The sequence below is a fragment of the Rubripirellula tenax genome (assembly GCF_007860125.1).
In the GTDB taxonomy this organism is placed as follows: domain Bacteria; phylum Planctomycetota; class Planctomycetia; order Pirellulales; family Pirellulaceae; genus Rubripirellula; species Rubripirellula tenax.
Genome location: NZ_SJPW01000002.1, coordinates 1,076,454 through 1,191,796, shown reverse-complemented (window position 1 = coordinate 1,191,796; position 115,343 = coordinate 1,076,454). Strand labels below are relative to the sequence as shown.

At 56.1% G+C, this 115,343-nt stretch carries 72 protein-coding genes and 2 tRNA genes (2 of these 74 cut by a window edge); 32 read left to right on the top strand and 42 right to left on the bottom strand.

Annotated features, from left to right (window positions below; genetic code table 11):
- Nucleotides 1–675, top strand: the 3' portion of a protein-coding gene (locus Poly51_RS10145; protein WP_222435821.1) for a nidogen-like domain-containing protein. The gene continues 147 nt to the left of window position 1, outside the view; only the last 675 of its 822 coding nucleotides appear in the window; the start codon falls outside the window, past its left edge; it ends in the stop codon at nt 673–675.
- Between the two features lie 94 nt (nt 676–769).
- On the opposite strand, the gene Poly51_RS10140 is transcribed toward Poly51_RS10145, so the two are convergent.
- Complete coding sequence (locus tag Poly51_RS10140; RefSeq protein WP_186775454.1) at nt 770–2,470, bottom strand: transglutaminase-like domain-containing protein; 1,701 nt, start codon at nt 2,468–2,470, stop codon at nt 770–772.
- A 411-nt stretch (nt 2,471–2,881) separates the two neighbouring features.
- Between Poly51_RS10140 and Poly51_RS10135 the strand changes: the two genes are divergently transcribed.
- From Poly51_RS10135 to Poly51_RS10120, 4 genes are all read left to right on the top strand, one after another.
- Nucleotides 2,882–3,589: a hypothetical protein gene (locus Poly51_RS10135; RefSeq protein WP_146456848.1), complete on the top strand. Its 708-nt coding sequence runs from the start codon at nt 2,882–2,884 to the stop codon at nt 3,587–3,589.
- A gap of 145 nt (nt 3,590–3,734) precedes the next feature.
- Nucleotides 3,735–4,256, top strand: a complete 522-nt coding sequence (locus tag Poly51_RS10130; RefSeq protein WP_146456846.1) for an NADPH-dependent FMN reductase — start codon at nt 3,735–3,737, stop codon at nt 4,254–4,256.
- Nucleotides 4,257–4,440: 184 nt separating this feature from the next.
- The gene (locus tag Poly51_RS10125) at nt 4,441–5,160 is read left to right on the top strand and encodes a Crp/Fnr family transcriptional regulator (protein WP_186775453.1); all 720 of its coding nucleotides are present in this window, start codon (nt 4,441–4,443) and stop codon (nt 5,158–5,160) included.
- Nucleotides 5,161–5,218: 58 nt separating this feature from the next.
- Nucleotides 5,219–5,572, top strand: a complete 354-nt coding sequence (locus Poly51_RS10120; protein ID WP_146456842.1) for a zf-HC2 domain-containing protein — start codon at nt 5,219–5,221, stop codon at nt 5,570–5,572.
- Between the two features lie 76 nt (nt 5,573–5,648).
- On the opposite strand, the gene Poly51_RS10115 is transcribed toward Poly51_RS10120, so the two are convergent.
- Together Poly51_RS10115 and nadD are read right to left on the bottom strand one after the other, a co-directional pair.
- Nucleotides 5,649–6,485, bottom strand: coding sequence for a spondin domain-containing protein (locus Poly51_RS10115; protein ID WP_222435820.1), 837 nt, complete (start codon nt 6,483–6,485; stop codon nt 5,649–5,651).
- A gap of 142 nt (nt 6,486–6,627) precedes the next feature.
- Nucleotides 6,628–7,248 (bottom strand): nicotinate (nicotinamide) nucleotide adenylyltransferase, encoded by a 621-nt coding sequence (gene nadD, locus Poly51_RS10110; protein WP_246114391.1) that lies wholly within the window; start codon nt 7,246–7,248, stop codon nt 6,628–6,630.
- Nucleotides 7,249–7,520: 272 nt separating this feature from the next.
- On the opposite strand from nadD, the gene priA reads away from it, so the two are divergent.
- Nucleotides 7,521–9,881: a replication restart helicase PriA gene (gene priA / locus Poly51_RS10105; protein ID WP_146457357.1), complete on the top strand. Its 2,361-nt coding sequence runs from the start codon at nt 7,521–7,523 to the stop codon at nt 9,879–9,881.
- A gap of 46 nt (nt 9,882–9,927) precedes the next feature.
- On the opposite strand, the gene Poly51_RS10100 is transcribed toward priA, so the two are convergent.
- From Poly51_RS10100 to Poly51_RS10060, 9 genes are all read right to left on the bottom strand, one after another.
- Nucleotides 9,928–10,191: a hypothetical protein gene (locus Poly51_RS10100; RefSeq protein ID WP_146456838.1), complete on the bottom strand. Its 264-nt coding sequence runs from the start codon at nt 10,189–10,191 to the stop codon at nt 9,928–9,930.
- A 146-nt stretch (nt 10,192–10,337) separates the two neighbouring features.
- The gene (locus Poly51_RS10095) at nt 10,338–10,808 is read right to left on the bottom strand and encodes a hypothetical protein (protein WP_146456836.1); all 471 of its coding nucleotides are present in this window, start codon (nt 10,806–10,808) and stop codon (nt 10,338–10,340) included.
- Between the two features lie 115 nt (nt 10,809–10,923).
- Nucleotides 10,924–11,610 (bottom strand): response regulator transcription factor, encoded by a 687-nt coding sequence (locus Poly51_RS10090; protein WP_146456833.1) that lies wholly within the window; start codon nt 11,608–11,610, stop codon nt 10,924–10,926.
- A complete protein-coding gene (locus Poly51_RS10085) occupies nt 11,607–13,529 on the bottom strand; it encodes a sensor histidine kinase (protein ID WP_146456831.1) in 1,923 nt (640 codons plus the stop codon). The genes Poly51_RS10090 and Poly51_RS10085 overlap by 4 nt, the downstream gene beginning before the upstream one ends.
- 9 nt (nt 13,530–13,538) lie before the next feature.
- Nucleotides 13,539–14,990: a DUF3108 domain-containing protein gene (locus tag Poly51_RS10080; RefSeq protein WP_246114390.1), complete on the bottom strand. Its 1,452-nt coding sequence runs from the start codon at nt 14,988–14,990 to the stop codon at nt 13,539–13,541.
- Between the two features lie 210 nt (nt 14,991–15,200).
- Nucleotides 15,201–16,379, bottom strand: a complete 1,179-nt coding sequence (gene pncA, locus Poly51_RS30375) for a bifunctional nicotinamidase/pyrazinamidase (protein ID WP_186775452.1) — start codon at nt 16,377–16,379, stop codon at nt 15,201–15,203.
- Nucleotides 16,376–17,851, bottom strand: a complete 1,476-nt coding sequence (locus Poly51_RS10070; protein WP_146456829.1) for a nicotinate phosphoribosyltransferase — start codon at nt 17,849–17,851, stop codon at nt 16,376–16,378. The genes pncA and Poly51_RS10070 overlap by 4 nt, the downstream gene beginning before the upstream one ends.
- A gap of 285 nt (nt 17,852–18,136) precedes the next feature.
- The gene (locus Poly51_RS10065) at nt 18,137–23,893 is read right to left on the bottom strand and encodes a protein kinase domain-containing protein (RefSeq protein ID WP_146456827.1); all 5,757 of its coding nucleotides are present in this window, start codon (nt 23,891–23,893) and stop codon (nt 18,137–18,139) included.
- Between the two features lie 16 nt (nt 23,894–23,909).
- Entirely contained in the window at nt 23,910–27,893 is a 3,984-nt protein-coding gene (locus Poly51_RS10060; protein WP_146456825.1) for a hypothetical protein, read from the bottom strand.
- Nucleotides 27,894–28,313: 420 nt separating this feature from the next.
- Between Poly51_RS10060 and Poly51_RS10055 the strand changes: the two genes are divergently transcribed.
- From Poly51_RS10055 to Poly51_RS10045, 3 genes are all read left to right on the top strand, one after another.
- A complete protein-coding gene (locus Poly51_RS10055; protein ID WP_186775451.1) occupies nt 28,314–29,138 on the top strand; it encodes a hypothetical protein in 825 nt (274 codons plus the stop codon).
- A gap of 10 nt (nt 29,139–29,148) precedes the next feature.
- Nucleotides 29,149–30,873: a preprotein translocase subunit SecA gene (locus Poly51_RS10050; RefSeq protein WP_186775450.1), complete on the top strand. Its 1,725-nt coding sequence runs from the start codon at nt 29,149–29,151 to the stop codon at nt 30,871–30,873.
- 303 nt (nt 30,874–31,176) lie between these two features.
- Nucleotides 31,177–32,856: a hypothetical protein gene (locus Poly51_RS10045; protein ID WP_146456819.1), complete on the top strand. Its 1,680-nt coding sequence runs from the start codon at nt 31,177–31,179 to the stop codon at nt 32,854–32,856.
- A gap of 479 nt (nt 32,857–33,335) precedes the next feature.
- Here Poly51_RS10045 and Poly51_RS10040 read toward each other — a convergent pair whose 3' ends face one another.
- Nucleotides 33,336–34,706 carry a hypothetical protein gene (locus Poly51_RS10040; protein ID WP_146456817.1) on the bottom strand — a complete coding sequence of 457 codons (1,371 nt, stop codon included), beginning with the start codon at nt 34,704–34,706 and terminating at the stop codon, nt 33,336–33,338.
- Between the two features lie 529 nt (nt 34,707–35,235).
- On the opposite strand from Poly51_RS10040, the gene Poly51_RS10035 reads away from it, so the two are divergent.
- A complete protein-coding gene (locus tag Poly51_RS10035) occupies nt 35,236–35,997 on the top strand; it encodes a class I SAM-dependent methyltransferase (protein ID WP_186775448.1) in 762 nt (253 codons plus the stop codon).
- Nucleotides 35,998–36,191: 194 nt separating this feature from the next.
- On the top strand, nt 36,192–37,037 hold the full coding sequence (locus tag Poly51_RS10030) for a glycosyltransferase (RefSeq protein ID WP_186775447.1): 846 nt from the start codon (nt 36,192–36,194) through the stop codon (nt 37,035–37,037).
- Between the two features lie 13 nt (nt 37,038–37,050).
- On the opposite strand, the gene Poly51_RS10025 is transcribed toward Poly51_RS10030, so the two are convergent.
- Nucleotides 37,051–38,085, bottom strand: coding sequence for an NAD-dependent epimerase/dehydratase family protein (locus tag Poly51_RS10025; protein ID WP_146456811.1), 1,035 nt, complete (start codon nt 38,083–38,085; stop codon nt 37,051–37,053).
- A 131-nt stretch (nt 38,086–38,216) separates the two neighbouring features.
- The gene (locus Poly51_RS10020) at nt 38,217–39,473 is read right to left on the bottom strand and encodes a prepilin peptidase (RefSeq protein ID WP_222435819.1); all 1,257 of its coding nucleotides are present in this window, start codon (nt 39,471–39,473) and stop codon (nt 38,217–38,219) included.
- A 418-nt stretch (nt 39,474–39,891) separates the two neighbouring features.
- On the opposite strand from Poly51_RS10020, the gene Poly51_RS10015 reads away from it, so the two are divergent.
- The 3 genes from Poly51_RS10015 to Poly51_RS10005 all read left to right on the top strand — a co-directional run bounded on the left by Poly51_RS10015 (nt 39,892) and on the right by Poly51_RS10005 (nt 47,143).
- The gene (locus Poly51_RS10015) at nt 39,892–45,012 is read left to right on the top strand and encodes a DUF1549 domain-containing protein (RefSeq protein WP_146456809.1); all 5,121 of its coding nucleotides are present in this window, start codon (nt 39,892–39,894) and stop codon (nt 45,010–45,012) included.
- A gap of 50 nt (nt 45,013–45,062) precedes the next feature.
- Entirely contained in the window at nt 45,063–46,535 is a 1,473-nt protein-coding gene (locus Poly51_RS10010) for a DUF1501 domain-containing protein (protein ID WP_146456807.1), read from the top strand.
- Nucleotides 46,536–46,633: 98 nt separating this feature from the next.
- The gene (locus Poly51_RS10005) at nt 46,634–47,143 is read left to right on the top strand and encodes an RDD family protein (RefSeq protein WP_186775446.1); all 510 of its coding nucleotides are present in this window, start codon (nt 46,634–46,636) and stop codon (nt 47,141–47,143) included.
- A 94-nt stretch (nt 47,144–47,237) separates the two neighbouring features.
- Here Poly51_RS10005 and Poly51_RS10000 read toward each other — a convergent pair whose 3' ends face one another.
- The 9 genes from Poly51_RS10000 to Poly51_RS09960 all read right to left on the bottom strand — a co-directional run bounded on the left by Poly51_RS10000 (nt 47,238) and on the right by Poly51_RS09960 (nt 55,533).
- Entirely contained in the window at nt 47,238–48,287 is a 1,050-nt protein-coding gene (locus Poly51_RS10000; protein WP_146456803.1) for an acyl-CoA desaturase, read from the bottom strand.
- A 237-nt stretch (nt 48,288–48,524) separates the two neighbouring features.
- Nucleotides 48,525–48,860 (bottom strand): tetratricopeptide repeat protein, encoded by a 336-nt coding sequence (locus Poly51_RS09995; RefSeq protein WP_246114389.1) that lies wholly within the window; start codon nt 48,858–48,860, stop codon nt 48,525–48,527.
- Between the two features lie 180 nt (nt 48,861–49,040).
- On the bottom strand, nt 49,041–51,695 hold the full coding sequence (ppdK, locus tag Poly51_RS09990; protein ID WP_146456799.1) for a pyruvate, phosphate dikinase: 2,655 nt from the start codon (nt 51,693–51,695) through the stop codon (nt 49,041–49,043).
- 396 nt (nt 51,696–52,091) lie between these two features.
- Nucleotides 52,092–52,173: transfer RNA gene (locus Poly51_RS09985), tRNA-Leu, on the bottom strand.
- Nucleotides 52,174–52,483: 310 nt separating this feature from the next.
- Complete coding sequence (gene rplI, locus Poly51_RS09980) at nt 52,484–53,023, bottom strand: 50S ribosomal protein L9 (protein ID WP_146456797.1); 540 nt, start codon at nt 53,021–53,023, stop codon at nt 52,484–52,486.
- 131 nt (nt 53,024–53,154) lie between these two features.
- Nucleotides 53,155–53,706: a single-stranded DNA-binding protein gene (locus Poly51_RS09975; protein ID WP_146456795.1), complete on the bottom strand. Its 552-nt coding sequence runs from the start codon at nt 53,704–53,706 to the stop codon at nt 53,155–53,157.
- 58 nt (nt 53,707–53,764) lie between these two features.
- On the bottom strand, nt 53,765–54,184 hold the full coding sequence (rpsF, locus tag Poly51_RS09970) for a 30S ribosomal protein S6 (protein ID WP_146456793.1): 420 nt from the start codon (nt 54,182–54,184) through the stop codon (nt 53,765–53,767).
- A gap of 82 nt (nt 54,185–54,266) precedes the next feature.
- Nucleotides 54,267–54,902 (bottom strand): aminoacyl-tRNA hydrolase, encoded by a 636-nt coding sequence (gene pth / locus Poly51_RS09965; protein WP_146456791.1) that lies wholly within the window; start codon nt 54,900–54,902, stop codon nt 54,267–54,269.
- Between the two features lie 7 nt (nt 54,903–54,909).
- Nucleotides 54,910–55,533 carry a 50S ribosomal protein L25 gene (locus Poly51_RS09960; protein ID WP_146456789.1) on the bottom strand — a complete coding sequence of 208 codons (624 nt, stop codon included), beginning with the start codon at nt 55,531–55,533 and terminating at the stop codon, nt 54,910–54,912.
- Nucleotides 55,534–55,821: 288 nt separating this feature from the next.
- On the opposite strand from Poly51_RS09960, the gene dapA reads away from it, so the two are divergent.
- Nucleotides 55,822–56,727: a 4-hydroxy-tetrahydrodipicolinate synthase gene (dapA, locus tag Poly51_RS09955; RefSeq protein WP_146456787.1), complete on the top strand. Its 906-nt coding sequence runs from the start codon at nt 55,822–55,824 to the stop codon at nt 56,725–56,727.
- 15 nt (nt 56,728–56,742) lie between these two features.
- Here the strand turns inward: dapA and Poly51_RS09950 are convergent, their stop codons facing one another.
- Nucleotides 56,743–57,216: a hypothetical protein gene (locus tag Poly51_RS09950; RefSeq protein ID WP_146456785.1), complete on the bottom strand. Its 474-nt coding sequence runs from the start codon at nt 57,214–57,216 to the stop codon at nt 56,743–56,745.
- A gap of 263 nt (nt 57,217–57,479) precedes the next feature.
- On the opposite strand from Poly51_RS09950, the gene Poly51_RS09945 reads away from it, so the two are divergent.
- From Poly51_RS09945 to Poly51_RS09930, 4 genes are all read left to right on the top strand, one after another.
- On the top strand, nt 57,480–57,872 hold the full coding sequence (locus Poly51_RS09945) for a GntR family transcriptional regulator (RefSeq protein ID WP_146456783.1): 393 nt from the start codon (nt 57,480–57,482) through the stop codon (nt 57,870–57,872).
- Nucleotides 57,869–58,813, top strand: a complete 945-nt coding sequence (locus tag Poly51_RS09940; protein WP_146456781.1) for an ABC transporter ATP-binding protein — start codon at nt 57,869–57,871, stop codon at nt 58,811–58,813. Before Poly51_RS09945 ends, Poly51_RS09940 begins: the two co-directional genes overlap by 4 nt.
- Nucleotides 58,806–60,509, top strand: coding sequence for a hypothetical protein (locus tag Poly51_RS09935; protein WP_146456779.1), 1,704 nt, complete (start codon nt 58,806–58,808; stop codon nt 60,507–60,509). Before Poly51_RS09940 ends, Poly51_RS09935 begins: the two co-directional genes overlap by 8 nt.
- 119 nt (nt 60,510–60,628) lie before the next feature.
- On the top strand, nt 60,629–62,869 hold the full coding sequence (locus tag Poly51_RS09930; protein WP_146456777.1) for a DUF4190 domain-containing protein: 2,241 nt from the start codon (nt 60,629–60,631) through the stop codon (nt 62,867–62,869).
- Nucleotides 62,870–63,038: 169 nt separating this feature from the next.
- Here Poly51_RS09930 and Poly51_RS09925 read toward each other — a convergent pair whose 3' ends face one another.
- Nucleotides 63,039–64,364, bottom strand: a complete 1,326-nt coding sequence (locus tag Poly51_RS09925; RefSeq protein WP_146456775.1) for an NTP/NDP exchange transporter — start codon at nt 64,362–64,364, stop codon at nt 63,039–63,041.
- A gap of 58 nt (nt 64,365–64,422) precedes the next feature.
- Nucleotides 64,423–65,904 (bottom strand): sensor histidine kinase, encoded by a 1,482-nt coding sequence (locus tag Poly51_RS09920; protein ID WP_186775445.1) that lies wholly within the window; start codon nt 65,902–65,904, stop codon nt 64,423–64,425.
- Nucleotides 65,905–66,183: 279 nt separating this feature from the next.
- Between Poly51_RS09920 and Poly51_RS09915 the strand changes: the two genes are divergently transcribed.
- Genes Poly51_RS09915 through Poly51_RS09900 form a run of 4 tightly spaced genes read left to right on the top strand, consistent with a single transcriptional unit; the run spans nt 66,184 to nt 71,020 of the window.
- Nucleotides 66,184–67,233: a sugar-binding protein gene (locus tag Poly51_RS09915; RefSeq protein ID WP_146456771.1), complete on the top strand. Its 1,050-nt coding sequence runs from the start codon at nt 66,184–66,186 to the stop codon at nt 67,231–67,233.
- Nucleotides 67,234–67,238: 5 nt separating this feature from the next.
- Nucleotides 67,239–68,744, top strand: a complete 1,506-nt coding sequence (locus Poly51_RS09910) for a sugar ABC transporter ATP-binding protein (RefSeq protein ID WP_146456769.1) — start codon at nt 67,239–67,241, stop codon at nt 68,742–68,744.
- The gene (locus tag Poly51_RS09905) at nt 68,741–69,721 is read left to right on the top strand and encodes an ABC transporter permease (RefSeq protein WP_146456766.1); all 981 of its coding nucleotides are present in this window, start codon (nt 68,741–68,743) and stop codon (nt 69,719–69,721) included. Before Poly51_RS09910 ends, Poly51_RS09905 begins: the two co-directional genes overlap by 4 nt.
- A gap of 54 nt (nt 69,722–69,775) precedes the next feature.
- A complete protein-coding gene (locus Poly51_RS09900; RefSeq protein WP_146456764.1) occupies nt 69,776–71,020 on the top strand; it encodes a DEAD/DEAH box helicase in 1,245 nt (414 codons plus the stop codon).
- Nucleotides 71,021–71,057: 37 nt separating this feature from the next.
- Here Poly51_RS09900 and Poly51_RS09895 read toward each other — a convergent pair whose 3' ends face one another.
- The 3 genes from Poly51_RS09895 to Poly51_RS09885 are packed head-to-tail and all read right to left on the bottom strand — an operon-like array spanning nt 71,058 to nt 75,025.
- Entirely contained in the window at nt 71,058–72,587 is a 1,530-nt protein-coding gene (locus Poly51_RS09895; RefSeq protein WP_146456762.1) for a PcfJ domain-containing protein, read from the bottom strand.
- A 48-nt stretch (nt 72,588–72,635) separates the two neighbouring features.
- On the bottom strand, nt 72,636–73,397 hold the full coding sequence (locus Poly51_RS09890; RefSeq protein WP_146456760.1) for an ABC transporter ATP-binding protein: 762 nt from the start codon (nt 73,395–73,397) through the stop codon (nt 72,636–72,638).
- Nucleotides 73,398–73,450: 53 nt separating this feature from the next.
- A complete protein-coding gene (locus tag Poly51_RS09885; protein WP_146456758.1) occupies nt 73,451–75,025 on the bottom strand; it encodes an ABC transporter permease in 1,575 nt (524 codons plus the stop codon).
- Between the two features lie 133 nt (nt 75,026–75,158).
- Between Poly51_RS09885 and Poly51_RS09880 the strand changes: the two genes are divergently transcribed.
- Nucleotides 75,159–76,703: a hypothetical protein gene (locus Poly51_RS09880; protein WP_146456756.1), complete on the top strand. Its 1,545-nt coding sequence runs from the start codon at nt 75,159–75,161 to the stop codon at nt 76,701–76,703.
- Nucleotides 76,704–76,872: 169 nt separating this feature from the next.
- Here the strand turns inward: Poly51_RS09880 and lysS are convergent, their stop codons facing one another.
- On the bottom strand, nt 76,873–78,459 hold the full coding sequence (gene lysS, locus Poly51_RS09875) for a lysine--tRNA ligase (RefSeq protein ID WP_146456754.1): 1,587 nt from the start codon (nt 78,457–78,459) through the stop codon (nt 76,873–76,875).
- Between the two features lie 207 nt (nt 78,460–78,666).
- Here lysS and Poly51_RS09870 point away from each other — a divergent pair, with 207 nt between their 5' ends.
- From Poly51_RS09870 to Poly51_RS09855, 4 genes are all read left to right on the top strand, one after another.
- Nucleotides 78,667–79,149, top strand: coding sequence for a response regulator (locus Poly51_RS09870; protein ID WP_146456751.1), 483 nt, complete (start codon nt 78,667–78,669; stop codon nt 79,147–79,149).
- A gap of 86 nt (nt 79,150–79,235) precedes the next feature.
- Nucleotides 79,236–79,547 carry a hypothetical protein gene (locus Poly51_RS09865; RefSeq protein WP_146456749.1) on the top strand — a complete coding sequence of 104 codons (312 nt, stop codon included), beginning with the start codon at nt 79,236–79,238 and terminating at the stop codon, nt 79,545–79,547.
- Nucleotides 79,544–79,966 carry a hypothetical protein gene (locus Poly51_RS09860; protein ID WP_146456747.1) on the top strand — a complete coding sequence of 141 codons (423 nt, stop codon included), beginning with the start codon at nt 79,544–79,546 and terminating at the stop codon, nt 79,964–79,966. The genes Poly51_RS09865 and Poly51_RS09860 overlap by 4 nt, the downstream gene beginning before the upstream one ends.
- Nucleotides 79,958–80,039, top strand: a tRNA-Ser gene (locus Poly51_RS09855). Before Poly51_RS09860 ends, Poly51_RS09855 begins: the two co-directional genes overlap by 9 nt.
- A gap of 410 nt (nt 80,040–80,449) precedes the next feature.
- On the opposite strand, the gene Poly51_RS09850 is transcribed toward Poly51_RS09855, so the two are convergent.
- The 4 genes from Poly51_RS09850 to Poly51_RS09835 all read right to left on the bottom strand — a co-directional run bounded on the left by Poly51_RS09850 (nt 80,450) and on the right by Poly51_RS09835 (nt 91,613).
- On the bottom strand, nt 80,450–82,984 hold the full coding sequence (locus Poly51_RS09850) for a serine/threonine-protein kinase (protein WP_146456745.1): 2,535 nt from the start codon (nt 82,982–82,984) through the stop codon (nt 80,450–80,452).
- 206 nt (nt 82,985–83,190) lie between these two features.
- Nucleotides 83,191–85,218, bottom strand: a complete 2,028-nt coding sequence (locus Poly51_RS09845) for a hypothetical protein (RefSeq protein WP_146456743.1) — start codon at nt 85,216–85,218, stop codon at nt 83,191–83,193.
- A 238-nt stretch (nt 85,219–85,456) separates the two neighbouring features.
- Nucleotides 85,457–86,077, bottom strand: a complete 621-nt coding sequence (locus tag Poly51_RS09840) for a sigma-70 family RNA polymerase sigma factor (protein ID WP_146456741.1) — start codon at nt 86,075–86,077, stop codon at nt 85,457–85,459.
- A 406-nt stretch (nt 86,078–86,483) separates the two neighbouring features.
- Entirely contained in the window at nt 86,484–91,613 is a 5,130-nt protein-coding gene (locus Poly51_RS09835) for a YHYH protein (RefSeq protein WP_186775444.1), read from the bottom strand.
- 426 nt (nt 91,614–92,039) lie between these two features.
- Between Poly51_RS09835 and Poly51_RS09830 the strand changes: the two genes are divergently transcribed.
- The 4 genes from Poly51_RS09830 (at nt 92,040) to Poly51_RS09815 (ending at nt 103,010) form a co-directional block, all read left to right on the top strand.
- Nucleotides 92,040–94,844, top strand: a complete 2,805-nt coding sequence (locus Poly51_RS09830; RefSeq protein ID WP_246114388.1) for a sulfatase-like hydrolase/transferase — start codon at nt 92,040–92,042, stop codon at nt 94,842–94,844.
- Between the two features lie 140 nt (nt 94,845–94,984).
- Entirely contained in the window at nt 94,985–96,382 is a 1,398-nt protein-coding gene (locus Poly51_RS09825; protein WP_146456737.1) for an efflux RND transporter periplasmic adaptor subunit, read from the top strand.
- Complete coding sequence (locus tag Poly51_RS09820) at nt 96,379–99,555, top strand: efflux RND transporter permease subunit (RefSeq protein ID WP_146456734.1); 3,177 nt, start codon at nt 96,379–96,381, stop codon at nt 99,553–99,555. The genes Poly51_RS09825 and Poly51_RS09820 overlap by 4 nt, the downstream gene beginning before the upstream one ends.
- Before the next feature lie 365 nt (nt 99,556–99,920).
- Nucleotides 99,921–103,010 (top strand): DUF6797 domain-containing protein, encoded by a 3,090-nt coding sequence (locus Poly51_RS09815; RefSeq protein WP_246114387.1) that lies wholly within the window; start codon nt 99,921–99,923, stop codon nt 103,008–103,010.
- Nucleotides 103,011–103,072: 62 nt separating this feature from the next.
- Here Poly51_RS09815 and Poly51_RS09810 read toward each other — a convergent pair whose 3' ends face one another.
- From Poly51_RS09810 to Poly51_RS09780, 7 genes are all read right to left on the bottom strand, one after another.
- On the bottom strand, nt 103,073–104,539 hold the full coding sequence (locus Poly51_RS09810) for a sulfatase (RefSeq protein ID WP_146456730.1): 1,467 nt from the start codon (nt 104,537–104,539) through the stop codon (nt 103,073–103,075).
- Nucleotides 104,540–104,786: 247 nt separating this feature from the next.
- On the bottom strand, nt 104,787–105,536 hold the full coding sequence (locus Poly51_RS09805; RefSeq protein ID WP_146456728.1) for an HpcH/HpaI aldolase family protein: 750 nt from the start codon (nt 105,534–105,536) through the stop codon (nt 104,787–104,789).
- Nucleotides 105,537–105,560: 24 nt separating this feature from the next.
- On the bottom strand, nt 105,561–109,355 hold the full coding sequence (locus tag Poly51_RS09800) for a sulfatase-like hydrolase/transferase (RefSeq protein ID WP_146456726.1): 3,795 nt from the start codon (nt 109,353–109,355) through the stop codon (nt 105,561–105,563).
- A gap of 103 nt (nt 109,356–109,458) precedes the next feature.
- The gene (locus tag Poly51_RS09795) at nt 109,459–112,347 is read right to left on the bottom strand and encodes a glycosyl hydrolase (RefSeq protein WP_146456724.1); all 2,889 of its coding nucleotides are present in this window, start codon (nt 112,345–112,347) and stop codon (nt 109,459–109,461) included.
- A gap of 40 nt (nt 112,348–112,387) precedes the next feature.
- On the bottom strand, nt 112,388–113,872 hold the full coding sequence (locus Poly51_RS09790; protein WP_146456722.1) for a sulfatase family protein: 1,485 nt from the start codon (nt 113,870–113,872) through the stop codon (nt 112,388–112,390).
- Between the two features lie 5 nt (nt 113,873–113,877).
- Nucleotides 113,878–115,242: a sulfatase family protein gene (locus Poly51_RS09785; RefSeq protein WP_146456720.1), complete on the bottom strand. Its 1,365-nt coding sequence runs from the start codon at nt 115,240–115,242 to the stop codon at nt 113,878–113,880.
- A 37-nt stretch (nt 115,243–115,279) separates the two neighbouring features.
- On the bottom strand, nt 115,280–115,343 hold the end of the coding sequence (locus Poly51_RS09780; RefSeq protein ID WP_146456718.1) for a sulfatase-like hydrolase/transferase. 1,667 nt of this gene lie beyond the right edge of the window; the window shows 64 of its 1,731 coding nt (coding positions 1,668–1,731); its start codon lies beyond the right edge, outside the window; it ends in the stop codon at nt 115,280–115,282.

The following is a 115,343-nucleotide window of genomic DNA, read 5'->3' as shown; positions in this document are numbered from 1 at the left end:
GGCTTCGACATCAACTTTTTTGGGCAAACATTCAACTCCTTGTTTGTTAACACGAACGGAAACGTCACGTTCGACTCCGGTTTCTCAACTTTCACGCCGTCGGGTATCACGGGCGCGGGAGATGCAGGTTCGGGGCCGATCATCGCACCGTTCTTTGCCGACGTTGATACACTGAGTGTGGGCGAACCCGTTCGATATGGCACGGGAACCGTTGATGGGCGGGCAGCCTTTGGTGTGAACTGGGTCGATGTGGCAGCCTTTCCATCAGTGGAGCCGCTGAATCGATTTCAACTTGTGTTGACAGATCGCTCAGACATCCGAGCCGGTGACTTTGATATAGAGTTCAACTATGAACAAATTCTTTGGGAGTTGGGAACGGCAAGTGGCGGGGTATCGGCTTCCGTGGGTTACTCCAACGCCGCCGGATCGTTTTTCCAGCTTGACGGTTCATTGGTCAACGGAGCGTTCTTGGATGACAACTTGACGACCGGCTTGATCAACAACAGCCTCAATAGCCCTGAGTTGGGCCGATACCTTTTCGAAGCTCGTAACGGAAACGTCGGCAACCCGGGCGGAACCGTTCCCGAACCGTCAACTCTGGCGATTTTCGCAGTGATGGGTCTGATCGGTTGTCGGCGACTTCGCCGGTCTCGCGATCGAACGAAGTCCGCCTAGCCGTGGCGATCTTGCAGATCAAGGTGATTCCAGCGTCCCGTCAGGGCATGTCCTGACGGGTCGGTGTCGGCTTGGACTCGATCCATGTCGTGCATCAGTCGTTCGCATACTGGGCACGCAAGACGCGGATTTCAATTCGGCTGATCGAATTGAACAGCGGCACAAACGCCGAGTACTCGTTGCCGGCGGCTAAATCCGTCGTCGCAAACATCAATCGATCGGCCGCTGCAACATCGCCCTCGGATGCGTCCAGATGGATCCATTGTTCATCCACGAACGCCAAAGTCCATGGATGGAAAACCATTCGGTCCGGTGAATCGTCAGCGTACTTCATCCCGATTGCCAATCGAGCGGGGATCTTTTGCGATCGCAGCAGCGCCACCAGAAAGATCGATTTCCCCAGTCGATCACCGATGGCATCGTTGGCAACGCTACTGGCGCGAACCAGGCCGCTGGGCAGTTTTCGATCGTCGATCAGCGACTGGGTGGTTCGGGTCAGTTCGATCGCAATCTCGGTCGGCGTCAGTTGTCGTGTTCCAATCGCCGCGGTCGCATAGCGTTGAATAAGCGATGCGTTGGAATCCACCAATGCGTTCGGTTCAAAGTCGCCCGGTTGTGGAGCCAGCGTAGCCGTTCGAAATCCTTTGATGGTCGATTCATCGAGACGGCTGATAAGCACCTGAATCGTTCCATCATCCGCGTCTCGAACCATTTGGCCCGGCATCGCCTCGACGCCCATCGTCAGCCCCTCGGATGCGGCTTTCGCCGTCGGCGAGACCGTGATGGCCAACCGAATCGATTCGCTCGGTCGCTCGAAGGTCCCCGACACGGGAATCGCAACCAGATCATTCAAACTGCGAAAGGCTGCCTTTGCCGCCGCAGCGTCTGATCGATAGCCGACGAACTGCATGCCCTGTGAAACACTGCGAAGGATGTTTCCCTCATCGTCCGTCCAGACGGTGGAATAGATTGGATTCTGGCCATCGACTTGGATTTCAAAATTGATTTCATTCAATTGGGCAAGCGTTTGATCCGCATTCGGTACTGACGCGGTGCCACTGCATCGCAGCCGCGCCGTTGCCAGTTCGAATTGCCCCGGCATCAGCATACGCAGATTCCGCGTCTCGCCCCGCCGGGTCATCGGCTTGGCTCGCAGCGACTGTTCGATTGCAACCAGTCCACGGTAACTATCGGACCAAGTGACCGTCTTACTTGTCTTTTGGGTTCCCCGGACGGTCTCAACTTTCAGTTGCTCGCCATTCACGATTCCGACGGTTCGTGTCACGACCGGACCGACGTGCAGTTCACTTTCGAATCGAATGAGCTGGCCGTCGCGGTTCTCGTAACTGGTTTGCATCAAGCGCTGAAGCGTTCGGGCCTTGCCTTGATTGACGAAGAGTACATTGTCCAAGTCGTAACGCACCTGTTCCTCGTCGATCGCTTCGGCCATCAAGTGGTTGTATCCGACGGGGCTATCGCTGATTGAGTAGATGTCCCAGGCATGCCAGTCGCCCTCGAAAGCGCCGACGGGCAACTCGTAGCCATCTTCTTCGGTGGAGACTTCCGCTGCCGCAGAATCACCGAGGGGGCTGAGTTGGGGAGTCACATCATCATCGAATTCGGCAACATCAGCGGGGACCAATGGCGGCCGCGCCGGAATATCGCATCCGGCGATATGGAACAAGATCGCCGTTGCGAAAAGAAAAACGATCGTTGGACCCGCCAGGGGATAGGTCCAAGTCCGGGCTCGAATCGGAGCGGCGATCTGGCGAACGGGAGTTTGCGAAACCGGCATAAGAAAGTTACGGCGAAGGGATTCGGATCGAAGAGGGCGACAGTGATGCATTCCATCAGAACGCGAATGAACACGTTGCGGTCCGCGAATTATAGCCGAGCGATTGGTTTGGATAATCAAGTTTGTCCAACGCGACATCGGATCGAACACAATGATGCGAAAAATCAACCGACCTGGGCGTTTTCGCACCCATTTTGGCACGACGGTTTATGCCGACGATAACGATTGAATCAATGGGGCTGGATTTTCGGGGCTCGATCTGATCGCTGGGAGTGCTTTGTTCACTTCCGGATTCGCGGGCCGTGAAATTGACCTAGCGTTGTTTGTAGATGATCGACCGCGAGGTTGATGAGACCGGGGCACATCGGTCTCAACGTACCAAACTCCAAGGCAACGACACCGGACTCCACCATGGGTTTTCTGAAACGCATCCTTCGCGGCGGCGCAACCGAGGAATCGCTTCGCAATGTTTCGGACGGAAGCTTCGAAACGCTGACCGACGAAGAGCTGCAAGCTCACATGGGCATCCGTACCTACGGTGTGTTCGAACTGACCGATGCGATTCGGCCGTCCTACGATCTGCGGATTGTGCCTCGTCAAGGTTTCCGCCACGACGAATACGTCGACGAAGCCAGTGATACAAAGACACCCGTCATCATGGCCTCGGCGACTCGCGAGTCGTTGATGGACTTGTTCTTGGACATGATCGAACCGCTCGGTGAAGTCGTCGATGTCGTTCTGGAAACCAGCCACCGCGCCGGTTCGGGTCACGACGACCTGTATCGGGAACACATCGACATGCCAGTTCTCAAGAGCATCTTGCTTGAATTCGAGGACCTGCTTCTCAACGATGGTTGCACCGGAATCGCAGTGATCAACCCCAGCAAGCGTCAAGAAGTTCAACTGGATGAACACAAGTTGCTAATCGCTTACGGCGAACCACTCAAAGCGTTTGAGTCCGTTCTGATCAGCGGCGATGTATACCCCGAACAAGATATTCGCTTCATCACCGAAGCCGAACATGTTCACAGCAGCAACGAACGTCTCTATGACCAGTTCAATGTGTTGAAGAATCGTTTGGGCATGGACGGCGAAGAGTTTGCCGGTTCAAGCTGGTAACGACTGAATTGTCGACCGACGACCCGGCGGCGAACCGCAGTGCGGTCTGAACCGGTCGACATTGCTGCGATTGTCTGCCAACATTGCCGATGCGGAACAATGCTTCCCAGTTTTGCATTCTCCGAACCTTCCATCGGTACGTTTCATGATTTTGGTAATCAGCTCGTCGCTTCACCCCGATAGCCGCAGCCGCATTCTGGCTCGCGCCTGCGTTGACCGACTCGCCGAAATTGGCGAGCCAACCGAATTGTTTGATTTGGCGGTCACGACGCTTCCCCCCTGCGACGGGGCGTCAGCTTACGGCGATGCCAACGTCCAAGACCTGTCGAAACGGATTCAAGCGGCGGATGGAATTTTGATCGCTTCGGGCGTCTACAACTATGACGTGAACGCGGCAGCGAAAAACGCCGTCGAGTTGACGGGCAAAGCGTGGACCGGAAAAGTCGTCGGGTTGATGCTGGCCGCGGGTGGCCAAGGCAGCTACATGTCGGCGATGGGGCTGGCTAACAGTCTGATGTTGGACTTTCGCTGCGTGATCGTCCCCCGTTTTATCTACGCCACCGGCGAATCGTTCGAGGGCCAATCGCTGGCCGACGAATCCATTCAAGACCGCGTCAATACATTGGTCGAAGAAACGGTCCGCATGGCCAAGTCGCTCGCGACTTAGGGAAACGCTCCATCCGCATCGAACGCCTGCACCAAATCGCCTGACGGCCTCCAAGTGACTCAATGAAAAGATTCAGGCTTGGCGGACGCCAGGTCCATAACTTCATTTGACCACCAGGGCACGTCGTTGTGCCTGACGGGATCCGCTGGTGATTCCTGCGTCGACAAGCGGCACCCATGGTTTTATGGCTTCCAAGTTTTGGCATATCCGGCGCTGCTCGCTGTTCGATCATCTGGATCCGTCCCAGTGGGAATTGCTCGAGCGCGGCGCGCGATTGAAGTCGTTCGCCGCTCGTGAATGCGTGTACTTGCCGTCTGACGCATCCCGGAACGTCTATTTTTTGCATGAAGGCCGAATTCGCTTATCGTCCGCGACGCCCGACGGCAAGCTTGCGATTCTGGGGTTTATAGAACCCGGTGAAGTCTTTGGCGAATTGGCGCTGGTCGATACCGGATCGCGGGACGAGCGGGCCGAGTCAGTCACCAGGTCGACGGTCGTGATGTTGTCGGGCGAGAGTCTTGCCGATCTGATGGAAAAGACCGCATCGCTTACGATTCGCATCAACCGAATGATGGGACTGAGACGAAAACGGGTCGAGCGGCGGCTTCGCGGGATGCTGTTTCGGTCCAATCGCGAGCGGCTGACGATGCTGTTGGTCGATTTGGTCGAACAATACGGAATCGATGATCCCGATGGCATTCGCATCACCATTCGATTGTCGCACCAAGACTTGGCTTCGTTGATCGGCGCGACACGCGAATCGGTCAGCTACTTGTTGGGCGATCTGCAAGCCGAAGGGATCATCCGATACGGCCGTCAATGGATCGTGGTCCGAGACAAGTGCCGCCTAGAAACTGAAACCGATCAACCGCGAACCAATAAAAAACTGAATGGATGTGAGTAAGATCACAGAGCGTTCATGGTCGCAACGTCGATAAAAGACGCATCGAAGGAAATCTGCTATGAAACAATCATCCAACCACGAAGACGCTTGGGCACCGTGCCCGCCCGGCTTGTTGAGCGAGAAAGCATCGTCGGTCAATCGTCAGCGTCGAGCACGGCGTGTCATCATTGCCGGCGTCGTAGCCACGGTCGGATTGGCCGCGATCAGCCGGATGGTAGTGCCGGATGCATCGGGAATCCCCGGCGATCGAAACGACGGAGGGATCCTGTGCAGCGAACTTCGCAAACGCTTGCCGCAGTACCGGACGCGGGAACTCGACGAGTCGACAACGGAGAAGATCGACGCGCATTTGCGAACCTGTCCGTTCTGTCGATCTTACGTCGTGCGGCCGGAAGCTTCGCCGTTGGCTTAGTGATGATCCGAGAATCCCTAGCCCAACGGCGTTTGCTTTGACATGAAGCGGCATGCTTTCGCGTTGGCGATTCTTGCTAGAGCTTCGCCGTCTGGCGTCGTTTGCGATAACTTCGAACACCCAATCCGACACAGCAAACAACGCCTGCCAAGACTGAGGAGGGTTCCGGCACCGCTGTTACCGAACTGAAGCTGACGCGGAAAATCTCGGTTCCGGCCGTGATCGACGAGCTGTCAAACACGTAACCGGCGGCCGTCGTCAGTCCGTTATAAGTCGCCAGTTCTGCGAAATCGAACGCGACCACGCCGCCTTCTTCGACTCGCAAGTCGTTCATGCTGCCCTGCAAAAACGCCGCGTTCCCGGCGATGGCGACTTCCGAATTTGCATCCCAAATGCTGCTGCCGGTTTGCAGGATCGACGTTGTCGTTAACGCGCCGTTGCTGTCAAACAACCCCAGCGGGCTGTCGTTGCCAAGGAACAAGTCGTTGCTGGGCACGACCATGTTGGCGAACGTAAAGAAGCCCTGCGAATTGGTGTCGATCCGAAACGTAGCCGTCGCCGTGTTGGACAAGCCGCCAGCGTTGCCCGATGGGACGGCGGGACCACCAGCGGCGATGGTGCCGGTGGCGGCGTTGGGATCGGCTGCCGTGACGGCCGGAAACCAAGCGTTTCCGGATCCACCTTCGGCAATCGACTTGATCGCCTCGCCAGCCGTTTCGCCGTTGTTGAACGGATCAAACGACCCGTTATGAAAGGCTACCCGCGTCGGCGCAAAGCTAACGCTGTTCGTTGGGGCCAGGTTTTCGATCGTGACGGTCAAATCAACAATCGCCGCGTTGGCGGTCGAAGGGATTGCCGGCACACAAAGCAGGGTCAAACCGGCCATCAAGCCAGAAAAACGGGAAACGAGCATCACAGGCGACCTTTCATAAGTCGAATCGAATTGCGGATTGCGGACACGCAGCCGCCATCACTTTCGCCGAGTATGAGTCGGGTCCCGATTCGGCTCTGTGACCTACCACACAGAGGCCGAAATGATTCGTTAGATTCCAGAACTAGCTGCCCGCCGCCGTCGATCCGTAAAGTTTCTCGGCTGCAATGAATGCTTCTACAGGACGGGGAACCCGGTAGCGGATACTTTTCCCGTTCGCCCGTCGCTGGCGAAGGTCGCTGCTGGAAACCTCGATGACGGGCATCGCGATCACGTGGTGTCCGGCCGAGTTGCCATCCGAAAACGGATCCAACACAGCAAAATCGATTGGCGGATCACCGCCGCGCTGGACAACTGCCACTTCGACCATCGTCAGCAAACGGGCCGGCTGGTGCCATCGATCAAAACTGGCCAGCGAGTCGCTGCCAATGATCAAGAAGTACTGATCGGACGGGCTCTCGGCTTTCATCTCAGCGATTGTGTCCACTGTATAGCTGACGTCGCCGCGAAGGATTTCGCGATCATCGATCGCAAAATTCGAGTTCCCTGAAATGGCCAAACGCAGCATCTGAAGACGATCTTCGTTGCTTGCGACCGGTCCGCTGGGTTTCAGCGGTGATGTCGCCGCGGGTATCCAACGCACTTCATCCAGTGAAAGCGATTCCCGTGCCGCTTCGGCGATCCAAAGGTGGCCGACGTGAACGGGGTCAAACGACCCGCCGTAGATTCCGATTCGTTTGCTCAACCGTCTAGCCTCGTTTGCGTTCGATACGGTGGATTCACGCACAAGGGTTGGCAACAGCCACTGAAACGATGGGCCGGTCCAAGCGTCGAACCACGCTCGCGAGTGTACTCGACCGGCTGGGATGCAATGAACCGGGTAGTTACCGCGTTTGACCAGACGTGTCCATCACTCGGCCGACAATGGCTGAAATCACACGCGATGTTCCAGCTTCGGGAATTTTTACTATGTTGACGGATCACTCATCCCTTCCCCATTGCCCCATTTCCACTCCGATGTCCGGTCCGGTTCCCGACGAATATGACGTCCCTCCGGATCGTGAATCCGCCAAATCCAAAGCGGATTCGGCACAGGGAGAACTGTTCGAAACGGCACCTCCACCATGGGAATTGGCGGCCGAAGACGACGTGGCTACGGCACGAGTGGTGTTCAGTGAAGCTCCGCACGGCCCCTATGATTACCGCATTCCCGAGGACATGCGTGATCGCTTGGAAGCCGGAATGCGGGTCAAGGTGCCGCTGGGACGTCGTCGAAAAGCAACGACGGGGTGGTGCATCGAGTGCAAGCTCGGATCGTCGGCGTCGCGAACACTGAAGGACGTCGCCGAGGTGGTGGACCATGCGCCGCTTTGCGATCCGCCATTGGTCCGGTTGGTGCTATGGATGAGCCACTACTACCAGGCACCCGCCGGTCAAGTGTTCGACGCATTGATTCCGTCCAGCGTTCGCAGCGGCGCGGGGACTCGCGAGCGAACCTACTACACGCCCAACGCGAAATTGATCGACGACTCCGTTGTCGAAAGTTTGCCGCAAAAACAGCAAGTCGCGTTGCGATTCTTGATTGCCGCCGCACGCCCGATGACTTCATCGGAATTGATGGTCGAAGCCGGATGTACATCGGGGCCGATCAAGTCGCTCGAGAAGAAAGAACTGATCCGAACGGAGACGCGCCGCGAGATGGCGACCGCGGCACCGATGCGTTGGAGTCTGGGTGATGGTGAGAAAGAAAAATCGCACCCGTTGACCGACGATCAAGGCAACGCGCTGGGTCGGATTGTCGCCGCGGTCGACTCCGAAGCTGGTAAAACATTGCTGCTGCACGGCGTCACCGGCAGTGGCAAGACGGAAGTTTATATTCGCGCCATCGAACACTTGGTCAAATTCGGACGCAGCGCGATCGTTCTGGTACCCGAGATCAGTCTGACGCCGCAAACGCGTGGACGCTTCGAGCGACGGTTCAAATCGGTTGCAGTCCTCCATAGCCAGATGACACCCGCCGAACGCCATTTCCAGTGGCAACGGATTCGTAGTGGTGATGTCCAAGTCGTTGTCGGGCCCCGCAGTGCCGTGTTCGCGCCGCTGCCGCGGTTGGGGCTGATCATCTTGGACGAAGAGCATGACGGTTCGTTCAAGCAAGATAGTGTGCCGCGATACCATGCTAGAAAGGTCGCCCATGCCCGCGCCATGTCGCTAAAGATTCCATTGGTGCTGGGGACGGCTACTCCATCGATGGAAACTTGGCATGCCTGTACCACCGGACACGCCGAACTGATTTCGATGCCTTCGCGTGTCGAGAATCGCCCCATGCCGGACGTGCAGTTGGTCGATCTGCGTGTCCGCGATGATCGCACGTCCGGATCGATCAGCCGGCCGCTGCATCGTGCGGTTGAAGAAACGCTGAAAGAGAAAGGGCAAGTTATCTTGTTGCTAAACCGACGCGGTTTTGCAACCACGATTCAGTGCCCGTCGTGCGGTCATGTGGTTGCCTGTCCCGATTGCGACATGCCGCTGACCCATCACCGCGACGGAGGTAAAGCGGTGTGCCACTACTGCGACTACACGATTGCCACGCCACCTTGGTGTCCGGCATGTCGTTTCGACGGTATCCGATACGGCGGTTTGGGAACCCAGCGTCTGGAAGTCGAAGTCAAAGCCCGATTCCCCGATGCTCAGGTGGCTCGCATGGACAGCGACACGATGAAGCGTCCCGGCAGCCATCAACGGGTCTTGTCCGCCTTCCGCAGCGGCGAAGTCGACATCTTGTTGGGGACACAAATGATCGCCAAAGGGCTCGATTTTCCCAACGTGCTTTTGGTCGGCGTCATCAACGCCGACGGTGCCCTGCACTTCCCCGATTTTCGCGCTTCCGAACGGACGTTCCAATTGGTCACCCAAGTTGCTGGTCGGACGGGGCGTGGTGATCGTGGCGGCCGAGTGATCGTACAGACGTTCACACCGGAGCATCCAGCGATTCAAGCCGCATCACGCCACGACTATGAACAGTTCGCAACCGACGAAATGGTCAATCGACGTAAGTTCAACTATCCACCGCTGGGAAGCGTCGGGCGAATCATCATCCGCGGTGCGATCGAAGACGTCACCGAAGCGACGGCCGAAGCGTTGTTGGGTCGCCTGGAAGCTGCCCGCAATCAACTTGGCTACGAAGTACGAATACTCGGTCCGGCGCCGCCACCCATTTCAAAGCTGCGCGGCAAATACCGATTCCACATCCTGCTGCAATCGGTCGAGGCATCGCACCTTGGCGAAACGATCCGACGCGCCGTAGACACGTTCACGATTCCAGATAAAGACGACGTCCAATACGTCATCGACATCGACCCGATGGACATGCTTTAAGGCTACTTAAGCACCCGGATTGAACGGGCGATCGCGAAGCCAATGGTTATTCCGGCAAGACGGCGGCGGGCGGGTCAGGTTTGGGTTTCAGGCTGCCGGTCGCAGCCATGTAGACGATCAATCCCAAACCGACCAGCAACATCACCACGTACATGCCCATTTCGAATCGTTTGTTGGACTCGGCGATCACGGTTGCGGGAACGAATGCCGTTTGACACGAAGTACAGACCGTCGACAACACCGATGCGTCCTCTTCGACCGAGACTTCGGTTTTGCACTTGGGGCATTTAGCTTTCACGATCGAACTCATGTTTTTGCTCGCTTGGGTTGAAATGAGTCGGGCTTAGATCTCGATCCACAATTTTAAAGGATCAACGCATCGTCCGCACGTTTTAATAGTGCAGGTCAAGTTGCGGCCGTCATAAGTTTGACTGGAATTCAGACGATAGGGACTCGCTATCGCAGCAATCGAGTATCGCGAACACCACAAACTTTTCGTGTGATGGGGTTGGCAAACACGTGAAGGAAAAGGGTTGCACCGATAAACGCACCGATCATCAAACCACCTAGTAGACAAATGGTCCTGGTAAACAGATCGTCGTTGGCAACTAACACATAGACCCCCGCAGCGGCGGCCAAAGCACTGACAGCGACCAATCCCACCATCATCTTTTTCGAACAAAGCAGTCGCTGAAGATCGGTCGCGGTGGTCGTGTGGCGGGCGTAATAGTCGCTTAAGTTTTCGTCCGTATCAGCCCACACATAATCGGAAATCGGAAACATCGCATTGCACATGCTGCATTTCGTTTGTTCCATGCTGGACATCGGGTTAGACACAACCTCGAACGATTGTCCGCCAACGACCGTCTCACTCCCGCATGTGATGTGGCGATAGGCACGCGATTCGGGGACTAAATCGGCACTCATGGATGGGCTCTGGGATTGCTTGTTCAAACAGTGGGGGCAGAGTTCGAACATCCCATTGTAGGGCGACGGATCGAGAAGTTGTTCCAGTGGCAAGCGAAAATCGCTTTGCACGATCCTACGGCAATTCGAATCGATACCCAACGTCGCGGATCGTGTGAATGAATTCGGGATGGCTTGGATCCCGTTCAAGTTTGGCTCGTAATGTTGCGACGCATCGGTCGACGCTGCGTGTGCTGACGATCAGCGATCGACCCCAAACGGCGTCAAGAATATTGCTGCGAGTCAGCGCACGATGGGGATGCGATAAGAAAAACTCTAGCAACTGAAACTCTTTCGCCGTCAACGAAGTCGTTTGTCCCGATCGATCCAGCGTTCGAGCTTCGCGATTGAATTGCGAGTCACCGAAGGCGATCACTTCGGACGATTGCCGCCCACGCGGACGCAGCAGTCGTTGCACGCGAGCCAGTAGTTCTTTGATTCCAAACGGTTTCGTCATGTAATCGTCGGCGCCCAGTTCTAGGCCGCGAACGATGTCTTCCTCTTGACCTTTCGCGGTCAGCATCAAGATCGGGATTTCCAGTCCCGCTTTCCGTACCCGTCGGCAGAGATCGAAACCGTTCAAATGCGGAAGCATGATGTCGAGCAATAGTAAGGCAGGCGGTTCTGCCAAGACCTGGGCCAAACCCGACATGCCATCCGTCGCCGTGGAGACCGCGAACCCAGCGGTCTGAAAGTTGTCGCTCAGCCCGCGCAGCAGCGTTGGGTCATCTTCGACGATCAAAATACGTTGTGGGTGCGTCATTCCGTTCCAACGTTTAACTTGGGCAGGCAAAGCGTAAAACAACTTCCCACGTTAGAAACGCTTTCAATATCGACACTACCGGCGTGAGACTCTGCGATCGCGCGAACGATGCTCAATCCAAGCCCGCAGCCACCATGAGTCCGAGCGACTCGCTGGTCCGCTTGATAGAAACGATCGAAGGCACGCCCCACCTGATTCGCGTTCATTCCGATTCCGTTGTCGCGAACGGCCAGCTGGATATGAAGTTGATCGGCTTCGATGTTCAACGAAATCCTTCGCGGTTCCTCACTGTACTTCCACGCGTTTTCTAGCAAATTGACCATCGCCGTGACTAACGAATCCAGGTCTCCCCAAACGAACGCGTTCGGAGATTCGGAAACGGTCAACGCCGCGTCGTCGATACCTGTATGTTCTCGGAAAATCGATACGGCCTGAGTCGCCACCTCGTTGATCGCGACCGAGCGGAAGTTCGCAGTCGACTGTCCACGGTCCATCTTTGAAAACGTCAGGAAATTGTCGATCATCCGAGTCAATCGCGAATTCTCTTGACTGATCATCTGCAGATACTCGCGAGTCTGAACCGCGGATGGGTCATGTGGATCACGGGGTTCGACGCTCAATAGGGTGTCGACCAGCAAACGAGTCGACGCCAGTGGTGTCTTCAGTTCGTGTGACACCGTGGCCACGAGATCGTTTTTTAATTGCGCCAATCGCATGTGACGCCGTAGTGCCAACGACAGCATCCAAGCCAAGACGCATGTCACTGCGATCACAAGCGAAGCGATCCACAAATGAATCGCACGTCGATGTTTCGAGACATCATCGAAAACCGCGTCGTCAGTCATCGAAAGACTAAGCCGCCATCCGTCCAATTCATCACCCAAGTCAGCATTCATCAAGTGGTCTGTTCGGTCGCCCGGTGGCGAAGCCGAAAACGAGATGCCCTCGGGAAGCGGCACACCATCCGCCAGTTCCAATAGCCGCTTCTGAACCGACGCCGTTCGATAGAGTTCAATCGCGCGTCCATCCGTGGTTGCTCGGGCCCACACGTCGGGCAGTTTGGTTGGTTGCAAGCGTGACTGGAAACTCGAACCCCCGTCGACGGTGATCAGTTCCGACGACAACGTTTCGGCTGCCCGTGTCGGCCATTGGATTGTCCCGCCGGCCAAATGCTGGACTTCTGTCATCAAGAATCGGCGCTGCGACGATGTCATCGTGACGTCTTTGTAGTTTCCCAGTCGCTGAACCAGCGAATCGCGAACTTCTGCCCAATCCGTCGACTGAGAGTCCAACAATTCCAACAAGCGAAATTCGGCCGCGGCGGCGAAGAGGCGTCCGTCGCGATCGACGAGTCCGCCTGATGCACGTTGGTTTTCCAACAATTCAATCGCGTCGTCTCGCCGGTTCAGCTTCAGCAGGCACCGAACAAGGGCTTGTTGAATCTGCGCCAACAAGATTGGATCCGACGTTGTTTGCGTAAGTTGCTGGTAGGCTTTTGACGCTTCGTCAAAGCGTTTCTCGACAAACTCAAGCCGCGATGCTTTTGACCAAAGTGGGGCAACGATGTTGATCGTCTTGTTACCTGCTCGAGAGGATTCGGGATACACGAGACGGCCTTCGTCGTCCCTGATCAACGCCCCGTCAACGTTGCCGCTCGCGACAATCGTTTCAAACGCAACCGATGGGGGCTTGGTGTCAACAATTGCGGCCGAACGGCCAAGTTCGTCCGCCCAGCCTTGACGAACCTTTTGAGTCGCCGATTGCAATTGAATTTGATAGGCGTCTCGCAATCGTTGGTTCGACGCCAGTCGTTCGTTCCGGACCGCCTCGCGCATCATCCAAACCACACCTGCCGACGGCACCAACACCGTCAACAGCAGCAAAAGGATCGGCCACGCTAGGCGGTCGTTGTTTGTCATTCGACGTTTCTACTTGACGCGGACACTGTCGACCAACTGTTGAAAAGACTTGGCGAGTCCATCGAAGTCTTCGCCTTCGGCCATGTAACCCAGGTTCGCAGCCGACTCGGTTCCGTATAGGGTAATCCGAGTCCCTTTCATTGAACGTTTGCCATCGGTGAACGTGATTTCGGCAACGGCCGCGTCTTGATCGCCGATCTTGATAGGACGTACGCCTGCCTGGGTGATTGCAAAATCCTTCAACTGTTTCTTGTACTCGTCGAGCGAACTTGTTAACCAATCGCTGGGTGATGCATGTTTCTCTTGCACTTCGTCTAGTGGTCCAACCTCCAATCGAACATCCGCGCGGGCAAGCGGATCGATCAAGTAGGTTTTGACCGTCTTGTTCGATCCTGGATTCGACGGAGTGTAGGCAAACCAGTCTGGTGGAAGCGTGGTCGAAAGTCGGTCAGAATCAAACGACGTCGGTTTACCGGCTTGCGACGGTCCGACTCTCGTCAAATCCGCCGTCACGCCGCCAGCTTCGAAGCGGACGATGTATCGATGCGGATCGTTGGAAATGTAGAAGGTTTGCCCAATGTTCAGCTCCATCCGAAAACACTCGAACGTTCCGGCCGGTACGGTGATCGTTTCGGTTCCAGTGACTTCTAGTTCGATCGGAACCTTCGAAGCCACCAAAGTGGAAACGACAGTCACATCCGTTTTGTATCCCGGCTTCAGCGGCAGACGACGGAACATTTCCGCCGCTTGCTCGTTGTCGTAGATCTTGCTGTCGAGCGTTAGCGTTGTGGGATCCGTTTTCGAGGCCAATTTGATTTCGACATCGTTCGCGGTGTACGCGGCCGTGGCTTCGCCTAGCAACGAGTGTTTCCAAGTGCTTGCAAGCGGAGCGAATGTGTTGGCATCCGCAAACACTTGGCTCTTTCCTTTTTGGCTGTTGGCGGTCACGACTTGCCAAGCGTTGCATTCCCAAGCCGGTTTGCCTTCGTGTTGAGATTTCGCGACTCGCCATACCTGGACGCCAATGCCCAGCCCGGTTTGCAACTTCATCTCCAACTGCATTTCGTCACCTTCGCCCCAAGGAACGGGCAGCAGTTCAGTGTCCGTCGCGAGCTGGCTTTTTGCTTTGTTGACCCAGTCGGTTGCGGCCGGATAACCGTCGATGACGGATTGAAAGGCTCTCGCGGCCAAGTCGGCCTTGCCTTGCTTCTGGTAGCACATGCCGATTCGAAATTGGGCCTGTGCAGCCGCTTTGGCCGATTCTTTCCCTTCGACTACGACTTTCAAATACACCTCGATCGCGCCGTCGAGGTCACCAACGGTTTCTTCGGTGTAGATACCCTTCTCAAGCATCTCGGCCGCCGTCGCAGCGGTGGCCGGCGTTGTCATGGCGATCATCGCCAACAGAGCAAGGGAAGCCAGCCAGCCGACATGGGCTGGCGTAAAACATGGATTGCGCATTTCAAAGTCCTGTGCTTGAGATCGGTACAGACGCCTCACGCAGCGGGTTTTACTCGTCACCCGAACCACTGTCGCGGACGTCACAAGCCCAGGTTAAGGGAGGCATGTTACCGTTGTGTTACCCCGTGCGAAAAACGATCGATTTTGCAAATAGGAATCCAAAAAGAGAGTGATTCGGAGCGAGTGGGCATGATGACGCGTCCGAACGAACTATCTCGCGGCCAACCAAAGACCGGCATAGACGGACATCGCGACGTTCAGTCCTTCGTTCTGTCGGCGATCGAGCCATGCGGCCGCTTCGTTGCGAGGGACCAAATGGATTTGAATCAACTCACCGTCGACGCCACCGCCCTGACCATGGCGATGCAGTCCCTCGGCGAGATAGATCGATGTCACTTCGTCGGTCAAACCCGCGGAGTTCGAAGCGGATCCCAGGTGACGGATGCGTGCTGCTTCAAATCCCGTTTCCTCCATCAGTTCGCGCCGAACCGCATCCATACTCGCTTCATCCGCATCGCCTTCGACATCGCCAACCAAACCGGCGGGAAATTCGATGCACCGTTTGCCGATCGATTCGCGATACTGTTCGATGAATACCCACTCGTTGTTTCGCGTCATGGGGACGATGACGACAACATCGCTTGCAAGTTTACGATGCGAGTATTCCCAGCGACCGGACTGCATCAGACTCAAGAATTTTCCGGTCGCGATTTCGGTGCGACTCGCATCTTTGGTCGCGTCACTTTTGTCGTCGAGCCATTGGCGGCTCGATATCGTTCGTACTCCGGCGTCTTCCATTTCTTGGATGGCCGCCTTGCAGTCGCCCGGTTTCAAATCAACGCCGCGACACCCGTCCTCGATTAGCCAAGTTCGAAATCCCAACCGCCGCGAGTCCAGAGCGGTTGCGCGAACACAGTAATCGGTGGCGAGCCCCACAATGAACACGTCCGTCACTTGCTTGCTTAGCAGGTAGTCGCCAAGACCCGTCGAATGAAGTCCACCGTTGTCGAAAAATCCACTGTAGCTATCAATCCTCTTGTCCGTCCCTTTGGGGAAAACCTGCGCGATCGATGCTTGGTTGAGATCACTCGCCAGCGCCGATCCCACTTCGTTTTGGACGCAGTGGTCGGGCCAGAGGACCTGGGGGTGTCCATTCATTTCAATGACATCACCCACGCATTGGCCTTTGTGCTGGCTGGCAAAGCTGTTGTGATCGGCCGGGTGAAAGTCCTGCGTTGCGACGACCAAGTGGAAGTAAGGTTGCAACTGATTGGCGATCGGAATGACCTCGTCGCCTCGATCGACTGCCAATGCCCCGCCCGGCAAAAAATCGTTCTGCAGATCGACCAATAGCAAGGCCGTACAGTTCATCGCGTCGACATCATTCATGGCTTCAACCTCGCTTCGCGGATCATCGATGATTTTAAATCGTGCAGTGATTGTTCAAGACCCACCGGATAGTTGTGGGGGAACTCGAACCGTTTGACCGACGCAGGAGTTTGTGACAATTGTTGCTGAACGGTATCACGGATCGATCGGATACTTGGCGGATCGTAAACGCACTCTCCGCGCCGGAATACGGGAACCAGAAGGTCGTAAGAAGAGTCGCCATGGTCGAAAGTCCTGCGGCGCGTCTCATCCGCTGGGTCGACCATTGTGACCGGCCTATCCAGATGGATCGACGAACGCACGTCATAGATCATGTCGGCACGATGCTCGGTTGAACCGCTGAACCGACGGACTTGCAAGATCCCCGGATTACTGATCTTGATCGCTTGTTCGGACAGTTTCAGACGGTACTGCCATTCACCGTTGTCGCCGCGAATCGCGCCCAGTTTGTAGACTCCGCCGAGCGCCGGCTGATCGAACGCAGTGACCAATTTCGTGCCAATGCCCCACGTGTCGATCCGCGCACCTTGTTGTTTAAGGCTCACAATCAAACGTTCATCCAGATCGTTGCTGGCGACAATTTGCGTGTCTACGAATCCCGCTTCATCGAGTATCTTCCGGGCCTCGATGCTTAGCCAAGCTAGGTCTCCCGAATCCAGCCGGATGCCAAGCATCTTGTGGCCAATATCTCTCAGCCGTCGTCCCGTTTGCACGGCTTTGCGAACACCTTCGAGCGTGTCATACGTGTCGACCAGAAAAACACAATTGTTCGGCATTGCATCCGCGTAGCGATCAAAAGCTTCCTGTTCTTCATCGAACGTCATGACCCAACTGTGGGCGTGAGTTCCAACCACGGGGATGTCGTACAGTTTGCCGGCCAAGACGTTGGATGTTCCACCGCTTCCTCCGATGAACGCTGCTCGCGAAGCGGCCAGGCCGCCGTCGATGCCCTGTGCCCGACGCAAACCGAACTCGACTACACGGTCCCCGTCGGCAGCGATACAAACACGAGCCGCTTTCGTGGCAATGAGCGTTTGGAAGTTAAGAATGTTTAGCAGCGGTGTCTCGATCAACTGGCACTGCAAAATTGGTCCCGTGACGCGGGCCAACGGTTCATGCGGATAGACGGTCGTGCCTTCGGGAATCGCGTCAATGTCGCACTCAAAGTTCAGGTCACGCAGATAGTCAAGGAACTCGGGATCGAATAGAGGATTCGCATCGGATCCGCGAAGGGTTTTCAAGTACGACAAGTCGTCGGCGTGGAATCGAAAATTGTTCAGAAAATCGATTGCAGTCGCCAATCCGCACGCGACGGAATGCCCGCCACCGAACGGGTTCTTGCGAAAGAAAAGATGAAATACCGACTCTCGCTCGGCGAGACCGTTTTTCCAATACCCGTATGCCATCGTCAGCTGATACAGGTCCGTCAGCAGCGCTAGAGATGTTCCGTAGAGCTGGTTCAGCTGATTCATCGAATCGTCTTGGAGAGTGTGAAGTGAGCATTCGACTTGCTTGCCCGTTAAAAGCGAGACACAAATCGACTCGACGGGTGAGCCATCGCCCCTGGAGAATAGAAAACTTTTCCGAGCGGCGTATGATGTCGCCGCTGAAAACGATGTTTTCTTTTGGTTGTGCAAAATACGCCGTCCAGCCGCATCCCAGTTGCGTCGGCGGTCCGATGCGCAAGCGGTAGCCCCATGGGTTACAAGGAAACGGTAGCCGCGTTGGCTCTTAGGGAGCAGTAACCCCGTTGGTTCCTAGGGAACCGGGACAGCTTTGCCCGATTCGTCGAGTGCGTCAAATAAGTTGTTTGACTCGATTGCGTGGGACGCCACGGCCGGCCAGAGGATGACCGTTCCATCGTGTCCCGCTGTCATCAAGAGATTTCCTCCGTCGGTGGTGTCGACGGAAGTCACATCGCCGACATGCCGACGCAGTGACACGATTTCGCGGCCTGGTTCCGGATGCTGATTGGGGTCCAGTGTACCGAGTCGAGGGTCCCAGACGCGCGCCGAATCATCCGACGACGCGGTCAAGACTCTCAAAGTGTCACCCGCGCCCAGCATCGCAACGTCGCGGATGACGTCCGCATGGCCGTCCAGAATTGACGGCGCGCCCAAGGGGCCACCTGCAACTTGATCATCCAGTTGCCAGACACGAACTCGGTAATCCGTTCCGCCGACTGCGATCGCATTTCCATCAGGCGAAAATGCTGCGCAAACGAAGTCGCCCGCCGCTGGCAGATCCGACGTCCATCGCGGCGCTTTGTCGCCCACAATCCAGACCGCGACTCGTCCTCCGTCACCAACGATCATCAAACGTTTGGAATCCGGCGAGAATCGAACACGGTGAATGCTTCGCGCATCGCCGTCACCCATCGAAGATATCGGCGAAACGGTTTTTGATTCTGGATCCCAACTCCATAGGCGGACGACACCATCGGGCCCGCCCGTTGCAAACGCATACGGTTGACCCCCGATCGAATTTGATGCGAACGTAACGCTTGAAACAGGGCCCATGTGTGGTGTTTCTAGCTTGGCAAGAGCGGCACCCGTGGACGCGTCCCATATCTTGACCGAGCGACTAGCCGTGGCGACGTACTTTGCATCGGCCGAAAAACTGGCTTCGGTAAGCTCGGCGTGCGACCGAAAACTTCGGATCAACTTGCTCGAACCCAAGTCCCACTGGAACGCAGCGTTCTGGTTCATCGTCATAAGCTGGTCGCGGCCAATTGGAATCGCGATTTGAGTTGTTTCCAATCGTCCCGGAACTTCGAAAGAGCGTACGACTTTCGACGGATCGTTGCCACGCTTGATCGATGCGATATCGTAGACATTAACAATCGATTGACGTATGGCTGGCGACGACAGACAAACTGTCGCCGTCGTTGCTTCGTCATCCCAGCGCACTGAATGGATGCGCCGACGACCTTGGCGATTCTGTTTGGCATTGGAATCGACGTTGTCGGTGACACGGCTGAGCGTTTGTGAGGCTTGGTTGGCAAGGTTCCAATACGTCGCGGTGGTCGTTAGTTGTGAATCGGTCAGCAGCTCGCTTAGCGTAACGACAGAGGTTTCGTCGCGCGAGAGCGCGAACTGAGTAACGAATCCGTTATGGTTCAGTCGCAGCATGCGGCGGCGACTAGCGACGTCGATCTTGGTTAGCTGCTCGTCATCTGCGGCAAGGTAAAGACTTGTTCCGTCCGGCGAGAACGCGGCCGCATTGATTCGGAAACCACGAACGTCTTCAATGGGCGGTCCAACGGTGGAACCGGTCGCTGTGTCCCATAGGATTCCGTATCCGCCGCGATCGCCCGTGAAGATTCGCGATCCATCGCTCGAAATCGCAAACGCGGTCACCGCTTGGTCGTGTCCTTTGAGTTGATGGATCATGACCGGGCGTTTCGTGCCAGTTGGGTCAAGACGCCACAGGATCGCTTTGACCGCCGGCGAGCTGGATCCCGTCAACATGGACTTGCCGTCCGCGGATACTGCAAAGGCACTGTTCAGGCCTGTGCCTCGGACTTGGTCCACCTCGACCGCGCGGCGAAGATCCCAAATGCGAATCGTTGCATCCGCGCTGCCGATAAATAATCGATTTCCCGGTACATCGATCTCCATCGACATGGCAACGTACGGTGTGCCTTCGGCAAGAGGTTCGTCGGAAGTATCGAATCGAACAGATTCCTCGAAGGCTAGGGTTTCGGGATTGATCTTTAGAATCCGTGCTGTGTGATCGCGACTTGCCGTGACCACTTCCGTTCCATCGGGCGAAAACTTGGCCGATTTGATCTCCGATTGATGCGCGGTCGCCGATCTTTTTAGCGATGGTTCTTGGGTGTCTCCGTCGTTAACGCTATCGTCGCGGATCGATTGAGTGACAAAGGCACCGTGGTAGTTCGCCGGCTTCCAAGTTCGAACGGATGCATCGTTGGATCCCGAAACAATCGATTCGGTCGCGTCGCTCAAGAAGTCTGCCGACACGACCCAGCCGCCATGTCCCCGCATCGTGGTTCTCAAGTCGCGTTGCGCGATGCCCCAAAGTTTCAACGTGTAGTCATCCGATGCCGTAACGATGGTGTCATTGTTTGCGGCGAATCGAATCGAACGAATCACGTCGCTGTGTGCGACCGAAGACTTCGGTGAGGGGGCGGTCGTTGCGGAGGATGTCGAAACGAACTGGGGGCGGCGATCGAGTGCCGAATCCACCAACCGCACAAACCGAATGTCAGCCTGGAGTGATTGCGCACCATCATTGTTGATCGCTTCGGGATCGACTGTTGCGATCGCTCGGTCGATCGATTTGCCGTAGTTCACCGTTGACAATGACGATGGTTTCCAAATCAACACATTCCCGGCGGCATCGCCCGACGCCGCCAAGCGACCATCGTTTGAAATTGCGATCGCTGATACGGGCGAATCGTGCAGTGTGAAGACGCCGGTTTGTTTGGGCTGCCCGTTCGCCGTTGCGGGAATCGACCAGAACGCGACGCGTCCACTGACTTGGTCCGACGTTGCGGCCGCCATTTGTGTGTTACTTCCCTGGCCTTGGACGGCAATCTGTCGGACCGGCGACAAGTGCCAACAGGTCGCGATAACCTCCCAATTCGATCCTTCATTTTTGCTCAGTACCCGAACGGTACGATCTGAAGAACCGCTGAACAATCGACCGTCGCTGGAAAACTGTAGATCGTTGACCGTGTTTGTATGGGCGGTAACGACTTCGTCCCGATCGATCGACAAGACGATGACGTCGCCTGACTGGGTGCCGACGGCGATCGATCGATGATCGGGCGAGAGTGCGACCGCGGTCGCGCGTTGATGGTTCAAGCGATCCGCATCCACGAGTTGACGTTCAGCGATTTTTCCGTCGTCGTCGAACTGTAAAAGCGAGACGTGACCATCACTGGTTGCCACAGCGGCGCGTCGGCGATCAGACGAAAGCGACAGATCAATGACCGACGTGTCGGTTTCCACATCGGAAAGCGATTGATTCGCTTGCTGCCACAGCCAACGCCATTCCCAACCGTTGGACCGCGGCGACGACTTCAGTTCCTCTAGAATCTTGCGAGCACCCTTCCCGTCGTTCGTTTCCAGGCGCGCTTTGGCCAGACCGATCTTCGAAACGTACTCTTCATACCGAGCCGATTCGCGTTCACGATTCGCGTACGCTTGCGCCTCCCTCGCATCCTTCTCGGCATCCAATGCGCGTTGTTCGTTTTCCTTCGCTGCCTTTTCGGATTTGATGGCCGCAAGTTTCGCATCTCGTTCCGCATTTTCGGCCTCGCGTGCTAACTTAGCGGCGCTCTCAGCCTTCTTCGTTTCGGATACTGCGAGCAGCTCTTGTTCTTCGGCACGTTTGGTTTCAGTTTCTGCAAATTCCGTCTGGTCTTGGGCGATCTTTGTTTGCTTTTCGGCCAGGTCAGCCGATGCGATCGCCAGGTTGCGTTGCATGTTGATGAAGAACAATGCGACCGTTCCGCCGACCAGAATGAATGCCAACATCGCAGCCGTTAGCCGGCGTAGCAGTCGCAGTCGAGCGACTCGCGATTCTCGTTCATCGCGGGCCTTGATCAGCTTGTCGAGCAATTCGGTGTGAGCGGGGTTCTCAGAATCAAGAATCGAAATACCTGATTCATACTCTCCCGTTTCGTAAGCAAATTCCGCATGCGTGATCGTTGTTTCCGCCAAGCCCTCACGCGCGCGGTCGTTCCCGCTCCAGGACTTGATCGCTTCTTCAAAGCCTTGTGTTGCCCGGTGGAACTCGGCCAAGTTGCGGGTTTTCTTACCGCGGGTAAGTAATTCGTACGCGCGATTCGTTTGGCCGATGCTTTGATCGTGGGCGATGAAATTTCGGATCGCGTCTTGGAATTCGCCGACCGATTGAAATCGGTTTTTCGGATCGGTGGCCATCGCTTGCAGCGCGATGTCTAGCAATTCGCCTTTGTGTTTTTCGTCCACGGGCCGAATCTCGTTCGTGCGGACGACCTTTAGGCACTCCGAGACGTTTCGAGCGTGGTGGGGTGCTTGGCCCGTGACGATCATGAACAGCGTCGCGCCGAGCAGATAGATGTCAGCCGTCGGTCCGATTTTCGCCAAAGGTCCCGTCGCCATTTCCGGCGCCATGAACGCGGGCGTACCGCCCAATCCCGACGTCAACAGGATGGACGACTGTTTCTCTTTGTCGTATTCGCTTGTCGGCAGCGCAAGCCCCCAGTCCATCACCATGACGACGCCGAAATCACCCAGCATGATGTTCTCGGGTTTGATGTCGCGGTGAACGACATTACGGGTATGTGCAAACCCGACGGCGTCACACACGCGCAGCAAAACGTCTAAGTTTTCGCTTTGCGACATGTCGTTCAACTGATCCGACCATGGCGTCCCATCGACGCGCTTCATCGAATAGAAAAGATTGCCATCCTTGGTCATCGCCACATCGTGAATTGGGACGATGTTGGGATGGTCCAAGTCGCCGGTAATGATCGCTTCGGCCAAGAACTGCATTTGCCGTTCTTCTTCGACCTTCTGTAAGCGACCGTTTTGCATCAATTGTTGACGACGTTTTTCATCCAGCGGCTTGATGACCTTTAACGCCAGCAAACGATCGAGCGATTTTTGGCGGGCGAGGTAGACGTCGCCCATCCCGCCCTGGCCCAATTTGCGATTGAGTCGGTAGTCCGACGGTAGCGAAGGGTCGGAATGCGATTCGGCAATCGTATTCATCCGCAAGCGTGCGAAATGACGATCCGAGAATGTGCGATCGATCGCGGGAGTATCGACACTGCGGTTCTCGCTGGCGTTGCTGCCAACGACGAGACTCCACTGGTCTGCTTCCTCGGCCGACAGTTCGCGTGGGTTGACGGTCGCTCCGATCTGAGGACTGGAAAGCATCGAGCCGCCGATCGCGACCGTGTGATCCGAACCGCCGCCACTCAATCCAACCGTCGTGCCGTCGATGGAACCCGACGAATCGACCGATTGACTCAGTCCGCCTCGCGAGACGACCGTACCGCTGCTGACGCTGGAACGGTTTGCGTCCCGCGTTGACGATTCGCGAGGGATCGCCACGGTTTGATCGACGTCGTGATCGGAAACGGTTTTGTCGATCGGTGCGGACTTGTCAAACTCGATCGTCTTATCCAGAGGGACCGTCTTGTCAAACGCGACGGTCTTGTCGAGCAATTCGGACTTGTCAAACGCAACCGTCTTTTCGTTCGCTGGGTTGCTCTTTGGCGGCGAATCGGCGCTAGTGACCGCGTTAGTGTCGGACTGGACCGCTTCGTCGTGATGTCCCAAGTTCAGGGTGCTGTCCATCGTCACGGTTGCATCGATCTGGCCCTTCGTCACGGTTGCATCAATCTGGTCCTTTGTCCCCGTGTAATCGATGTTCGTGCTATCGATGTTCTCGTCGACGGATGCTTCGGGATTCGACGACACAACCTCATCCGCATCGATGCGAATGGTTTCGTCATTGGAAGACACCGACTTTGGTGAGCGTTTTTTCTTTGCCATGGTTCGTATTGCTTACCTATTGATTCTGCCGAGCCATGAATCGACTGGATTGGGACAGTCGATTGTTCGCTTCGTTGTTGCGCCGCGTTCGCCATCGTAGCGTCGCGGTTGCAAAAGCAACGCCTGCGCCGGAGGTGACACTTGGTGATTCGACCCGATCCGGATCGGCCCATGGGACCTCCGTCCGATCGATATCGACTTCGCCCGATTCGATGGCCGCTTGCGTCGATGGGGCCACGTTGGGGTCAATCTTGTTTTCTGACGAATCTTCATAGCCATGGAGTAATTTCAGCTTGAGCTCACCTTCGTCTAATTCTCCCTCGGGGATGGTCGCCTCGCCTTCCCGCACATCGACCTTCAATATCGTGCGTTGATTTCCATCGCCGAGCACGTACTCGATGATGTAAGTACCATCTGGTAGCTCTGCAAACAATTGTTTGATCTTGTCGCCATCAAGAATGTCATCGGGCAACTTCTGCGGCGCGATCAGGTCTTCGCCATTGGGGTCGGGTGAGAGCACGCGAAGTTGGAAAAATTCTTCCCGACTGACAACGGAAACCGACGTCGATTCTGTCGTTTCAACGGAGACAGTGGTGAGCGTCATCGGGGTTTCGGCTCGTACAAAAAACGTCGGCGTTTCAAACTCGGGAATCACGTCGCGGACGGGAAAGAACGCGACGGGGATGGTCAGGTTTGGGATGATGAACGACACCGCGCCGGTGTCTAATCCCGGCGTCGAGGGATCATCGGTCGATGAAACGATTTCTCCGGCGACCGAATTGCTAAAGCCGCTTTGTGTGACCGATTCGGCTTGGACCAAGATGGACTCGTGATGCCGAACGGCGAAACGAACGTTCAACGGTTCCGTCGCCGAGGTTCGGCCGTTGAGGTCGCTGTTGACGATGTCAGCTTTTTCGGCATAGAAGTGCTCAATCGTCAAACGTCCTGTGCCATCGGTCGCGACCGGTTGCAACAGGTTTCCAAATCGATCGACGCCGACGAAAGTTTGCTCGTCACCCGACAAACCGTTGATCTGTTGAAAGCGTCGCGTCGGCGCGCCCCAGTCGATGTCGACGGTCAATCCTCGTTCACCGGATTGACCCAGCGAGAAGGTTAGAATTCCGGTCGCATCGTTTACCAGTGCTTGCTCGAGCACGTTCACGCGAACCGTATTCGGATCATAGAAGGCGAACGGATTGGATGAAGGTCCGTCCGGCGTTACCGTCACGCCGGCGGCACCGTTGGTCGTGTCGATCGGACGAGGCGCGAAGACACGTGCGGTACCCTGAGTCTCGCCGGTGAAAATTTGTGTGCCATCCCCAACCACGAATGACGTCGCCCGAATCAGTACCGCTCGTTCGGCATCGGATTCCGTGGACGCAACGGGCATCGTTTCATCAAATGACGTGTTCGGGTCCGCGAACGCGCGTGTCAACTTGGCGGCATCCAGTTGAGCGTCGTCGGACAAGGTGACGGTGGGGGCAATCAGTTCGATGCGTCCGTTCTCGGTCCCTCCGGCGACCAGTTCTGGGTCTGAGGTGCGATTCGCATCGTCATCGCCCGAGGTGTGATCCATGACCGTGATCGCATCGCCGGCACGGACAATGATTTGGCCGTTGGATGTCATCATCACTTCGTCGGCGAGTGAGTCTGAGGAAGCCAGGTCGATCGAGTCGACTTCGTTGATGATGAAGTCGCCGGGATGGATGCCTGCAACACTTCCTTCGATCTGGTTGACGTTGGTCGACAATTGGATCCCGCTAACGAGATCGTTGACCACATTCTCGGATCGAACACTCAAAGCGTCCGCAATGATTCGTGAGTCGTCATTCACGTCGGAGTCACGTATGTCGTCGCCCGCCTGTAGCACCACATCGCCCTGGGAACCGGCGTCAATGCTGGTAACGATCAAATCACCGTTGGTGCGAACGTCAATGTTCTGTTCGGCGGCGCGGATGCTGTTGACGACTACGTCACCGACGGAATCGACGATCGCGACGTTGCCGCCGGAAACCACATCCTCGATCATGACGAAATCGTTACCTTCGTTTCCTAAGATCAGCTCGTCGGTGTTGCTGGAAACCAATCGGTCGACCTTGATCGTGGTTTCCACGGCTTGATCGATACGTCCGGTCACGTCGGCATCGGTCCCAAGGGTCAGTCTCCCGTTGGGCAACTCGATGTCACCAAGCGTGATGCGATTCGCATTGGCCAGTGTGACTGCTTCATCTGCCGCATCACTCTTCAACGATCCCAAACTCGCGTCGATGCGACCTCCGCCACCGTTGCCGATGATTTTGCCCGTGCCGACCGAAATTTGTCCGTCGATGGTTAGCAGGGTTTGGGAATTAAGGAAGACAGTTCCACCCGTCGAATCGAGTGTCGTCGTGATATCAGATGCGACATGAATCGTGTCTCCCGATGCCGTCAGATCGCCCGAAATCAGAACGGGCCCACGAAATTGAATGTCGTCAACGGCTTCGGCAATGACGTTGGTCACACGATCGATGGGTCCCGTAAACGTCAGATCACCGCCTGCCCTGGCCGTGAGTGTTCCCGTATCAGGTTGGCCCAGTATCGCGTCGCCGAAGTCAATATCACCCGCGCTGACCACTCGCGAATCTCCACGCGGCAATTGCAATGGACCATTGATTCGGATCTCGCCGGTGTTTCGCGTTTCGTATTGATCGCCCAGTAGCACGATCGAATCCGCCGATAAGGTTAGGTTGCCGCCCGTGATTCCGATCGAGTCGGTTTGTATTTGAGCGGCGTTGATCGTCAGGGCGTTGAGGTCATTTGCCAATGGAGATCGGTCGGTTCGTCCCACGGTTCCCAGCAACGTCACCGAACCGTCGAACCGTTCGCCGCGAGCATCAATGATCAGGCGGTCGTCGAGCCCATCGAGCGACTCAATCGTATTGAGAAACTCAATCTCACCCGCGGTGTCGGCAGACTGGACGTTACCCGAATCGACCAAAACGTCGCCGTCGATCATCACAGGACCAGAAACGGTGATCCTGCCGCCGGTGGTAGTCAGTGTTGTACCGCTAAGTGTGGTTTGATCGCTGGACAGCGCTATCGATCCGAGTCGCGAATCATCGACAATCGTGATGTCTGCATCCGTCGTCAGGCGACCACCGGCGATAAGCGTGACGTCACCACCGAGTGTCGCGATGTCTCCGTTGATCTGCATGTCCATCCCGGTCAAGATCGAAACGGAATCCGCGCGGATCGATGAGTCGACTTGGACATCGTTGGCGACGTTGCGAACGATCAAGTCGCCATCGATCGCCAGCGGTGCTTCGACGAACTGAACCGACGAAACTGTATCGACTTGAACATCATCAACTGCGTGACCGGCCGAGGCATCGAACGTGCCCAGGAAAACGGCGGATCCAGTTCCTGTTATTCGTAGGGTCGACGAGGCTGCGGAACCCGAAACGATCGCTTCGGAAAGGTCCGTTTGGCCGGTGGTTGTGATTTCCACATCGCCGGCAATGGAGAAGTCTCCATCGGATTCGAAGTAGCCCGAACTCAATTTGATGTGGGTTCGCTCACCGACTTCGCCGACAGAGACATCGCCGGAAAGACGCACCGATGCACCGGAGAGATCCAGCGTGTCGCCGATTGGATCGAGGAAAATTTTCTCGGACGCAATGAAAAGATATCCGTGTTCGCCGGGCGCTGATCCGGTGACGGTGGTTGTATCGTCACCACCGCCCGCAAACACATCAATGCTTAGCTGCTGGGGAAGCGCGATGCGAAGCACATCGTCTCCGCCGCCGAGATAGAATTCGATTCGGCCGGATGTAACGTCCGAAGGATCGAGCGGGTCAGTTGGACTGCCAGGATGGTTGGCGATGGCGATGATTTGGTTGTCGGCGTCCCGAAGTTGCAAGTGGCCGTCGTTGTTGATGCTCAATTCGACGTTTTCAGCATCGTCGGTTCCGGTGATCACCAACTCGCCCAATGCCGTCAGTTCGGCGGTGGCGTTCAACACCAAGCGGGCCTCTAGCGAGTGGACGGACGGTCGCGCGGACCGGATCTGTCGTATCGGACGTGGTGCGATTCTTTTTGTGGTTGGTCCATCGCGTCGCAGAATTTGGTCGCGGTGCGTGGACAGCCACCGCTTGAGTGCGCCCGATCGTCGGTGGAATGATTGCATTGCGAAGACTGGAAAAGGGGGCCGGATTCAGCCCAAGAACGGCTGTGGATCAAACCATCATTCTACTTGCAAAGTCACATTTCGCTTCGCTATTCACGGGCGGTTTTCCCGTGTCGATCGCCGTTGAATTGCTGAATCTGGGCCAAAATAGCTAGATTGTTCCGATTATACCGGTGATTCCTAGAATCCTGGTTCTTCTGTTGAAGTCGGTCTGATGACGCCGATGACACCCGAGGACGAACGACGGAATTCTCAATGATGGACGAGGCATCATCGATGCGGCTGATTTCATTCACCCCACTTGGGCCAGCATTCCTAGGGCTGGCAATCGCTATCGGCCTGCTGTCGCATTGCAAGACGCAGGCGCAGGATCCGCTCAGTCTTGGTCAAGAAACGGACCTGCTAAGCGAGATGCTCGGGTACGGTGCGGATCCTGCGAAAGACACCAGTCCCGATTCCGACGAATCAACTGATGCATTGCTTGGTAACGGAAAAGATAACGAGAGCGAGGGCGCCGAATCGGCCAAAGAGTTCGCTGAAAAAGATGAATCGGATCTTGAGTTCGACGGCGAACCCGCCAGTGATGCTTCCGCCAAGAAAGGCGGTCAAAAAACAGATGTTGACCGTTTGAGTCGGCTGCGAAAACCGCTACACCAAATCCGGATAACGCCGCCGGGTTCGTCGGGCCGCGAACCTTCCGACCGAGCCGATGAATTGACGTTGGTGACCGATGGTGCGTCGACTTTGGTGACGGCGATGGGCTTTCCAGTATTTCGACCCGATCGCAATCCCGAGTGTTTTCAACATCGACCTTTGTACTTCGAACAGCCGAATTTAGAGCGGTGCGGAAAAAACTGTGGGTATTTCCAGAACGGCGTTTCGGCGTTTCGGTTTGTTGCGAATACAATGAAACTTCCCTATCACATGGCCCAGCAGCGTCCGGCTTGCCTGGTTTCATCCGGAGGCGATTGCCAAACGTGCCAGTCCTATCCTGTCAAATTGAATCCGCTGCCACTCGATCGACACGCGGTTTGGGTCGAGTTGGCGGCCGTCAGCGCTGTTTCGCTGTTGTTGCTTTGATGCGATGGGAGTGAGCGGTTCGAAATGGACACTCGGTCGCCGTCAAACGTATGCCGGGTTGAACGCATCTGTGGTCGATGATGTCGGTCGAGCCGTGCTGGACAAGCTCGGCTTGTCACTTCGCCCATCCCAGATCACCAGCGGCCACCACCTGCTTGGTCGAACCATCGTCGAACTGCCAACCGGCGAAGGCAAAACGATTGCAACCGTATTTCCGGCATGTGCGTTTGCCCGACGCGGTCGCAAAGTCTGGATCGCGACGGCCAACGATTACTTGGCCCACCGTGACGCACAGTGGATGCGACCGGTGTACGACCAGCTTGGTGTCGGTGTTGTCAGTATTGCCGCAACGATGTCGCCAAGTGAGCGTTCGGCCGCATACGAATCCGACGTGGTCTATGGGACCATCCGCTCATTCGGATTCGATTTCTTGAGATCCCAGATCGCGAGCGAGGACTGGCGGGGAGACGTTTTGATCGTCGACGAAGCCGACAGTATTCTGATCGACGAAGCCCGAACCCCGATGGTAATTTCGTCGTCGGGAGGCTCGACCGAACCTGAACGAAATGGCGCCGAAGAAGCTTGCTTCCGATGGGCTGCGAACGTCGCCAGCCAGCTTCGAATCGACGTCGATTTCGTTTGGTTGGAAGACCGAGGACAGACCGCCCTGACCACCATCGGCCGGCGTTCCGCACTGGATTCAGTCATGCCGCCGCAGATGCGATCGCTGACCACCACCGAGATCTTGCACGCGGTCGAACGGTCAATCCAGGCCAACCAAACCCTCTTTCGAGACGTTCACTACGTGGTCGAAGGCGACGGGATCTGCTTGGTCGACGAATACACCGGTCGAAAATCGGTCGACCGGACGCTCGGCGGTGGATTGCATCAAGCGATCCAGGCACGCGAAGGGTTGACGATCACGTCGTCAAATTGTCCGATCGCACGCATCACGGTCATGGAATTCGTTGATCGATTCAGACACGTATGCGGATTGACGGCGACCGCTTGGGAGGATCGTCAGGAGCTAAAGTCGGTCTACGGATGCGATGTACAGCGAGTTGAATCGGAGTGTCCGTCAAAGCAGGTTCGATCGACGGACCGCATTTTTGCGACCGCCGACGAAAAGTGGAAAGCGATCGAGGGCGAGACGGTTTCGATGGTTTCTGCCGGCCGAGCCGTGCTGATCGGAACGCGGACAATCGAGCTATCCGAACGTTTGAGCGAGCAGTTTCGACGCGCAGGCATCGAGCATCAATTGCTAACCGCTCGGAATCACGAAGCAGAAGCCAGTATCGTCGCCGAGGCCGGTCGGCCCGGTCGCGTCACGATCGCAACGAATCTAGCCGGACGCGGAACCGACATACAGCTTACCGACGACGTTCGCCGCGCCGGGGGGTTGCATGTCATCGTCAGTGAGCCGCACGCGTCGTCGCGAATCGATCGTCAATTGATGGGACGCGGCGCTCGGGCGGGCGACCCCGGGACCGCTTGTTTGTTTGCCAGCGGCGAGGACGAGATTTTGGCCCAGGCATTCGGTCGAGACTTTTCACGACGTTCTGCGGCGTCCGTGACACCTGCGAGTTTGGCTCGAAAGTTGGCCCGAGCCCAACGAATGGTGGCTCGCCAACACCGGATCGAGCGGGCAAGTTCCAACGCAAGCCAGCAACGGCTCGGCGAGGCCCTTCGTTCGCTGGGGATGCCTCCCCACACCACGCCGCTGCCTTCGAACTAACAACGTGACCCGGCGAGCGATGATGAACTCTGACTTTAACGATCGTGCCGTTTGGGTTGATTCGGCCGGTTAACCAAACTGTCCAGGGTCGGAAAAGCCCAACGTTCGTATCGGCAAATGGACAGACCGGGGGACTTGGCTAATTTTGACGGGGTCTCAGGAGGCAAAAACGACGTTTTTGACGGGTTTCCTCTACATTTTGTTCAAGGCTTGCGTACCCTTGGAATGGTGGAGCATGCACATCATCCGAGGATGGCGTCGCGCTCCCAAGGCAACACTCGCACACCGATTTGCAAGTCAAACATGAATTGTCGCTACCCCTTCGACTTCGCCGCTATCACCGCTCACGCCACCAAGCGTTTGGGCGGCGTCGCTATCCCATCACTCGTGTTGATGCTGGCCAGTTCAAGCAACGTCAAAGCGCAAGACGCTTGTTGTTTTGAACCTGAGTATCGGCTGCAATGCGAAACCGTCATGGAACCACAAACGGTCCAACGTTTTCGTTTGTCCTACGAGACCGAGTACGTCGACGAACAAGTCACCAGCTACCGACCCGTGCTAAAGACGCGAACGGAAGAACGCGAGTACAAGGTTGCCAAGCCTGTCGTCGAAACCAGTTTCCGCGAAGAGCGGTTCACCGTTTGGAAGCCTGTTGTCGAAACATCGTATCGGGAAGAATCCGTCCAGCAGACTCGCTACGTAAACGAAACGAGCGAACGGGAAGAGCAGTACGTCACGTATCGCCCGGTCGTTGAGACCTCTTACTATCAACAACAGTACGCGGTACAGCGGCCTGTTACCGAAACGTCGTACGTCGACCAACAATATATGGTCCAGCGTCCCGTCGTTGAAACTCAAATGCAGTCTCAGCAGTACACGTCGCTGCGTCCGGTCACAAGCGTTCAGAACCAAACCTATGACGCCGGTGGCTATGTCGCTCAGCAAGTCGTCACGCCTGGAACGGTTCAGCAAGGTCTGGCGTATGTCCCCAATGCGTACGCAACGCCGGGACCCTTGGGTATCTTCGCTCGCGTCCGTGGTGCCTACGCCGTCGTTCCTCAGGTGACGCCGCCGACCGTGCAAACACAGATGTCGTATCGCCCGAACTACATCACTCAGCAAGTCGCACAAACTTCGTACGTACCGGAAACACAAACCGTCCAAGTGCCGGTTCAAGTTCAACGGATGCAACAGGAGGTCGTCAGCCAACGGGTGCCCGTGCAGACAACGCGAATGCAGACTGACATGGTGACGCAAAACGTTCCCGTCCAAACCACTCGCATGGTCGCGACGACCGAAGTGCGCAAGGTTCCGTTCGTGGTTCAGCGTCCGATCACCGAAACGCTGACCCGAAAAGTGCCGGTCCAGCAACAACGATGGGTGACCGAAGAGCAAGTTCGCAAAGTTCCGGTTCAATCGACACGAATGGTTTACGAAACGCGGAAAGAACCGATCCAGGTTCAATACTACGAGCAAGAAGCCATCGTCCAAACCGTTCGCAAACCCGTTCAAAAACAGGTTTACGTTCCCTACAACGAAACGGTGATGGTGCCACGGCAAATGGTCCAAAAAATGCCGATTTCGTACTACGATCCGTTCAGTCCCGCGATCGTCAGCGGTTACTCGTCGTTCTCGCCATCCACCAGTTCCGTGCCGATGGGATCGGTGCCGTACAGCAGCAGTCGGATCATCACTGATCCGTCGCCCGTTGTGACGCAACCGGCCGATTCGATGGGAAGTTCGGTTCTTGAATCGCCGCAGTCCTACAACGCGGAACCTGAGTCGCGACTGCAGAGCGTCGAGCGAAAGCCTTTGGAGACTCCCAGCCCATCGGAACCTTCGGCCAATGAAAGCAGTCCTTCCGACGCGGACGAACTTCTTCCACCTGCACTGAACGCGCCCAAGACTGACGACGGTGGAACCACCGCGACGGAAGCCGGATGGCGAATCCGCTGGAATCCCATTTATGCTCGGGACGTTTGATAGGCTTTCAGTTTACGCCTAGTTGAGTCATTCGCTCGCAGTGTGGTTAAAGCGGTCTATGAATCAGTCACTTGTTTGATGGCGGGCCTTGGAATCGGGCGAAGACTCATAAGGCTGGCGTCGCTCGTTCTGCCATCGCCGCAACCTAGCAGGTTTCCCCGCTCTGATTGCAATCTCATCATTCGGTTCAGGTCGCAAGCCTTCCCAAGCTCACGAAGCGCTGCCGAATATCTTCGATCCCGCGAAGCCACATGCGCCGTCGGTTACCGGCAAAGCAAAAAATGCGAACGTCCGTGTGACGCCTCCACTCCGTTTTCGCGGCAGTCGCCCTTACTCTTCCAGCCAAGCCTTGTTGCCCAGCTTTTCTGTGGTCACACAGAACATTTTTTGCTCCTAGCGTCGCTTCCCGAGTGCCATCGCGATTCCCCAGGTCGCGGAATTGTAAAGATCACACGAACACGTCGAACATCATCAAGCTTCTATTCTGAAGCTGGATCGCGATACGTGGATCGAAATTTGATGTACGCGACGGTGTGAATCGGAAACGCGACAAGCAGCATCGCGGCCATGTAGCCGAGCAAAAGGCCGTTCGTGCCGTTCCAGTATCCACCCAGCCAGACGGCGATCCCGACCGTTCCGTAGCCGATGGTGCTGGCTGCGAGCAACGGGCTGGACCGACGTGACAACACATAAAAGGCTTGGATGGCAACCGCGTGATTCAAAACACACCCTGTTCCCAGCATCGCAACTTGAGCGACGGACAAGAAACGTGGAACCAAGGCGGCCGAAGTCCAAGTCTCGGCGATCGGCAGTATCGCGATCAGCGCAATCAACGATCCCAAGCCGGCGACCAATATGCCGGTGGACGCGATAGCAATTTGTCGCCAAAGCGTTCCCGCCTCTTCTCGCCGCAAGGCACCGTGCATCGCAGCAACAACGGGGTACTTCGTTTGAATCCAGGCCAACGCCAGCATCTGGATTGCGGCGACGATCGTTAGGGTCATGCCCAGCGGCGCTGCTTCGGTTGCCGAGTGAAAGTTGATCACAATCACCGTGAAGAGTCCGGTAGCCATATAAAACACGATGCTGGCGATCGCACTGCGCCACTGAATCGGGACAACATCATGTCGCCAAGAAAAATTGTGAGGTCGCTGCGTCACTGTCAGGAACTTTTTGAAAAATGCCCCGTACCGCCAATGAGTCAAATACGCCATCCACCCAGCCTGGGCGGCTGCCGAGAAAACCAGTACCCAAAGTTTGCATCCCAGTACCAAGCCAGTCCAAACGACAAGACTGCCCGTGACGATCTGGAACAGCCGGTTTCGATACACGTCGTCCCGAAAACCAGCACCTTCCAAAATTGCGATCGAAGGCGACAAGAAGACCGCGATTGCTGACAAAGGGATCACGAACACGAGTGGCAATTGCCAGCCGTAAGCGTCAGTACCCCGAAACGTTACGAATCCGATCCCAAATGCCAGTGCCGCAAACATCATGCTTGCGATCGCAAACCAGCGACGAGAGCCACGGACCAACTCGGCCATCCGTTTAATCGACTCACTCGAACCGTCTGAATCGCTTGCCCGGTCTTCTGAGAAATGTGGCACTTCGTGGCCAGCTTGCCCGATAAGAACGTTTAGCAGCCCAAGTTCGAAAAGAGACTGGATCCCAATGATGCTGATGATGCCCGAGTACATGCCCTGCTCTTGAAGCGTAAAGTTAGCGATGATCAGAGCAATCGTGATCGGCCCCGAAAGCACCTGCCAGACTTTGTTGGCCAATACGAACGCCAACGGACGGTCCAAGTGAAGTCGGTCCGATAACTGTCTCAGCATGTTGGTCTTGGGCAAAGCAAAAAGAGAGGATTTTAAAGCAACGACGTTGGAAACTGGACACTGTGGCAATCTGTTACGATCATAACGGGCGGTTTGCTCGCGACTATCGCCCAAACAATCGACGATAGGCTTCACCCTACTAGGACAGCGGCGTGTCAGCACTCGTCCGTTCGACTTACATCCTCAGCGAAGTAAGATCAACCGTCAATTATTGACGCTTGACAAACTGTTCAGCCAATTCTTTTCGATCGAGTCGATGACATCACTGCAGCCACCTGAACTCGAGCTCGTCAACTGTCCCATCTGTGGTAGTCAGGATTTTCACAAAGTCCTTGATACCGTCGACAACCTTTTTCGAATTCCAGGCGTGTATGTTGTCTGTCGCTGCCGCGATTGCAGCCATCTTTATCTGAATCCACGGCCAACGGCGGCCACGCTTCATCGCTGCTATCCCTCGGAGTACGGACCACACCAAACTCCGGCTCCCCACGAACGCGAACTCGACAGCACGCCCTCGTCTCCCTGGTATCTTCGGCATTTGCCGTTGAAGCGAATTCCCGGTTTGCGAGCCTTCTTCTATTGGCTGATGGACGATCGCGGCCAGCCGCTTCCAAGTTGGCCGGAAAAGTTTGACCAAGGCCCACCTAGAGTTTTAGAACTGGGATGCTCGACCGGAGCCTACCTCGGCAGGCTTGCCGACGCCGGTTGGCAAGGAGTCGGTATCGAACCCAGTTTGGTTGCATCGCAAAAGGCACGTGAAAGCGGGTACGCAGTGCATACCGGTGTGCTTGATGACGTCCAATTGTCGCCTCGGTCGTTCGATGCCATCTGTGCCTGGATGGTGCTGGAACACACCATCGATCCGGTTGACACCTTGCAGTTGTTTGCCCGTCTACTTCGCCCTGGCGGTCAACTCCTACTCAGTGTTCCCAATGCGGGTTGCTGGGAACCGAAAGTGTTTCGGAAGTACTGGTACGTTTGGGAATCGCCTCGACATCTTCATCACTTTGATCCGAAGCGACTGCAGAAGCTACTCCAAGACACCGGATACCCCGATGTCCAAGTAGTGCATCAACGAAACGTACTCAATATCATTGGCAGCATTGGGATTTTTCTGAAGCGTTTTCAATCAACGGCTCGATTGGGTCAACGAATCATGCGTTATCCCGATTCGCCGAGACTTCCTGTCCAGCTCTTACTCGCCCCCATCGCTCAGGCGTTGGCCCTTTTTGGGCAGGCGGGGCGATTGACAATTATCGCCCATACATCATGTGATCAAACGACCGCCGGAGATCTGCCGAAGTGAATGTTTTGTTTCTATCGTCCGGCGCAAAGGTTCCCTCGGCAAGATTCCGCATTCATCCGTACCTACGTCATTTCCGGTCCGAAGGGCATCGTTGCTATTGCGCCGATAGCTTCCCGCAAAAGTATGACTATTTTCCGTGGATGGGTTTTCGTCCAAGTCAGTTGCTCAAACGAAGCATGCGCTGGTGGCACTGGATGCGTGCAAAGTTATCTACTTTTGACTTGGTATTTATCGATCGCGAGATTTTTGACAACGAATCGACTGAGATGGAAGAGCGTTTTCGTGAGGCCTGTGGAAAGATGGTCATCGACATCGACGACGCCGTGTTTCTGCGCTATCCCGAAAAGTTTGACCACCTGATGAAGATGGCTGATCTTGTCGTTTGTGGGAATCGTTTCTTGATGGAAAGGGTTCATCCGCTCAATAGCCAATTGCTTCACATCCCAACCTGCGTCGATATGGAAGACTACCGCCAGCGTCGCCCTAAACCCGTAAGTGACCTGCCTGTGGTGGGATGGATGGGCACTACGGGAAACTTGAAATACTTGGAAGTCCCCGCGAATGCACTGCGAGCGGTCGCGGCAAAAATCCCTTATGAATTGAGAGTTGTTGTTCCGGACATTTCGCCGCTAGCGGAAACCAATCTTGCCGGCGTCAATCTTGTTCACCAGCGTTGGGACCCGGCTGGCGAAGTGCAACAGCTTCAACAAATGGATATTGGGCTGATGCCTCTGTTCGCAAACCAGGAATGGGATATCTATAAGTGTGGATTGAAATTGATACAGTACCTGGCGGTTGGAGTGCCTGCGATTGCTGCGCCCGTCGGAGTTAATTCCGAAATCATGGAAAGTCAACAAAACGGATTGACGGCGGAAACCACCGATGAATGGGAAGCAGCACTCACCAAGCTGCTGTCTAACCAATCGATGAGAAATGAGATGGGTCTGCGCGGGCGACAAACCGTTCAGGCGAAGTACTCGATTGGCGCTAACTACCCGGTCCTGAGAGATCGTCTCATCGAACTGGTTGAAACTCATTGAAATCTTGTGTGATTCAGTCGTTGTTGGGCGACCGCCAACTGAGCGGCAAACCTTGTTCGATTTCGATGTTTTCGAAAGCAGCACTCTTCCGATAGCCCACTTGTTTTGCCCACCGTGCCATTTGTCGAATTCCAACAGCAAGCGGTGTTTCGGTTGACGCACCAAAAACACGATCAGCCTTACTGTGGTCGGACCAAGCAAGGTGGACTTCGTTGCGTGCAGCCAAGAATTGAATTTCTGGTTTCCCACCAAACTCGCTTGCGACTACATCCACTAGCTCACGGACGCTGACCGGTACGCTAGCGCCAATGTTGAACGCCTCTCCCTCGGCTTCTTGAACAAATGGAGCTGACAACATGGGGCGGATGATGTCGGCAACGTAGGTAAAGGCACGCTGTTGCGAACCATCGCCAAAAATGGGCAACGGCAAACCCTGCATCATTCGGTTCATGAAAATCCCCACGACGTTACGGTATCGATCGCCGATATTCTGATATTCTCCGTACACATTGTGAGGACGAAACACTGTCGACTTAAGCCCAAACATGTCCGCCGCTGACTTTAGGTCTAGCTCTACGGCAAGCTTTCCAATGCCATAGGGGTCTTCGGGATGCGGAACGGTTGCCTCTGTCATCGGAACCTGCCCTTTGCCATACACAGCAATCGAGCTAGTGAATACGAAATATTGAACGCCGGCCTTTACCGATTCGTTGATCAAATTCACACTGCCAATCAGATTATTTTGGTAGTTGAATCGACGAATAAAATGACTCAGCCCCTCGGCCGCGTAGGCCGCTAAATGAAACACATAACGAACCGGCCACTTTGAATACAACTCGGCAACATCATTGGCGTTGGAGATGTCACCTTGGACGAAAACCACCCGTTCATGACTTGGAATATTCTCCTTGAACCCACCCGACAAGTCATCAAATGCGATAATCTGAAAGTCTTGGTATCGTTCGTCATCCAGGATAGCCCGGACAAGATGGGATCCGATAAAGCCGGCTGCGCCAGTGACAAGAACTGCAGGTGCGAGATGAGGCATGACGATTGAAGGGTGAATGGAATTGATCGATCAATGAGTTCCGCAGCATGCTAGCGACGGCAAAATAGATAAATACAGCGAAGAACGAACACGCGATGGCGAGCGAGTTGCAAATCTGCAAACTGTCGCTATCAGTCGGCAAATAATCTCATCTTGATGTGACGCCAAACGAAAAGCATCACTCCCATCAATCCTAGCATGGCGATGCAAATCCATAACAGCATGGGGCCGATCATCTGCAAGTTGGTGGCCAACCAACTGTTGTAAACGCGGTCCCAATTCAAGACGGTCAGTGCGGTTCCCGCGCACAGGTAGGGTCCAAATGGAACTTGCGGGTCGCGGGTGATGATGTACTGGATGATGACGATGAAGATGGCGGCAAAAGGAGCGAGGAAGAATGCCGATATCGCTCCCTGCCATCCGATGAACGCGCCGACCATTGCCATTAAAGTCACGTCACCGAACCCCATCGCTTCGACATTCATCGCCGATGACGCGACGATACGAATCGCCCAAACGACGCCGCCGCCGACAGCGAGGCCGACCAGCGATGAAAACAGTCCTAGCCATGAATTCCCGCCCGAGTTCCAAACCGATACGATCGCAATCAGGCCGACGATCCACATCGCTAGCAGAACCTTCCAGAATCCGTAACGCACCAGGCCGGCCAAGAAGTGATTGACGGCGCGCGCGAATCCACGCCGGCGCAACAACGGACCGTGCCAGCGTCGGTCGGCCAGGGCGAAGCACCACACGGTCCAAATTGCGATTCCGACGCGCAGGCCCGTCATTCCCATCCATGGACCCGCTGCGTACCAGGGCGAATCAAAAGTCGTTGGTAGCAGAGATTGAGCATTACCGCCCACCGGCAATGCGGTCGGTAAAAAAATCTCGATCGAAATCGCGCCAAACACCAAGCCGATCAGCGTTCCCGGAATGGTGATAATGTCGGGGATCGTTCGTTCGTCGAAGTCAATGAAGGTTGCGGCCACCATCAGCGTCAACAGGATCGCATGGGCAGAAAAAATCCACATCGCCCAAGGTTCGAAATTGGTGATGGATTGTGGAAACCGTGCTTCGATCGGCAGCAGGCCGCCTGCCTGAGTTTCGAACCAGAAAAGCATCGGAATCGAAATCGCCATCGCGATCTCGATCAACATGGGACGCACCCAGAAACCGCGGCCATGAACGACCGCTTCGCGGCGCAGGCCAAGCCAGCCCACGATCGGGACTCGATCAAGCCATTTTCGCGGCGGTGCTTTTTCGTCGGCCGCCACCCAGGGGGAAATCGGGCGGGCTCCGAAATACGCGAAAGTGTAGATGATATGGTTAGCGAGCGCTCCGGCGATCGCCCCAACGCACATCAAAAAAATTATCCGAAGTTCCATCACGTACCGTTTTCCTGTTTCCTGCCTTGGCCCCCGATCGTTGTCATTGTCTGCCCGCGATTGTGGTCAACGAGAAAGGCTGAAGCCTCATCCTACCATTTCGGTCCGTCTGGAGTCGCGATGATTGACGGATGGGTAGTGCCGCATTAAACTTTGTCAAGGTGAGAAATGCCGTCATTGGCCGTTCTCACTTCCCGCCTGCCCTCGCTTGGGCTACCGACGTTGATCCACCTGGATCACTGTTGGACCGGCGTTGTTACCGACGAATCGTTTCCTTCCGAAGCACCATTTGCGTCCAGGGGAAACTTCGCTGGAACCGGTCGTCACGCGTCCGGTCACGATACAACGCGAAGTTACTCCCGCCACATTCACGCAATCGATCCTTCGGAAGGTGCTAGGCCTTCACGAGACATTGTAAATGCGCGCGACTGCTCAACGCTGCTTGACGTTCCTGGTTTGTTTCGCCGGATCGATCGTATCCGCTGGCGACGACGTTCCCGTTGAATCTGCGACGGAATCGGTCAGCTTCCATCGCGATGTCGAACCGATTTTGAATCGCGCTTGCTATGGTTGCCACCAGGACGCCAAGCCGCTCGGTTCGTACTCGATGACCGACTTTCATGCGCTGACGATCGGCGGCGAAACGGAGCAAGCCGCGGTAGTACCGGGCAAGCCCGAGGACAGCTTTCTGTTGTCCCAGATCACACCCGTGGACGGTCATGCGGAGATGCCAGACGAACCGTTTGAACCCTTGGCGGATGTCGAGATCGAAATGATCCGCCGGTGGATCGCGGAAGGTGCCGTCGACGATTCGCCCATTCAAGCAGGGCCGCGGTTCAGCGCTGATCACCCGCCAACCTACTCCGCCGCCCCGGCTATGCCGTCGATCGATGTTTCGCCCGATGGCACGCGAATCGCGATCGCCGGATTCCACGAAGTTGTGATGATCAACGGCGCTGACGGCAAAGTCTTGTCGCGTCTGGTCGGAATGAGTCCGCGCATCAATACCGTTCGCTTCTCGCCCGACGGTCGACGTTTGGCTGCGGTCGGTGGAACGCCGGCGTCGCGAGGTGAGTTGCAAGTTTGGGATGTCGCATCGAACCAGTTGGTGTTGTCCAAACCGATGACTTTCGATTCGCTTAGCGGCGCATGCTGGTCGCCCGACGGAACGAAGATCGCGTTGGGTGCTTCGGATAACACGGTCCGCGCCGTGGATGCGGAAAGCGGTGTTCAAGTGCTCTTCCAAGGCGCCCACGAAGACTGGGTTCAAGATGCCGGGTTCACCCGCGATGGCAAACACTTGATTTCCGTCGCTCGAGACATGTCGTGCAAGCTAACCGAAGTCGAAACCGAACGCTTTGTCGACAACATCACTTCGATTACCCCCGGCGCTCTCTCGGGTGGGCTTTCCAGCGTGGCTGTTCATCCGGCTCGAGACGAAATCTTGATCGGTGGTGCCGATGGTGTTGCGAAGGTGTATCGGGTCTTCCGTGAAACGGCACGCAAGATTGGCGACGATGCCAACTTAATCCGAACGCTGCCCAAAATGTCCGGACGAATATTTAGCGTCGCGATTAGCGACGACGGTTCACGCTTGGCCGCGGCCGCAACGATTGACGGTCACAGCGAAGTGCGAGTTTGGAAATATGACTTTGATGGCGAAGTCGATGACGATTTGAAAAAGATACTCGGCAAACGGGTCGCCGAACGTAGCGGAGCCGAAAAGAAGCGGGTCGAAGAAAGTCGTGTTCGGGAGATTACGGAATTGGCGAGTGTCGCCATCGACAACGCCGCGGTGTATGCCATCGCTTTCGCGCCCGATCGAAGCCTGGTGGTGGCTGCCAACGATGGGCGGGTGCGCAAGATCGACGCGAATGGTCAGATCGCCTCGACGTTTGCACCGTTCGATATCGCGCCCGAAACGGCCGGCAACGCGGAGGGCTTCGATGCGAAAGTGTGGAACAAACGAGCGAATCAACGATACGACGACGCCGTCACCGAAACGCTGCCGCCGATGAACGACATCGAGTCCATTCAAATTTCACCCGACCAAATCGAGTTTGCGTCGCCTTATGCGTATGCGCAATTGATTGTCACAGCAATCGGAAAAGACGGCCAAACCGCCGACATCACACGTTCTTGTGAAATCGATGTGCCACCGTGGGCAACGCTTGCCACGGATGGGCTGGTGCGTCCCACGCAAAATGGTTCCGGCCGGCTATCCGTTCGCTTCGGAAAACAGGCTCAGTCGATTCGGATCTCGGCAAGCGGTTCCCGTACGGGCGATGTTGATCATGGATCCGTTGACTACATTCGCGATGTGTCACCAGTGCTTAGCCGATTGGGGTGTAACAGCGGCACATGCCATGGAGCTCAAAAGGGCAAGAATGGTTTCCGGCTATCGCTTCGCGGATACGATCCCATTTTCGATTTGCGTGCTTTAACCGATGACTTGTCGGCACGTCGACTCAACGCCGCCGCTCCGCAAGAATCATTGATGCTTCGCAAGCCATTGGGCACCACGCCACACCAGGGCGGCACGCTGATGGAAGCGGGCGATCCGAACCATGCAATCTTGAGTCGCTGGATTGCCGATGGCAGCCTGTTGGATATGGATTCGTCGCGAGTATCGCACGTTGAAATCTTTCCGACCAATCCGATCGTTCAGAGCCTGGCCGCTCGCCAACAAGTTCGCGTCGTTGCGTACTACGGCGACGGGACATCACGTGATGTGACACGGGAAGCCTTCATCGAGAGCGGAAACACCGACGTCGCTGTTTCTAGCAGGACAGGATTGTTGACTGCGGTTCGTCGCGGTGAAGCACCGATCCTGGCGAGGTTCGAAGGTGCGTACGCTGCCACAACACTGACGGTGATGGGAGATCGAAAAGACTATCAGGATCGTCGGCCAGAAACGTGGAGTCAGATCGACGCGTTGGTTGCCGCGAAATGGCATCGTGTGAAAGTCGAGCCCAGCGATCTTTGCGACGATCCTGCGTTCCTTCGCCGCGTGTACCTTGACCTGACCGGATTGCCACCGACGAGTGATCAGTTTCGCAGCTTCGTGGCGGATGATTCGCCGACCCGAATCAAACGTGCGCGAGTGATCGATGAATTGATCGGCAGTGAAGCATACATCGAGTTCTGGACCAACAAGTGGGCGGATCTGCTACAGGTCAATCGAAAGTTTCTTGGCGTCGAAGGCAGCACCAAATTTCGTGAATGGATCCGCGCCAGTGTCGCCGCCAATCAGCCGTATGATCGGTTTGCTGAAGAAGTGCTTACCGCGACCGGTTCCAACAACGACAATGCACCGGCTTCGTATTTCAAGACACTGCGTGTGCCCGAAGACACGATGGAGAACACGACGCATTTGTTTCTGGGGATTCGTTTCAACTGCAATAAATGCCACGACCACCCGTTCGAACGCTGGACCCAGGACCAGTACTATGAAATGGCGTCGTACTTTGCGCGTGTCGGGCTCGAGAAAGATCCGGCATCGGGAGATCGAAAAATTGGTGGCACCGCCGTCGAAGGCGCGACGCCTTTGTTCGAAAAAGTCGTCGACAAGGTCACTGGTGACGTCATGCATCCGCGGACGGGGCAACCGGTCGAGCCGAAGTTTCCCTTCGACGTACCTCACGAAGTCGAACCCAATGCAACACGACGAACAAAGTTGGCTCGTTGGATCACAGACGCCGACAATCCGTACTTTGCTCGTAGCTATGTCAATCGGTTGTGGGGCTACTTGTTTGGTGTGGGACTGATCGAGCCGATCGATGATATTCGGGCGGGCAATCCACCCACCAATCCCGATCTTCTTGATCACTTGTCGACAACGTTCATCGAATCGGGATTCGATGTCGCGCACATGATGCGGACGATTTGCAATAGCCGCACGTACCAATTGGATGTCGCAGTTCACGCGATGAACCAAGACGACAAACTGAACTATTCGCACGCTCTGCCACGGCGGTTGCCGGCGGAAGTGATCTACGATGCGGTTCACTCAATTACCGGTGCCGTTTCTCATATCCCAGGCGTCCCGCCGGGGACTCGCGCAGCGGCGCTAACCGATTCCGGCGTCAAGCTGGAAGACGGTTTCTTGCAGAATTTGGGGCGACCCACGCGAGAAACGGCCTGCGAATGCGAGCGGTCCAGTGACCTTCAATTGGGGCCGGTGATGGCCCTGATCAGTGGGCCGACCATTGGTGCTGCGATCGCGGATCCCAAGAATGATCTCGCGAAGTTGGTCGACAAACACGCCGACGATCACGCCTTGGTCGAAGAATTATTCATTCGTACGCTTGGACGAACGCCCAGCGAAGCCGAGTTCGCAGCGTTTATCGAAACCACAGCGACGATCATGTCCGATCATCAAAAACTTGGCGATCGGTTGGCCGTATCGGAACAAGAGTGGAAAAAGCGTCGCGAGAAGTTGGAAATCGAGCGAGCGGCGAACCTTGCGGCAACGGTCGCGAAAATCGAGCAGCGGAAAATCGAAATGCAACCCGAACACCAGATACTGGAAGAAGCACGCCTTCAGAAGATGAAAGCGGCCGAAGCCATGGTCGCGAAAGCAAAATCAGGCATCGACCAGCGAATCGCGAAATGGTCAAAAGACTCAAGTGGCGAAATCGAGTGGCACCCGATCGCATTGAGCGCAGCGTCCACCACCAATCAATCGGTTCTTGTTCCGTTATCGGACCGATCGATCATCGCGAGTGGGAAAAAGGGAAAAGGCATTTACAAGCTAACCTTCCAAACGAAACTGCCGCGGATTACTGGGTTCCGCATCGAAGCGATCCCCGATCCCAGTTTGCCGTCGAGCGGTCCGGGTTTAGGAGGAAACGGCAATTTTGTATTGACGGAAGTGGTCGTCAAATCGGGATCCATCGATCAACCGGGCAAATTGACGGCGGCGAAAATTGCGAGAGCGACCGCCGACTATTCGCAGTCTGGGTTCAAAATCGACCAAACATTCGATGCTAAGACGAACGATCAAGGCGGGTGGGCTGCGGCCAATGCGTTGGGCATTGTTCACTGGGCGACGTTCCAGTTCGCCGAACCAATCGCGAATGAGGCTGGTACGGTACTGAATTTTGACTTGCACCAATTTCACAATGCGGTCGATCACCGCCTCGGGCGATTTCGAATCAGCCTGACCACGGATGCCGGCAAGATCGGATTGGGCCGACCGGAGTCGTTGGCGGCCATCCTTGACACGCCCGCCGGCCAACGTAGCGACGAATCGAAAAGCCTGCTCGCCGACTACGTTTCGAAAACGGATCCAGAGATCCAAAAAGCAACGGAAGCACTTCAGGTTGCCAGGCAGCCGATTGCTGCCGACGAACAGGTCGTTGCACTGGAGCAGCAGCAGACGCGATTGTCGGTGCCCACACCCGATTCGCCGGCGTTGGTGCAATTGCGTGCAGACGCGGACCAAAGTACCCGGCAACTCGAGAACGTTCGCTTGACTGCCGCCGAGGACTTGACTTGGGCGTTATTGAATAGCCCGGCGTTTTTGTTCAACCACTAAGTCGCTTCACACTTTGTCGCTACACACTTTCCAACCTCGGAGACTCCGCCATGCTGTCCTTCAAAGGCTTTCCCGCCAAAGACCTGTGCGATACGCATCTTACGCCGACGCGTCGGTCGTTTTTGCGTGTCGGCGGCTGCGGAATGCTCGGTCTATCGTTGCCTGAGTTGATGCGGATGCAGGCGGCCTCGGCATCGGAAAACCTTAGCGGCGGCGGTCCCGGGTGGGGCAAAGCCAAGAGTATCATTTTGGTTTACTTGCAAGGCGGTCCCAGCCACTTAGACCTTTGGGATCCGAAAGAGAATGTGCCGGACAATGTCGCCAGTATTTTTAAGCCGATCAGCACCAAGATTCCCGGCGTCAAGTTCACCGAGAATCTGCCGAAACTGTCCCAAATCAACGACCGGTTCACAATGATCCGATCGATGTCTTACACGCCCAACGGGTTGTTCAATCACACCGCCGCGATCTACCAAATGATGACCGGGTACACGACGGACAAAGTCAGCCCGTCGGGTCAATTGGAACCTCCATCGCCGAAGGACTTCCCCAACTTTGGCAGCAACATCGTCAAGATGCGTCCGCTAGAAGAGCCGATGTTACCATTCGTGATGCTGCCACGGCCGCTTCAGGAGTCCAATGTGATCGGTAAGGGAGGCACTGCCGGTTTTCTTGGAAAGTCGTTTGATCCCTACACGCTGTATCCCAGTGGCGATGATCTCGACATGGGGAAGATGGACCGCATCAAGATCGACGACTTGAAACTTCGCCCCGAAGTGTTCAGCGTCCGTCTTCAACGCCGGGCCAAGCTGCGTGACCTGTTGAACGCGCAGATGCCGGACATCAATCGCGCCGTCGAATCGTTCGAGTTGGACGAGTACTACGACAGAGCCCTGTCGTTGATCGTATCGGGGCGAGCCCGTGATGCGTTCGAGTTGGCGGCTGAGTCGGATGCAACCCGCGATGCATACGGACGAAACACGTTCGGCCAAAGTTGCTTGCTGGCCCGACGGTTGGTCGAAGCGGGGACCCGGGTCGTTGAAGTCATTTGGCCCAAGGTTGCAAACAGTGACAACCATTCTTGGGATCATCACACGGGGCTTAGCAAACGCATGAAGGACCAGTCGGCGCCGATGCTGGACAACGGCTTGTCGGCCCTGATCACCGATCTGGATGACCGTGGCATGCTAGATGATACGTTGGTTGTCGCGGTGGGTGAATTCGGCCGTAGTCCTCAACGCGGTGTCAGCACCAGTGGCAATAACAACTCGGACGACGGACGTGATCATTGGCCATATTGCTATACGGCCGTAATGGCCGGCGCGGGGACGCGCCGCGGGTATGTCCATGGGAAGAGTGATAAGACGGCGTCGGCACCGTTGGAAGACCCGGTTCACCCGGCCGAACTGTTGGCAACGATCTATCACAGTTTCGGCATCCACCCCGAAACGATCGTCTACAACCACTTGAACCAACCACGCGAGCTTGTGAAAGCCAGCGCGGTCACCCGATTGTTGTCCTAGACCCCCACTGGCGGTTTGAGAACGCTTAGAATGCCGTCGTCGGGTGTGCCGTTTTGGTTCCCGCCACTTTCATTCCAATGATAGCCTGGGAGACAAACATGTCGGAAAATCCTTACGCCAGCCCAAACGTCACATCGGATGCCGCTTTCAATCTCGATGGCCAGTTGAATGTTGACAACGTCCCGGTAGCGTCGCAGAACAAACGTCTGGTGAACTTCTTTCTGGATAACATCGCTACTCAAGTCATCTCGCTGGCGGGTGGTTTCTTGCTGGGGATGGTGATGGTCGCCAGCAGCGGTGGCGGAAACCTTTCACAAAGCCAAGCCACCGGGATGCAGTTCATGGGAATGTTCATTGGCATTCTGTTGACATTGGCCTACTTCGCTGGCATGGAATTGGCGTGCGGGGCGACGATTGGCAAGTTGATTACCGGAACACGCGTCGTCAACGCGACGGGTGGAAAAGCGGGGATCGGCCAAATTTTGGGCCGCTCGTTGGCTCGTCTGATTCCCTTTGAACCGTTCTCTTTCTTGTTTGGCGACAAGACCACCGGTTGGCACGATTCGCTTTCGGGAACGCGAGTTGTTGATATCCGAAAAGCTCGTTGAGATACTGCTCGTTGAGATACTGGACAGGCAATGAAAAACCCTGACCGCGACGGAGTCGCGACCAGGGTTCGATTCTTTTGGGAATGACCGCTGCCTAGTTGGCGAGTGCGGCTTCTTCTTTGGCCTTCTTTTCGGCCGCGTTCTTGTAGTCGACGACATCCCAGACCAATCCGGTTGCCTTCAACAATCGGATCGCTTGCCACGTGATGTCGAATTCCCACCACTGGTGGCCGTGCTTTGCCATGCGGGGATATGCATGGTGATTGTTGTGCCAGCCTTCACCGTAAGCAACGATCGCGACGAACCAGTTGTTGCGGCTATCGTCGGTCGTTTCGTAATTGCGATAGCCGAACATGTGCGATGCGCTATTGACCAGCCATGTCGAGTGCAACACGCCCACCAAGCGAACGAACATGCCCCAAACCAACAGCGACGTCGCCATGTATAGGCTGTGGTCGAATGCAAAATAGCCGACCGTGAACAGGATGATGCCGGTCAAGATATGCAATGGCAAGAACAAGACATCCAACCAACGCATGCCACGTTCTTTGTACAAATCGGGAACCCAGCGTTGTAGATATGCCTTGCGGTCACCGTTGTGCGTGTGGAACGCCAGCCAAAAAATGTGACTCCAAATGCCGCCGTCATGCGGCGAGTGGGGGTCGCCATCGAGATCGCTGAACGCATGGTGCTTACGGTGGTCCGCGACCCAGTCGAGCGCCGATCCTTCGCCGGCCAACGTGCCGATGGTGGCGAACGTGTATCGAACCCAAGGTTTGGATTTCATTCCCGTATGCGTCAGCATGCGGTGGAATCCCAAGCAGATTCCAAGGCTGCCCGTCATCCAGTGGATCACGACCATGACCGCCAATCCGGTCCATGAAAAGTAGAACGGTGCGGCCAAGACGACCAAGTGTGCCATCGTCAGCCAGCCGACGGCCCAATAACTGATATTGGAGACCCGTTTGCGTTCTTCCACGGTGGGATGAGCATGCTTGCTGATTTTCGGAGCAGCCGTTTTGTCGGCTACAGGCTCTTGGAGATTGGGTTGGTCCCAGACCGGCGTTTGTGGCGACGAATCGTTGGCAGCGTCACTGGGACGAGAACGTTTGCCCTTTGCCGGGGTATCAATCACAGATGCCATTTAGATTATTTTCCTATTCAGAGTCAGCTTTCCAACGTTCTTCGCTGAAAAGATGGCCAAAGTGTACTGAAAACTGTGTAAACACCCCTGGGTCACGAAGCCCAACTTTGTAACAGCCGTGTAAAAGTCTGGGTCCCAAATGTCAAAGTACATGCCCTGCAGAGGGGTTTTTCCGCTGCTGCGACGTGTCATGGTCGAGTCACTGCCGTCGCCAGGGGGGGGCGGCTCTGTCGTTTGTTAGCCCTGGCCGATCGATTGGGCCTTGGCCATCGCGTCTTCGGCCTTGGTGATGTAGACCTGTTCCTGCGTTCCGGCCCAGGCCCGTTGGTAGGTGACGCTGAGTGCGGTGAAATTGAACGAATCCGTCGGTTCCAATTCACACGCTTTCTCGCCATGGGCGATGGCCAAATCGTGTTGACCCGTCTTGGTGTAGGCTCGTGACAACGCCAAATGGGCAAGCACGAACGTGTCGTCTTGGGCGACGATTTCATTCAGCCCGGCGATGGCTTCTTCGAATTTTTCGGCGTCGATCAGCTTTTCGACTTCGTTGTATTTAGCGTAAGGATCGCTCATCACTTATCTCGTCTTGGGTTGAAGTTGCGGTAGCAGCCGTGGACCGCGATTGATTCTTCGCTGCGCGGCTGGTCTTGTCTGCACGGCTGGCAAAAAAGAAGGGACCCGCGGACACATCCGCAGGCCCCTCCCTAACTTAGTAACTGGGTAAGTCATCGTTTACCCGAAGTGCACTCGAAACTACTTCTTGCTCTTGGCGTTTCGCAGCGCCGCTTGGGCCGCAGCCAATCGTGCGATCGGCACTCGGAACGGGCTGCAGCTGACATAGTCCAGACCGACGCGGTGACAGAAGTCGACCGACGCTGGGTCGCCACCGTGTTCGCCACAGATACCGATCTTCAATTTGCTCTTGGTCGAACGCCCCTTTTGAACGCCCATTTCAACCAACTGGCCGACGCCTTCTTGGTCAAGCGATTGGAAAGGGTCGACGTGCAAAATGTCTTGCGACAAGTAGTCGGGCAAGAATGTATTGATGTCGTCGCGGCTGTAGCCGAACGTCATCTGAGTCAAGTCGTTGGTGCCGAAGCTGAAGAAGTCCGCGTGCTCGGCGACCTTGTCCGCCGTTAGGGCGGCTCGAGGAATTTCGATCATCGTTCCGATCGAAATGTCCAACTTGCCGGCGAAGCTCTTCGCTTCCACGGTTTCCTTGATCGTGGCTTCGACCTTGGCGCGAAGCATCGAAAGCTCCGCGGCGGTGCCCACCAATGGGATCATGATTTCCGGCATCGCCTTGATCTTCTTGCCCGCACACGAGATCGCTGCTTCGACGATCGCACGAACTTGCATTTCAAGGATTTCGGGGTACGTCACGCTCAAACGGCAACCACGGTGTCCAAGCATCGGGTTGGATTCGTGCAGTGCTTCGGCCCGCTTGACGATGTCGGCTGGCTTGACACCAAGTTCCTTTGCCATTGCCTTTTGCGATTCTGGATCGTGTGGCAGGAATTCGTGCAACGGTGGGTCAAGCAATCGAACCGTCACGGGCAATCCGTCCATCGCCTTGAAGATGCCTTCGAAGTCCTTGCGTTGGAAAGGCAGCAATTTCTTCAAAGCGGCGCGACGATCTTTCTCCGTGCTTGCCAAAATCATTGCACGCATGTGAATGATTCGGTCGGCTTCAAAGAACATGTGCTCGGTTCGGCAAAGACCAATCCCTTGAGCACCAAATTCGTGAGCACGCTTGGCGTCGGCAGGCGAATCGGCGTTGGTACGAACGCCGAGGGTTCGGAATCCGTCGGCCCACTTCATCAGCTTCGCGAAGTCGCCCGACAACTTGGGTTCTTGCGTTTCGACTTCACCCGACATCACTTCGCCGGTCGTTCCGTCCAAGCTGATGATGTCCTTGCCCGTGAAGGTTCGGCCGGCGACCTTGATCTTCTTGCCCTTTTCGTCGATTTCGACTTCGCCGGCACCGGCAACACAGCACTTGCCCCAACCGCGAGCCACAACGGCGGCGTGGCTGGTCATGCCGCCCGTGCTGGTCAAAATTCCAGCCGCCGCGTTCATGCCGTCGACGTCTTCGGGGCTGGTTTCCTTGCGGACCAAGATGACTTTCAATCCAGCTTCGGCAGCTTCGCGAGCTTCCGGGGCGCTGAAGACCAACTTGCCTACCGCCGCACCCGGCGACGCGGGCAGACCGCGACAAAGCACATCAGCAGCGTTGCGAGCGGTCGGCTTGAAGCTGGGCAACAACAATTGGGTCAAGTCGTTGGCGGGAACCCGCATGACGGCTTCCTTCTCGGTGATCAAACCTTCTTTGACCATGTCGCACGCCGTCTTGACCGCGGCAACTCCGGTGCGTTTGCCGGTTCGTGTTTGCAGCATGTACAGCGTGCCACGCTCGATCGTGAACTCGATGTCCTGCATTTCTTTGTAGTGGTCTTCAAGAGTCTTCTTGATGTCCAGCAATTCCTTGTGGACCGCTCGGTTCCACTTCGGCATTTCCGCGACCGGTTGTGGCGTGCGAATGCCAGCGACGACGTCTTCGCCCTGAGCATTGATCAAGAACTCGCCAAAGAACTTGTTCTCGCCCGTGTTCGGGTTGCGAGTGAACGCAACGCCCGTTCCCGAATCGTCGCCCATGTTCCCATAGACCATCGATTGAACGTTGACGGCGGTGCCGAGCAAGCCGCGGATGCCTTCGATTTCGCGATAGCGAACAGCTCGGCTCGTATTCCACGACCCGAAAACTGCCATGATCGACAACTCGAGTTGCTTGATCGGATCTTGCGGAAACTCGCTGCCATTTACCTTCTTGTAAAGGTCCTTGTAGTCTTCGCAAAGTTGCTTCAGACCTTCGGCCGGAACCTCGGTGTCTTCGGTGACTTTGTATTTCTTTTTGACTTTGTCGAACGCCGTTTCGAACGCGTGGTGGTCCATGCCCATCACGACGTCGCCGAACATGTTGATCAAGCGACGATACGCGTCGTAAGCGAATCGTTCGTTCTTGGTTGCTTTCGCCAAGCCTTCGGTGGCGGCGTCGTTGAGACCCAGGTTCAAAATCGTGTTCATCATGCCGGGCATGCTGACCGCTGCACCGCTGCGGACGCTGACCAGCAATGGGTTCGAATCGTCGCCGAACTTTTTGTCCAGTTCTTTCTCGAGCGTCTTCACAGCCGCATTCACATCGTTCATCAAACCGGCAGGCAATTTTTTACCGGCTTTGTAATACGCGTCGCAGCACTCCGTCGTGATCGTGAATCCGGGAGGCACGGGCAAACCGATCCGAGTCATTTCGGCCAGGTTGACGCCTTTGCCGCCGAGGATGCTCTTGGAGGCATCTGCGCCTTCGGTCTTCGTTTTACCGAAGTAGTAAACCATCTGTGATTTGGCCATCGATTTTTCTCTTGTGGAGCCGTAAGTCAGTGTGAATTTCGGGGCGGAAGTTTGGAATATCGTGCTTGCAGTGATCCCTAAGCCGATCGATCCTGGTTCACCAGTCAAACGCTGGGGAACTGAAAACGATGCCAAGGGGCCTCCGAAGAGGTCATCAAGTGGGCGACGCATGGTCGCGTCGTGATGAGAAGCGAGCCCGGCATACCACTTCGGTCGCCGCCAAGCCTAAAAGCACGTCATTTTGCGGCTAAATGTATTTGCGAGATGCTAAGCGGTCAATGACGAGCAAAGCAAATTGAGAAGTCTTTGTCGATCTATTTCGAAAAAAGACAGCCGGAATTCCGACCGGAGACTCAGCAAGAGGTCTCCAAAACTACCTCAATCGGGAGGTTCAAATAGGGCTGACAGGAATCGAACCTGCACTCCGTAAGGAACTAGATCCTAAGTCTAGCGCGTCTGCCAGTTCCGCCACAGCCCCGCATTTGAATCCGAAGAGAACAATCGAAAGTCTACAAGAAACCTGGCCCTTGGCTAGGGCATCAAAGCGCCAAGCAGATTCAGGAAAAAAGGTGACAGGAGCCTCAGGGGCAGTTGAGGCTCCTGTCACATCGCACCGGCACATGGGGCACAAGCGCCGGGCGACTTACTCTGTTAACAGTAGATTGTTCACTCGCAGTACCTGTCATCGGTGCGGTCAGCCGAAGACTTTACTGCTTGCCGAATATTTTTCCAGGGGACTTGCCGATCCCCCGTTTTTTCTTGCAGCGTGATTGTCGCGACTGGCTGTTCTATTCCTTGCCGGCCATGTCGGCGGTCACGGTTGGGACGACCCAGACCTTGACGCTCGCGTCGACTTCGCTGTGCAGGTGAACCTTGACCGTGTAGAGGCCGAGTTCCTTCAGCGGACCCTCTAGGCGAATTTGGTCTGTCGCCAACGTAAAGCCGGCCGCTTTGAGCGAATCGACAATTTCGTGCGGTCCGACGCTGCCGTACAGATGGCCTTCGTCGTTGGCATTGGCTTCGATCGTGATCGATTGCTTGCCAAGTTCGTCCGCTTGTTTTCGGAACTCGCTTAGCTTTTCCAGTTCGATCGCACGCAATTTCTCGCGATGCTTGTCGACCATTCGTTTGTGGTGGTCCGTCGCGACGGTTGCCAATCCTTGAGGTAGCAGGAAGTTGAGCGCAAAGCCGGGTTTGACTTCGACGATGTCTCCCTGGCGGCCGAGGTGCTCGACGTTGTGGATCAACAACAATTGAACGCCACCATTTTCACCCTTGGGCAATCGCTTGAAGGTCTGGTCACGTTTACGGGGTGTGGAGGTTGGCATATCAGGACTCGGAATGGTCGAAACGATTGTTCAGTTGGATGGAAATGTGTGTGTTTTGTCGAGGTCGTTGCTGCTCGGCGCATCTTTAGGAGGCCTGGCAGGTGCGGTAGCGTAGCAGATCTTGTCGAACGCTAAAACGGAATGTCTGGCTCGTCGTATCCTGGTCCGTCACCGGTGGGTTGTGCCGTTCGTTGCCCAGCGCTGGCCGGGTTGGCGGAGTCGCGGTTCTCGTTGGTTCGCGGCGTTGATGGGCGTTCGCTGTTGTTAGAGCCATGTCCGCCCTGGTCTTCGCTTCGCGTCGGTCGATTGGCTGGTTTGGACTGGCTGCCCGCTGGCCCGCCGCCACTGCTGTTGGGCCCGCCACCAAGCATCTGCATCCGCTCGCAAATGACTCTTAACTTACTTCGCTTTTGACCGTCGGTTTCCCAAGTGTCGAGTTTCAGTCGTCCTTCGATGAAGACTGGCGATCCCTTTCCAAGGTACTCGCTGGCCACTTCAGCCGTTCGCCCCCAAAACGTCACATCGACGAATGTGGTCTCTTCGACCCATTCACCGCTAGCTGATTTTCGACGGTCGTTGACCGCGACGGCATTTTCCATCACCGCTGTACCGCCAGGCGTGTACTTCAGCTCGATTTCTCGAGTCAAGTTCCCCATCAACATTACGCGGTTATAGCTGGCCATGGTTTGCTCTCGGATGGCGAAGAGGGTTTTGTGTCTCCTCGGCGATCGGTCTTAACGCCTACACTTCGACTTCGGAATCATCGTTTTCTGTGGCGTCTTCGGTTTCCTCTTCGGCCTGCTCAGCGGAGGATGCTGAAACGCGAATCGATTCGCCGCGGGCGTTGGCCAAAATCGGCTCGATCAACCGTGGTTCCAGCTTCAGCGTCATTTGGCGAAGCACTGGCTCGCACAATTGAAACGCGCGATCGATCTTCGGCAGGTTTGGGCCTTCCATTTCGAAGTACGTCAGCCAATAAGTACCTTTTTGGTGCTTATTGATCGGGTAAGCCAGCTTTTGTTCCATCCAAAGTCGGCTGACCAAAACGTCACCACCGGCTTCAGTGATGATGTCACTGATTTGGCTGGCAACGGTGCCTGGGTCGCGAGCATACAAGTTGCTGTCCAGGATCAGCAGCGTTTCGTAAGTGTTCTTAGCCACGTTCGGTCAATCTCTCTAAAACAGTTTTGGTCGTTAGACGTTAGGATTCTGTCGCTACGCTGTTCGAATTAGGTCCAGCGTATCAGGGACGTTTAGGTTCAGTGGTGGGCTTTTTTGATGTCCCGTTCGTTCGCTTCGTTTTGGTCTCTTTCTTCTCTTCCGCATTGTGCCGGTTCATCGCGATGGTGGCGCCATCGGTTGCCCAGCAAATCGCAGCTCGAGCGGCCACGGTGGCGGCATCCTCGATCGCTTCATTCTCTGTGCTCGAGAATCTCCCGAGTACATAATCGGTGACCTCCCAACCTTCGGGAGGCCGACCGATTCCTATCTTTAATCTCGCAAACTCATCTGTCTGTAAGTGGCGAATGGTATCTGCAAGCCCTTTCTGGCCGCCTGCCGATCCATTTGCTTTTAACCGAATCTTTCCGCATGGCAAGTTCAGGTCGTCGCAAACTACCAGCACATCTTTCGCTTCTAGCTTGTAAAAATCGAGCGCTTTACGGACGCTTTGGCCGCTCGCGTTCATGTAGGTTTGTGGCCAAAGCAGGGCCGCTTTCTCACCGCTGATCAAGGCCTCAGCCAGCAAGCCCTCAAACTTTACCTTCGATGGGCTGGCCGAAACCAGGCTTGCGACCTTATCTACCACGACAAACCCGATGTTGTGTCGCGTTTGGTCGTATTTGCGACCCGGATTGCCCAGCCCAACGATTAACTTCACCGACTCGTTACTCTTCGTCCTTCTCGCCACCCTTGGCGATGACTTCAGGCTCTGCGCCCATGTTCATTTCCGCTTCGTCGCTATCGGCCGATTTGCGTGGTTCTTCGACGTGGCAAACGACCGTGTCGCCTGGGGTTACCAACTCGGCTCCGGACGGCATTTCCAGGTCGGCAGCCGTCAAGTGGGCGCCCATCGCGAGTTCGGTGACGTCCAGGCCGATGTTTTCGGGAATCGAGCCGGCAGGGCAGCGAATTTCGACTTCGTGGAAGTTTTCCAGCAGCATTCCGCCGTCGCGAACGCCGACGCACTCGCCGTGAACACGAATCGGGATCGTTACTTCGACCAATTCCTTCAGGTTCACGCGAACCAGGTCCAGGTGCAAGACGTCGATGCCCATGGGATCCCAGTGAACGTCGCTGACCAAAGCTGTTTCTTTGCAATCGCCAGCCAGTTCGACCATCTTGCCGTGGTGACGCAGCAAAGTGCGGACTTGGGCCTCAGGAATGGCCAAGTGCTTGTTCGCTTCGCCGTGGCCGTAAAGGACCGCAGGAATCATGCCTGTGCGACGCAGACGCCGAGTGGCTGCCGAACCAACTTCATTGCGAGTTTCGACTTGAAATACGTCGGCCATCGATGCGTTACCTTAAGCTGTCAAAAGTGATAATGAATGGGTGTACGTTGCCGGCGATGGAAAATAGCGGCCACGTTTGGTGTGTTGGCGCGGTAATCGCAGCCAGGGATTTTCACACGAAGCGGGTAAGTATGGCGTAAGAAGCCGGTCACGCAAGCCCAAAGAGACGAACGAATTTCCCGTATTCCATGCTTTTCAGTTTCCGGGCTTTTCGGTCCTTTAGCAAAAACACTCGGGGCTGGTACACTTCGGCCCTGTCCTTCCAGTCCATTCGCAGTGAGAGTTTTCATGGCCCAACGCAAGGGTTCTGAGTTTGCCGGTCTGTCCGTCGCGATCATCACGCCATTCAATGGTGACGATGTGGATTATTCGCGGCTCCGCGAGCAGATTGAGTTTCAAATCGCTGCAGGCACCAACTGCATCGTTCCCGCCGGAACCACCGGGGAATCGCCGACGCTGTCGCACGACGAGCACGAGCGTGTCATCAGCGAGGTGATCCAGTGCGTGGCGGGCCGAGCCAAAGTGATGGCTGGCACGGGCAGCAACAGCACCGCCGAAGCCCTCCGGCTGACCCGGCGCGCCGCCAAAGAAGGCGCCGACGCGACCCTGCAAGTCGCTCCGTACTACAACAAGCCGACCCAAGAAGGTTTTTTTCAGCACTTCAAGGCGATCGCCGAAGACGTCGACATTCCGGTCTGTGTCTACAATATCCCCGGCCGAACGGGCAAGGAAATTGACGTCGAAACGATTCAGCGACTTTCGCACTTGGCCGGCATCACGATGGTCAAGGAAGCCACCGGCAAGTTGGACCAGTGCTCGGCGATCCTGGGCACGACCGATTTGACCGTGCTGTCGGGCGACGATTCATTGACGCTGCCGATGATGAGCGTCGGCGCCGAAGGTGTCATCTCTGTCGTCGGTAACTTGGCGCCGACCCCGATGATCGAGCTGGTCGCGGCAGCCGCAGCAGGTGATTTCGCCACGGCTCAGAAGCTGCACCACCGGATGTTCGCTTTGTGCAGCAACATGCTGGGGATCGCCACCAATCCGATTCCGGTCAAGGCGGCGATGCAAATGGTGGGTCGCGACAGCGGCGAGCTGCGATTGCCGATGACGCCGCTGAATGAACAGGAAGCCCAGCGCCTTCGCGAGACGCTGTTCGCCTTCGGTTTGCAAGAAGCCGCCTCGGTCTAACAACGGGTCGGTGGCCTAATTCGGACGCGACTGCTTCAAGAAATCTTGGACGGTTTCGGTTTGAGGCTCTTGTGCCGGCGCGGGCGTGAACAACGACCGGAAGAACCCTGGTTTGGGCTCTTCGTCGATCGATTCGGTTCGTGATGATGCCGGAAAGAAGTTGACGGGGTTCAGTTTTTGAGGGTTGAAGACTTCTTTGGTCTTGGCCCAACTGGTCGAAGCCGATTTTTTCACTTCCGCAAACAGCCCATCTTTCTTTTCTACGATCCGGGCTTTCTCTTCCTGGCCCGGCAGCATGCTCTTGAAATTGGGCATCTTCCAGTTTGCGGGATTCAGGTTGCTGAACATGCCGGCCATTGGCGAAGCAGGCTCGGCGCCGAATTCGGGAGCCATGTCTTGCGCAGTGGCCGACATCGATAGGCCGATCACCAAGGCGATGGCCGCGGCGGATCGAAAGATCGGCCGAAAGGATAGTGGTGGACGGTTCATGAGGTGGGTACTCCTGCGATTCGTTGAATGGTCGCTTGAAGCCAAGTTGGCGGCGCGCCCGTTGCGGTCGCGACGATGTCGGTGATTCGTTGCTTTGGGCTATCGCAAGATCGGACCAGGTGGGGCAACCCCATTTGCCGAAAAAGGCAAAATCTTCCAGTTGCACGCGTGAAACGCCGGCAATGTGGCGCAGTTGCTTTCAAAAATGACTTGACATCCGCATCGGGCTTGTTGTATCAATGAATTAACACAACAGGTCAGTCATGCAGATCCACCTCAATTCCGACGGCGTCCCGATCTATCAACAGATCGTCGATCAGATCCGCAATCGCATCGTCACCGGCGGCTTGAACGCCGGCGACGAACTTCCGGCGATGCGAACTCTGGCGGAAACGCTGCAGGTCAACCCGAACACCGTCGCTCGTGCCTATCGTGAGCTGGAGGTCGAAGGTCTGGTCGAAAAACGACGGACCACCGGCACGTTCGTCGCCGAGTTGACCCAGCGCCGCAGCGTCGCCGAGCGGCGTCGGATGCTGGAAAGGCACTTGGACAATCTGATCATCCAATCCCGTCACCTCGGTTTCCAGCTTGATGACGTTGTCGAGCTGCTAGCCAAACGCGACTCCCAAATTTCGAATGATGGAGAACGTTCATGACTGATGCGATCCAACCGCCCTCTTTCGTCGAAACCGCGGCCGTCGAAGTGACCGGACTGAGCCGTTCCTTTCGCGGAAAGGTTGCACTGGACGAAGTGAGCATGGTGGTTCCCTCGGGCACCATCTTTGGTCTGGTGGGACTCAACGGCGCCGGTAAGACGACGTTGATCCGGCACTTGATCGGCTCGCTGAAAGCCACCCACGGCCGTGTTCGTGTGCTTGGCGATGATCCGGTCGCCGACCCTGAAGGCGTTTTGAAACGCATCGGGTATTTGACCGAAGAGGATTCGCTTCCCAAGTGGATTCGCGTGGGCGAGTTGATCGATTTCACTCGCGCGCTCTATCCCACATGGGACGAAGCCTATGCGGCCCAGCTTTGCGATCTGTTTTCGCTGTCTCGATCGACCAAGTTGAGCTCGCTGTCGAAGGGCGGTCGGGCCCGCGCAGGTTTGTTGGTCGCGATCGCTCATCGGCCGGAGCTGTTGATCTTGGACGAGCCGTCCAGCGGCTTGGACCCGATCGCCCGACGTGACATTTTGGAAGCCATCATCCGAACGATCAACGACGACGGTCGAACGGTTCTGTTTTCCAGCCACCTGCTCGACGAAGTCGATCGCGTGTGTGACCACGTGGCGTTGATGCATGACGGTCGCATCATTGAAACGACGACGTCGAACGATCTGTCGGCCAGCTACATCGAGATCGTTTTCCGCAACCGCGTACCGACGATTGCGAAACCCCAGTTCGATGGCGTATTCGGGTGGCAGGCCAGCGGCGATGAGTGGTCGGCGGTCGTCAAGTCCGATGCATTTGACCGCAACGTGTTCGCATCCACTTACGAGCTGATCGAGACGCGGCCGTTGTCGCTGGAACGCTGGTTTGCGGCCCGCGTCAGTCGCAGCGCCGCCGATGCTGCCAAAGAGGAACTCGCAAATGTCTGAAGCACTCGCGCTCACGCGATTGGCGATCTCTCGCAGTCGCACGCCTGCACTCTGTTTGATCGCGATCATCGTTATCGGAACTTCCATTGGTGCGATGTTGGAATTGATTCTTCGCGACGGCACGCGGACTGACTTGCCGTGGTTGGGTGTGTTGATGGTTTGGAGTTTCCTGCCGGCCGGTTTCGCCACCTTTGTGCTGTTTGACTTCAGCAGCGGCAAGAGCGTCGGTTTGATCGACAGCAACTGTGACCGGTTCATCCTGCGAAGTCCCATCCAGTCGTGGAAGATCGCGATGGTGCCGCTGGTGCTGAAGACGCTTTGGATCAGCATTTTGTGGCTGATCTTCGTAACGTTCATTCGCTACGCGACCGCGGAACCCGTTCCGCGATTGATTCCCTGCTTTGCGTTTTCGGCGGTCGCGATCTGGGCGATGGCAGTCGCGTGGCGGCCGATGCAGTGGCCTTGGCTCCGGTTCGTCATTTTGCCATTCGCCGCCGTCGCTTCGTACGGTGTTTTGATTCTGTATGTGAACTCATTGAATATCCAATTCGTTCGATGGCGATTGGCCGCGTTTTGGTTCAGCACCATTTTTACGATCGTTAATTTTGTCTTCGCCGCTTTCGCAGCCCTGCGAGCCATCGAGCTTGCTCGGACTTCGCCCGATGGAATCATTCCAGCGGTTGCGAAGCGTTCAACGGGTGCGAAAGCGAAATGGTGGTCGTACTGGATGGATGGGGCCGATCAGCGTCGTGACTTCACTCGTCCGATCCGAGCGCTGGCGTGGTACGAGTTCGCCGGAACACGCGATCGATTGACGCGGACGATCACTTGGATGGTGATTCCGTCGATCTTGTTGCTGACGCTCGTGTTTCCGCTGCACGCTGTTTCTGTCACCTTCGCAGTCGTCGGGTTCGCCGTGTGGGGCGGCGTTGCCGTCAGCGGTGCCAATATGGTGGACACTGAGGGCTCGTCGATGTTGTCGCCGTTTCTGGGGCCGATTCCGATGACAGATGCGGCTATCGCTTGGACACGTTTCGCGGTCTCGATCGCGATGATGATGGCGATCTTCTCTTGCCTTTCCATCGTGTTTGTCGGTTGGTCAGCTTGGCCATCGAACCGACAGATTTGGTTTGAGTGGGCTTTGACGCAGGCCGAGTCGTTGGGGGGTCGCGATCAATGGTTTTCGATCGGCGTTCGCCTATCGACGATGATCGTGGTCACGGTTTCTGCGGCCATTCTGGGGTCAACCGCAGGTCTCGCCTGGACATCGATGGCTGGACGAGACTGGCTTGCCATCGCCGTCGTCGCCGGGGTCACCATCGTCGGGTTGGGTATGGTGGGCTGGTTCGCGATGTGGTTCGCACGGCAAACCGATTGGGATACGACCATGGCTAAGCTGCGCGAAATGAGTCACTGGATTGCACCGGTGATCATCACGATGTTGGTTGCCAAAGCGGTGGCCGCCACATGGGTCGCGGTCGCGCTGGTGCGAGCAAACTTCGCCAGCACCGGCGCCGCGGCGTTGATCACCATCGGCTGGCTGTTGCCGGTCGCGTTGGTCGGTACGGTGTTGGCGTTCTGCAATCCGTTTGCCGCGATCCAAACATGGCACTGTGTCGCATTCGCCATATGGGTTTTCCCGCTGTCAGGAATCCTGGGGATGCCGATCGCGATGTCGTACAACCGACACCGATAGTTTGCCGTCCGAGAATTCGCGGGGCTGGTGAACGCCATTCGGAAACGGGATGCGGATATGCTGTCGAGCGACTCGGTCATCGTCACTCGGTTTTGCCATCGGCGTTCAGGAGGCTGTAGATGCCTTATTGCGGAGCATGTAATTCGTTCATTCTTGGCGGCGGAAAATCCGAAGGCGGCAAACGCTACTGCAACGCCAAATGCCTCGAAGTCGGGCGGACGATCAACTATGTCGGCGATATTCCTGACGACATCATTTCGAAACGCGCTTGGCAAATGCGCGACGCGGCGTGCGCCCGGTGCGGTGGTCCAGGCCCGTTGGATTTCCACGGCGGCCAACAGGTGATCAGCGTCATCATCTTGACCTGGACGACGGACGCGACCGTTTTCGGTTGTCACCGTTGTGGCAAGAACGCCGCGATCAAGGCAACGGTCACAACGCTGTTTGCCGGTTGGTGGGGTTTTCCGTGGGGGCTGATCATGACACCGATTGTTTTGGTGACCAACACGGTGGCGCTGCTGCAATCGACGCCTCCGGGACCATCGGCGAGATTGCTGGACGCGGCGAAAATGGACATGGCGGCGCAACTGCGCCAGCGTGTCGAGTCGGACGCCGAGGAGGAAGCCTATATGGGTGTTGAAGCGACGGCTTCGTCACCGACCGTCCGAGCTTTCGCGGCCGCGCCAAATTCTGGCCATCCACTCGCCCGCCCGATGCCTGCGCTGGTGACCGTCGCGCCCGCGTCGCCGTCTAGCTTGGCGATCACCAGTCTGGTCTTTGGCGTTCTTTCGATCTTCGCGTTTTGTTTGATGGGTTTGTCGTTGGTGACGTCGATCGTCGCCGTCGTCACCGGGCACATGGCGATGAATCGAATTAAGAATTCGGGCGGTCGGCTAACCGGCGACGGGTTGGCATTGACGGGGCTGATTATCGGCTACGTGATGCTGCTGTTGTCGGCGATTTGGGTCACGGTTCTGGTCATCAGTTTCATGCAGCCGGCACGTCGCATGCCCGCATTTCCGCAACCAGAAATGCCAGAAATGCTAGAAAAGATGGGAAAGATGGGAAAGATGGAAAAGATGGAACCCGAGTTGCCGTCACGCGACGCTTTGCAGCCCCCACGCCCAAGCGTTCTTCCGGTCGAATCAACGTCGCCACCGGCGAACTTCGGAAACGTCCCGGTCGTGCCGCCAAACCAATTTTCCCCCAACCAATTTCCACCCGGGTATATGCCACCGGGATACGCGCCGCCCAGCTATACACCGCCTCCGTTTCAACCCAATCCGTTTCAGCCGATGCCGGAGTTGCCGCCCACCGATTCGCTGCGGCGACCGGCCATCAATCCGTTCGAACCGACGAACCGTACCCCGCCTTCGCCTGATCCGTCTTCTCGCCGACCAACGTCTCGCCCCGAATCACGGGCAACCAATCGCAATGACGAAGGGTTGGATGCCGACGTCGTTTACTCATTTGCCGATATGGGTTGGTCCGTCAAGTCGCTCGCGTTCTCGCCTGACAAGCGGTTCCTGGTGGCCGGCAAGATGGATGCGAAGTTGTTGATCTTCGACTTGGTCAACGGCAAGCAAATTGTCGAGATTGATGATTTGCGAGACGACCTTGGTCAGGTTACCGCCGTTGCTTTTTCGCCAGACGGCAAGCGGGTGATCGCGGCGGGTTACAAGGGTACGATCGCTACATGGCAGATGGACGAATCGGGCCAACTAACCGATCGTCAATTCATCGCCGGTCATTCCGACGAAGTGCAATCGTTGTCGATCAGCCCGACGTCGACGTACATGATGTCGGGGTCCTCGCGCGGGCAATTGGTGTGGCAACCCGTGGCGCAAAATGGAACGGTCAGCTTCCGAAAACTCAATGCGTTTCCCAAATCGGTGATGGCGATTCACTTGCCCAGCAAGGGATTGGAAGCGTTGGCGACCGACGGGCAATCGGTCGTTACCGTGGACTTAAAAAACGCTACCGAAATCCACCGAACGGAAATGCGACGCGGGCGTCCCCAAGCAGTCGCGTTCTCGCCCGACGGTGGCCGGGTGGCGATCACCAGCGGTTATGCGATCGACGTTTTCGATACCGCGACGCGGGCGAATGTGATGAAGATCGACACCGACCACGAAATCCAGTGGAGCATTGGATTCATGCCCGACGGAAAACGGATCTACTCGGGTGGCCGTGGACAGGTGACCCTTTGGGACGCAATCAGCGGCGAACCCATCAAACGATTGAATGTCGGAGGAAACCTATACATCAAGGCGATCGCCATCTCTGACGATATGCAGTGGCTGGCCACGATTCCCGATTCCGCGGGTCAAACGTTGCGTGTCATTCGGATACCACAATGACCACGTTCATGGGTGCATCCGTTCGGCGCCGCCTTTGATGCCGCCCAGCATCGTTGGGAAACCGAAAAACAGCCCCTTGGGACGAAAGCGGGCCGTTTGGATGACTCGTGATGTCATCTCGTCGATGGGCAATCTTCGGTCGCCGAAGCAGTCCTTCGCAAACTGGTTTTCAGCTCTGTTCGCTCGACTGTTCGACAAGGGGTTGCTGCTGGTCCTGCCGTTCCTTTTGCTGCTTCCCCAACCGCATCGCCACGTAGGCCCAGATGCCGACGGCGGGCAGCACTGCCAAGTTAAGTGCCGCGAAGCTGAATCCGATCGCGCGCAGCGAACCGAATATCTGTCCAGACATCGCGTCGCCGCCGCGCATCACCACCGTATCGATGAAGCTCTTGGACTTGTATTTCTCTTCACGGCTGACGACGGTAAACAAGACTTCTCGCGCCGGTACCGTGATGCCATACCCCGTTGCCCGCGTGGCTATCATGGTGACCATCAAGGTTGCCAATGTCGGATGGAACGCAAGCGATGCGAAGCCAACCGCATAGACGATCGGCAGGATGACTAACGTAACCGCAACGCCGAATCGTCGTAGGATCACGCTCGACAACAGTGCCTGAGTCAGCAGCGTTAGCACTTGGGCACCGAGATCCAAGTGAGCGAACAGTTGCGTCCGCTCTTCCTTCGTTTCGATCGTTGCGTTGACGATTTCAGCTTGTTCAAAATACAGCTGCGTCCCGCAAGCCTGGGCGCACAACAGAAACACGCAAATCGTCGCCAGATAGCGTGACTGAAAAACCTGAGTGATGCCGCTCATCAATCCGCCGCCGGTCGGCTTGTCATCACCAGCGGGGGCGTAGCGATCGGGGGAAAGCGGTCGCTTCGCAATCTGTTTTTCCAATCGCCACGCGCACGCCAAACCGACTTCCAGCATCACGATCGGAATCAGTAGCAGCCAACTGGTCGACAGCACACCGGCAAGCCGGCTGGTGATGATTGAACCGGTGATCGCGCCAGCGGTGCCGCCAGCCGCGACCAGTCCGAACAGTCGCTTGCCTTGCTCGCTAGTGAACAGGTCCGCTAACACGCTCCAGAAAACACTGGTGGCAAAAAAGGCGAAGACGTTGACCCAGACAAAGAAGGCGCGAGCCGTCCAGACTTGCGTGCTTTCGTGATCGATTCGCATCAACACAAAAAACGCGAACAGGCACGCTGCGAAAAAGTGAAAGACAACCCTCACCAACCATCGTCGGGGAAGCCTCGCCACCAACGCCGAGTAAATCGGTACGGCGACCAGCATGGCGACGAACGTGACCGCCATCAAACCCTGAAGCTGGCGCGTACCACCGATACTGCCCATCGTTTCACGGACGGGGCGAACGATCAGATAGCCCAGCAAAATAAAGAAGAACCACGCCGTCGCCCAAACGACCGACGACATCTCGCCGGGACGGATGCGGTCAGCGATTCGAGCAGCAAGGGATTCGGTATCAGGCATGGCCGATCATAACGAATCGATACCATCGTGAACCAGCGAGGTTCGGCTCCGACGAGCGCTAGGCGTTCGGTCGCAAGCTGCGGGCTTGTGCGCGAATTCGATGGGTCTGTCCTCGCATTTGTTCGCCCAGTCGTCGCAGTTCGACGTCCAACCTCACCGCGGCGGATTCTGAATGGACAATCGGTGACGAGCCCAGGCGGACTTCGTTTTGATCCGAAACGCGTGATGACGTCGATGCCGCCAACGATTCGCGGACCATCAGATCGGCGATCCGCGATTCGGTTCGCCGCTCGTCGATGGGAATCATTTGCGGAGCCGACCAAGCCATCCGCACGCCACCGATTTCTGCGCTGGCAGCGCTGGTGATCGACGTGATCCGATTGTCAATTCCGTGGGCATCACAGTCCAAAACCCACACCCATCGCCGCGTGTCGGTACGGTACACCAATTCGTACATTTGCAAATGTGACTGCAACAATTGGTCAAATGCGTCGGCCGCCTCGCGAGACACCGTTGCGCCCAACGTCACCACTCCGGCCGCCAAGCGGTCTTCGCAACGTGGCTTGGTCGTTTCGTGTGAGATCTCGATCGCCACCGACGGTGGATCCAGTCGGACGCGATTCTCGCCGCCGACCGGTTGTATTTCAGCCGCCGATCGAACGGCGCGAACGCCCGTGCGTTGGACGGGTTTTTGCAACGGACCCTGTTGGGCGATGCGCGCGGCGACACGAAAGCGTGACCACGCCGATGCGACGGATCGAGGGCCCGACGCTGGCGTTAAGAAACTGACTTCGGTGCCGACGCCCAAACGCGATCGAATTTGTAGGGGGGAAAAATGGACAGCAGCCAGTTGCCGACAAATCGAGAGTCCCAAGCCCTCGCCTCCGGCGAAGGAGACTTGCCGATCAGCGATCAGGTTGATGTCTCTTTCGCTGATTCCGACACCTTGATCGATCACGGTCCAGCAAATCGTCTCGTCGCTTTTCGCTCGCATCAAACGAATCAAAATGCAAGTGCCTTCGCGGCTGGCCCGAATGGCATTGGTGACCAGGTTGACGATCAATCGTCGGATCATCGATTGGTCGGCAAAGACAACCGAGGCTTCTTCATCGGCTAAATCCCAAAGCACATCGATGTTGCGAGGTTCTGCCCAAGGTCGGATCGATTCATCGACAAGTCGACGAATTTGGCTGATGCCGACCCAACTCCGGTTGGCTCGGGGCGTACCGGTTCTCAGGCGTTCTAATTGCACCATCTCTCCAATCATTTGATCGATGCAGTTGCATTGGTCGATCGCGGCGGACAAGCAGTCTTGTTGGCCTGGGGCGATCGAGCCGAGGTCGCCATCGCGAACCAACCGGATCGCTTCACGCACCGATGTTAGTGGCGCAAGCAAGTCGTGAGCGGTTTCGCTGATCACGCGAGCCGCCGCATCGGTTTCATTGGGCGACGCAGATTGTGCGAGCATCTGCTCCATGCCGGGGCGACGATGCGAGCGAGCCAAGCCGAGGCGTCCGGTGGATGGTTGCGATGTGGCCAATTCAAACTCTCCTGCGATGCATACTGGGACGAAAGTCGTCGTTATCGATCTCATCGTCCATCGGCATCCAAGCCCAAAGCCTTTCCGGTCACGTTCAACCGCGATCGTCGCGAATCGCGTCGCAAATAGGCGATGCATGGGTCGTGCGGGCAGTAACGGTGTGAGTGCGACGGCATGGTGAGCGACGGCGATTGGCTGGGTCCTGATGCTTGCGACGCGCTGCGGCCCCACCTAAACTCTGTTCCATCGGACTAACCGCTACTCTCATCAAAGCAGACCATGAAACGATTCCTGGCCGTTTGCGCAATCGCATTCTCCGCGACCTTGTTCGGCTTTGCCGGTTGTAGCTCTTCGTCAACGGATTCGAAGCCGGGAACCGCGGGCGTGACGGCGGATCGTCCGTCGGTGGCATACGTCACCAATGGTGTCGCGTCTTTCTGGGTCATTGCCGAATCGGGTGTCCGCCAAGCCGGTGAAGAGTTCGGCGCCGATGTGGATGTGTTGATGCCGGCCGAAGGCATTGGTGACCAAAAGCGAATGATCGAAGATTTGATCACCAAGGGCACCGATGGGATCGCGATCAGTCCCATCGATCCGGACAACCAAACCGAACTGATCAACGAAGCGGCGAAGTACTCACACGTCATCACCCACGACAGCGATGCGCCCGCATCCAATCGCGAATGTTACATCGGGATGGACAACTATTTGGCAGGTCGCATGTGTGGACAACTGATTGCCGAAGCGTTGCCCGACGGCGGCAAGGTAGCAATCTTTGTTGGTCGGCTTGAACAAGACAACGCGCGTCGTCGTCGCCAAGGCGTGATCGACGAAATTCTGGGACGCAGCGAGGACTCGTCGCGTTTTGATCCTCCGGACGCCGAAATTAAAGAAGGCAAATGGCACCTGGTCGGCACGTTCACCGACCAATTCGACCGCGCCCAAGGCAAAGCGAACGCCGAAGATGCGATGTCTCGGCACAGCGATCTGGTCTGCATGGTGGGACTGTTTGCCTATAACCCGCCGCTGATGTTGGAAGCGCTTGGACAAGCCGGCAAATTGGGAAAGATCAAGGTCATCGCCTTCGACGAGGCCGACGAAACTCTGAAAGGGATCGTCGACGGCCACGTGCACGGAACCATTGTGCAAAATCCCTTCGAGTACGGTCGTCAATCGGTCCGGGTGCTGGCGGGACTGACCCAAGGCAAGTCGTTGGCCGAGTTGGAAATTCCCGAGAACGGATTCTTGAACATTCCCGCACGTCAAATTCGACGTGACAACGTGGACGAGTATTGGGCCGAGTTGAAAAAGAACCTGGGTGAAGAGTGATCCCGGTGACCGGTCCATCGGAAACGCGGCTCGAAGTCCGAAACATCACCAAGCGTTTCGCCGGAGTGACGGCGCTGGCGGATGTGTCGCTCGATTTTCGTCCGGGTGAAGTTCACGCGGTCATCGGCGAAAACGGTGCTGGCAAAAGCACGATGATGAAAATTTTGGCCGGTGTGCAACCACCCGACGAGGGCCAGGTTTTGGTCGACGGACAACCGGTCGTCATCGATTCGGTCGAAACGGCGTTGGACCAGGGCATCGCGCTGATCCACCAAGAATTGAACCTGGCCGACAATCTGGACGTCGGCGCCAATATCTTCCTCGGCCGCGAACCGACTCGCTTCGGACTGATCGATTTTCGACGGATCGAGAACGAGTCTCGCAAATTCTTGTCGATGGTGGGGCTAGAGATCGAGCCGCGCACCTTGGTCCGCGATCTGACGATCGGGTTGCAACAATTGGTCGAGATCGCCAAAGCGTTGTCCGTCGACGCTGGCGTGTTGATCATGGACGAACCGACCAGCAGTCTGTCCCAGCACGAAGCCGAGGCTCTCTTCAAAGTCATCGAAAATCTGCGCGGTCGCGGCGTGACGGTCATCTACATTTCGCACCGCTTGCGAGAGATTCAGCGTCTGGCGGATCGAGTCAGCGTGCTTCGTGACGGCCAAAACGCCGGCGGACTCCAACGCGACGAAATCAATCATGATGCGATGGTATCGCGGATGGTCGGTCGTGATATTTCTCAGTTCTATGCTCGAACCGAGCACCCGATCGGGACCCCCGTGCTTCGCGTCAACGGTTTGCGAACACTCATGTGGCCCAAGCATTCGTCAAGCTTCGAAATTCGCGCCGGCGAGATGGTCGGTTTGGCGGGCCTGGTCGGTGCCGGACGAACGGAAACGCTGCGTGCGATCTTTGGTGTGGACCGCCCGGTCGCGGGTACGGTTTCGGTGGATGGAGTGACGGTTGCGCCGATGAATTGTCGCGGTGCGATCGATGCGGGGATGGCGCTGGTGCCCGAGGATCGAAAGACGGAAGGCTTGATTTTGGAATCAGGCATCCGAACCAACGTCGGTTTACCGGGACTGGCACGCCACCAAGGTTTCGGCGGATGGATGAACCGGCATCAAGAACGCGTTGATTCGGACAAGATGATTGCGGAAATGAACATCAAAGCGGCCAACGATCGATTGGCGGTTCAGTTTCTGTCGGGCGGGAATCAACAGAAGGTCGTGATCGGCAAATGGTTGTCGATGAATCCGAAAGTGCTATTGATGGACGAACCGACTCGCGGTGTCGACATCGGCGCCAAGCAAGAAATTTATCGGTTAATGGAAGAGTTGGCTCAGCGTGGTGTGGCGATCCTGTTCGTCAGCAGTGAAATGGAAGAAGTGATGTCGATGTCCGACCGCATGTTGGTGATGCACGAAGGCCGCATCACCGGCGAACTGACTCGCGACCGATTCGACGAAGAAACGATCATGCAATTGGCGACTGGCAGCAACTCATGAAAAAAATACTCGGCATCCTCGGGCTTCTGATCTTCATCTGTGTGATGACGGCGCTGATGAGCGATCGGTTTTTGACCCAGTACAACATCGAGAATCTGCTCCGACGCAGCGCTCTGTTCGGTATTTTGTCGATCGGTGCGGCGTTCGTCATCATCACCGCGGGAATCGACCTTTCAATCGGGTCGATGGTCTGTTTGGTCGGTTGCCTGTTGCCGTGGATGTTGGTCGACCAAGGATTTTCGGTTCCCGTGACATTGGCGATCGTGGCGGCGCTATCGATTGGCATTGGGATACTGCATGGCACGCTGATCACCAAGCTAAAGCTGCAGCCGTTTGTGGTGACTTTGTGCGGCTTGCTGTTCTATCGCGGACTGACCCGTGGGATCGTCCAGGATCAAACCCAAGGATTCAAAGGCGACTATCAATCCCTGCGATGGTTGTCGCAGGGTCAAATCAGCTTGCCGGGGACCGATTTTGGCATCCCGATGCCGTGCGTGATTTTGTTGGTGATCGCGGTGCTGGCGATTCTGCTTTTGAACTTCACGGTCTACGGTCGCTACATGCTGGCGCTGGGACGCAACGAAACGGCGACGCGGCTAAGCGGCATCAATACCGATCGCATCACGGTGTTAGCCTACGTGATTTGTGCGGGGCTTAGCGGTTTGGGGGGGATGTTGTTTGTGCTCGACGTGGGCAGCGCTCAGCCAGTCGACTTTGGGAACTTTTACGAACTCTATGCGATCGCCGGCGCGGTTCTGGGTGGCTGTTCGCTTCGCGGCGGCGAGGGAACGATCATCGGTGTGGTGATTGGCGCGGCGGTGATGCAGGTCCTGAAGAATACGATCACCCTGGTCGATTGGATTCCCACCAACATTGAATACGCCGTCATCGGCGCCGTGATTCTGGGCGGCGTGGTTGCGGATGAAGCCGTCAAACGCTATGCAGCCAAACGGGCGGCGGCGGGCCGAGCAACCTAGGCGTTCCCGCATTCCCGCGTAGTCCGATCGCCTAAATCGCGTTACACTTGCGGGATGAACGTACCTAAATCTCCGTCCGACGCCTCCTTTGATGACCTCGATCTCTCGCCCGTGATGCGTCGGGCGTTGGAAAAAGCGGGTTTTGAAACCCCTTCCCCCATCCAAACTGCTCTGATTCCGTTAGCGCTCGATGGCCTCGACGTCATTGGCCAAGCTCGAACCGGAACGGGAAAAACGGCCGCTTTCGCGATTCCGATCTTGGAACAACTCGATCCGCTGGAAGAATGCCGCGACCCGCAAGCGATCATTGTCGTGCCCACGCGTGAGCTTGCCGACCAAGTGGGCCGTGAAGCCCAACGATTGGCTTGGGGCGAACCCACTGAGATCGCGGTGTTAGCCGGAGGGAAAAATATTACGGGCCAACTTCGCCAGCTCGAAAACGGCGTTCAAATCGTCGTGGGAACGCCGGGCCGACTGCACGATCACTTGCAACGAAAATCGCTGCGGACCGACAAGGTTTGGTGTGTCGTCTTGGACGAGGCCGACCGGATGCTGGACATCGGCTTTCGGCCTCAAATCGAACGGATCCTGCGGAAATGTCCGCGAGACCGGCAAACGCTGTTGTTGTCGGCAACTTTGCCACCGACCGTTCGCCGTCTTGCCGAATCGTACATGGTCGATCCAGAAGTGATCGATTGCTGTAAAGACGAAATGTCCGTCGAAACGATTGAGCAGCGTTACTTCACCGTTGCCCAAAACAAGAAGGGCGAACTGCTGGAACGATTGCTCCAGCGTGAAAATCCCGAGCAGGCGATCGTGTTCTGTCGTACCAAACGAGGCACAGACCGTTTGTACCGACAACTGGCTCGCTCGTTTGACAATTGCGGATCCATGCACGGGGACATGCAACAACGCGAACGTGACCGCGTGCTACAGAGCCTTCGTGATCGCAAGCTGAAGGTCCTGGTCGCGACCGATGTGGTCGGCCGGGGAATCGACATCAGCACGATCTCGCACATCATCAACTATGACGTGCCCCAAGATTGTGACGACTACGTTCACCGTGTCGGTCGAACCGGACGCATGGGCCGCGACGGAGTGGCGTACACGTTCGTGGTCCCGGGCGAAGGCGATGTGTTGACCAGTATCGAGCAGCGTATCAACAAAGAACTCAAACGGGATTCGATGGACGGTTTTGAAACGGTCGAAGTGCCCGTCGAAGTCGTGCAAAAGGTCGAAGAAAAGCCATTGCGAAAAGTGCTCAACCCGATGCACCGCAAAGTCACCCGCCGTCGCTAAAAGTACGTCAGGCTTTTCAGCCTGACACTGCGAGTTCTCACCCCGCATACTTGCTGATCGTCAGCCCGGCTTGGACGCACCATCGGCGGATGATGCCGCCTTCTTGTTCCGTCATTCGGCGGTTGTGTCGACCGCGCACTTGGACAACCTGTCGAGTCGCCGGTCGGACTTCGATCGTCACCCGCTTTTCGATGCCGGTGAACGTCTCGACTTCCATCGTCCAGATCGATGTCGCGCCGTTGGAACAGCTTCGCGCGTACGTCGCGACACAATGCCCCAGTTTACGTCCTTCGATCGTGAGTGATTTCGAGCTCAGAAGTTCGCGGATCGTCCAAATCTTCAAGTTCTCGCCCGCTATCGATCCTTCGGTCATTTCAAAACCGCCGATCGCTGACGATTTCCAGCTCGCGATTTGGTATCGATTGCTGTTGGCCAGCGATCGGTGCCAAGCATCCACTTGGCGCAGCATCGATGTCGCCGTGCGACCTTTCATGGTCAGGTTGGGTTCGGCCAGCGTCATGCTTAGCATGCCATTGCGATCATCAAACGTATGCACCGGAACGAAGCGTCGGTTGTGGACGTAGTCGATGATCGGGCCAACGTGAACGGGATCCAGCATCGGCTGGCTAGACAACCAGTGCAGCACCGTGAGCCAAAATTCTTCGTGCTCGAACCCGTCACCCAATCGGGAAACCATCACTTCGGCTGCCAACGCCGAATTGCTGCTGATACCCATCACTTGTGACCAACGCAGCGCCTGAGGAATCGAAAGCGTGGACGGTGCCTGGCGAAAATATGATGCCATCGAGTTCGTCAAGGCTATGGGAAAATCGAGCTTACGTCGACTTCGGCCGCGTCCCATATCGACATAGCATCGGCGGTATCGTATTCCCTCCGCCAGCGGCTTGCCCGAAGCGTCTCGCGTGATCGCCCAGGCATGATCCATGAACAACGGCACTTCGCCGAAACGATCAAACAGGTGTCGCAACAGCGACTGCATTTGCCGCTTTGCGTTGTGGGTCCGTGGCCGCCAATCGGCGAGTGGTCGCAGCCAGTCCGATTGCGATGCAGCCACCATCACCAACGTTTCGATCAGCGTGGCACCGCCGTCGACCAAGCGGGTCGCCTGTTCGGATTCACCAACGATCTTCGAACGAACGGCAAATAGGTGCTCGATCAGTACCGTCAGCCCCTTACCGCCGCCAAAGGTTCGCACGACTTCGTCCATTCCGCGATAGGCGATTCCGGCAACCTCGCTCGGCTTGATTCGTCCCAACGCGATGGCGAACATCGTTTCCTTGTTCGACGGCCGCTTCACGCGCAGCGAGCGTTCACGAATCGCCGCATCGCGTCGATAATTGCGTTCGCGGGCGAGCATCTGCTTGGGTTTGTTCAGTCCCAAACCAAAGCCGTTCTCGGCGCACCAGCTTCGGTATTCGTCGATCGACGGGATGCCGAGACTGGCAAGATGCCCGAGCAATTTGTCGGATGGCTGGGGTGCCTGCGATGATTTGGTTCGTTTGCCCATGACTGATCGAGACAAATCGATGCAGTCGAAGGTTCGCATGAATTTCCGATGCGTCCGCTGTTGGTTCAGCAGCCCGCGGTTGAGTGTCTAGGCCGCGGAAAGTGCCGGCGACGACGTTCGGATTGGCTCTGAGCTGTTCGCGAATTCGCCAGCCGATTCCAGCATGCCGTCCTTCATCCGGTGGCATATGTCGGCACCGGCTGCGATCGAGTCGTCGTGAGTGATCATGACGATCGTCAAACCATCGTCCTGGTTCAACTGTGACAACAGTTTCAGAATGTCTCGCCCGGTTTCCGTGTCCAAGTTGCCTGTCGGTTCGTCAGCCAACAGCAGCGACGGGTCTGTCATCAATGCGCGGGCGATCGCCGTTCGTTGCATTTCACCACCGCTCATTTCCGACGGCTTGTGCTTCGCCCGGTGCAGCAGTCCGACGCGATCGAGCATCGCTTCGGCTCGCAGGCGGACTTCTTTGCGGTGCGTGAAGTAGTTCCACACACTGCAGCTGATCATGGTCGGCGCCAGCACGTTTTCCAGCGCCGATAACTCGGGCAACAGGTGATAGAACTGAAAAATGATTCCGATGTCTTGGTTGCGAAAAGCATCGCGACGGGCTCGCGGGGCGTCATCGATCCGCTGACCACGAAAATAGACTTCGCCCTTATCGGGACGATCCAGCGTAGCCAGTAAGTGCATCAGCGTGCTTTTACCGCTGCCGCTTCGTCCCACCAATGCGGTCACCACGCCGGGATCAAAGTCGACGTCGACGCCGCGAAGCACGGGGACTTCGATCTTGTCTTTATGGTAACTCTTGTAAATACTGCGGGCGGACAGGACGGATGACTGGTTCATGAAAGTTTTCGCTGGTAGGCGTTTGGGATCAGGTCACGAAACGGCGTTGCCGCCTACTCGAATCGTAAAGCACGCACCGGATGCATGCGGGCCGCGCGTAGTGCCGGTAGTACACTCGCCATCGCCGCGATGCCAACGGCGCCAAGCATCACCCACACCAATGTGAACGGATGGATGATGGTGGGAATCTCGGTGAAGTAATAAACCGTCGGATCAAAGACTTCTTGGCCTGTGATTTTCTCGATCAAGCCCGCAACCCAATTGATGTTGCGAACGAACACCAGTCCACCGAGCAGTCCGGTTCCGCTGCCGACGAATCCCAACAGCAATCCGTAGCTCAGGAAGATGCTCATCACACCGCCACCGGATGCACCCAGCGCCTTCAGCGTGCCGATGTCGCGTGTCTTCTCGACCACGATCATGAAGAACGTTGCCAGGATGCCGAAACCAGCGACGGCGATGATCAAGAACAGCAAAATGTTCAGGATCGTTGTTTCCAAACGCACGGCCGCCAAGAGCGGGCCTTGCATATCGCGCCAAGTTTGAATGTCATACGCAAACAGTTGCGGTGGGTATCGACGACGCAGAGCGTCGCGGACCGCGTTCAAGTCCGCGCCCTCGACCAACTTCAATTGAATCGTCGTGATGCTGCGAATGCCGGTCTCGGGATTGATCATGCCGCGAAAGTCTTGCAGTTGATCGAGTCGGCAGAACGCAAACGTGCTGTCGTATTCGCTCATGCCGGATTCGTACATGTCGACGACGGTGAATTTTTGATTGACAACCTTGGTGTTGTCGGCCGCGTTGGGGAACATCATGCGGACGTCATCGCCGGGTCGGCAATAGAATCGATCGGCGACGTTGTTCTGTTCGTCGCGGTAACGAACGCTGCACGTTGAAATGCCAAGGATCAAGCCAGGGTACTGGTCGACTGCGGCGTTGAATTCGGTTGCGCCCGAGTCGTTGCCGTTTTCGGCAAGCATGTCACCCGGTGCGGCAAACGCCATCGTTGGACCCGCGGCCGATACATCCGAAGCCGCTGTATTCAAAGGCACAGTAGCCAGCACAGATCGGGCTCGCAGGGCATCGTATCGACGTTGTTCGGCTGCTTGCGATTCTTCGTAACGCGTCCGGGCCCGACGGTATTCCCAACCGGATTCGGGGAACGAAGAACGATCGGGGGCATACCCCGTTTCTCGCAGATCGAAAGCGACGTGTTCTTTGTTTTCGGGGTGCAGTAAATAGCGGCCGAAGTGGCTGACCGTATCGTACGTTTTGGCTTCGACGCCAACCAAATTGACGTGACGCGTCACAAGTTGGCCACCCAAGTCGATGCCTAGCATCGCTGGCACATGGACACTGACCGACGAACCGGCGATCTGGTCGCCGACAACTTCGTTGATCTCGGCCATTCGAGCGTCCGGGTCGGGCATCCCGCCGCTGGTGTGACATTCGATCAGAATGTCCGAGGCCAAACCGTGCAAACGGTCGTGCATTTCAGCGGAAAAACCGGCCATCACACTGTTAACGACGATCAATGTCGCGACGCCTAGCGTCACGCTAATGATCGAAGCAAGTGCGATGTAACGGGTTCGCAGATAGCGAAAACACAGTAACCAGCGGTACATTTGCCGTTCCTTCGGCGGAAAATCCATTTGCCGTCATCACTTGACGGCACCGGGCCGAGTGTAGGAAAGATTGACGGTCAACGTAAAGCTTGGTTTTTGGCCAGCTTCCGCTTCCCCCAAATCTAATTGCGAGATGCAAATCGATTTCGAACGACTCAACCGGGACTACGACGCGGCAGTCGGCCGAGTGCCGATCACTTCGTTCGTCGAAATGCGTCTGATTCGATCGCTATTGGCGAAACAGTCGCTCACGCATTTGGTCGATCAAGTGCGTGAAAGGCCGAACGATCGACGAGTCCTTGATCAGGCGTTGGCAACGATTTCACGGCTAAGAACTTTGGTGTCCCGGTCGGATGTGAACGTACTTTTGCAGCTTCAGGATCGTTGCGGCGACCGGGCGAGCGGCGTCGCGTTGGCACAAGTCCTTGCCGAGCACGCCGGCCCCGGCGTTGGTGCCCAGCATTTACAACGACTCGATCCGTCCGGTCGTGCGTTGACGCTTCGTGGGCCTGATCCGTTATCGTCGATGCGTCCCAGTCGCGGGTCGAGCCGGCTGGATCCGGTCCATTGGTTGAGCGAACCTAAAATGGGACGCGTCCAGTTCGTCGACGGAAACCCGGATCACGTTCGCATTCGCGGAATCGAATTGCGATCGGGTGACATCGGTGTCGTCGAACTTGATCATCCCGGCGACGGCATCTTTGACAGTTTCCTGGAAACGCCCGGCGTCGCGCCTCACGCGATGCTCTACGTCAGCCGACGTGTCCACTGCCCCGGCGAAAGCGAGCCGCTGATTCAACCGTCGTTGTTGGAAATCTACGAAGGCGGGTGGCGGACGGTGCCGCTGACGACTGGATTGGGGCCAAAGTTCAGTTGGTTTTCTAATTGGGTTCGGCCAAGCAGATTGCCGGATGACGTTGGCCAAAAGTTGAGCAACGAGCTGAACACGATAGAAACGTTGGCGTTCGACTTTCAGTCGCGTCGGATTCCCGCCGGTGGTCAGTTTCCGGCGGACTGGGGACAGCCTTGCGCCAGTTGCACCAACTTGATTCGTATTCCCTTCGAGCGAATCGGTATCGAGTTGCCCTACCCGACCACCGAAATCTCGCCCGGTGCGGTTCGCAACTTGGACTTGATCGGTTTACCCGGCATCGGGCCGATCCATACGCCCACCAACATTTTGCACGATTCGAGATTCACCCACGTTGGCATCGTCGACAACGGATTCCCGGAACTGGCGTATGCACAAGCGATGGTCGTCGGGCGACCGGAGTTGTCGCACACGTTCGGCGGTCACTTCTGCCAACGGCCGTTGAAGCTAGAAAACTTGCCAAGCTGGAAGAGCATCAAGCGTTGGAAGAGTGCCCGCGCCGCGTTGTTGGTCAAGATTGGCCAATCCGATTCGTTGTTCGCCAATCTTTCTCGCCTAGCCGCCGGGTACACGGCCGACGAAATTCCTCGCACCGCATCGCCGACCGCCATCGCGTTCTATCTGCGATCGGACATGGAAGCAGGGCACATCATGAAGACGATTGTCGTACCCGAGTTGCAGCGATGGTTCGGCGAAGGTGGCACGACCAAGTTGTCAGAACTGCAAACAAGTTCGCATTTTTGCGACTTGATTCGCGAAGGCTTGGCCAGCAGCGCGTTGGCCAAAGAGCAATGGTATGGGACCTAGCTCTTCCTTCTTGTCATTCTTGGTTTCCCAAAACGGGCAACCCTACGTGGACCCGCGACTCAGCTCGCGGGATGTTAGCTGCAAAGCAGCAGACGAACCCCAAAGTACACCTTGCCAGCGGAGTCGCAGGGCCACGTAGGGTGATCCGAAACGAGTAACGACTCGCCGATCACTCCGGACGTAGCAGCGGGAACAGGATCACGTCGCGGATCGATTTCTTGTTCGTCAACAGCATCACTAGGCGATCGATGCCGATGCCCAGTCCACCCGCCGGCGGCATCGCGTACCGCAGGGCTCGCACGAAGTCGTTGTCCATTTTGGCCATCGAATCTTCGTCGTCGAGACCTTCGAGCTGGGTCTTGAACAGTTCTTCTTGCAAATCGGGATCATTCAATTCCGTGTATGCATTGGCCAGCTCCATCCCCAAAATGAACAACTCGAACCGTTCAGCGATCTCGGGGTTGTCCTGTTTGCGTTTGGTCAACGGGCAAATGCTGGCGGGATAATCGATAACGAAAATCGGTCCCGTCAAAGAGTCTTCGACCGTTTCTTCGAAGATCTCGTTGCGGATCACGTCGGGGTGCTTGCCTTCGGTTTGCAGATGCAGCTTTTTCGCGAGCGCCATCACACCGGCTTCGTCCGTCGTTTGAACGCCCGTCGCTTTTTCAAACAATTCGGCATAGGTCGCACGTTTGAACGGAGGCGTGAAGTCCACCATCTTGTCGCCGAACGGACGCACATAACCACCACCTATTTTGTCGATCGCTTCGACAATGATTTTCTCGGTCAGTTCCATCATCGACACGTAATCGCCGTACGCTTGGTACAGTTCGATCATCGTGAACTCTGGGTTGTGCCGCGGGCTGATCCCTTCGTTGCGGTACACACGCCCCATTTCGTAAACGCGTTCCATCCCGCCGACCATCAAGCGTTTGAGGTGCAATTCGAGCGCGATCCGAAGCACTAGCGGCATATCAAGCGTGTTGTGATGCGTCTCGAACGGTCGCGCCGCGGCGCCGCCGGCGATCGTATGAAGCGTTGGACCTTCGACTTCGCAAAAGCCTTCGCCGTCCAACGTTTGACGGATCGACTTGATGATCTTGGTCCGATCCATGAACGTGTTCAACACACCATCGTTGAAGGCCAAGTCGGCGTATCGCATGCGTTGACGTAGTTCGGGGTTGGTCAGGCCGGCGTGCTTTTCCGGCGGCACTTCCAACATCTTGGTCATGAAGAACAGCTTCTCGGCGAACACGGTCAGCTCGCCGGTGTTCGTTCGCCCAAGTCGCCCTTCGGCCGCGATCAAGTCACCCAGGTCGAACAATTTGGCGAGATCGAAATCCGACTCGCCCACCTGGTTCTTGCCGATGAAAATCTGCAGCTCGCCGGTCCAGTCCTTCAGCGTCACGAAGATCAGCTTGCCCTGGCCGCGCATCAACATGATCCGGCCGGCGACACGTACCGTTGGCCCGATTTCTTCTCCGGGGCTGTTTTCGGTTTTCCATTGTCGGTAGTCGATGCTGTCGTCCGAAAAATCGGGCATCGCCAATTCGGTGCCGTCGGCTTTGACCCATTTGACTTCCGAAGCCCGCTGCTGGCATCGACCGATCAGGTCGCGATTGTCGAACCGTTGTCCGAACGGATCGACACCGCGCTCGATGATTTGTCGCATTTTTTCACGCCGGGCGACGTGGGGATCCGTCGCGTCGCCGGGTGGGGTGTCGTCGCCGGGGTTGGGTGCAGCCGCTTGGTTCATGACATTTCGCTTGAAAACAAATCAATACCGCGCGTCCCGTGACGCGCACGGGCGGGATTGTCCGTTTCCATGGCGGATTTCGCAAGCCGCAGACATCAACCGATCTTGCAGTGACGGTCGACCAGAGTTTACGGCTTGGAAGGTCGGTGGCTCATTGTGTGCCGCCGACATGTCTTGGCGTACGAAAACGCATTGCGAGCCGCCCCCATGCACCACGTCGAACCCGGCCACGATCGCCCTTCAAAGTCGTCACGACGCGCGTCAATCGTTGTGCTGGACGCCGGCCCGATCTCGTTGTTGACCCTTGCCGGAGTCCTCGATCACCAAGGATATGCGTGCATTTGTGCCCGAAACGGGGCGTCGGCTTTGGAAGCCTTGTCGATGGGACGACAGGATCTTTTGGTCGCCGACGTTGGCGATGATGCTGCGGCCGTCTTGGCGGATCTCGAAAAAATGCGATCGGTCGACACCTACCAGGATCTGCCCGCCGTCCTAATCGCGGATGCGAAGTGGGGCGGTCTGGAGAAAAAGACGGAAATCATGGCCGCTCCGACGATGTGTCTGTTCAAGCCGATCGACCCCAATACTCTGATCGCGGTTGTCGATCAAATTCTATGGATGCCCAATTTAGTGGCCGCCCACCGGCGCCGGGGCTCGCGTCCGAGTCGGCCGGGATGGGTTTCGTTGTGATTCCGACCCGGTAACGTCTTGACGATGATGGCGGCGATTGGCTATTCCACGACTGCCCCCAACCTCCCGTTTTCTAGGAAGACTGAATGTTTCGACGAATGACTCTCGCCGTCGCCCTGATGGCTTTGCCCGGATTCGCCGTTGCCGGCGAAATGGTTCGCTACCAGTGCAAGGAATGGAAAGCCAAGCACATCCACGACGAAAAGAAGGCTGACACGATCAGTGCGACGCTGAAAAAACTCGGCTGCGAGATGAAAAAAGATCAGCACGACGGCCACATCGATGTCAAATATCGATGTCCCGAGTGGCGTGAATTGAAGCTTGATTCGCATGACGAAGCCCACAAGTGGGAAAAATGGCTCAAAGAGTACGGGTTCCAAACCGAGCACAAGCATTGAGTTTGCCACTTCAATCGGCCGGCGCAATCGTCGGCGCGGCGGTGTTGGCGACCAAGGCCGTGCAACAGATCGGCAAATCCTTGGGTTTTGACGAAGTGCTTGCGGCAGAGGCATCGGCAAACGCCGCGTCTTCGCCCGAGGCGTTGATCAAAGAGTTGTCTCAAGCGATCGCCGAACGATTGGATGAATCCGGTTTCGGCGTGAACCTGCCGGCCAAGCTCGACGTCACTTTCGATGGGGAAATTCAAGTTGCCCCAAACCACCCTCAAGCTGCACAAATCGAGTCCCGCCTGGCGAATGATCCGAAGATTTCGACGATTGTCGAAAAACTGAGATCTTCCGCCGGTCCGGGCCCGTGGTCGGTCGACTTGACGAAATCGTCGACGCAAGGGAATATACTAGAGTCGTTCGGAGGATAAGCGAATGGCTAGCAGGCTGATTCGAAATCAGTTGTCCAGCAATGGATTGCGGGTTCGAGTCCCGTGTCCTCCGCTTCTACGAAACACCCTCGAAAACCACGTGTTTTCGAGGGTGTTTTTCTTTGGCAAACCGCTCTGCCGCTTGTTGGGAAGAATGAAAGTGCACAACACTGTTCTAACTGCCGCTGGCGAGTGTGCGGCAAGTCTCACTTCCAATGCCGCCGGATCCTCCGGTCACAATCGCGACTTTTTCAACAGGCTGTTAATCGTTGCCATGGCAATTCAATTAGCTAGATGCGGCGCGAAAGTTGGTTAGACCGTCTTCATCCCAGCAGTGCTTTGACGACGTGCTGTTATGCCAATGCGTACGCCGGAATGGAGGCCCGCTCTTCAAACGGTCCTGGTTTCTTCGAGTAGTCCTTCTACTCCGGAACTTCAACTGAATACGTGGTTCGCGATTTTGAACAAGTGATTTCTCCCGCACTACAATCCGTCTTTGTTCGATGGATTGCCGTTTCCTTCGCTGACCAGCTTTTGAATGATTTGTTGAGTCTGGACGGCAAACGGATGTGCCTTTGACTCTGCGTCGATGGCGTCCAAGTCGGCAACGGCGGTCGAGATTGCTTCACGGGCTGCATCTTTGTCGCCTTGCCGTCGGTAAACTTCGGCGAGACTTCGGTACAGCAACGCTCGCCAGCATCGGTGGGGCATGCTGTTAGGCGATGCAATCACCAATGACGACTGGATCGCAATTGCCTTTTCGAGGCGTTCCTGTTCAAGAGCAAAGTCGCCGTCCGAACGCGCGAGGCTCGAAAGCTTGTGCAGAATATGAATTTCGGAGACTGCGAACAACTGTGTCTCGGGATTGATCGACCGAAGCGGTTGTAGTTCGGCGAGCGCTTCATGAAGTCGATCGCCCGCTTCATCGGCCAATCTTTTCGAACCGAACTGTCGTCTCAGGTTCACGCTGGCGAGTACTTCGACCAAGGCAAATCGAACGCGGGTATCGTCGGGTGATTGAATCAGTCGTTCACGCAGGATTTCGGTGGCGGATGAAAACTCTGACTGTCGAACCGCTGGCCGCTTTGCTCGGCGTGAATCGGCAAGTTGAATGCGTGCTCGCAGCACGGCAACTTCACTCGCGTCGTGCACAGAGGGATTCAATTCGCTAAGTAACGACTTGGCCGCCGCCAAACGATCGCGGGCGATTCGCGATTCATCCAACGATTCGGTTCGGTCGCGGCGACGCTGGACAAGCGGGTCGCCTAGCGAAACGAGCGCATAAGCTAGTTGCAATTTCAGACGATCGTCTGGATCGGTGACGGCTTCGCCGGACTGGATTGCCATTGCGTAGGCTTTGTCGGAATTCGCGTATTCCAATTCCAGTGCGTAGACTTTGCCAAGTTCGTTGTGCAAACGTGCAATGAGAATTTGTTTCTCATTGGTTGGCAAACCAGCCAAGTCACCGCGTGTCTCCAAGAGTTCAATGCTCTGGTCGAGAGTTGTGATCGCAGCGTCGGTCTGTCCGAGTTGTTGTCGAATCTGGGAAAGCCGAAGGCTCGCTTCAATCATTTGCCGAACAATGTCGGGTCGAGTCGGAGACTGGTTGGCAAGGCGTTCGTACAGCGGTTGGATGTTCTCCAGTACCATCGCCGCGTGCGGTGATGGATTTAGCAGAAATTGCGAGGAATCTAATTCTCCCATATCCATATCTCCGATCGCGGAGGCCGGGATGGAAACCGCGTCCACAACGCCGTCGAGCGATTGCAACGCCAGATCGACGGTTTGCTCGGATTGTGCTAACGCCTCGCTGGTCCGCTTGTTGGCAGCAGATGTCATCGCAAACCCGATCGACGACGCGACGGTTGCGACCAGCATCGATACGATTGCGATGCCGGTGACGCCGGCGAGTTTTGGGTTGCGACGACACCAGCGAATGAAACTCTGTAACGCGGTAGTGCGTCGAGCAAGAATAGGCTCGTCTCTCAAAAAGCGATTGAGATCATCTCGCAAATCGGACGCGGATTGATACCGATGCGCCGGGTCAGGATTGATCGCCTTGGCCACAACCGTTCGCAAATCCGCGGGAATGTTGGCCCGGAAATCACTCAGTGGCTTGATGAGATGAAGCTTCACGGCCTCCGGCAGTTGGTGCGGAGTTAGGTCTTTGAAAGCGGGGGTTCCGGCCAGCATCTCGTAGAGTGTCAATCCAACCCCGTACACGTCTGATCGCTCATCGGATTGTCCTTGGAAACGTTCCGGTGCCATGTAGCGAGGACTCCCGCTGAGCGCTTGCGTCACGGTCGGATCGTCTCGCGTATTCCGCGCAAGTCCGAAGTCGGTCAGTTGCGCGACGCCATCTTCGTCAATCAGGATGTTGGCGGGCTTCACGTCGCGATGAAGCACGCCGTTGCCATGAGCGTATGCAAGTCCGTCGGAAATTTGGGCTGCGATTTCAGCGGCGGTTCGGCAATCGAGTGAGTGTCCCTCTGCGGTGATACGTTTATCAAGCGACTCGCCGCGGATCAGTTGCATCACCAGGTAATGCGTTCCATCGCATTCGCCGGTCCCAAAAATGGGCACAATGTTGGAATGGTGCATCGCCGCAGCAGTGCTGGCTTCACGCTCGAAACTTTGCAAGGCAGTGTCGTCTAGCAAAGACTGCTTTGGCAGAACCTTGATCGCGACGCGGCGTCCGAGAGACTCTTGCTCGGCTTCGTAAACGATCCCCATGCCGCCACGCCCGATCTCTCGTAGGATCCGGAAATCACCGAGCCTTTCAAGCAAGCGCCCGGCAAGTGTTGCACTTCCATCGCTTTCAACTTGCTGATCGATCTTGACCTTCTCGACCGAAAGCACCAACGGAAAGACACGCCGGATCGGCTCACGCAAATCGGGATGGCGATTCGCGTATTCTTCTACGGTGGGGCGATCGCCATTGCGATAACGTGCCACGAAATCGCTGGCGAGGATATCGACCGTTGCGTAGGTATCGTCGTCGATATCAGTGGAAGTCATGTGTGACAATAATTGGAAAAATCAAATTGACAATTGAAGGAAAGGTGAGGCTGTGGAAAAACGAGGAGATGAACTCGAAGACCGTCTGCTGGATTTCGCGTGTCGTATGTGCAATACCATTGGCAAGCCTGTCGTCACAGCGAAATCGAGTCTGCGGAAGGATTGAAGTCGTACTCCTTCATTTCGCATTTTTCAATTTAACCTTTTCAATTCCTCCCCGGCCTCTGTCCCGCGCCCGGACGGCCTTGGCCTCCCTGACTTGCGTTACCGCGCCCACCCGGAAAGTGGCTTCGACCGGCGACCATGCCGGCTGTTCGGTCCTGTTGTAGCCACACCGTGAACTCCTGTGTCACTGGTTTGCACCAGCCCTTTTTCTTGTTGCAGGCAAAGTACTGAATCTCGACCTTGATGGGCTTGCCCGATTCCCAGTTCTTAACGTCGACCAGGAACTCACGCGGTTCCGTATCGGATTCCACGCTAAGCTTTTCAGCTTCCGCCATCGCAGGTGTGACCGTGACGCCATCGGCAGTGATGCGATACTTCGGTGGAGTCGCTAGGTTGTTCCATTCTGCTCCCAGAATCGGATCTTGTCGGAAACCGAGGTACAGTTGTCCGCTTCCGGTTCGCAGCAGTTCTTGATCGGCTTCCGGACGCAGCTTGGCGTAACGATTGGACTCCGTGAAGTTGAGAGACGTCAGACTTTCAGCCTGCATTTCTTGGCCACCCGCGGCGACTTTTAGCGGTACGGCGATTCCCTCGAGCGTCTTGCGTTCAACCAGCATGTCATTGGGGTTCGTGCGATGTGAGCCAGACTGAGGCAGATTTAGTTCTGCGACTGTCGTGATTTTTTCAGACGGCCCGACCAGTTCTTCAAGTGACTCCCGAAGACTGGATCCTCGCCCCCACGAAGCACGATGCACAATTTTTCCATCGCGATCGAACGCGAACTGCGAATTCGGCGTCATCCCGAAATGCTGCTTCATCTCGTTTTCCATCGTGTCGGTCAGCCAGGGAATCGATGTCTTGAGCAGATCCTTGGCGTGATCCACCTGAGCGAATCTTTCCTGAATCGACGTCGGCTGCACGTAGCCCCAGTTTTCAGGGTGGGTCAGCGACTGAAACAGGAAGTAGAACTGCACGCCTTTGTCGCGAAAGTCGGCGGCGACCGCTTCGATTTCCGGATAGGAGTTGCGAAATTCAGGACAGGTCAGACACCCGCCGACGATGACGGTGTACTTAGCATCGAAGATGCTGTTGGCGGCAACCAGCTTGCGATCAACATTGTAAAGCTGCAGAGAGTCTGGCAGCGTTGCGCCGAGCGGGTGCATTTCATTGAATTGCGCATCACGGGGGCTCACTCTGTCACGAGGCCGTTCACGCTCTCCACCACGAGATGCCTGGCCGCCGCCACCGCGTTGACCGGAGCCCATACCCTGGCCATCTCGCCCGCCACTTTGACCCCTGCCGCCTCGCCCCTGACCTTGTCCAGCGCCGCCACCTTGCGCTGCCCCGCGACCCTGAGTGGGGGCGTTCTTGATTTCCTGCTCAGCGTCCGGGCTCAGCGAGCCGCGGCGGAATTGCGACGCTAACACGAGCAATTCTTTTTCGTTGAGTGATCCGTTCTTGTCCGCATCGGCGATATCGAACGCTTGGTGCATGTGTTCGGGCAATTCGGATTTACCGAGCATCCCGTCCTTGTTTTCGTCAAAGGACATAATGTCTTTCGCAAAAGCTGCGTCGGCCTGAGCAGGGTCACCACCTCGACCGCCGCCGGCAGCATCACCACCCGGTCGACCGCCTCCCGGAGCTCCGCCACCAACCGGCCCGCCACCCGGTCGACCGCCGCCAGGCTGGCCACCTTGCATTGCACCTCGTGGACCGCCGCGACCTTCTCCTTGAGAATCCGGTTGCCCGGTCGGTCGGAATTCTTCGGCGGTCAGTCTTCCATCGCGGTTTTGATCCAATTTTCGTAACGCACTCGCTGCCGCGTCGATTTCCTTCGACGAAAGCTCTCCATCACCATCGGCATCAAAAATGCGCAGCAAAGGAGGCATTTGTTGAGCACCAGATCCACCCATCCCTTGGCCGCGTCCGCCGCCGGGACCACCCGGTCCACCACCTTGTCGTCCGCTTCCTTGGCCGGGGCGTCCACCTGGCGGCTGTGCGTTGGCAAGTGAATCGCTTAGCAGCAAAGCCAGTGCGCAAAAAACTGTAAGCAACGAAAGACGCTTCATGATTTTTCCCGTGGAAGTTTCATTGAGGAGGGTTCGTGCTATGAAACCCCACGGCGAGGAAACATCTACTGAAAATGGAGGAAAGTTTTTGAAAAGCGTAGACAGAGATTGAAAGTTGTAAATTGACAACTGAAAAGTGACAAATGATTGCGACCGATCAAGCCACTGTGCATTTTCTATTTGTCAATTTAACTCTTTCGATTCCCTCGCGCGATCCTTCGTCCGCCACAACCAACACTCAAATCTTCTCCAGCACCGACCGCAACCGTTCTAACGCTCGCACATACCGAATGCTGGCGGCTTTCGGCGTGATGCCAAGTTCCAATGCAACTTCTTGATTGGTCAGTTCTTCAAAATGACGCAGCGCAACCACCTCGCGATCGATGTCATTCATTTCACTCAGTGCCGACCGCACTTCCGCAATCAACTCCACCTTCACTGCCGCTTGGCTTGGTGAAGTCAGATGAGCAATAAAACGCTGCGAAAGACACAGCGACGTGTTGCCCCATAGATTTCCGTCGTTCGGACTGGATTCACGCAACATCGAACGTGATTCGGTGGCCAGATGTCGGCGATGGACTCGGCTTAGTGTTTGCCCTGTTACCAGCCGTAGCCACAGAAACAGTGAAGGGAAATCCCCCTCGACATAGTGATCGAGTCGCTTTTCTGAATCGAGGTAGACTTCCTGCAACACATCATCAGCATCAACACGGGCGCGAATCTGATCGCTGAGCCGGAAATGGATGATCTGCCATAGTCGGGGACGATGACGCGAAAACGCGTCACCGAACAGCGATAAATCACCGTGTTTGAGTTGTTGCTCGATATTCTCGACGCCGAAATTCGAGGGAACGCTCATAAGTTGTTGGTCGTAGCGGTGAAGAGTCTGATCGAATGCACGCCGACCTTTCCGGAATCTGACTACCCATTGACGGTGGATGATAGCAGTTCGATTGCTTCGCCAATCAGACGGTTGGGAAACCGTTCTTCAACCGCCGATTCAGCAATCGAAACGTCTCGTCCCTGGCACGATTCGTAGTCGTAAAAAAATTGACCCGCTTAAAATTTGACCAAAGGCACCTGCATTTGCAAGCTTGGATTTGGTTGTGCCGGTTCTTTCGCGAAGTCTGATCGAGACTCTTGTCAGTGCGGACTGCTGGATTGAGCCTTCAGATTCCCACGAACGTGGACAGTTCCCGACCAAAAGAGAAAAGGATTTCTTCTCGTGCTGGTGATTTTCGTTGTGTCGTACGCGGGTCGACATTCTAAAAATTCAGAACAGCCAGATCGTCGCTGTCGACGGAATCCCAGTCTTTCACTACCAAGTCAAAAGCGTTCTCCGCCTCGCGAGATTTGTCTGAAATCCAGTCGAACTGGTCTTCACGCTCTAGCAACGAAACTTGTTGAGGAATCACGAGTTGGCTCTCAGGATACGACGCGAACGACAATGCGTTGATGATTTGCAAAGTATCCATAGCCGTGGTGCGACCATCACCGTTGACGTCGTAGAAGTACAGCGGAGACCCGGACTGCGCCGATGGCATGCCCTTCATCTCAAGAAGATTGATTCCTAACAACGCATCCAACGAAGTGACCTTGCCGTCTGCGTTGACGTCCAATCGATCGTTGGGATTTTGGCGCGCCGCGAAGGCTGCCAGCGCAGCAGGGGGCGGTGACGAAGGCAACGTGATCATCATCAACCCACCCGAGGGCACCTGATTGAACCTCGCATCAAGCGTGTCGAATGCGTTGACCGATCCGCTGCGGTCGATGTCATACACGTACTTGGCGTGACTCATGTCAACGCTTCCGGCACTCGGGCTTTGATTGAATCTGATATCAAGCGTGTCAAAAGCATTCACGGTCACTCGCCCTGATGACGATGTCGATCCGTCAACATCACCGACTTGGTTTCCAAAATAGAACACGTCATCCTGAAGCAGTCCTGTATTTCCGTTCGCGTTTACCGTCACTTGCAACCAACTATTCTTGATCGCAAACGCGTCGGCCCAAGTCAGCGTCACCCGTGACACGCCGCCACCGAAATCCACCGCCGAGGAGACGGTCGGTAGCGCCGTTCCGCTCAGCAGCGTCCAGGTGCTTGGGTCCGGGCTATTGCCGACCCGAAAATCAAAATCGCCGTCGCTGTCCAGGTTGCCAAGCGGAAGGTTGGCGATGTCGACCAGAACACGGTTTAAGCCCTTCGTGTAATTCGTGAAGTTGGCAGCAGTGGCTGTGGTGCCCGGCACCCGCAGCGCAGACTTGTTCGGATCGTTTGCGTGTTCGCCGTACGACGCACTGGCGCCCGCGTAGGCCACGCCCCGACCAACAACGCTGGCTGGCAGTACGTCGCCGACGACGATAAACGCCTCGCCTGAATTCATACCGCCCGAATCGTTCCCGGGTGCTCCTGCGATTAAATCGTCGCTGCCATCGCCGTTGACGTCGCCGGCAAAATCAACGCTCACGCCGGCGCGGTCGCCCGCGGCGGAGCCATCGAGTCGAATTCCGTTGCTGCCGTCAATCGCATGCAAATGCACGTCAGCGGGGTTGTTTGGACCACCATGGGCGACAAAAACCGATCCAGCCACGCCAACGCCCGAAACATACGCATTGGGATCTCCCACGATCACATCGTCAAACCCATCGTTGTTTCGATCACCCCCCGTACCGACGGCGATTTCGGCAGAACCTAAAGCCGGCGCTGTGCCACCATTGTTTGCGTTGCCCGGCGCGACCACACCGTTGTATTCCAATCCAATCGAGTACGGAAACGCAGGTTCGCCGCTAGCGTCAATCGTCACATAGTAGTGATAAATGCCGTCGGGGTAATCAGGTGTGGGCGAGAACCGTCCGTTGTATTGATCTAAGTCACCGGAGCCTGCGACGTACTCAAAGTCCTCGAGGAATGACCCGAGAGGTTGCGCGGCTAGTGGCGGTCCATCGGTCCGCGACGTGATGTTACGTAGCTGCCAACTGGATTCGATACGCTCGATGCCTGCGTTGGAATTCCCGTCAACGTAGCCATACGAACCGTAGATAGGAAAACCATCAAACGACCAGCCTAAGATCGGCGAATGTTCCGATCCATCGTCGTCTAATTCATTGACCAGACACGTGGGAACACCGTGCGTGTGGTACTGCCCCGTCGCAGGTGGGTGTGCGTCGCATGCGTCAAAGCTGACTGCTTCAAAGACAACCGCTAAGCGATTCCACACACCCGCGTTTTGGAAGGTGCGACCGTCGGACCAATTGAAAATCGCGGTCCCGTCAATCCATGTACCGATCGCTCCTAACCGTGTTCGCGTTTTTGTCCCTTCGTTAACGACAGGATCTCGCGGAATATAGAACGTCACGTCTTGGTCAGTTGCGTCGTTCGGGTTTGGGCCCCAGGGGCCGATGCTGTAGTGCGGAATGCCTGAGGTGTGAACGTGAACGTAGTCTTTATCCAGAATGACCGAATCGAAATTCACGATCGCACCGTTGTGTCCAGTCTGGCCGGTCGCGTTGACGATCAGCGAATTCAACAAGGGATCGGATTGGTAGTCATTGGCCAAGCGGTAGCCGGTCGCTGCGGTCAACGAATTGAGCAGGATGTTGGACGAGAATCCACTCGCACGGCCCAGCACGACATAGGCTGCACCCACCGACACTCCATCCACCTTCGCACGCGGTGATCCGACCACCACATCATCGAAGCCATCGCCGTTGACATCACCCGCCGTACCGACGGAGTAGCCAGTTTGGTCGCCCAAGCCGGCGCCGGAAATTTTGAACCCGCTACTGCCATTGAGCGAACTAACGCCAGAACTTCCAATCGCAGTAGAGCCGAACACGACGTAGGCCGAACCTTCCTGAACTGAAATTTCGGTCGCCGTGCCGCCGCCTGTTTCTACCGTGCCGCCAGGCGACAGGTCACGTCCGCTGAATCCGGCAAACGAAGGGTCGTACTTTGTCGCTCGAAAGACGGCGTTTTGTGCTGGCGTGGTTCCCTGCGCAAGCGGCCCCGAATTGGTTACCGGATTGATGTACTCAAAAACTTCAGCACCTGCTGCATCGACCTCCAAGAATCTTCCTTCCGGTCCATTCGTGATCAACGTGTTCCCGTTCGCCAGTCGATGTGCCCCAGAAATATTCTGTGCATAGAAATCGGTCGCTGGTGTATCGGTCCAAGTCCATACGGCGCTGGTCGGCCCGTAGGCGGTGGTTCCATTGAGCGTGTAGTTTCCGTTAGCGTCGACCGGGGGCGTGAGCTCCTCAACCGATGAAGCGTTGCCTCCGGGCCGTCGCTGGCCATTGTTGAATACCAAGATATTGCCTGCTCCCGGCAAACCGGGTTCAATCCATTGGGCGTCGTGCTGGGTATAGAATTCACGATCAGCGGTAGTGCCACGTTGGTAGGCTTCCGCATTGCCCCAACGATAAAGCAAGTCGCCGCCCTTGCCCGAATCACCGCCGCTGTGCGAGGCCGCCTGTTGTGTCGTTGTGCTGTGATCAATCACCCAGATTTCACTGAAACCGTGGACGCTAATCAGGATTTGGTCCAGCGCCGGGTTGTAGTCAATCGAATTAAAGTGCAACCAGTCTTCACCGCCATTGGAGGTGAAGTTCAGGTCGATCAATTGCGGGTTACTTGCGACTGAACCAAAGTTTGCCTTCGTTGCATCAAAGTCTTGGACCAAGTGGTCCCATGCATTCCACTGCCAAACAATGTCGCCCGTTGTCGCGCCGGTCGGTTGGACTTCGATGATGGTGTCAGGCCATAGACGTGCATCGGTTAGCAGTGATGGATCACGACCGGCTGTGATTGCTTCGGCTTGCGACTTCAATTCCCAAGCGATCATCAACACGTTGCCGTTTGGCAGCATCTCGACATCGTGGTGCAATCGGTGTTGCGCGTTGCTATAGGTGTACTGCCAAGTCCGATTGCCTTCCCAGTCATAAATTTCGACGGCGCCACCATTGCCGCCGGCAACAAAATTTGTCCCGCCTGTGTTCGCGGTTCGCAGCAATGAACCGTCATCCAAAAGAACTGCGGACAAGCCTGGACGATTCGAGGCCGTCCAAGAGTTGACGAGGAAGCCGTTTTGATCCACTAAAAAAGTTTCAGTGGAAGGGTTCGGTGCGAAAAGTGTGTAACCCGGTGCTGCCGCCGCGTCGCACTGAATCAACCCGACGGTATTGGCGGAGTCACACGACGTCGAAACGCCACCGCCAAGACCTGTCGGTGCGCCGATGACAATATCATTCAGGCCGTCGCTGTTGACGTCGCCCGCCGTGTCAACGCTAAAGCCAAGATTCTCTCCCGTCGTGCCGTTGATGCGGATGGCCTGAGCCGACGAAACGGAGTTCAAGTCGATCGACGCTGGGAAATTGGCCGCACGGCCAAAAATCACATAGGCGGCACCTGCATCGGCACCACCACTGTCACTTAGCGGCGCGCCCACGATGACTTCGTCGAAAGCGTCACCGTTGACATCGCTCGAGATCGCAACGGCGCGTCCTGCGTCGTCACCGGCAACGGCACCGTTGATGCGAAAGCCGTTCGCACCATTCAGATTCGCCAGATTGAACGCTGCACCGAACGAGTTGGAGCCCAGAAGAACAAAGGCTGCACCCGAATCAACACGATTAAGTGAATCGGCTTCCGGAGCTCCGATCACCACGTCGTCAAATCCGTCGTTGTTCAAGTCGCCACCACCACCGACCGAAGCACCCGCCAAGTCGCCGGAATTGGCACCGACGATCTTGAATCCGTTGATGCCATTGAGCGTCGTTAAGTCGAACGTGCTCGGAAGGCCGGATGCTGAGCCGAAGACGATGAAGACTTCACCGTCGTTTGTGTTCCCCGAATTGCTGGCCATCGGTGCAGCAATGATCACGTCATCAATCCCGTCGCCGTTGAAGTCGCCCGCACCACGGACGGCCGTGCCAAGTTGATCGCCGGCGTCGACACCTTCCAGTGTGGTGCTGATCAACCCCGCGGTCACAGCAAACTGACTTGCGATCGGTCCAACCGTGACTTCGGCAATGGCTTCGATGCTGTGACCGGCAATCGAGTAAACACGGTGGTCGTTCGACACCAGTTCCACGGACACCGTGTGCGAGCCAGTCGCCACGTTGTCCAACTGGTAGGTGTTGTCGAACAGTCGAGTGACTTTTACTCCGTCCAAGTAAAGATGAGCGTGACCCTGACCATCAATGTGCGCCTGGTCGACGTTTTTCGAGCTCAATTCAAAATTTGATAGGCTCAGATGAACTTCAATCCCTGACGAATTTGGTGTGGCGTGCAACAAGACCGACGGGGGATTGTTTGAATTGGCAGCCACCGTTTCGGTCATGTCATGCGAGTGTCCGGAAACTTCCATTGCGGTATCGCCGGGCTGATCTTCCATCTGCCCCATCGAAGTGGGCGTGTCCCCGTGAAGCAACAAACGACTCTCTAGCACTTCGATCCGGAGTGCGCCGCGGTTTCGTCGTAAATTCCCAAGGGGACGTTTAAGGGAAGATGACCGACGGGACTGTGGATTGGGCATAGCAGTCGAGAAGGGGCAAGAGGGTGAAGCGTCGAGACGGACTCGGGACGATCGATGGACCGACGAACAGTAACTAGAACCCGCTCCGGGCTGGCAATCTACACCCTAACCTGAAGCAAAGTCAGCTTTCGGGAGGTCACGCTGGATGTTTTCGTGCGTCGACAAACAATGGGCTAGGAGGCGTCTTTCTCTCGTTATCGAGGAAATGCCTGTAGATCATTCAAATCCTTGGGGTTTCCAAGGGCAGTCCCGTTTTGTCTCACTCCCCGCATCCGAAATCCTGTCATGCTCCTGCAGAGTTATCGCCGTATACGACTCATCAGTTACGCACTTGCGATGTTGACTGCCGTCGCTTTGATGGCTCCTTCCGTTGCGGACGACGCAACTCACAAGAACATCGTTGTCTTGCTCGCGGATGATCTTGGCTGGGGGGATGTCGGATTTCACGGAGGGATCGCCGAAACTCCGAACATCGATTCGCTGGCAAAAGACGGTGTGCGACTCAATCGCTTCTATGCCTATCCGGCGTGCAGTCCGGCGCGTGCGGCGATGCTGACCGGTCGGTTTCCCGGGCGCTATGGAATCTCCGGCCCTGTGCGGCCACGCGACGAAGGCTTGCCGACCAGCGAAAGATTGCTGCCCGCTGCGTTTCAGAAAGCCGGTTACGAAACCAGCCTGATCGGCAAGTGGCATCTTGGACTTGCCGGTGATGAATCACATCCTAATCGCCGAGGCTTCGACCACTTTTACGGCTTTCTTGACGCCTCGATCGACTACTACAAGCACATCTCTGGACAAGGGCAAGTCGACTGGCAACGTGACGGAACGACCGTCAATGAAGAAGGCTACTCAACTGACTTGTTGGCTGACGAAGCAGTACGCCAAATCAAAAGCAGCGACTCAAGTAAACCGTTTTGCATCGTCCTATCCTTCAACGCTCCCCACTCACCCTTTCAATCTCCAACGAACCTGATTGCGAAGTATCAGGGGAAATTGAGCGAACGCGAGGCAACTTATGCGGCGATGGTCGATTCAATGGACCAAGGCATCGGGCGCATTCTTGACGCCATCGACGAAAAGCGACTTCGCGAGGATACGATCGTCGTTTTTGCATCGGACAACGGCGCGGCACGATCCGGCACGAACGAGCCGTTTCGTGGGCAGAAACGAGAAGTCTACGAGGGCGGTATTCACGTCCCATGCGTCATCCGCGCACCCGGCACCTTAAAGGCCGGAACTGAGAATGAACAGCTTTGTGCGATTCACGATCTGTTCCCAACGCTTGCAGCGGCCACCGGAGTTTCGATCGCTTCGCCCAAGCCGCTCGACGGATTCGATCTTTGGACGCAATTGAAAACCGGCAAGGCAACTTCACGAACGATCGTGATTGCCGAGAGCGATCACGCGATCATTCGCGACGACTGGAAGTTGATTCAATTTGCAGGCGGCGGCACGGAACTGTTCAACCTGCGATCGGATCCGACGGAAGCGAAGAACGTGGCTGATTCAGAACCAAAGGTTGCATCGCAGATGTTGTCTACCCTGACTCAGTACAAAGTGATCGTCCGAACGGATGGGCCTTCTGAGGATGCCGTCAAGACACTTGTCGCCGAGCGTGGCACGACCAGAGGTTCGGCAGCCACGGCGACGGAAGACTTACAGGAAGGCGAATCGCTATCGGCGGCAGCAATCACTGGCGATGCGAAGTTCGGCGTGTTAGGCGATCCGCGAGTCGAATCCAATGGTCGCGGCATACGCTTGCTGTCCAGCGAAGATTTCGATGGCAACGGTGCGTTTGCGGGCGAAGCGTCGCTTACTAGCAATGACGTTTCTCCGGACCAGCGTTGGTATCGCTTCTACATCTCGGGGCTCGCTCAAGACAGCTTTGCTGTCGATCAGGAAGAACTCTATTTGAAAGTCGAGTTCTTTCAAAAGAACGGCACCGATTCACTGGACCTGATCAAAGAACGAATCTACCCGCAAGTGTTGCAGGAACGTAAAGATCTCTTCGACAAAGCGACCAACCAGAGTCTCGGTCACGCAACGTGGCGAACCTACGCGATGGACTTCCGAACTCCGTTCGCGGAAGTCGATACGGTGAAGCTGAGCGTCGGCTTTGCCAACGGGAAAGCCCAAGAAGGGAGGTCGGAGTTCTGGGTCAATTCGATGGACATCAAACCCATCGACACGCCCGCCAGCTATCAAGCAGCGAAACCGACCCTGCAAGACTTCCCACAGCCGGATGAATCGAAGCTGGTTGCCCTCGGCGGTCGCTGGTACTTCAACCCGCAAAACGGACAGCGTGTCGCACCTAAGCAGTTCGACTACACCAACGCCCAGCAACTGCTTTACAAGACCGATCGTTACCACGCACCGTTCGCGTCCAATATGAGTTCGTGGTTGCGTGCCGGATACCTGGATTTCAACGGGGACGAAGTGACGACGGACAAGCACAAGCCCTACGCCGTCATCGTCACGTTCTCGGACGAGCATCTTGTCATGCGAAGTCGCAACCTGCCCAACCACCCGACCGCGACGTTCCCCGATCGTTGGCGAATGCTTGACGGGAACCCGTCGTACATCAAAGAACAGGCGAACACTTGGCACATTCCGTTGGAGCCAAAACGTGATCCCGACGCGATCGCGATGGACGAAAAGAACTCCAACCAAGCGTTACCCATGGGAGCGATTGGTGTCGCAACCAACGGCGTGATCTTCTTCAATCCTTTCGACCACATCTTTGAAACCGATGCGGTTTGGCGACTCGATCGTTGTTGCGGCCACCCAAGTCCACGACAGCAGTACCACTATCACAAGTATCCGGTTTGCGTGAAGACGCCTTGGAGCGACGAAGGGCAATCGCATTCGGGCGTGATCGGATTCGCATTCGACGGATTTCCTGTCTACGGTCCGTACGAATCAAAAGGCTTGCTTGCCAAAGACGACACGAAGAACCCGCTGAACGATTTCAATCTTCACGAAGACCCCGATCGTGGTCCTCACTATCACGTCACGCCGGGCGAATACCCACACATCATCGGAGGATACTGGGGACAGATCGACGCAAACAATCGTCCGGGACGCCAATAGCCCATCGACGGTTAGTGAGTTTATTCAACATTGAAACGTGGGATAGGCTTCCAGCCTGTCAATCAGGATGCACCGGCAGGCTAGAAGCCGGTCCCACCTATCAAACGACAGAACCTTGTCGGCTTCCGCTACGAAACCTCATGAACAAACGACCAATCCCAACCCTATTCCTTCGCTACGTCGCGCCGCTGATGGTTCTCGGCTGCGCGGGATGGTTTGTCTATTCGATGGGCGCACAAGAGCGACCAGAACGGAAGAAGCCGCCCGTTCGCAAGTCTATCCCTGTCGAACTGGTTCAGGCACAACCTCACACCGGAACGCTGGACATCGTCGTCAGCGGCGTCGCGATTCCTTACCGCGAAGTGCAACTAGCGGCACGGGTCAGCGGCGAAGTCGTCTTCAAATCCGAGTCGGTTAGCCCGGGGCATGTCGTTGCCGAAGGTGAGTTGCTAATCCGCGTCGACCCAACCGACTATGAAATCGAAGTGGCACGTCTAGAGCAGGAAGTTGCAAAGGTCAATCTAGAAATCCAACGACTGCAACTCGACAAGGAAAACACGCAGCGAGTCTTGTCGATCAATCAAGACATCTTGTCGCTTCGCAAGCGAGAGGTGCAGCGGTTGGCGCGTTTGCGAAACGCCAATGCGACCTCCGCCAGCGAAGCTGACGCGGTCGAATTGGCGATGCTGTCCGCCGTGCAACAGACGACGTCGCAAGAAAATCAATTGCGGACGTTCGAGTCGCAGTCCAAGACGCTGCAAACGACGTTGGAACTTGCGACTCTGCAACTGCGGCGTGCAAAGCTTGATTTGGAACGGACTGAAATCAAGGCACCCTTCTCTGGCGTCGTCATCGCAAACCACGTCGAACAGAATGGAATGTTGTCAGCAGGTGACATTGTCGCTTCTGTCGAAGACACGTCCAAGGTCGAAGTGCGTGCGAGTCTGCGGGGCGATGACATGGCGTTCTTGCAGGGCGGTGGCTACGAATTGCCGCAAGTTCCGGTCACGGTTGAATACGACCGCGATGGGAAAACTTACGCGTGGAGTGCGGTGCTCAGTCGACAAGACGGACTTGGCGTCGACGAGAAGACCCGCACCATTCCCGTCCGAATCTGTGTCGACAATCCGACACAGAATTGCGGTTCCTCTAACGACTCGCTCGCGTTACTGCGTGGAATGTTTGTTCGCGTGCGTCTGCATTGCGAGCCTCAGCGGCCGTTGTTGGTCGTGCCGGAATCCGTGATTCGTCCGGGAAAAAACGTATGGGTGATGCGGGGCGATGAATTGCAGATCGAGCCGGTTCGCGTCGCTCGTATCAGAAATGGAATCGCCTATCTCCACACGCACGATTCCGCGCTCAATAGAAACGAGCAGATCATCAGCTCGCCGGTCCCGAATGCAAAGCCGGGTCTCGCGGTTTCAATGATCGCGAACGAACCTCGCCGCGGAGCAATCGCGAACGGAAATCGACAAGGATCAAGACCTGACGCACAAAGAGTCTTAACCAGTTCCGCAACCGCGATCGCGCGACCATGAGGTCGGTTGTTCGCTGGGCGGTCGATAACGGTCCCGCGACGAACACCCTGGTCGTTGCGATTCTGATCCTTGGGACTTGGTGCGCCGCATCCATGCAGCGTGAGTTCTGGCCCTACTCTAATTTGGATGTGATCCAAGTCAGCGTCGAGTATCGCGGGGCAAGTCCAGAAGAAGTCGAAGAAGGCATCTGCCAGAGAATTGAAGAAGCAGTCCGCAGCGTTCAGGGCGTACGGCGAATCACGTCGGTTGCTCGCGAAGGATCGGGTGTCGTCTCGATTGAACTAGAAGCCGACGTCAGCGAGCCTGAAGTGCAAGAAATTCTGGGCGAAGTTCGCTCGCGGGTCGACGGCATTCCGAGTTTTCCCGCACTGGCCGAACAGCCCGTCGTCCAGCGGCAACAACCGCGAACAACGGCACTCAGCATCGGCGTGATCGGCCCCGATGAGAACACGATTGCCGCAAGTCTCGCGCTGCGCGATCTAGCCGAACAGATTCGTGACGAAGTTCTGCTGATGGACGAAGTCTCGCAGGCCGAAGTCGTCGGTGTCCCACGCTACCAGATCGACGTCGAAATTCCCGAAGAAACGCTGCGCCAGTACAACTTGACCCTTTCGCAAGTCGCTGAGAACGTTCGATCACAAAACATCGAAGTACCCGGTGGAACGATGAAGACGGCCTCGCAAGACATTTTGCTTCGCGGCAGCAACCGTCAATCGACCGGCAAGGACATCGGCGACATTCCGCTGGTGACTAACGAAAACGGTGTTGTCTTAACGATCAGCGACCTCGGCAGTGTTCGTGATCAGTTTACCGACGACTCCGCGATCAGCCGAATCAACGGTCGACCCGGACTGGCCATTCAGGTCGACACGACGCAAACCGAGGACATCATTCACGTTGGTCGAGCGGTCCAGAAATTCGTCAACGAATACTCGCCGCCCGATGGCTATGAACTGATCTATTTTCGCGACCGCACGAACGATGTGCTTGCGCGACTCATGCTGCTGGTCAAGAACGGCTGGCAGGGTTTGCTGCTTGTGTTTCTGCTGCTCACATTGTTCTTAGAGCTGCGTCTGGCGATCTGGGTTTCGATGGGCATTCCGCTTTCCATTGCGGGTGCCTGCGCGCTGATGTACTACACCGGCCAAACACTGAACATGACTTCGATGTTCGCCTTCCTGATTGCGCTGGGCATCATGGTCGACGACGCAATCGTGATCGGCGAAAACATCTACGTTCATCGTTCGATGGGCAAGAGTCTACGTGATGCTGCGATCGACGGAACGTTGGAGGTCATGCCTTCGGTCGTGACCAGTGTGCTGACCACGGTGCTGGCGTTTCTGCCGATGATGTTCATGACCGGACAATTGGCTCGGTTCACGGAAGTGTTGCCGTTTGCGGTCATCGCGATTTTGCTGTTTTCGCTTACCGAGGCACTCACCGTTTTGCCATCGCACCTCGCACACGATGACGGACCGGGTATGAAGGCAATGTGTTGGTTGTTCGGACCGTTTCGCTTTGTCGGTTCAGCAATCGCAATCGTCAATGGCTGTGTCGCTAAAGGATTGGAGTGGTTCATCGAAACGGTGTATCTGCCAACGCTTCGATTCTCACTCCGATTTCCGCTGTTGGTTGTATGCCTCGCAATCGCATTTTTGATGATTGCGGTCGGAATCGTACGATCTGGCACCGTGCCGTACATCGTGCTGCCACAGATTGATTCCAACTTTTGTACCGTCATCATCGCTTTTCCTGATGGCACGCCAGAGCACTTCACCGCCAAAGCAACCAAACGACTCGAAGATGCCGTCCAAGCCATCAACCAACAAACCATCGACGAAGGTCTCACCGCCAATCCGAATGGTGTCGTGAGTGCCATCCATCGGTCGGTGGGATATGGAGCAAGCACTGACGGCGATGTCTCGTCGGGTAGCCATGTAGGCAGCCTGACCGTGCAATTGATCGACGTCGGGGACCGAGAAATCACCAGCCAAGAAATGGTGCAGCGTTGGCGAAAAGAAGCCGGTAGTTTCACAGGAGCCGATTTAGTGTCCTTCGGTTCCGGCCCACGAGGATTGGCGGGGCTTCCCATCGAGTTTTCGTTGTTGGCACGCAGCGAGGACATTCCGAAACTAGAAGCGGCCGTGCAAACGTGCGTCGATCAGCTCGAAAAGTATCCCGGTGTCCATGACGTGATCGCGGGCGGGCGGCCCGGAAAATGGGAATACCGGCTGACGATCAAAGACGAAGCCAAAGCGATGGGGGTCTCGCTTGCCGAATTATCCAGTACCGTGCGAGCGTCGTACTACGGCGAAGAGGCCATGCGACTTCAGCGTGGCCGTCACGAGGTCGAACTGCGAGTCCGCTATCCTCGCGAGCAACGGCAATCGCTGGCCGACTTCGATGAAATCCGCGTTCGTGATCCCGCCGGAAACCAACGTCCGCTCACCGAGCTTGCCGAAATCGATATCCAACGAAGTTATTCCGCCATTCACCGACTCGATCAAATGCGCAGCATCACGATCGCTGCCGACGTGGACGAAGACGTTGGCAACGCGTTTCAAATCACTGCCGATCTGCAAAAAACATTGATGCCGAAGCTGGCCGAAGACTACCCCAGTCTACGAGTGCTATGGGAAGGCCAACAAGAACAAACCAACGATTCGATGAACAGCATGTTGTACGGATTCATTGCGGTGATGATCTGTATGTATTTGCTGTTCACGATCGAATTCAAATCGTACCTGCAACCGCTGCTGGTCCTATCTATCATCCCGTTCGGAGCATGCGGAGCGATCTTTGGCCACGTCATCCAGGGCCTACCGTTCACACTGTTCAGTATCTACGGGCTCGTCGCGCTGTCCGGAATCGTCGTCAACGACTCCATCGTCCTGATCGACTTCATCAACCGCCGCATCGCCGACGGCCTCTCCCTTCAAGAAGCCATAATCGACGCCGGTCGTCGCCGCTGTCGACCCGTTCTCCTAACGTCCTTTACCACCATCGGCGGCATGCTCCCCATCCTGTTGGAAACTTCACGCCAAGCTCAAGTCCTGATCCCCATGGCCACCAGTCTAAGCTTTGGCCTGATCTTTGGAACGGCAATCGTGTTGATTCTCGCTCCTGTCGGTTACTCTCTTTCGTTCAAGCTGAGTGGCCACAACGCCACCTGATAGGCGAATTGCAATTAGATCTCACCCATACATTCATCAAGTGAGTTGAAACGGATGACACGTTTCGGATCGCCAATCATCCCCTGATGATCCACACTACTTAGCAAGCAGATCACTTCTGAACCCTATTTCAAACTCGGATGTGGAAGGTGATTTCGCCGATCGCAGGTGAATGCATGTGACGAAACCGTATACGCAATCCGCTGTGGCAGTTAAGCTTGCAGCCCGGCATATTTCACGCGGAAAAATGCAAAGAGCGCGCAGTTCTAGGCGATTCCGTGCGTAGTGGTATACCGCCTTCAAAAATCATCCACCTAGTTGTTGACGCACCGATGCTCTGCATTCGATCCCTAGCTACTCTTCTCATGTTTCTAGTAATGGCGTCGGCGTGGGGTGAGACGCCAGCGTTGCATCAACTGCTTGAACGAGCTGACCCGGCCAATATCGCGGCGGAGGCTCGTCTCCGTGGCAATCCGAATCGCGGTGCCTTGGTCTATTTCAAATCGGCTGCCGGCTGCGTTCAATGTCATCAGGGTACCGCTGGTCAGAATTCACCACTCGGTCCAGATCTATCGCGACTTGGCGAAGGAATCACGGACGTTCATTTGGTGGAGGCGTTGCTGCATCCGTCCAAGTCCATCCGCAAGGGATTTGGGACCGTTCAAATTTTGACATTCGATGGTGATATCAAGTCCGGTATGTTCGTTCGTGAAGACGACGAGACACTTGTGCTTCGTGATGCCGGAAACTTGCAGGCCGAAATTGTGATCGCGAAGCACGATATCGAAGTGCGCAGCGAGAAGACGGTATCGATGATGCCCGGCGGACTGATGGCGACACTCGGTTCACAGCGAGACATCCTTGACCTGTTCAGTTACTTGTTTGCAATTCAGGCGGGCGGTCCTGATCGCGCCCATGAGCTGAAGCCAAACGAAGATCAATTGATTGTCGTGGACGACGCTGCCAACCTGAACCACGCTGGCATCTTACGGCGCGTCGAAAAGTCCAACGCCAAAGGCGGAAAGCAGATTTTCGAGGCGTCGTGCGTGCAATGCCACGGAGCAGACGGGAATACGCCGTCGCTGGCCACAGCAAGGGCATTTGGCAAACAAAAACTGAAGTTTGGTGCTGATCCCTACAGCATGTTTAAGACGCTGTCCAATGGCAACGGCTTGATGGCAGCGACCACTGCGCTGTCGCCGATCGAACGTTACGAAGTCATTGGCTACATTCGCAATCGCTTCATGAAAGACTCGAATCCCGAATATAAGCCGATCACAGACGACTATCTGAAATCACTGCCAACCGGGACGGACATGGGAGACTTCAAACCGGATCCAGATCGTGACTATGGCCCGGCGCTGGCGTCTCAATTGGGGCGTGACGTCAACAGTGCCCTCACCGTCAGTCTGGGCGACCAGACGATCGCCTACAACTTGCACACGATGGACCAAGCGGGCCTATGGGCAGGTGGTTTTCTAGACGTGGATCAAACTCAGCACAAACGGGGCCGTGGAGAAGGTTATGCGCAGCCCAAGGGGAATCCGGTGCCCGCATTGGCGACTTGGCAGTGGGGCCATGACGCATCGCTCGACTACCCGACCGATGACTTGCTGCCACGCGGTCCGCTGCCAAATCGCTGGCTGGACTATCACGGTCACCATCTGCACGGTGATCAGATTGTTCTTTCCTATGCGATTGATGGACGCGAAATACTAGAAGTTCCTTCCGCGATCGACGGTGAAACCGCCGTACGTCAGACGCTGCGAATCAGCCCTGGCAAGTCTCTCGTTTTGGCCATCGGCCCGCAGCAACCTCAAATCACCGGAGACACCACAGGCGTCACATCAACACTTGATGAGCAGCAGCGATGGGTGGTGCGAATTCCCCGCGACAAAGATGCTCGTGTGATCGACATCGTACGGTTTGCCGACGCCGAATCGGATTCCTCAACGCGCAGGGATCTTAACCTGGAGCGGGTCGATCCGGCCAAGATGATCGAAGGCGGCGACTTGCGGTGGCCACAAACGCTCGAAACGGTCGGATACCGCGGCTTTCAAGACAGCGCCTATGCCGTCGATACGATTTCCATTCCTGAGTCGTCGCCTTGGAACACTTGGTTTCGCACATCGGCGATCGACTTCTTTCCGGACGGCCGACTCGCCGTTGCCACCGTCGGTGGAGATGTTTGGATCGTTTCGGGTGTTGACGACGAATTGATGAACCTGAGGTGGAAGCGGTTTGCCGGTGGTATGTACGAACCGTTCGGGATCAAGGTTGTTGATGGACTGATCTACGTGACATGCCGAGACCGGCTGACGCGTTTGCACGATTTGAACAACGATGGAGAGGCCGATTTCTATGAGAACTTCAGTGCGGACACGGATGTGTCGACCTACTTTCATGCGTTCAACTTTGATTTGCAAACCGACAGCCAAGGCAATTTTTACTATGCAAAGGCTGGTCAGTACACGGACTACAAATTGGCCGGCGCGATCGTGAAAGTCTCACCGGATGGCAAGACGCGTAGTATCGTTTGTACCGGACTGCGGACGCCAAACGGGATGGGCATTCTTCCCGATGACCGGCTAACCGTTAGTGACAATCAGGGCACTTGGATGCCGGCGTCGAAGGTCAACTTGGTGAAGCCGGGTGGATTCTATGGCTACGTTCAAAATAAGAAGGGTGGCGCGTGGGCGCCTGATGGAGGTCGCATCGACGTCAAGAAAGTTGTGCCACCGAAAACGTTCGATCAGCCACTGATTTGGATGCCACAAGAGGTCGACAACTCGTCGGGCGGCCAAGTGTTTGTCGATGACTCTCGCTGGGGGCCGTTGGCGGGACGTCTTCTGCACACGAGCTTTGGACAAGGAAGTTTGTTCTATCTGATGAAGCAGGAAATCGGTGGCGTTGAACAAGCCTCACTCGTCAAGTTTCCGCACGACTTCGACACCGGAATCATGCGCGGCCGTGTGAATCCCGTCGATGGTCAACTCTATGTCACAGGACTCAACGGATGGAACGACAACGGTCGCGCGGGACTCGCCGACAAAGGGATCTACCGCGTCCGGTACACGGGCAAGCCGCTTCGTATGATCGAGAACTGCCAAGTTGAATCGGGCGGTCTTCGCATTCAATTCAACTTCCCCGTCGATTCATCCTCAGCAACCGATGTTGCCTCGTACGTCGCCCAGCAGTGGAACTATAAGTGGACCGAGAATTATGGATCGGACCACTACCACCCCGAAACCCGAGAGCCGGGTGAACAGTCAGTGGTAATTTCGAACGTCGAACTATCGGATGATCGCAAGTCGGTGCTATTGAAGATCCCGAGGCTGCGCCCCGTCAATCAGCTGCGTTTGCAAGTGAATGTCAAGGATGAGTCCGGGGCAACGTTCAGCGAAGACATTTACTGGACCATTCACAGCGTCGCTGCACCGAACGCCAGGCGTTAGACTTCAATGTGGGAGAGTGTTCTAGGCTCGTCGATTTAGAAATGATAGGCTGGAAGCCCCGCTTACTTCTTCGGTTTGCCCTTGCCAGGTTTGCCGACAATCGCCGTCCTGTTCTGTTTGAAACCTGCCGCATCACGCTTGGCGATCAGTTGCGCCAGTAGCATCTTCACGACCGAGGCATGCTCAGGATTTTTTGCCTGGTTCGTGAATTCGTCCGGGTCGTTTTTCAGGTCGTACAACTCCAGACCTTTCTCGCCAAAGCCCCACTGTGTGAAACGCCAATTCGCTGTGCGAATGGATTCCCCGCCGCTGCGGCTAATCGTGAAAGCCTGCTCCTTTGTCCAAGTGGGTGACTCAGTATCAACGAGCAGCGGTTTCAGGCTCGTTCCCTGAAGGGTATCCGGAGCGGTAAGTTCTGCCAGTTCGGCCAGAGTCGGATAAAGATCGACCAGTTCCGTGATCTTGGTAGTGCCACGGCCGTGCTGATCGTTGAGCCACGGCACACTGATGATAAACGGCACGCGCGTGGCCTCTTCGAACAGGTGCTGCTTCTGGAATTTGTGGTGATGCCCCAGGAGGTAGCCGTGGTCGCTGGTGAAGACGACAATCGTATTCTCCGCCAAACCTTTTTCCTCCAGAGCATCCAGGACGCGTCCGACCTGGGCGTCCATGTAGGAAACGCTGGCGTAGTAAGCCTGTAGCAGCCCTTGGTGCAGTTCCGGCGTCACTCCGTACGTTGTGCTGTTTCTTTTGTAGTCGCGGATGATTCCCGGCACGTCGTCCAGGTCATTCTCTGGCACAACCGGCGTTTCCATTGCGTTGCGATTGTACTGGTCGAAGTACTTCTTTGGTGCCACGAGCGGAACGTGCGGTCGCACGAATCCCACGGCCAGAAAAAACGGATCGTCTTTCACTTGGTCAAGGATCTCGATGGCGCGATCTGCTGCCATACCATCGGCGTGTTCGCTGTCTCCGTCGGATGCAACAACTCCAGTGAAGGTTTGCGATCCTCTGTCTTTCGGCGACCAATTTGTCAGTTCACCTGGAGCGGTTTGCTCCAGAGCTTTGACGTTGATCGCTTCGTCCCATGAGAAGGGGTCATCGCTTTCCGCTGTTCCGGCGATGATCTCAGACGGAATCCGCATGTGATAAATCTTGCTGACTCGTCCCGCGTAGTAGCCGTTGTTGCGAAACGTCTGAGACAGCGTTACTACATTGGGCATGCTGCCTCGCAAGGTGCCTTCATTGCCCAGCGTCAAATTCGAATACGGATAGAGGCCGGACATGATCGACGCACGCGACGCGCCACAGACCGGATACTGACAGTGCATGTTCTCAAACTTGACACCGCGCTGGGCGAGGCGATCGAGGTTCGGTGTTTTGCATTGCTTGTGCCCAAAACCACTCAGAGCGGTATTCAGGTCATCGGCAATCAGGAACAGGACGTTCGGCTTCTCAGCACATGCCGGTCGTTGCGGAATCAGTGTCGTTGCAATCAGGGTAAAGATTGTCAGGCAGATCGTTTTCATCTTTTGCTTTCTTTTCGATTGAATGGGAGAGACTCATTCCTTTTTCAGCAACATGGACGCAATGTCCATTTGCAGCAATTGCTGTCAACTGGCGCTGTTGGCAATCATGTATGGGGAATGGGACTTGAGCTTCTTGTTCATGGCAAGTCTAAATCCGCCCGTACAATCTCCGGTTACGACTTAGAATCTGCTTGGCTTCGGTACCCGTGATCGAAGTCGGTTCGTTCATCGAAAGGGATGACGCTTCCTACCTAAGATGCATCAACGCATCCTTGGCCGCTGTGCCGAGGAACAGCGTGTCTGTGCCGACGGTGATCAGTGTGTAGTTCTGTTCAAGAAACGGCTGTACTGCACGCGCGGACACTCCAAAAACCCCAAGCGGCATGTTGGCCGATAGGCATGAAGTGGTCACACGATTGATCGCATCTGTTACAGTTGAATCGTCGAACAAGCCCACTTTCCCAAGGCTGGCTGAAAGGTCGTAGGGGCCGAGAAAGACCGCGTCGATTCCGGGAACTCTTACGATCTCATCAATGTTTTCGACCGCTTCGGCATGCTCCGCTTGGACGATCACTGCAACTTCATCATTGGCGGACGCTAGGTACTCTTGAAATCTCGCTCCGTATCCCTGAGCGCGTCCGAGACCGATACCGCGTCGGCCTTCTGGCGCATAGCGCGCGAAGCGAACGACATCTCGCGCCTGCTCCGCTGTGTTGACCAAGGGAACAACGATTCCTTGAGCGCCAAGATCCAGAACCTTCTTAATGGGAACCTCATCGCAGGAAGGCACACGTACAACACAAGGGATGCGGTGCCCCACTGCTTGCAGAATCGCCAAAATATCCGGAGTCTCTAGCGGAGCATGTTCACTATCGAGGAACAACCAATCGAATCCACAGTCAGCAATAATTTCGGCTGTTGCAGCGTTGGGCAGCGTGATCATGGTGCCGATCAGTTTCTTGTGGTCGATCAGACGCGATCGGAAAGAATTTGTCATCGTTGTTTTTGTCCGTTGTAATGGTTAACTATCTGTACGTTTCAAGATCAGTACCCAATCTTCCTCGCGTTCCGAAGGAGGGTCCCCCAGTTTGCTCCAGTCGCCTGCCGTTTGCATAATGAACGGCCCGTCAAAGTCGCCGGTGCGCGGGTTGAACCAGCGTGCTTGAAACTCGCCACGCGCTGCGCGCATATCGAGCCGTCCTGTGCTGGTCGCGGATGGAAAGTAGATGGCGTAGACCACATTGGGCTTATGAAATACTTGAGCACCCAGCTGAAAAGATTTTCCCGAGCCCAGTCCGACTTCCAGTGTCGATTCACCTTCGACCAACTCATCTGCCGGTGACATCTCCCAGAACGGCAGGTGATTCTCTATGAACGTTCGTGCGATCGCGACGGACTTCCACAAAGCCTGCAGGTCGGGCGTCTTGAATGATTCTGTTCCGAGCAGGTCTTCGAGGATGAATTCGATTTGACCTCCCGACAGCAGGGTGGGCCAGAGTTTTTGTTTGCGATGCAATTCGGGCCGGTTGAATGGTTTCCAGGAGGCGTTTTGTCCGACGTCGAGCGTGAACTCATCCATTGATATTGGCAAAGGACGACCAGCGGCGGCGGTCGCCTTACGGAAGTCCTCCACCAGCGTATCGATGCGACGTTGATTCAGCTGGATCGACGTCATCCCAAAGCGTTTGTCACCGAATATGAATTCCAAAGCCTTCAGTGGATCGTGGGCTGAGTGAACGGTGATCGGATGACCGTAGGAATCCACCGCGCCGACATAGTCAGCAAACGAACGAATTCGTTCGGGACCCAGGTCGAAGTCAACATTGTATTCCTCGCACAAGTTCCAGCCGAGCGCATTGTGATGGCCGAACCGGGCGATCATTTCGCGATAGTACAGTTTCCGTTCAATGCCAAGCTCACCGTCATCGAGCTCGCTTTTATTGGCTTCTTCGGCTTCATTGAAGACGAAGTGCAAATTGATCCCTTGTCGCTGAGCGTGCGAGAAGACCGCTTCCCATTGCCGTAGCTTGCTCAAGTCGAAGTGACGGTTGTCGTCCGTTGGGCTTCCTTTCCGAGCTGGCTTTCCGGTCCAAGGCCACACGTCGTCGCCATCGCCACCGATGTTCATCGTCAGGAAGTACAGACTGTTGACCCTCTGATCAGAGAGGCTGTTCAGGGCACCGATGATTGCTTTGCCACTACCGTTGTTCCAGTCAGGATCGCCATCTTTCCAATCGGAAGCGTGGTCGGCGTAGCGATGATTTGCGGGTGTGTTGTCGAATCCAGCGTAGGCAAGGAAGTTCTCGGGGCTGTCGACACCGCCGCGAATCCAATGCGGTCCATCGCGAAATTTTAGGTAGTGACCACCGACGTACTCCAGACGGCCCCACTTCAAAAAGCCGGGCGCCGATGCATCACTAGGCTGGACCACGATTGTTCCGCGGTCGCCATCCAGTTTGACTGCTTGGCCAGCGTCGTCCGCCAGCGAGACGGCAACATTGGGGCCATGTCGGAGCGAGGTCTTGTAGTTCCAGACGCCTTGCTCATCCGGAGTGAACATGACTGTCCACTGGTTCCCTGATTCACCACCGTTTCCATCACCATCGAAGTAGCCGGGAACATCATAGATCTGGTGGGATGGACCGGTGAATCGAACCTGAAGTCGATAGTCGAGGAAAGGGTTTGGTTCGTTGTCGGTTTCGGAAGCCTTCGGTCCACTGAACGAGAGGGACAGCGGTTGCCACGCCACGAACTTATCGCGACCGACTTTCTGAACGTCCGCCAGCGGTTTGGTAGTCACCAATCGGGATTCCTCGGCAATCGCGTTGAAGCGCTGGTCGGGTACGCGAGTGATAACGATCCGATCCAGACTGAAACGCTGTGCCCGTCCAGAAACGACCAATCGATATTGCTCGCCCGCCTTGAACTTGTAGCGAACCGTCTTGATGGCATCGTGGTCGCCAACCACCTTGCTAGACCAGTTTTTCCAATCCAGTTCGGCGGCATTCCCCCAAAACTTCGTGTCTTTCTTGAGCCAATCCAGCGGCAGCGTCGCGTCAGCGGATTCGTAGTCACCTTCGACTCGAAAGTAGCAGTCATTACACATATCACTGCGTGCGGTGACTCCATCCTCTCCCGTCAATCGTTTGTGGGATCGAATCGAGATCCAATAATCGCCCGGCGTGTTGATGCGAAAGTCGTAGTTCAAGGGTGAATTCGGAGCACCGACGCCGGGGTTGTTGCCCATGAATTCCAGATAGCTGGTGCCAGTGAATGGTGTCAGTGTCGTGCGATTTTTCCATTCACCGAGAGGCGACGATGTGCTTTCCATTTCGATGATGACGGTTCCGTCGACCTCGTCAAAAACTTTGGATTCAGCAGGTGGAAGTGCAAAATCTTTCAGCAATTGCGGCGGTCCGCTGAGCGATTCGTCATCTCCGATTTCTTTCATTCGCTCAGAAACCATCGCTCGCAATTCTGCCAGTTTCGCCGCATGGTCCGGCAAGCCCGCAAGATTTTTCTGCTCGAATGGGTCCGCTTCAACCTGATAAAGCTCTTCTGCAGGACTGCTGTGATAGTCGTGCAGGAATGCGGCCGCCTTCGGGTCCGTTTTGGCTGCGTCGATGTACGATTGCCAGTGGTGGCCGGCGTGCGCCCAATGACCGTCGATCCGCGGGGATTCTTTGGCCCAAACGTCCGTGTGGGTGGTGTAGGCGAACTCGGGGTGCAGGTTGCGGATGTATTTCCACTTGCCCACGCGGACACTGCGAATCGGGTAGACGTTCTTGTCCTTATCACCTTTGTGCGTCGCGAAGATCACGTCGCGATGCTTGTCGGTTTCCCCCAACAGCACCTTGGAGAACGACCGTCCGTCGATTCCTGCGGGCGACGTCCCACCGGCCAAGTCGATCAGTGTCGGCATCAGGTCAATCCAACTGACCATCGCATCGGTCGTTGTGCTGGGTTTGATCTTTCCAGGCCAGACGGCAATCAACGGAGTACGGATTCCCGTTTCGTAAAGCGACCATTTCGCGAACGGCCACGGCATCCCATGATCAGACGTGTAAACGACCACGGTATTGTCCACGTCCAGGTATTTGGCGATCAGCTCTCGAGTTTCTCCGACGCGACGGTCAATGTCCTCGGCTCCTTCGACGTATCGCGTCATTTCCACTCGGGCTTCGGGCGTATCAAAGATCTTCGGCGGAATGACAACGTCTTCGGGAGCGATTCGGGCTTCTTCTTTGGGCGGCCATGCGGTGTGAGTGTCGGTCCAGCCCAGGAACAGTGCCAACGGCGGGGCGTCTTCGGGACGCTGCTCGAGAAACGATTCCACCTGATCCAGGGTCATGGTTTGTTGCAAACCGCCACCGCCGAGAAACTTGACACCGTCGGGAACGTACTGCCCATAGTGCTTCGGACCGGAGTGCCCGACTTTGCCATGAAAGACCACTTCGTAACCTTGTTCCAAAAGCGTCGGCAACAGCGAGCGGACACCGGGCTTGAGTTCAAACTCGTGGTTGCCAACGATGCCATTGCTGTACGGCATACGTCCGGTGAATAAAGCCGCGCGGCTGGGCGCACATGCCGGCGACGCGACATAGGCATTGTCGAATCGGATTCCTTCTTCCGCCAATCGCTGAAGGTTGGGCGTTTGAAACTCGTTCGCGCCATAGACGGATGAGTGATACACACCATGATCGTCCGCAATGGTGATCACGAAGTTAGGCGGTTTTGCGACGCAAATGGTCGCATGGATGATCAAGCTGAAGAGCATCAGCGGAAGAAACGATTTTCTCAAAACGGTTGAATTCATAGGGGGCACTTTTGAAACTGGCGTCTATCGCCGTAGATGGTTCAGTTGGAAGTCTGCGTTCACCGCGTTTGTCGCAGCAACGAATGTCTTTTTCGATGCGTGTTTATTCGGGGGACTTTTTTAAGCGGAGCGTTACCGGGCCGATCAGACCCGAGGGCAGCAGCGGATCAGTCGGTTTCCAATGCGAGTGAACGACAAACGTTTTCCGTGCCACGTCCGCTGGCGTCGGAATTGTGTCGCTCAACCACTTTGGCCATGGATTCCCGTGCGAGGGAAACCGCTCGTCGCCGATCAGCCGGTTGACCCAAAGATTCGTGACTTCGATCTCAAGCAGGTTGGTTCCCGTTTTGGCACCTTCGGTCACATCAACTTGAAATGGCGGCTTCCACACCGACCCCATCGATTTCCCGTTGAGAGATGTTTTTGCAATGACGCCGACCTCGCCAAGGTCCAAAACAATGCGAGATTCCATCGAAGCGAGATCGAATGAAGTTTGATACGTTGCGGAGCCCGAATAGTATTTGATTTTTTCGTCGGCGTTTTCGTGCCAAGACTGCAATGAGTCAACCGAGATCGGTTCCTGCGGTCCCCATTCCGGATCAAACCGGATCGTCCACTCGTTCAAGGTTTGGAGTGTTTTGAATGTTGAATAGCGAGTCGATCGGCTCTTTTGCGTGGTTGGTTCTCGGAAAACGACAAACAGTGATTCCAGGGGTGCCAGTGTCATTTGAACTTGCGTGCGGCCATCGGAAGTGAGCTTCCAGTTCGGTGCCTCAATGACGCCTCCGGTGATCGGATTCCAGAGTTCGGGGCCTTTGCCAGTGACTCGAAACGTTGCTTCAATTTCCCGCTGGCTGTCTAGCTGGTTGGCAACAAAGTAATAGTCGTCGGCGTCGATTCGGTGCCGGTTAAAAACCATGTCTTCTGGCAATTCACAATCGGCAACCAGCGAGGTAGCCGCCTCTGTGAATTCATTCGACGCGCGAATCAAGTGCGTGTCCCAATACTGTTTGGCGAGGGACTCGATGGTTTCGTCTTCCTCGGCATGGTCTTCTAGGGAGGGAGACCGCAGTGGTCGCGGTGCAAAGATCGCGGCACCATCGTCGGCGAGACGCCCCAACGTCGCAACGTGATCCGCGGTCATTAAATCGGCACGCTTAAGCACCAGCATTTTGTACCGAGTATCCAAGAGCGTGCCTTCGTAGGTCACACGAATATCGCCGGTTTCGTCGACCGACAGTCGGCCCAGTGAACCCATGCCGCCCAGGTCGACCTTCAAACCCGGAATCGGCTTGATATCCGGTCGCTCGACTGGGCCTAGGAAATTATTGAATCCCCGTTCATCGCCGTAGAGTGCGAGCACATCGGCTTGGAAGGTTCCCGCCTGCATCAATGCTTGGCATCGAGCGATCGAGTCCATCCACGAGCGTGATTTCATGAACCAGGTGTTGTTGCGATGGAAGTTGCCGCCGAAACGTCCCATGGACATTCCGGGCAACACATCGTCATCGAACGGTTGGTGCGCGAAGGTATGCAAGTAATAGCGGTTGACTCCTTGTGCCATGGCCCAGTCACCGTATTTCTTCAGCGTGTAGGGGTGCGCGGTCCAATCACCTTTCAAACTCGTGAACGCTTCCGCGCCGACCACATGCCGACCTGAAAGATGCGCGCCGCCGGGAACGACTTGACTTGTCCATTGCCACAAATTGCGGACGGGGCCCCGCCAAAATTCAGTCATGGGCACGTCCGCAAGCAGCGTGGTGGCGGTGGCGTCGAACGATCCGCTTCCATACGGCTCAATCGCCAACTGCAACCCGTGGTCATGACACTTCTCGGCGTAGTAGCCAAAGTAGTTTTCGTGCATCAACTCGGCCACCGTCTTGCGAAGGTCCCACAGGACGCGTTCGGTGGTGGTGCTATCGTCGATCGGGCGCCCCGACAGACAGACGAGGTACGGTGTGATGTCGTAGCCTCGGCGCGATGCAAATTCATCCGCCATCGCATCCGTCCAGTTTTGCATTCCGACTTCATAGCTGTCGATCAGAATGGTCGTGAAGGCTGGGAGTCGACTGGCGTCGGCAATGACTTTTTCAATCAACGCATCCCAATGAACCTCTGCCGCTGCTCGACTGAGTTTGTCGATTTCCAGTCCGACCCCGCCGCGAGACCCCGGCTTGTTCATCGCTCGAGTCGACGCGTAGCCCACTCGCATGATGATCCATTCGCCGGCGGGCGGATTCCAGTCGAGCTTTCCGGATTCGTCCATTTTGCTGGTCAGATTGACAATGGAATCACGCCGGATGATCGCCCTGGTGGGAGCTTCGCGATGATCGGGGGAAAAATCTTCCGCTTTGGCTTTCGATACCAGGAGTGCCTTTTCTTCCCAATTCGCAATTCGATACTTCAGGTTCGCCGGTGCGGGAAACGCCAGCACTGCGATGTCGCGATAGAAATCGTTTGGCTTTCCCTTGGCATCTTTGCGTTGTGACTCGCGAAGTTCGGGCGTCGCCAGTTGAATGTTGGGTGTGCGATCTTTGGCTGCGGCGGCAACCGTCGCTTCGCTCCAAACGAGCGTTTTCATCGAGTCCTCCGGCGTGACCCAGGGGCCGCCACTGCTGGACCACCCCGACGCATTGTTGAAACCCGCGTCCAGCCCCAGACGATCGGCTTCTGCAAACGCAAACTTCAGCAGTTCGTGATACTTCGGCGAGTTGTAAACGATCGGTCCGGCGGGCATCGCGGCACCCACATCAAATTGCTGATAGCCACCAAGACCGACCGCCTTCATCGCTTCGAGGTCTTTTGTGATTCCGGCTTTGGACACATGCCCGTTCATCCAGTGCCACCAAGTGTAGGGGCGAGCGGCATCGGGCGGATTGCGGAAAGTCGCTTCGACCGGGGACTGTGCGATCGGGGACTGTGCGATTGCCGATGCGCTCAAGGCGACATGAATCGCCAAGACAAACGCGAGCGCGCCGGAGAGTTTCATCATCGTATGGTCTTTAGCTGTGGAAATGGTTTGGACTCTCTTGTTATCGAGAGGGACTCATCTTGTCGGTGGGCTTGGACACATCAAGTACAACAGGCAACGGGAAGTCTTTCAGGAAACGTGGCTTGCCGCTGAGGGATTGGTCATCGCCGACTTCCCGCATTCGTTTGGAAACCATGGCTCGCAGTTCCGCCAACTGCTCGGCGTGTTCGGGCGATGCCGCAAGGTTGTTTTGCTCGAACGGGTCATCCGCGATTTGATAGAGTTCTTCGGCGGGATTACTGTGATAGTCGTGCAGGAACGCCGCGGCGGCTGGGGCGGTCTTGGCGGCTTCGAGGTAGGACGGCCAGTGCTTGCCGCCGTGGCTGGGAGCTCCCGGCTTGCGTGGCCCGGCTGTGCCGAGCACATCAGTATGAGTCGTAAATGCGAACTCGGGATGCAGGTTCAAAATGTACTTCCAATGGCCAACACGCACCGAGCGAATCGGATACACGTTCATGCCCTTGTCGCCCTTGTGCGTGGCAAAGATTGCGTCGCGATGTTGATCGGACTTGCCGTACAGAACATCGGCAAACGATTTGCCATCGATATCCTTGGGAAGTCCGCCACCTGCTAGGTCGATCAATGTCGGCATAAGATCGATCCAACTGACCATCGCATCAGTCGTCGTTCCCGGTCGAATTTTACCGGGCCAAGCGACGATCATCGGTGTGCGAATTCCGGTTTCGTAAAGCGACCATTTGGCGAATGGCCAACAGAAACCATGGTCGGATGTGTACATAACCAAGGTGTTGTCGGCATCCAAGTACTTCGCGATCAGTTCCCGCGTTTCTCCAAGTCGGCGGTCGATCCGTTCGGCCGCTTCGACGTACCGCGACATTTCGGCCCGAGCCTGGGGCGTGTCGTAGATGCGAGGTGGAATCACAACATTGGCGGGTTCGACGCGAGCTTCCCGCTGAGGCGGCCAAACTGAATGCGTGTCGGTCCAACCCAGGAACAGTGCCAGCGGCTTGGCGTCTTTCGGCCGATCTCGCAAGAACGCTTCGACACTCGTCAACGTTCGGATGGGGCGACGTTCGTCTTTGTCCAGTCGCTTCACTTCGTCGGGAACATAGGCCCCGTGATGCATCAGCCGACCGTGGCCGACTTTTCCATGGAATGCGACTTCATAGCCCTGTGCGATCAGTTGTGGCAACAACGATTCAACGCCGGGTTTCAGTTCAGTCTCGTGATTGCCGACGATCCCGTTGCGGTAGGGCATCAGTCCAGTGAACAAAGCCGCTCGGCTTGGCCCACATGCCGGCGAGGCCACGTACGCATTGTCAAACCGAATGCCGTCGGCAGCCAGTTGTTGCATGTGGGGAGTCTGGAATTCAGGCGATCCATAAACAGACGAATGATGGAAGCCGTGATCGTCCGCGATCGTGATCACGAAGTCCGGCGGCTTGGCAACACAGATGGTCGCCGAGACCATCAGGCCAAAAAACACCAGCGGAAACAGTGATTGTCGTTGGGAGATGCGGTTCATTGAATTCAGTTGGATTCCGCCTGGTTGAGTTTTCCAACAGGACGTGCGTTGGTCGAAATTTCGGCACCGCGTTTCGCAGCTTCCGCCTTTAGTCGTGCTGCGATTTCGGGATGTTTTTCCCGGACGTCGGTCGTTTCGTAGGGATCCGCCTCGAGGTCAAAGAGCGCGGTTTCGAATTCGCCGACCGGACGGGTTCGATGGTTCGTCGGACGATTGTCGTATCGCTTGGGAGGTTGGTCACCGGATCCCAAGAACAGTTTCCATTTGCCCTGTCGAATTGCGTCCAGTCGCCCCGTTTGGCTCCATCCGTAGTACAGTTGGGTCTCACGTACCGGAGCGGGATGGGCGTCAAACAACAGACTTGAAATGTCAGACCCATCAATCGGTCGTGCCGGATCCAAGTCCGCCGATGCCAAGTTTGCGACCGTTGGCAAGATATCGATGGTGCCTGTGATCTGACGACAGGTCGTTCCTGGCCGGATTTTTCCCGGCCAACTCATCACAGTGGGGACGCGAACACCGCCCTCGTGAGTGCTTCCTTTGACGCCACGCAACTTTCCAGCGGGATGATGGGCGGGACCGTTGTCGGAGGTGAAAATGACCAGAGTGTTTTCGGCAAGTCCTAGTCGGTCGATCGTGTCGTTGATCTGCCCCACTGACCAATCAATTTCTTCGATCGCGTCGCCCAAGATTCCCATCGTGCTTTTGCCTTTGAATTCTTCCGACGCAAACAAGGGCGTGTGAATCATCGGGTGCGGCAAGTAGACGAAGAATGGTTCGTCTTGATGGTCGGTGATGAAACGAATGGCACGCTCGGTAAACCGTTTGGTGAATTGCGATTGGTCGGGTTCGGTTTCGGCGATCCTGTCGTTTTCATAAAGGGGAAGCGGCGGAGCTTTTCCCTTCATGTAGTCGTCCGTCATGTTGTTGCTGTACGGAATGCCGAAGTACGTATCGAATCCTTGCTGATTGGGAAGGAATTCGGTTTGATGTCCGAGATGCCATTTTCCAATGCAGGCCGTTGCATAACCTTTGGCTTTCAACAAATTGGCGAGGTTCGTTTCGTCTGGGTTGAGTCCGATCTCTGAAGTCGGCTGCAAGACCGATGGCATTGAAATACGAGCGTGATAGCATCCCGTCAACAAACTCGCCCGCGACATCGTGCAAACGGGACTGGCGTAGAATTCGGTAAACGTTCGCCCCCGCTGTGCCATCGCCTCAATGTTCGGTGTGCGAAGAATTTCGTTGTCGAACGGGCTGACGTCGCCGTACCCCATATCGTCAATGAAGATGAGGACAATGTTCGGACGTTCGGCTGCTTGAACAGACAACCCGCAGGCAAGCAGTGCTGTAAGAATGAAATTCCGCATGGTCGGCACAATGGATCAGGTAGAGGGGTGGTGAATGTCAATGATTGCGATGACGCAAAAAGATCTCGCGTATAGGAATGTCGTTCGCCGCTTCGGCAACA

What these genes read in the sequence shown, in the direction of transcription:
- Poly51_RS10080 (WP_246114390.1), bottom strand. Translation starts at nt 14,990, where the DNA reads ATGCGCAATCCATGTTTTACGCCAGCCCATGTCGGCTGGCTGGCTTCC.
- Poly51_RS10030 (WP_186775447.1), top strand. Translation starts at nt 36,192, where the DNA reads ATGCGTGCAAAGTTATCTACTTTTGACTTGGTATTTATCGATCGCGAG.
- Poly51_RS09785 (WP_146456720.1), bottom strand. Translation starts at nt 115,242, where the DNA reads ATGCGGAATTTCATTCTTACAGCACTGCTTGCCTGCGGGTTGTCTGTT.
- Poly51_RS10070 (WP_146456829.1), bottom strand. Translation starts at nt 17,851, where the DNA reads ATGAATCAGCTGAACCAGCTCTACGGAACATCTCTAGCGCTGCTGACG.
- Poly51_RS09940 (WP_146456781.1), top strand. Translation starts at nt 57,869, where the DNA reads ATGACTGATGCGATCCAACCGCCCTCTTTCGTCGAAACCGCGGCCGTC.
- Poly51_RS09995 (WP_246114389.1), bottom strand. Translation starts at nt 48,860, where the DNA reads ATGAGCGATCCTTACGCTAAATACAACGAAGTCGAAAAGCTGATCGAC.
- Poly51_RS10005 (WP_186775446.1), top strand. Translation starts at nt 46,634, where the DNA reads ATGTCGGAAAATCCTTACGCCAGCCCAAACGTCACATCGGATGCCGCT.
- Poly51_RS09845 (WP_146456743.1), bottom strand. Translation starts at nt 85,218, where the DNA reads ATGAAGCGTCTTTCGTTGCTTACAGTTTTTTGCGCACTGGCTTTGCTG.
- Poly51_RS10015 (WP_146456809.1), top strand. Translation starts at nt 39,892, where the DNA reads ATGCGCGCGACTGCTCAACGCTGCTTGACGTTCCTGGTTTGTTTCGCC.
- priA (WP_146457357.1), top strand. Translation starts at nt 7,521, where the DNA reads ATGTCCGGTCCGGTTCCCGACGAATATGACGTCCCTCCGGATCGTGAA.
- Poly51_RS09790 (WP_146456722.1), bottom strand. Translation starts at nt 113,872, where the DNA reads ATGAACCGCATCTCCCAACGACAATCACTGTTTCCGCTGGTGTTTTTT.
- Poly51_RS10020 (WP_222435819.1), bottom strand. Translation starts at nt 39,473, where the DNA reads ATGGAACTTCGGATAATTTTTTTGATGTGCGTTGGGGCGATCGCCGGA.
- Poly51_RS09805 (WP_146456728.1), bottom strand. Translation starts at nt 105,536, where the DNA reads ATGACAAATTCTTTCCGATCGCGTCTGATCGACCACAAGAAACTGATC.
- Poly51_RS10090 (WP_146456833.1), bottom strand. Translation starts at nt 11,610, where the DNA reads ATGACGCACCCACAACGTATTTTGATCGTCGAAGATGACCCAACGCTG.
- Poly51_RS09800 (WP_146456726.1), bottom strand. Translation starts at nt 109,355, where the DNA reads ATGAATTCAACCGTTTTGAGAAAATCGTTTCTTCCGCTGATGCTCTTC.
- Poly51_RS09825 (WP_146456737.1), top strand. Translation starts at nt 94,985, where the DNA reads ATGAACAAACGACCAATCCCAACCCTATTCCTTCGCTACGTCGCGCCG.
- Poly51_RS10125 (WP_186775453.1), top strand. Translation starts at nt 4,441, where the DNA reads ATGGCTTCCAAGTTTTGGCATATCCGGCGCTGCTCGCTGTTCGATCAT.
- Poly51_RS09850 (WP_146456745.1), bottom strand. Translation starts at nt 82,984, where the DNA reads ATGACTTCCACTGATATCGACGACGATACCTACGCAACGGTCGATATC.
- Poly51_RS10100 (WP_146456838.1), bottom strand. Translation starts at nt 10,191, where the DNA reads ATGAGTTCGATCGTGAAAGCTAAATGCCCCAAGTGCAAAACCGAAGTC.
- Poly51_RS09945 (WP_146456783.1), top strand. Translation starts at nt 57,480, where the DNA reads ATGCAGATCCACCTCAATTCCGACGGCGTCCCGATCTATCAACAGATC.
- Poly51_RS10000 (WP_146456803.1), bottom strand. Translation starts at nt 48,287, where the DNA reads ATGGCATCTGTGATTGATACCCCGGCAAAGGGCAAACGTTCTCGTCCC.
- Poly51_RS10045 (WP_146456819.1), top strand. Translation starts at nt 31,177, where the DNA reads ATGAATTGTCGCTACCCCTTCGACTTCGCCGCTATCACCGCTCACGCC.
- Poly51_RS09865 (WP_146456749.1), top strand. Translation starts at nt 79,236, where the DNA reads ATGTTTCGACGAATGACTCTCGCCGTCGCCCTGATGGCTTTGCCCGGA.
- Poly51_RS10025 (WP_146456811.1), bottom strand. Translation starts at nt 38,085, where the DNA reads ATGCCTCATCTCGCACCTGCAGTTCTTGTCACTGGCGCAGCCGGCTTT.
- Poly51_RS10135 (WP_146456848.1), top strand. Translation starts at nt 2,882, where the DNA reads ATGGGTTTTCTGAAACGCATCCTTCGCGGCGGCGCAACCGAGGAATCG.
- Poly51_RS10130 (WP_146456846.1), top strand. Translation starts at nt 3,735, where the DNA reads ATGATTTTGGTAATCAGCTCGTCGCTTCACCCCGATAGCCGCAGCCGC.
- Poly51_RS09915 (WP_146456771.1), top strand. Translation starts at nt 66,184, where the DNA reads ATGAAACGATTCCTGGCCGTTTGCGCAATCGCATTCTCCGCGACCTTG.
- Poly51_RS09930 (WP_146456777.1), top strand. Translation starts at nt 60,629, where the DNA reads ATGCCTTATTGCGGAGCATGTAATTCGTTCATTCTTGGCGGCGGAAAA.
- Poly51_RS09905 (WP_146456766.1), top strand. Translation starts at nt 68,741, where the DNA reads ATGAAAAAAATACTCGGCATCCTCGGGCTTCTGATCTTCATCTGTGTG.
- Poly51_RS10055 (WP_186775451.1), top strand. Translation starts at nt 28,314, where the DNA reads ATGATGGACGAGGCATCATCGATGCGGCTGATTTCATTCACCCCACTT.
- Poly51_RS09870 (WP_146456751.1), top strand. Translation starts at nt 78,667, where the DNA reads ATGCACCACGTCGAACCCGGCCACGATCGCCCTTCAAAGTCGTCACGA.
- Poly51_RS10140 (WP_186775454.1), bottom strand. Translation starts at nt 2,470, where the DNA reads ATGCCGGTTTCGCAAACTCCCGTTCGCCAGATCGCCGCTCCGATTCGA.
- Poly51_RS10010 (WP_146456807.1), top strand. Translation starts at nt 45,063, where the DNA reads ATGCTGTCCTTCAAAGGCTTTCCCGCCAAAGACCTGTGCGATACGCAT.
- Poly51_RS09795 (WP_146456724.1), bottom strand. Translation starts at nt 112,347, where the DNA reads ATGATGAAACTCTCCGGCGCGCTCGCGTTTGTCTTGGCGATTCATGTC.
- Poly51_RS09815 (WP_246114387.1), top strand. Translation starts at nt 99,921, where the DNA reads ATGTTTCTAGTAATGGCGTCGGCGTGGGGTGAGACGCCAGCGTTGCAT.
- Poly51_RS09935 (WP_146456779.1), top strand. Translation starts at nt 58,806, where the DNA reads ATGTCTGAAGCACTCGCGCTCACGCGATTGGCGATCTCTCGCAGTCGC.
- Poly51_RS09820 (WP_146456734.1), top strand. Translation starts at nt 96,379, where the DNA reads ATGAGGTCGGTTGTTCGCTGGGCGGTCGATAACGGTCCCGCGACGAAC.
- Poly51_RS09840 (WP_146456741.1), bottom strand. Translation starts at nt 86,077, where the DNA reads ATGAGCGTTCCCTCGAATTTCGGCGTCGAGAATATCGAGCAACAACTC.
- Poly51_RS09950 (WP_146456785.1), bottom strand. Translation starts at nt 57,216, where the DNA reads ATGAACCGTCCACCACTATCCTTTCGGCCGATCTTTCGATCCGCCGCG.
- Poly51_RS09810 (WP_146456730.1), bottom strand. Translation starts at nt 104,539, where the DNA reads ATGAAAACGATCTGCCTGACAATCTTTACCCTGATTGCAACGACACTG.
- Poly51_RS10085 (WP_146456831.1), bottom strand. Translation starts at nt 13,529, where the DNA reads ATGACAAACAACGACCGCCTAGCGTGGCCGATCCTTTTGCTGCTGTTG.
- Poly51_RS10065 (WP_146456827.1), bottom strand. Translation starts at nt 23,893, where the DNA reads ATGGCAAAGAAAAAACGCTCACCAAAGTCGGTGTCTTCCAATGACGAA.
- Poly51_RS09960 (WP_146456789.1), bottom strand. Translation starts at nt 55,533, where the DNA reads ATGGCCGACGTATTTCAAGTCGAAACTCGCAATGAAGTTGGTTCGGCA.
- rplI (WP_146456797.1), bottom strand. Translation starts at nt 53,023, where the DNA reads ATGCCAACCTCCACACCCCGTAAACGTGACCAGACCTTCAAGCGATTG.
- Poly51_RS09890 (WP_146456760.1), bottom strand. Translation starts at nt 73,397, where the DNA reads ATGAACCAGTCATCCGTCCTGTCCGCCCGCAGTATTTACAAGAGTTAC.
- ppdK (WP_146456799.1), bottom strand. Translation starts at nt 51,695, where the DNA reads ATGGCCAAATCACAGATGGTTTACTACTTCGGTAAAACGAAGACCGAA.
- Poly51_RS09975 (WP_146456795.1), bottom strand. Translation starts at nt 53,706, where the DNA reads ATGGCCAGCTATAACCGCGTAATGTTGATGGGGAACTTGACTCGAGAA.
- Poly51_RS09835 (WP_186775444.1), bottom strand. Translation starts at nt 91,613, where the DNA reads ATGGAAGATCAGCCCGGCGATACCGCAATGGAAGTTTCCGGACACTCG.
- Poly51_RS09880 (WP_146456756.1), top strand. Translation starts at nt 75,159, where the DNA reads ATGCAAATCGATTTCGAACGACTCAACCGGGACTACGACGCGGCAGTC.
- Poly51_RS09900 (WP_146456764.1), top strand. Translation starts at nt 69,776, where the DNA reads ATGAACGTACCTAAATCTCCGTCCGACGCCTCCTTTGATGACCTCGAT.
- Poly51_RS09830 (WP_246114388.1), top strand. Translation starts at nt 92,040, where the DNA reads ATGCTCCTGCAGAGTTATCGCCGTATACGACTCATCAGTTACGCACTT.
- pncA (WP_186775452.1), bottom strand. Translation starts at nt 16,379, where the DNA reads ATGAATGATGTCGACGCGATGAACTGTACGGCCTTGCTATTGGTCGAT.
- Poly51_RS10120 (WP_146456842.1), top strand. Translation starts at nt 5,219, where the DNA reads ATGAAACAATCATCCAACCACGAAGACGCTTGGGCACCGTGCCCGCCC.
- Poly51_RS09885 (WP_146456758.1), bottom strand. Translation starts at nt 75,025, where the DNA reads ATGTACCGCTGGTTACTGTGTTTTCGCTATCTGCGAACCCGTTACATC.
- Poly51_RS10115 (WP_222435820.1), bottom strand. Translation starts at nt 6,485, where the DNA reads ATGCTCGTTTCCCGTTTTTCTGGCTTGATGGCCGGTTTGACCCTGCTT.
- lysS (WP_146456754.1), bottom strand. Translation starts at nt 78,459, where the DNA reads ATGAACCAAGCGGCTGCACCCAACCCCGGCGACGACACCCCACCCGGC.
- Poly51_RS09895 (WP_146456762.1), bottom strand. Translation starts at nt 72,587, where the DNA reads ATGCGAACCTTCGACTGCATCGATTTGTCTCGATCAGTCATGGGCAAA.
- Poly51_RS09925 (WP_146456775.1), bottom strand. Translation starts at nt 64,364, where the DNA reads ATGCCTGATACCGAATCCCTTGCTGCTCGAATCGCTGACCGCATCCGT.
- dapA (WP_146456787.1), top strand. Translation starts at nt 55,822, where the DNA reads ATGGCCCAACGCAAGGGTTCTGAGTTTGCCGGTCTGTCCGTCGCGATC.
- Poly51_RS10095 (WP_146456836.1), bottom strand. Translation starts at nt 10,808, where the DNA reads ATGAGTGCCGATTTAGTCCCCGAATCGCGTGCCTATCGCCACATCACA.